This is a genomic window from Neobacillus niacini (genome assembly GCF_019749295.1).
In the GTDB taxonomy this organism is placed as follows: Bacteria; Bacillota; Bacilli; order Bacillales; family Cytobacillaceae; genus Neobacillus; species Neobacillus niacini_D.
The window spans coordinates 115,343-222,563 of the sequence record NZ_JACWFG010000012.1; the positions used below are offsets into that span (position 1 = coordinate 115,343).

A 107,221-nucleotide genomic window follows, 5' to 3' on the forward strand; every position below is an offset into this window, starting at 1 on the left:
TGGATATCAATATTTGTTTCCACCTTCTGATGTACTTCAGCATCTAAAATAAAAATAAGAATGCCTGAATTATTTGGGAAATTCCAATCATGGTAATATTCTTCCACTTCAACGTCAAAGGTAATTTGTATTACTCCTTTTATTTCATCCAGCAGGTGTGTAATAATTACGTTTCTAGCATGATCTACATACTGGTTCTGTCCGTGCTGTAACATAACATCTTCCATCGGTGATAAAAATCCACCTATATAAGTGACAAGATAATGACTGGATATTGAAGTTTGGCAGCTGCGGGGTCCCCTGCCAAAATTTTTTCTTAACAATTTACTTATGTAACTGCTTATATATTCTTCCTTTTTTAAATCCATCATAAACTTTACTCCTTACTTTCCTTAGTTGGAAGGCGACTGGTATATCTAAATAGTATGTACGAAAGAGTGCTTTGTTAAAATAAAGGCATTAAAAAAACACATTGTATTTAGGAAGTCCTTCATTACAACATGTTCTTTTAAATTAATTCATTATATATAATTTATTAAAGATAAAAACTAGATAATTTCTATTATTTTTGTAATCCCACATCATAAACATATCCTCAATTAAACGATTAAAGAGACCTTCAAATTGTCCTTTATTCTTCCAATATCCGGTTTTGATTTCCCATGCCTGTTGAAGTAATAAGTCGGCATTCCCTTTTTCATAAACTAATCTCTCTAGCGGTAACAACACTTCTTTAGATTCAATTGCACAAATATTTTGAGTGAACTTTATTACTTTTAAGCTAGCAGGTTTTTTATGGTAACTAGACCCAACATTCTCTATTAAGGTAAAAAGATTATTTTCAAAAGTGCTATCTAGATTCTTCTCATGGTCCAATTGAGAATGATCTAACAGAAGAATTCCTGTGTTTTTATCATAATTCCAGTCATGAAAGAAAGAATCAAAGGATATACCCAAAACCTTCGACACTTCCGGTAAGTAATCCTCCGTTACTGCATTAATGATTGAAGTACGAAAATTCACTGCCAATTCTAACTTATCCTGTTTTATTAATACTTCCTCAGCAGGGGTAATAAAATTTCGCATATACACGTAAAATCTATTGCCTTTTAAGATGACATTACAGGTTTCAGGCCCCTTTCCAAAGCTCCGTTTGAGCGATTTGCTGAATGTACTGCTAAGATATACCAAATTTTCATGATTAGGTTTAATACGTACTCCTCCTAACTAAAATAAAAAATGGCCTAACTTCAAAAAGAAGTTAGGCCACGGTTCAGACGACTATTTTAATAGTTTCTTCCATTTACCATACAGTTTACGAGTATTGTTTTTATGTAAAATATAAAGAATGCATAAAACTAATGACTGCAAGACATTAGACTCTCTTATTTTACCATTATTTTCACTATACTGCAATTGTTTATGTAGTGGTCAGTAAGGCAGGCAGTATCACTTCTATACAAGTCCCTTCCGTATTACTGATAATATTAATCTTACCCCGATGCTCTTCAATGATTTCATTGCTAACCAGCATTCCAAGTCCGGTCCCATGTTCTTTTGTTGTAAAAAACGGTTCATTGATACGTTTCAGAGTTTCCAGCGGCATTCCACTGCCTTGATCGATAATTCGAATATGAGCACTCTCATTTAAGCATATTCCTTCAATAATTACTTTTCCACCATTTGGCATTGCTTCAATAGCATTTTTAATATAGTTTATAAACACTTGTTTCAACTGATTTTCGTCCCCTACGATCATTACCTCTAGAGCATGGAAATTTTTTATAACTTCAATATCATTTAGTAATGTTTGTGATTCCATTAGTGTCAGGACCTTGTCTAAAAGCAGGCGTAAATCCAATTCTTGATATTTTATTTTTGTTGGTTTAGCTAGAACCATGAGTTCTTTTAGAATCATTTCAACTCGATTAATTTCCGATTCTACAATCTCAAAGTATGTCGTTTCCCCTTTATATTCGCCCATCAATAATTGCAGGAAACCTTTAATTGCGGTGATTGGGTTTCGAATTTCATGTGCAATCCCTGCAGCCAGTTGACCTGCGGCTGCTTGTTTTTCCGAAAGCAGCTGCCTCTCTCTCTTAATTAGCGTAATATCCTTTAACACCACATAACTCCCCACTACTTCATTATTAAAAAGGATAGGAAAAGTCGTTACATTAACATCAATAATATTTCCAGGTCTCATACTGATTTTAGAATCAAAATTCAAAAGCTGTTCACGCTGTTTATCAATAAAAAACGTTTGAGTATCATTTAACATAGAAGGAATGAAAAGATTACTCAGCTTCATTTTTACTAGATCATTTCTAGAACACTGCAATAGTTCTTCACAGACTTCATTCACATAGATCAGCTGACCTGATATGTTCACGATAAAGAATGGATCAGTTTTTTTTGAAAGGACAGAGAAATCTTTATCAACATTCACATCCACATATATTTCAAGCAGGAAATTTAATCGCTTCATTTCATCGTTATCCATTTTGATACCTCCCCGTTTTCATATAATAAAAAAAGCCAAAATAAGCGTAGATTTTCCTACGACTTATTTTGGCTTAAATTCTAGCGTCTGCATATCTAGAAAATCATTACCGATTAATCATCAAAGTATTTAACATATTATGCGCTAATAAGTAGTATAGAGCATAAATCCCTATATCCACCTTAATAATAAACTATTTTCATAGAATATTCAAACAATAATTCACTTTCTAAAATTACTTCTGATCAAAAAAACTCCCCAGTAAATAAGCAATCCATTTGGTTTGAGGATGGTTACGAATATTTTCTAGCAGCCCCTTAATAATTGCCCGGCCAAAAGTTGGTTCATTCAGCTGCTGTTTTAACAGCACTAAAGATTCCTTTTCTACTGACTCTTCCAACTCTTCTATTTCTTGGTCCAACCTTAAGAGAATTTGTTCTTTTGTTAAATCCTCTAACACCGGCTCTTCAAACGCCATGATCAACCCTTTTGAAATAAAAGGAACAGTGGAGTTTCTTGCCAGTAAATTTGTTTTTTCCACCAGTGATTTTGACAGCAAATCCAGATCTAAAGGTACATTATAAAACAAGAATAATTGAGAATACATACTCATAAAGCCTTTGATGCAAAACACTAAATCATACTTTATTTCTTTAACTTCATCGTCTCCATACAAATGCTCTACCATCGATAGAATACTTTTATCCATTAATCTATCGTAATAACGCATCTTTACGATGAAATCCTCATTAAAAGACCTTGATTGCTCCTTGATTAATATCTTTCCAAAATCAGAATGCTTTTGAAAAGAGTTGAATATCGCATAATAAAAGTTATATAGAAGATTTTCTCCATCTTTTGCACTTCTGACTAGATGGTCAATTTCAGAGGTAAACTGAATCATAAAGTGATCGATTATCTCGATAATTAATTCATCTTTTGACTTAAAAGATAGATAAAAGGCACCTTTAGAAATGCCGCAATGTTCTGTTATCTGCTGGACAGATGTAGCTTCAAACCCTTGCTTAGCAAAGAGTTCAATTGCCTTTTCCATTATTAATTGTTTTTTCATCGTTCATTCTTCACTCCTAGGTTCAATCATTGACAGATGACTGGTTAGTCAGTATTATAAGTAAATGGGTTAGATAAGTCAATTAAGGGTAGGTGTAGGCGTGAAAGGTTTAGTCAACTTTGTACTAGGAAATAAACTAGCAGTTTGGTTACTTACGATTATTATTACGGTATCTGGTATTTATTCAGGTACAAGAATGAATATGGAGACAATCCCAGATATTTCAATTCCATACTTAATGGTAATGGACGTATATCCTGGTGCAACTCCAGAGCAAGTAATGGAGGATGTCTCCAAACCTTTAGAGAAAGCGATAGAAAACCTAAAGGGTGTAAAATCGGTTTATTCCAATTCAAATGCTAACATGTCAAGTATTCAAGTAGAATATGAATACGGTGAAGATATGGATGAGGCAAATCGTGCATTAAAATCTGCCTTAGAGGCAGTGAAGCTCCCAGAAAATGCACAAGAACCAATTATTACAGCAATTAGCATGAACATGATGCCAGTTGTTGCACTAAGCGTAAGTAGTACAGAAGAAGATATCGTTGAATTAACATCAACCGTAGAAGATATTATCCTTCCAAAAATCGAGAAGATTGACGGTGTTGCCTCAGCGACCATTACAGGGCAGCATATTGAAGAGGTTCAGCTTACGTATGACGAAGCTAAAATGGCTCAATATGGCTTAAAAGAAGATACTGTAAAACAAATGATACAGGCTAGTGACCTTGCTGTTTCATTAGGACTTTTTGAATTTGAAGAAGGCGAACAAGCGGTAGCAATAGATGGAAAGTTCATGACAGCTGATGAATTAAAAGAAATGCTGATTCCTGTAACCCCATCAGCCACACAGCCTTCACCTTTTGTGAAGCTTAGCGACATCGCTAAAATTGAAGTGGTTGGTAATGTACAATCTATTTCACGTACAAATGGTGAAGATGCAATTGCGATTCAAATTGTCAAAGGACAAGAAGCAAACACTGTGGATGTTGTAAACAGTGTGAAGGATTTAATTGAAGAAGAAGAGGAAAAAATTGATGGTCTTGTTATCGATGTATCACTCGACCAAGGCGAACCAATTGAAGAATCAGTTAAAACAATGGTTGAAAAAGCACTATTTGGCGGTTTAATTGCCGTATTAATTATTCTTTTATTCCTGCGTGATTTCAAATCAACTATTATTTCGATTGTATCAATTCCAGTTTCTATCTTCATGGCATTATTGCTTCTGAACTGGATGGAGATTACCCTCAATATTATGACGCTCGGTGCCGTTACGGTTGCCATCGGCCGTGTAATCGATGACTCAATCGTAGTAGTTGAAAATATTTATCGACGTCTTCATTTAAAAGAAGAAAAGTTATCAGGTCGTGCACTTGTTCGTGAAGCGACAATTGAAATGTTCAAACCAATCCTTTCATCAACTTTAGTAACGGTTGCAGTTTTTGCACCTCTTATCTTCGTTGGCGGTATGGTCGGTGAACTATTTATGCCGTTCGCATTAACGATGACATTTGCTCTTGGCGCTTCGTTAGTAGTTGCGATTACAATCGTACCTGCATTGTCTCACTTCTTATTTAAGAAGAAACTATACGGTGAGAAGACAGAGAGCAGCCATAAAGAAGTTGGTAAACTAGCGAACTGGTACAAAGGTGTACTTGGCTGGACGCTGAACCATAAAGTGGTTACATCCATTATCGCGGTTGTATTGTTAGCATGCAGTTTGGCTTTAACACCATTAATCGGTTTTAGCTTTATGGGCAGTGAAGAAGAAAAGGTAATGTACTTAACGTACACACCAAAGGCTGGCGAGTTAAAGGATGAAACGTTAGAAAATGTTGCAGCCGTAGAAGAGGAAATGCTTAAACGTAAGGATATCGACATTGTTCAGGTATCTGTAACCGAAAGTGGAGATCCAATGGCGGCGATGATGGGCGGCGGCGGCGATGGTGCGTTAATGTACCTAATCTTTGATCCAGATATGGAAAACTTCCCGGAAGCTCGCGAGGAAATTGAAGAATATGTGTTTAATATTGGTCAGTCCGGCGAATGGAAGAGCCAAAACTTCTCAGCTATGTCGATGTCTACCAATGAAGTCAGCTACACGTTCTACAGTGAAGATTTAGATAAATTAAACGAAGCTGTAAAAATGGTAGAAGGCGTTATGAGTAAAAATGACCGCTTAGAAGATGTTTCTTCAAGCGCTGAGGAAGCATACGTTGAATATACATTCAAAGTAGAACAAGACGAATTGCTGCAGTATGGTTTAACAACTGGTCAAATCGTAATGATGTTAAACCCAAATAAAACGCAAGATGTATTAACAACGGTTGAAAAGGACGGCAACGAATTAGAAGTAATCGTTCAGCAGGAACAAGCTGCACAGCCAAAATCAATTGACGATATTTTAGCAACACAAGTACCTACAGCTCTTGGTACAACAATGCCTCTTTCTGAACTGGTAACAGTTGAAAAAGGCACAACACTAAATACCCTTGCACGCAGTAAAGGTGAATACTATGCAACTGTTTCAGGAACGATCCTTGATGAGGATATTTCTAAAGCAACAGCTAAGGTAGATAAAGATATCAATAAGTTAGATTTACCGAAGGGCGTTACCATTGGCGTTGCCGGTGTACAGGCAGATATGACAGAGACATTCACACAGCTTGGTATGGCGATGCTTGCAGCGATTGCGATTGTATACTTTATCCTAGTTGTAACCTTCCGTGAAGGTGTCGCACCGTTTGCTATCCTATTCTCATTACCATTTGCCGTAATTGGTTCATTTGTTGGTTTATTAATCGCAGGCGAAACCATTTCTGTATCTGTCATGATGGGATTATTGATGTTAATTGGTATTGTTGTGACGAATGCGATTGTATTAGTAGACCGGATTATTCATATGGAACGTGATGGTATGACGATGCGTGAAGCAGTACTAGAAGCGGGTGCAACTCGTCTGCGTCCAATCTTAATGACAGCTATCGCAACGATCGGTGCGTTAATTCCACTTGCAATCGGATCAGGCGGCGGCGGTTTAATCTCGAAAGGTCTAGGTATTACCGTAATTGGCGGATTAACAAGTTCAACGTTATTAACGTTAATTATTGTCCCAATTGTTTATGAAGTATTATCTAAGATGTTCAAGAAAAACCGTAAAGATATTATAGAAGACTAATTGTTGAAGTCCTGTAAGGTGACAAAGTCACTTTTCAGGGCTTTTTTTTGCTGTAATATGTTTTCTTAATTCCAAACAAATAACCCAACAATCATCGCACTTAACAATGAAACAGCAATCCCGCTGACAAGAAGCTTCCATACGTTCTTACCAATGATTGCGGATTTCCCCTCTCCTAGGACTGAATTAAACGTTCCATATATCATCCCCACCGTACTAAAATTCGCAAATGATGTTAAAAATGTCGTTGCAACCGCAACCGTATGTGGCGCCAGTGTATCTAATTGCTTTTTCAGGTCCATCATCGCAACAAATTCATTCGTTGCTAATTTTATTCCCATTAACTGCGCTACATAAAGGGCATCCTTTACTGGCAAGCCAAGTAAAAAAGCAAATGGACTAAAGATATACGAGAAGATTTTTTGGATGGTTAGTCCATGTATTATAACTCCTAATATTCCATTAAGCGCAGCTGTCAATGCTACGTATCCTATTACCATCGCTAAAATAACAATGACCATATTCATACCCACTAACATACTGTTAGAAATCGTGGAGAAAAAGTCCTTTTTCTCCGATTTTGGCGGCTCGTAAATAATATCTTCCTCTTTTGGCACTGTGATTGGATTTAAAATGCTGACTACTATAAGAGCATTTAAACAGTTTAAGGGAATAGCGCTAAAAACATAGGTTGCAGGAACCATCGATAAATACGCGCCTATAATCGAACCGCTAATACTGCTCATACTCATAATTCCAAAGGTAAGTAACCGATAATCCTTTAAAACAGACAGTTGATTACGAATGACAGCTAACGCTTCCGTGTTTCCTAAGAACATCATTTGAATAGAGAAAAAGCTTTCTAACTTGGGCATTTTTGAAACCTTAGAAATAAGCCAACCCACTTTATCAATGATCCACGTTAAAATACCAAAATAAGATAAAATATCAAAAAACGTCACAATAAAGATAATCGGCAACAGAGCACTAAAGAAAAAATCGATAGTCTCATTTGCCATGGCACTTGGGAACACAAACGCAATCCCTTCACTTGCACAGGCAATTAACCAAGTAAAGAAAGCAGCAATTTGATTAATCAGCCAGCTTCCAATATCAGTCCCCAACATAAACCAGGTAATAAGCAATTCAACCACAACAAGTGAGACAATCGCTTTCCATTTAACTGCTTTCTTTTGTGGAGAACATAAAAATACGACTCCCATCACAACAAAAAATCCTATAAGATTAATTAAAAAATACATTACAGCAACTCCTAGATGTTTAATTCACAATCAAAAAGCCCTTCTTCTCATTATTCCCAACAAAAGGGTAAAGAATGAATAGAAGAGCTTCTACAGAGTTCTTGATACAAAAAAAGCTTTATAAAATGGGCTAGACGACAACTACTGACAATATTTATTTTAATCAGACGTTTGATTAGATTGGTTCGACCCCTTTTAATAAATGAACTTTTAATTATTTTCAGGGAAATTTTTGTCGTAAATATTGTCTCGTTTTCGCTAAAAATCTGCAGTGGCAGTCAAATAAAATAAGGTAATACAAACTGAGACAATTTTTTACATATTAATATGTTAATCAAACGTTTGATTAGCAGGGGCTAAACCCCTTCAAAATAAGTTTTTTTAGAAACAAAAAAAGCGCTAATCTATTTAGCGCTAATCCTCTTATCCTCTATATTTAATAGCTAGTCCTTTTAAGAAATTTCTAGCGTATTTATCAAGGCACTGCTTATAATTCTTATGACCTTCTTTTCTTAATAGTGCGCTTAATTCACCTTTAGTTACCGTAATTCCTGCTCTTTCAAAGATATCGAGCATATCTTCACTAGTTAACGCCAATGCGATCTTCACTTTTTTTAATAGCTGGTTATTAATACTTTCTCTACTCTTTGAAGGTACAGGTGATTCAGGTTGTCCTGGCTTTGGTTCTTGTCTGCCTCTCTTAAAAGTAATAAAGCCATTTAAAAATGACTCTAACATATTATTTGTGCAATTTATATGTTCCTCATCTTCCGCTATATCCTCTTCATAATAATCTTCGTCATCGTAATTATCCGTTGGTTTTGTAAGGATTTTAAGCACTTCATCCTTCGTTACTTCAGTGCCGCCTAATTTAAATATCTCAACCATATCACTATTTTTTATATCTAGCGCATACCTTAATCGAATTAATATATCATTATTCTCCATTTATAAACCTCCATTATGATTTCTATATGTATAGCACAAGTATATCCGTTTGCAATATCAGACAGTCATTTTCCAACTGGATAGTGCCAGCCAGTTTTCCTGCTGCTTATAATCGGGAAGTATTTTACCAACAAGCCTCCAAAAGGAACGATCATGATTCAAGTGAACCATATGGCACATTTCATGAACGACTACATAGTCAATCACCTGCTGTGGCGCCATCGCCAATCTCCAATTAAAGGTTAACTGCTGCTTTGAATCACAGGTTCCCCAGTTCGTCTTATTATCAGTTATCTTGATTGACCGAGGCTTTGATTTAAAGTTGCTTTGGTAAGACCTTATACTCCTCTCGACTAACATCTTACACTGCTGATAGTAAAAACGCTTTAATGCTTGTCTTATTTTTTCCTCTTCAAGCTGTTTCACAAAAATATGTAACTTATCTTCTGCAAACACTGCATAGTCTTGCTCAATAGTAGTATCTTTCGATATTTGAATAGGATATTCTTTTCCTAAATAAAGAAAGCTCTCTCCATGATCATAGGTCTTCACCTTTGATCCCAGGGTTCTATCCTTCATTTCTTTACGTTTTTCCTGGATCCACTCCCATTTTTCCTCTAAAGCCAAAATGACTTGTTCATCGGAAATTCCTTTTGGAGCCTGAACTTCAACATTTCCATAAAGGTCTATAGAAATGCTCATCGATGTACGCTTTTTATATTTTATCTCAAAACGAATGGTCTCACCTAAATAATTATGAATCATGTCATCACCTCTACTGTTCAACCAATCACAGCTAAAAAAAATTAGAGCGGAAATACTAATTCTACTCTAACCATTTAAAGCTTGTAAACATACATACTCCAGGAATATTTCTTATTTTTTTTTAACTAGAAGAATAGTATTATAGAATTGTCTTATTTTAGAAAAATTAATAGCTTACTAGGAAGGAGCAGAAATGAAAATTAACAAAAACACAGTGGGATTTATTTTGGCAGGAATCCTGCTTCTGTTGTATCTGAAATTTCCACTGCCCGCCTCAGCGGAAATAAATACTGCTATAGGGTATATGGATAGGCCGATTTCTAGCTCATCACTTTATGGGACACAAGAAATTTATGGTTGGTTTTTAGATGAAAGCGAAGTTGCAAAAATTGAAGTGCTGGTAGATGGTGCAGTTGCCGGCCAGGCTGTCTATGGTGATGCGCGACCTGATGTTCAAAAGTTTTACCCTCAGTTCAAGAATGGTAACGCTGGATTTCATTATTCACTCGATACCACCAAATTCACTGACGGCAAACATACTGTTACCATCAAGGAAACAGGTAAAAATGGCCATGTAACTACATTGCCCGCTAGTACAATAATGATTGAAAATTCCTTAGGATTTTTGGACAAGCCAGCATCGGGTTCAACAATGAGCGGGACTCAAAACGTTTATGGATGGTTTTTGGATGCCGGCAAAGTAGCAAAAATTGAAGTATTAGTAGATGATACAGTGGTCGGCCAGGCTTTCTACGGTGATGATAGACCCGATGTCCGAAAGTTTTACCCTCAGTTCAAGAATGGAAAGGCTGGTTTTCACTTTTCCCTTGATACAACCAAATTCACTGACGGCAAACATACGGTGACGATTAAAGAAACTAGTTCGAATGGTCATGTAACTACTTTACCTGCTAGAAACATTACCATTGAAAATGCATTAGGGTTCATGGATAGACCGGCTTCTGGCTCATCTATAAACGGGACTCAAAACGTTTATGGATGGTTTTTGGATCAAAGCGGAGTGGGAAATATCGAGGTTTTGGTTGATGGTATAGTTGTCGGTCAAGCAGTCTACGGTTTTAAGAGACCTGATGTCCAAAAGTTCTACCCTCAATTTAAAAATGGGAAATCAGGGTATCAATATGCACTCGATACAACGAAATTCACTGATGGCAGGCATACTGTTGCAATCAGGGAAACAGGTAAGAATGGTCGTGTGACAACATTACCTGCTAGTACGATAAATATTGATAATGCATTAGGATTTTTAGATAAGCCATCTTCTGGCTCATTAATAAACGGAACCCAAAATGTCTATGGATGGTTTTTGGATCAAAGCGGAGTGGCGAAAATAGAAATTTTGGTTGACGGAGCAGTGGTTGGCCATGCTGACTACGGTGACGCCCGACCTGATGTCCAAAGGTTTTATCCTCAGTTTAAAAATGGCAAATCTGGTTATCACTATGCCCTTGATACAACCAAATTCTCTGACGGTCAACATACAATTACGATAAGGGAAATGGGTAGGAACGGTCAAGTCACAACATTATCGGATCGTACTGTTACGATTCAAAATGCATTGGGATTTTTGGATTCCCCGAAACCAGGAACAAGCATCAGAGGGAAACAAAAGGTTTATGGCTGGATTCTTGATAATCACGGAGTTGAAAAAGTAGAAGTATTAGTCGACAATGTGGTGGTTGGTCAAGCATTCTATGGTGATACGCGGTCAGATGTCCAAAGGTTTTATCCTCAATTTCATAATGGGAAGGCTGGATTCCATTATGAACTCGATACAACCAAGTTCCCGGATGGCCAACATACTATTACAGTCAGAGAAACCAGTAAGAACGGTCATGTTACAATATTGCCTGCAAGTACTGTCACGTTCAATCAATCCTCCAAAACGGTATTTTTAGATCCTGGACATGGTGGATCTGATCCTGGTGCAACAGCTGGCGGTTATAAAGAAGCTGACTTAAATTTGTCAGTTGCTAAAAAAGTACAAGCTATATTATTGAACCGCGGGTATACAGTGTATATGGCGCGTACTGCCAACACCTACCTATCATTGCTAGATCGTTCTAAAATGGCAAATGATTTAAAGACCGATATTTATGTTAGTATTCATACAAACTCTACAGCAGGCGGAGAAACTTCTGTCAATGGTATTGAGTCATACTATTATAAATATTTTCCAGAATATCCTTCAAAAATCAATGAGGATATGCATGATGATCCTGACAGAATTCTAAGGAGTGTAACACTTACTAATTTAATTCAGGAAAATTTGCTAGATTATACAGGTGCAAATGATCGTGGAACAGCTGGGGACACCTTTTCAGTTTTACGTGAGTCTGCCATGCCTGCGACATTAACTGAAATTGGTTTTATTAACAATTCAAGTGAACGGAAGAAGTTAATAACTGATTCTTATCAAAACCTATTAGCAAGGGCAATAGCTGATGGAATTGATCAATACTTTAAAATTTACTAATTTAATTATTAGTGCAATCATTAAATTCAGGACTAGAAATCATAGTAGATTTCTAGTCCTTTTTTTATAAGCAGGTCTTGCTTTAATAGATTCCTACTGAATCAAATCCAGAATTTGCTGCAGCCACTTCCTCGCTGCCTTCACCATAAAGATCAATTGCAGACTGAACAACAGCCTGACGGGCATCGCTAAAATCGGAATTAGGAGTTAAATAAACCGTTAGTGCACGGTAGTATATCTGCCCTAATTTTTCCCTGCCAATTTCTTGAGCTATCAAGTATGCAGCATGGTTTGTAATGGAAGAGTTAACATGGACACCACCGCCATCCACAGAAGTCGGCATATAGTAAAACTCGTCCATATGGTCTGGATAGACACCGCCATTTGTGCTATAGGACCTTCTTTGCTCGTTGCTGACAACAACACTGTTTGGACTACTTAAGCTTCGCAATACAGTGACACCGTCGGCTTTAGCAGCAGGTGCCATAATATCCTCACCCATTTCCCAATCACTGTCGTCAACGAGCGCACCAAATACATCAGCAAACGATTCGTTCAGCGCTCCGGATTGATTACGGTATACTAGGTTTGCAGAGTTAGTGATAACGCCATGAGTCATTTCATGGGCAGCTACGTCAAGACCAGCGGATAGAGATGTCATGAATACACCATCACCATCACCATAGGTCATCCAACGGCCATTCCATGAAGCATTGTTATAATTGGTACCATAGTGAACTTTGGAAATGATTGCCATTCCTTCTCCATCCAGGGAATTGCGGTCATGCTCATTTAGAAAATACTCATATACCTTTTCGGAATTATAGTGTGCATCCACAAGCGCCCGGTCATAGTCACCGATAAATGCAGCTGAATTTCCTACATAGAGCGTATCATTACTAGAAGTGTTATCGTTTTTAGCATCGTACGTTACGATTCCTTCAAGGTTCTCATGTGAGTAATCGGCTAACGCAAACTTCGTACCAGAATTTGGTTCCTTTACTTGAGTAATATGTAATTCCCTATGCTCACCGTGTACACCTTTTCCAGCACCTTTTTGTGACTTCCCTTCTTCTGCATGCATTAAGCCATTGTACTTATCAATGACTTTTCCTGTCTTAGCATCGACAAAGACAAACCAGTTTCCAGGTTCCTCTCCCATGAAGTTAACGTTCACTTTATAGGCTGTATAATTTTCCCCTTCAATAGGAAGGACAACTAGCTCAGCAGTTGGTTCGTATGTCAGCTCTTCAGGTGCATTAACAGAGGATAATGCTGTCTTTAGTGCAGCATCACTGCTTAAAGAGGCAGACGTGTCAACTGATTGGTCAGCGATGGTCTGATTTACTCTTCCGTTGACGGAAACCACTTCATTATTTCCATTAAAGTGAACAACCACCTCTGCCCCTTCAACGTTTACTCCATTTACCGCCTGATTAAAACGAACATGCGTCATACCAAGTTTATCTTTTTGAACACTTTTCACTTTCAACTTCTTATCCGGATTATTAATTCCCGTTTTGTCTTCGTTCTTCTTCAAGTAATTTATTGCTTCAGAGGAAGTGCTGGCTGCATGTTTTTCTGCAAAGCGCTCCTTCACAAATAATGGAACACTCGCCTTTTCATTCCATACCTTTAAAGCTTGTACACTATTCGTAACCTTTGTATCAGTTGGCTGTGCAAAAACACTGCTAGCTGGGATAGAGCCTGCCAACATTGCAGTTGATAGAGCTACAGGTAAAATAAACTTTTTCTTCATCATTCTCTGCCTCCCTTTATTTCTATTATTTTCCACAAAATCATTATAGGTTAATAGAAATAAATTAGCATGAATAATTATAATTATTTTAATATTGCAAAAACAGGATGACGCAGTACCAATTGTTTAATTTATATAGGTATAATCTACCAATTTTAACTACCTTTACTCGTTACGAAAGTTAAGTATCGTTTTTTTATCATATATTATCAGTCGAAATAGCATATTAAGAACATTACATGTTACTAAAAAATAGTAGCGGGTGGAAAAATTTACATTATCTCAAAGACCAATTAATAAATTTTACAAAACCTTTACATTAAATCCAAAGTAACTTTACATATAGTGTTTATTATTTTACATGTCGAATAGAAAATCCAATCGATTATCTTGGAGGTTAAACATATGACGTTGAATAGAAAGACAATGCTGGGACTATTGGTACTATTCTTTACTGCCATTCTATCAGCATGCGGAAATAGCAGTGATGAAGGTGCAGACGCATCGAATAATGGTTCAGCCGTTACTGTTTCGGGATCTACGTCTGTAGGACCTCTAGCAGAAAAAATTGCAGAAAAGTTTAAAGAAGAAAGTAATGTAAAAGTTGAAATAAATCAAATTGGATCCTCTGCAGGAATTACCAACGCTATAAATGGAGTATCCGAAATCGGAATGTCTTCTCGTGATTTAAAAGAGGAAGAAAAAGCAAGCGGGCTAACGGAGACCATCATTGCTTATGATGGCATTGTAGTCGTAACACACCCCAGCAACAAAGTGAAAAACCTTACGATGGAACAAGTGAAGGCCGTTTTTACTGGTGAGGTTACAAATTGGAAAGAGTTGGGCGGCGCTGACATGGAAATTGTCGTTGTTTCCAGAGAGGATGGCTCAGGATCACGTGATGCCTTTCAAGAAATCGTAGGATATTCTTCAGGTGAATTAATAAGAAGTGCGATCATTGCGAGTGGTAACGGAAATATCAAAACGACGGTCGCAACCAATAAGCATGCGGTAGGGTTTATCTCATTCGAATATATTGATTCTTCCATATCCACTGTTGATATCAATGGAGTGGAAGCGACAGCAGAGAATGTATTGCAGCAAAAATACAGCCTGTCACGTCCATTTTTATTTGTCCACAAAGAGGATCAAATAACTGATGGTGGAAAACAGTTTATCGACTATATTTTAAGTCCAGATGGACAATCCATTGTTGAAGAAACTGGAGCGATTCCAATTAAATAACCACAAATACTACTGATTCACCAAAGGATCAGCAAGTGAAATAGAGTTTATGGAGGAATGCGTATGCCACGGCAGCCCGAAGAGGTAATGAAATCAAATAAGAGGAAGTACATGTTAGAGAAGCTGTCATCAAGATTATTTCAGTTTTGTGCACTCCTTTCAGTTATTAGTTTACTATTAATCGTTGGATTTGTATTTTATAAAGGATCTCTGCCATTTGTAGCGGAAGGTTATAGTTTTTTTGACTTTCTATTTGGAGTAGATTGGGTGCCAAGTGAAGAGAAATTTGGCATATTGCCAATGATTGTAGCATCCATTTATTCAACCATTGGGGCATTAATAATTGGAGTTCCAATAGGTTTGTTTACAGCTATTTTTCTTGCTGAAATAGCACCCAAAAGGGTAGCTAAATTCATTTCTCCAGCTGTACAGCTGTTAGCTGGAATTCCGTCCGTTTTATATGGTGTATTTGGACTGGCACTTATTGTTCCATTTTTACAAAATCAATTAAACCTGGCAAAAGGGCAAAGCTTAATTGCAGTAATCCTTGTTTTAGCAATCATGATGCTTCCTACCATTGTAACGGTTGCGGAAACTGCGATTCGTGCAGTTCCCAAAACATATCGTGAAGGTTCATTGGCACTAGGTGCTTCTGAAATAGAAACAATCTTTAAAGTCGTTGTCCCATCAGCTAAGTCAGGGATCATGGCCGCAATTGTTTTAGGACTAGGCAGAGCGATTGGTGAAACAATGGCTGTTATCTTGGTAGCCGGTAATAGTCTTATTCTGCCAACAAGCCTTACAGACAGTGTACGTCCATTAACGACAAATATTGCGTTAGAAATGGGTTATGCCTTCGGAACTCACCAGGAGATGTTATTTGCTACAGGGATTGTTTTATTCTCGTTTATCTTAATCTTAAACTTTGTATTAGCAAAGATCAGTTCGAAGGGTGGTAAGTAAGTTGAGAAAGCAGAAAGATAAATTGTACCGTGGACTTCTTTGGGGTTCGGCTTTCTTGACCGTTGCCGTACTCGTCATGATCGTTGGCTATATCTTTTTCAAGGGTTATCGTTTAATCAGCTTCGAATTTATCTTTGGTGACTATTCCCCTTCTGGCGGCGGTGGAATTTGGCCGATGATTATTACGACCATTTATACCATTGTTATTTCATTACTCATCGCAACACCAATTGGAATTTGTGCCGCGGTATATATGCAAGAATATGCAAAACAAGGCCGATTGGTAAATCTCATTCGTTTTGCAACCGAAAGCCTAACAGGAATCCCATCTATTATTTATGGATTATTTGGAGCAGTATTCTTCGTGACAACGTTGAAATTGGGTATGTCCATTATCGCAGCTTCTTTAACATTAACCATTATCGTTTTACCTGTAATAATCCGAACGACAGAAGAATCGCTTAAAACAGTTCCTCACTCCTATCGTGAGGGGTCATTAGCATTGGGAACAACCAAGCTGCAAACTTTATATAAAGTCATTTTGCCAAGTGCAATGCCTGGTATCTTATCTGGTATTATCCTTTCGATTGGAAGAATTGTTGGTGAGTCCGCTGCGATATTTTTAACAGCAGGAACAGTTGCAGCTATGCCTTCAAGCATCTTCTCATCAGCACGAACATTAACGGTTCATTCCTTTTTAGTGACACAGGAATCAGGTGACATTGAATTAGCTTCAGCAGTTGGAATTGTCTTAATCGTAATTATCCTAGCGTTGAATCTATCGGCAACGTTTATCTCGAAAAAATTAAATAAAGCTGATTATTAGAGCTCTTTTCTTAAACTTTGCTGCTTATTGGAACAAATATTAATAAGAAAAGAGCAACCCAACTAAATTTATAAGCGTTAAATAAATTTTGCCAAGTTAAAATCGGCTTTAGGATTTTAACATCAATGTTACGGAAATAGTTTATTAAAATGAGGTGCTGACATGAGTGCAAAAGATATTAAATTAAGGGTAAATAATTCAACACTGTTGCAGGAAGCAAATAAAGAAGTAAAGATTAGTGTAAGAAATCTTGATTTGTTCTATGGAGAAAAGCAGGCGCTTTACTCCGTATCACTTGATATCCATGAAAATGAGGTTACTGCTCTAATAGGTCCATCTGGTTGTGGTAAATCCACCTTCCTGCGTACATTAAACCGAATGAACGATTTAATTGATGGCGTAAAAATTACCGGCAATATTACGATTGATCATGAGGATATATACAAAACCACTGATGTGATTAAATTAAGAACCAAAGTAGGGATGGTTTTTCAGAAGGCAAATTTATTCCCAATGAGTATTTATGATAATGTGGCATATGGTCCAAGAATGCAGGGAATTAAAAATAAAAAAGAACTAAATGAAATTGTTGAAAATAGTTTACGCGGTGCGGCCATTTGGGATGAAGTAAAGGATCGTCTAAAAACATCTGCACTTGGCCTATCCGGCGGTCAACAGCAGCGTATTTGTATCGCACGTGCTATTGCAATGAAGCCTGATATCATTCTAATGGATGAGCCTACTTCCGCATTGGATCCTATCTCTACTTTAAAAGTAGAAGAATTGATAGAAAATATGAAGAAGGATTATACCATTGTCATCGTTACCCATAATATGCAGCAAGCAGCAAGAGTCTCAGATAAGACAGCATTTTTCCTAAGTGGTGAAGTGGTCGAATATGATGTAACAAGTAAGATCTTTTCGATGCCGCATGACCAGAGAACAGAAGATTATATTACTGGCAGATTCGGTTAATTTAGGAGGGTCATAAAATGATGGTGGTTCGTGAAAGCTTTGATAATAAATTACAGGAACTACAGGAAAAAATGAAAACAATGTCCGACTTGGCTGGTGCATCCCTTGAAAGAGCATTTGAAGCCTTTCAAGCAAAAGATGTGGAATTAGCATTAAAAGTAATAGAAGAAGATGAAGTTGTGGATGACCTTGAAATTGAAATTAATCATTTTATTATATGGCTTATGGCGAAGGAGCAGCCTGTCGCTAGAGACTTACGCAAAATCATCGGAGCTTTAAAAATCAGTTCAGAAATCGAGCGAATTGCAGATTTCGGGGTTAATATTGCCAAATCAACTATTAGAATCGGGAATTCCAATTCTTTAGTCGACATCACAAATCTTGAGAAGATGAAGGATATCTCCATTACGATGCTTCAAAAGGGGCTAGATTCCTTTATTAATGGAGATATCAAGCTCGCCAAAGAGATTGGCGAATTAGATGACGAAGTTGATAACTATAGTGATGAAACCTATAAAACCCTCACGAGTTATTTAAAAGAGCACCCTGAAGAAACAGATCACTTGGTACAACTATTATTGATTAATCGCTATCTAGAACGAACCGCTGACCATATTACAAATATTGCGGAAAGTGCAGCCTATTTAATAAAAGGTCAAATGTATGATTTGAATTCATAAAGAAGATGGAGGCTTCCTCGTAAGGAAGCCTCTTAAATTTTTCACCTTTCATAAGTTGCGGATGGCGGACTTTTAGTTGCGTACAAGTGTTTTTAAGTCTATATAGTAGGTCCGGTGCCAATAGGTTCCCTGACTTTTTAAGTCCATGCCTTGTAATATTCGGTGTGCAGTGTACAACTGATTTTACCGGCATGGGGAAACTTATATATGCCTAAAGTACATCTACAGGTTTCCGAAAAAAGCTGGCTTACATAAGTAATCCAGCTTATCTGTCTTATCCCCGAGAAACATTCAGTAAATATTGATTTAAAGTTGCTTTTAGGTTCTCTTGTCTGCCAGATATATTTTCAATCTTATCAAGCTTTAATGCATACTCTGAAAGTTTATGGAAGTCCGCTTTTCCTTCTACTATATCTTGTCCAATTCCCTCTCTGAAACTGCTATAGCGGTCAGCAATAAAGTTATCTAAAACTTTGTCTTCGATTAGTTTTTGTGCAACCCTTGATCCGACTGCAAAGCTATCCATACCTGCAATGTGAGCCAAGAATAAATCCTCTGGATCAAATGAACCTCTTCGTACTTTCGCGTCAAAGTTTAAACCGCCTGAACCAAGACCGCCATTTTTTAAAATTTCATACATTGCTAAAGTTGTTGAATATAAATCCGTTGGAAATTCATCTGTATCCCACCCAAGTAGTGGATCACCTTGGTTTGCATCAACAGAACCCAGCATTCCATGTATACGAGCTACATGTAATTCATGCTCAAACGTATGTCCTGCAAGTATCGCGTGGTTAGCTTCAATATTAAATTTAAATTTATCATCCAATCCATATGTCTTTAAGAACGCAATACCAGTAGCAACATCAAAATCATATTGGTGCTTTGTTGGCTCCTTAGGCTTTGGTTCAATTAAGAACTGAGCATTAAAGCCGATTTCCTTGGCATAATCAACTGCCATGTGGAAAAAGCGCCCCAGATTATCAAGCTCTAGCTTCATATCTGTATTTAGCAAGGTCTCATACCCTTCACGGCCGCCCCAGAACACATAATTTTCTGCGCCCAGTTCCTTTCCTACCTCAAGGCCCTTTTTAACCTTTGCTGCCGCATAAGCAAAAACATCAGCGTTTGGAGAAGTAGCGGCACCGCTTAACCAGCGCGGATGAGAGAACATATTCGCTGTATTCCACAGCAATTTTGTTTTGCTGGTCTTTAAATAATCTTTAATCATCGCAACAATTTCGTCTAGGTTTTTAAAGGTTTCTGTTAAAGAGTCAGATTCTGGTGCAATGTCATAGTCATGGAAACAAAAGAATGGTACATCCATTTTCTCAAAAAACTCAAATGAAGCTTCTAAACGGGCTTTTGCTAAATCCATTCCTGTATATCGGTCATAAGATCTAACCATTGTTCCTTCACCAAAGGGGTCAGTGCCTCCCGCAGTAAATGTATGCCAATAAGACACAGCAAAGCGCATTAGCTCTTCCATTGACTTACCATTGATCGTTTCACTCGGATTGTAATACTTGAATGCATATGGATTTTTCGAATCCGGACCTTCGTATTTTATTGTATTAACATTTTGAAAATGACTCATTAGGCATTCCTCCAACATTGTGATTTACTTGTCAGCCCTTAAAAACACGTTCCTTATTTTGCCTAATGAATATGCGAAGTATTCCATAAAAGTAATAGTATAAAACATACAAATAAAGAGCCCTTCCATTAAGAAAAGGCTCTTACTCACTGTTACTAAAGAGAATTATTCTAGCGACATTTTAAATTCTAAAAAGTATTCGTTATATGTTCCTAACAGCTCGAGACCTAAATTTTCATATACTTCTAAGTTGTTTCGGCTTTCTTCGTGCGGGTAAAAGCGTTCATCGTTTACCACTTCATCATCTAATAGTTCCCACGCTGCTTTATTTGGTATAGCGTATCCCACATAATCAGTATTTTGGGCAGCCACTTCTGCATCCAGCATAAAATTCATGAATTGATGGGCGCCTGCCACATTCTTTGAAGTTTTAGGAATAACCATGTTATCGAACCATAAGTTTGAGCCTTCTTGTGGTACGGCGTAGTCCAACTCTTCGTTTTCGAACATCATGTCTGCTGCTTGACCAGAAAATGTTACGGCTACTGTTGCTTCATTATTAATCATAAGTGGTGTAATTTCATCACCAATAATGGCTTTGACGTTGCCATTTAGCAGTTTTAATTTTTCTAATGCTTCACGTAATTGGTTATCGTCACGTGAATTTAGCGAATATCCTAAACTGTTTAATCCCATACCCATGATCTCCCGTGCACCATCAACTAAAAATACTTTGTTTTTTAGTGCCGGATCCCATAAATCGTCCCAAGAGTCAAAAGTGATATGTTTTGGAATTTCATTAGGATTATAAACTACACCAACAGTTCCCCAAAAGTATGGAATAGAATATTTGTTTTTCGGGTCGAACGGTAAATCTAGAAAGTAAGGATCGATATTTTGCAAGTTGGGAAGCTTCGAATGATCGATTTCTATTAATAAATCTTCTTTTATCATTGTTTCAATCGTATATTCTGATGGGACAACAACATCATATGCTGAGCCGCCTTGTCTAATTTTCGTTAACATCGCTTCGTTGGAATCGTACGTTTCATAAATAACCGAAATGCCTGTTTCTTCTTCAAACTGGTCGATTAGCGAAGGGTCAATGTATTCTCCCCAATTGTATACGACTAACGTATCCTTTCCACCAGCTGAATTCGCTGCTTCAAGCTTTGAAGCAGCGAACGAAAGTAGTCCGCATGCTATAACGATTGCTAACATTATTTGAATCAAAGATTTCATTGAATTGAGCCCCCCGTTTTTTTCGAGCGCATCGTAATGAAGTAATACATTACGACAATACCGACTGTCACGATAAACACAAGCCCCGAAATTGCATTTACGGTTAACGAAATGCCTGCACGTGCCATGGAATAGATTTCAACAGACAATGTACTAAATCCGTTACCAGTAACAAAAAATGTAACTGCAAAGTCATCTAACGAGTAAGTTAAAGCCATAAAGAAACCAGCTAATATTCCAGGTTTTATATACGGAACAATTACACGTGTTAATACATCGCGGCGATTGGCTCCTAAATCAAGTGCTGCATCAATTAAGTTGGTGTTCATTTCCAATATTTTAGGCAGGACCATTAATACAACGATTGGAATACTGAACGCAATATGTGAAATTAATACAGAAGCAAAGCCCAGCTTAACTCCAATCATGGTGAATAAAATTAAGAAGCTTGCCCCTATCACAACATCTGGGCTCACAATTAAAATATTATTTAATGATAATACGATATTACGTATTTTATAATTTCTCAATGAAACAATTCCAATTGCTCCAAGTGTCCCGATAATGGTTGCTATTAACGCAGATAGCAATGCAACAATTACAGTATTAATTAAGATAGCGAGTAGACGATTATCATCAAATACGGCTTGATAATGTTCTAACGTAAATCCATCAAATGAACCCATTGATCCGCCGCTATTGAATGAATAAAAAATTAAGTAGAAGATCGGTGCATATAAAATAATAAACACGATGGCTAAATATACTTTAGCTTTGGCAGTTAACTCTGATCGCATTTATGCTCGACCTCCTTTTTTCTTTGTGCGCGTAAACCTCATGATTGCAAACATAATCAAGATTAAAAACACAGCAATGGTTGAACCCATCCCCCAGTTTTGTGCTACTAAAAATTGCTGTTCTATCGCCGTACCAAGCGTAATCACTTTGTTCCCAGCAATCAAGCGCGTGATCATAAAAAGTGAAAGAGCAGGGATGAACGTTACTTGAACCCCCGACTTTACACCTTCAATCGTTAAAGGGAAAATGACACGACGGAACGTTGTAAGCGGCGAGGCACCCAAGTCTCGTGCTGCGTAAATTAAAGACGGGTTCATTTTATCTAATGCGTTGAAAATAGGGATAATCATAAACGGTATAAAAATGTACACCGCAACGAACACAAAACTAAAGTCAGTAAATAAAATTTGTGTTGGGTCGAAACCCAGCAATTTAATTACTGCATTGACTGGTCCGTATAGACCGAAAATCCCGATAAACGCATACGTTTTTAATAATAAATTAATCCATGAAGGAATGATAATAAGCATTAGCCATAAATGCTTATGCCTTGTTTTTGTTAAAAGATACGCAGTTGGATAAGCAATAATCAGCGTAAAAAACGTAATTACTAATGCATACCAAAAGCTCGTCAGCGTCATCGTTAAATATGCGGATGTAAAGAAGTTTTTATAGTTTACAAGCGTAAATTCTCCGTTTAGATCGAGCATCGAATAATACAAAACGAGCCCAATTGGTGCAATAACGAAGAGTGCAATCCATATTATATATGGGACGGAAGCTGATTTTGACTTAAACTTCATTCGTATACGCCTCTATGCGTGCGTCAAATTCTTCTTCTGTTTCATTTAGACGCATTATATGAATCGCCTCTGGATCGAAATCAAGACCTACTTGTGCACCTACTTCAGCCTTTTTTAGTGAGTGCACAAGCCACTCATTCCCATCTTTATCATATGTTGATAACTCATAATGTACGCCGCGGAATAACTGCGTGTCGACAGTAACACCTATTTTACCTGCTTCTGGTGAAGTAATTTGCAGATCTTCAGGACGAATAACAACATCAATTTTTTCGTTTGGCTTCATTCCGCCGTCGACACATTCAAATACTTTACCAGCAAATTTGACTTTATAGTCTTCAAGCATGACACCTTCAACGATGTTTGACTCCCCGATGAAGTCTGCAACAAATCGGTTAATAGGCTCATCGTATATATCAACTGGGGTACCAGACTGCTGGATAATCCCTTCGTTTAAAACGAAAATTTCATCACTCATCGCCAAAGCTTCCTCTTGATCGTGTGTAACGAAAATAAACGTTTTGCCAAGGCGCTGCTGCAGCTCGCGAAGCTCGTATTGCATTTCTGTGCGCAGCTTTAAATCAAGTGCTGATAATGGCTCATCGAGTAAAATCACTTCTGGGTCATTAATGATAGCGCGTGCGATTGCAACCCGTTGACGCTGTCCACCTGACATCTCAGTAATTTCACGGTTTTCATAACCTGATAAGTTTACGAACTTTAACGCTTCTGCTACGCGTACTTTAATTTCAGAATCCTTCACTTTCTTAATGCGTAAACCGAATGCCACGTTTTCAAATACGTTTAAATGCGGGAATAGGGCGTAGTCTTGGAATACAGTGTTTACTTGACGCTCGTTTGCAGGTACGTCATTTACACACTTGCCGTTTATGTAAACATTTCCTGTAGTCGGTTTTTCAAAGCCAGCAATAATACGTAATATCGTCGTTTTTCCACAACCTGAAGGACCAAGTAATGTGTAAAACTTTCCTCGCTCAAGCTCAAAACTCACGTCTTGTAAAACCTTCGTATTATTGTTATAAGTTTTTGTTACGTTATCAAAAGTGATAATAATATCGTTTGCCATGGAAGCCTCCTATAAATAAGAATATTAGTCTACCTAATTTATTTAATAGTGCTGACATACAGATTCGCCTTATCATTACATTTTCTACTGAAATAAAAGAATAATTATATACTATAAACCCTGTTAAATGCCCTGCTAAAAGAATGTTCAAACCGTTAAATATTAGTAATTAACATAAATAGAGATAGATTAGCAGGTGTGAAAAAAGTAGATTATTAGTGAAAGGTACCGAATTGAGTTTAGTCATAGAAAGGCTAAAATAGCAATTATTTTATTCTAGCTTTATAGTATTCATTTCCGAACGAAAAAAAACCCATTAATTTGGGTTTTTTTCATTTTGAATCTATATAAACACCATTCTTATTTCTATCAACACTATTATTTCAATAGCCCCTTTCGCCAATCAAGGCTTTGCTGCCCGACTCTTCTACCATGTTTCTTAAATCAGCACCAGATGGATTCTGGAATACTCTAAGTCCAAACTCTGGTGCAACAGCAAATAAATGATCAAAGATATCGGATTGCACAGATTCATAAACTGCCCATTGTACGTCATTGGTAAATGCATAAATTTCTAGAGGCAATCCGTGCTCATTATGTGCAAGCTGTCTTACGATTATGGTCATATTCTGATTGATTCCAGGATGACTTTTGAGATAATTGCTGATATACGCCCTAAATACACCGATATTGGTTAGGGCTCTTCCATTCACGCGAATGTTCCTATCTATCGCATTCTTTGTATTGTACTCAGCAATTTCCCTTTCTTTATGGATAATATAGTCTGATAGGTACTGGACCTTTATGAATTTATCAATCATATCCTCTGTGCAGAACATGATACTGCTTGTATCTATATACAAGCCGCGTTTGATACGCCTTCCGCCTGAGCCTTGCATCCCCCTCCAGTTTTTAAAAGAATCGGAGATAAGGGCATAGCTTGGTATCATCGTAATTGTTTTGTCTCCATTTTGAACCTTTACGGTATTTAAAGAAATGTCAATAACATCACCATCTGCTCCATACTTTGGCATTTCAATCCAGTCACCAACTCGAACCATATCATTTGCGGTCAACTGAATTCCTGCCACTAGTCCTAATAAGGAATCTTTAAATACTAACATCAAAACAGCCGAGAGAGCACCAATACCACTTAATAGAATAAGAGGGCTCTTTCCTATGAGGTTCGAGATAACTAAGATAAACCCAATTGTCATGAAAATAATGTTAACAACCTGAATATATCCTTTAATAGGCTTAACCTTGGATATTTCAAAGGTTTGATAAATATCATTAAATGTATTAAGTAAGCTTTGTATAAACACTAATCCTACAATAATGGTATAGGCAATCGCCAATTTCTCGATGGTTGATTGATAGCTTGGAAAGGTTGAAGCAAACGAATAAATAATGATCGAAGGGACAATATGGGATAACTTTCGAAAAACTTGTCTATCTAAGACGATTTGACCCCATTTGACTTTGGAGTTTGTAACGATACGAGTAATAATCCTTATTACTATTTTCTTTGAAATAAAATTTGCCGCGATACAGATGAGCCCTATTAGCAGAATCTTGAATATTACCGAAAGATATTCTACTAATCTTGGATCTAGTTCCATATCCATAAGTAGATTATTAATGAATTGCATTTGTTCTCCTCCATTTTCAATTGCATCATAAGCAACTTTACGAGGAAAGTATCTAAACTGTCAATCGCTACTTTATCAATAACGAAAAAATGGTACCTTAGCCCTGAGTTGCAATGCTTCAGTTATACAGGCATTCATCATCAAATGTTTCAATCCTGTTATAAATATTAAAAAAGAGCTCATCCTGTTTCTTTTTCGTAGGATTAACTTTATAATGCGCACTAGATGATTTCTTTTTGGGAAATCTATACTTCTAACTAAAGGAAGGAGTTCGATTATGAAAAAAATGATATTTACATTAATAACCGGTCTAATGGTCGTTGTTTTAGCAGCATGCGGAGGAAACGAAGAAAGTAAAGAAGCTAAAAATAATGATAAAGCAAAAACAGCGGAAACCGATCAGCAAAAGGAACAGCAAAAGCAATTGGAAGAAATGCAAAAGAAATTAGAAGCACAGAAAATAGATGAAAAGAAAACTGTTGCCATAGTGAATGATAAAGAAGTTTTAGGAAGCGACTATAATAGCGCTTTAGCATCTGCGCAAGGACAAATGCAGCAAATGGGACAAGACCCCGCTTCTAAAGAAGCTGCAGAGCAAGTAAAAAAGCAAACTATTGACAGCTTGGTCGGACAAACTCTTCTACTTCAAGAGGCAGATAAAAAAAGCTATAAAGTTTCAGAAGCAGATATTAATAAACAGCTGGACGAAATAAAGAAACAGTTTAAAACAGAAAAAGAATTTGATGCCGCTCTTAAACAATCCGGCATGGATATGAAAACACTTGAAACTCAAATAGCTAACGATATTAAACTTAAACAGTACATTGAGAAAGAAGTGCCGGCTGATAAAATAACCGATGAAGAAATTCAAAAAACATATGAACAATTTGCGGAACAAGGAAAGAGTACTGGACAAGAAGTTCCAAAGCTTGAAGAAGTAAAATCGCAAATCGAACAATCTCTTCAACAGCAAAAACAGCAGGAAAAACTCGCTCAGCAGGTTGAAGAGTTAAAGAAAAATGCGAAGATTGATATTAAGATTTAAGGTGCTACACACAAAAATGAACAGCTCAAGTGGCGGATGACAAATGCCCCTTCAAACGAAAAAGAAGATGAATCTCTACAACATGTAGTGTTCATCTTCTTTTTTATTCACTGTATTCTGTATATAAAGGCTCTTTAGTTTGATCAACGGCATTCATTGAAATTTTCTCTGAGACACTTAGCTGGCACAGAGCTTTTCGTTTCGTGCCATATGTTATCTCCTTTAGTTTTTAAATGAGTGAGTACGCAGTCAATATCATTATGCATAGAGCGATCAGTCAAGAAAGCGGTGCTCTGTTCATAATTATTAATTGAGTTACTAAAATCTTGAAATAATGCCTATTATTTCACTGTTAGATTTTCACAAAAATAACTTCAACATAGAAATAGCAGCCAAAATCTAGTATGATATCCACATGTGATATTAGATAAGGGGTTAAAAAAATGAGCGTATTAAACGTAAAAAATTTAAGCCACGGTTTCGGTGATCGTGCGATTTTTAATAATGTGTCTTTTCGTCTATTAAAGGGTGAACACGTTGGACTAGTCGGTGCAAATGGTGAGGGTAAGTCTACTTTCATGAATATTGTGACAGGGAAGCTGCAGCCCGACGAGGGGAAAGTTGAGTGGTCACGAAAAGTTCGTGTTGGTTATCTAGATCAGCATGCTGTGCTTCAAAAAGGCACTACGATGCGTGAGGCATTGAGTACTGCTTTTCAATATCTATTTGATGCTGAAGCAGAGATTAATGACCTTTATGCAAAAATGGGTGATGAAGGTGCTGATATCGATGCACTGCTTGCTGAGGTTGGAGAACTGCAAGAAACGTTAGATAGTAATGATTTTTATCAAATTAATTCAAAAGTGGAAGAAGTTGCTCGCGGTTTAGGATTAGACGATGTTGGACTCGATCGAGATGTAGATGATCTTAGCGGCGGACAGCGTACGAAAGTTTTGCTAGCTAAGCTTTTACTCGAAAAGCCTGAAATCCTATTACTAGACGAGCCAACGAACTATTTGGATGAACAGCATATCGAATGGTTGAAGCGCTACCTGCAGGAATATGAGAATGCATTTATCTTGATTTCACATGATATTCCATTCTTAAACAATGTTGTTAACTTGATTTATCACATGGAAAACCAAGAGTTGAACCGCTATGTTGGTGACTATGATAACTTCTTAAATATCCATGAAATGAAGAAGCAACAGCTAGAGTCTGCTTACAAACGCCAGCAACAAGAAATTGCTGATTTGAAAGATTTCGTTGCTCGTAACAAAGCAAGTGTTGCGACACGCAATATGGCAATGTCCCGTCAAAAGAAGCTCGACAAAATGGAAATTATTGAATTAGGGAAAGAGAAGCCAAAACCAGAGTTTAACTTCAAGGAAGCTCGTGCCGCTAGTCGTTATATTTTCACTGCTGAAGATCTTGTGATTGGTTACAATGAACCACTTTCCCGCCCTCTGAATTTAAAAATGGAACGCGGCCAAAAAATTGCATTCGTAGGTGCGAATGGTATTGGTAAGTCTACTCTTTTAAAAAGTATTCTTGGGTTGATAGATCCCATTTCGGGTAAAGTGGAACGTGGTGAGTACCAACAAATCGGGTACTTCGAGCAGGAAGTGAAACAGTCCAACTACAACACTTGTATTGAAGAGATTTGGAGCACGTTCCCAAGTATGAATCAGGCCGAAGTCCGGGCTGCTCTTGCAAAATGCGGATTAACGACGAAACATATTGAAAGTAAGGTCGAAGTCCTTTCTGGCGGAGAAAAAGCGAAAGTGCGTTTGTGTAAGATTATTAACACCGAAACGAATTTATTAATTCTGGACGAACCTACCAATCACCTGGATGTGGAAGCAAAGGAAGAATTGAAGCGTGCTTTAAAAGCCTATCGCGGAAGTATCTTGATGGTATCCCACGAACCTGATTTCTATCGTGAAATTGCGACTGATATTTGGAATTGTGAGGATTGGACTACGAAAGTGTTTTAAATATAGAGTAAGAGGGGCACCCATACTTGGGTGCCCCTCCAATAAATAGACTTACATAGTGTCGGTTACATTTTAAGATTCTAGAGTGCCTTATTAATCTTTGGATACTAATTTTAATGGGGCTCCTATCATCTTCTCAACCTTTTTTCCCTGCAGAATGTCGCTTGCTGCTCCAACTGCAAGCTTACCAATTAACTCAGGCTGCTGTGCGACTGTCGCTTCCATGTTCCCTGATTTAATTGCATTAAGCGCATCGTCATTCCCATCAAACCCAATGACCATAATTTCCTTACCAGAGCTATTAATTGCCTCAATAGCCCCTAATGCCATTTCATCGTTATGAGCAAATACCGCTTTAATATCAGGATTAGCTTGCAGAAGATTTTCCATAACGGTCAATCCCTTCGTCCGGTCAAAATCAGCTGCTTGTTTAGCCGTTATATTTAACTTCTTATCAGCTACATTATGAAACCCCTGACCTCTTTCACGTGTGGCAGATGCCCCAGGAACTCCCTCTAACTCAATTACTTGTGTATTTTCACCGAGCTTTTCAATAATATAATTTGCAGCCATTTCCCCGCCTTTTATATTATCTGAAGCCACTAATGCTTCTACTTTCCCTTTATCAGCTGAGCGATCCAACGTAACAACAGGAATACCAATATTATTCGCTGATTGAACAGCCGTTGAAATGGCAGCAGAATCAGTCGGATTAATGAGCAGAGCATCTACACCTTGTTGAATTAAATCCTCAACGTCATTTACTTGTTTTGCCGAGTCATTCTGTGCATCTACGATAATAACCTCCATGCCCAAGGCTTCTACTTCTTTTACAACTCCATCTTTTAAAGAAACAAAAAACGGGTTATTTAATGTAGATACTGATAAGCCAATTTTAATATCTTCTAAACTATCTTTTTTATCCGGTTTTGCCCATCCAGGCGGTTGCATAGAACAAGCACTTAGGAGCAAAAGTGTTAGTGACAGACATATAGCCATTATTTTTTTCATTTTAATCTCTCCTTATGCTACTTTTTACGGTCAAGTAATACTGCAATTAATATAACGATTCCCTTGACCACCATTTGATAGAAAGACGATACCCCAAGAAGATTCAAGCCATTATTTAAGGTACCGATGATTAAAGCACCGATTAATGTTCCAAAAATCCTTCCTTTTCCTCCTGATAAGCTTGTCCCTCCTAATACAACTGCTGCAATGGCATCAAGCTCGTAGGAAGTACCTGCAGTAGGCTGTGCAGAATTTAAACGAGAGGTTAGGATTGCCCCTGCCAAAGCTGCCAGCATTCCGGAAAGACTATAAATCATGACTTTTACTTTTGGTACTTTTATCCCTGAAATTAATGCTGCTTTTTCATTTCCACCAATCGCATATGTTTTTCGGCCGAATGGAGTTTTATGAAGAATAATGAATAAAACAACAAATGTTAGTATCATTGTAACCGCTGGTACAGGTATTCCTAAAAAATAACCACGTCCAAATAACTGAAACAGGTAATTATCACCAAGACCCGTAATCGGGTTTCCACCCGTATACACAAGTGTTAGTCCCCTGAAGATTGTCATGGTTGCTAGAGTGGCGATAAACGGAGCCATTTTCCCCTTGGTTATGAACAATCCATTTACCATCCCCATCAAGCCGCCTAGAATACATCCAATTAATATTGCAAGAAGCGGGTCTATCCCTGATACCATCATTCCTGCAGTCAACGCACTTGATAATGCAAGAATAGCCCCGACAGATAAATCAATCCCGCCTGTTAAAATAACAAACGTCATACCAAATGCAATCAGTGCATTGATCGCAACTTGCCTTAATAAATTTAATATATTCAAAGGTTCGAGAAAACTAGGATTTAATATCGATACAATTACGACCAATATAATTAAACCAAGTAATGGCCCTAACTTTTGGGTGATGGCATTCATCATATTTGTCTTAGGTTTTGTCACTGCATTAATGGAATTCATCTCACTGACCTCCTGTTGCCATTGTCATAATTTTTTCTTGGGTGGCATTTTCTTTCAATAGCTCACCATTTATTTTTCCTTCATGAACGACGAGGATTCGATCACTCATACCAAGAACCTCAGGCAATTCTGAAGAAACCATAATGATGGCTACACCCCGATCTGTTAATTCATTCATTAGGTCATAAATTTCTCTCTTCGCTCCAACATCTACCCCTCTAGTCGGTTCATCTAGAATAAGTAATTTGGGCCCGATTCCGACCCACTTGGCAATGACCACCTTTTGCTGATTCCCTCCTGATAGCTTTCCAACCGCAATATCTGGGGATTCCGTTTTTACTGTCAAGCGTTTGATTAACATATTAACAAAGTCTATCTCACTTTTTTCATTGATGATCCCTTTTGGAGCGAAGCTATAGAGTGTTGGCAGCACCATATTATCTCTTATAGAGAAATCTAGAATTAACCCTTCATCTTTGCGATCCTCTGTAATGAATCCGATTCCTGCTTTGACAGCCTGGTCCGGTGTTTTGATTGTCACTTTTTCTCCTTCCAACCAAATTTCACCGTGATCAAAACCATCTAGACCAAAAATCGCCCTCATGATTTCTGTCCTTCCGGCTCCCATCAAACCTGAAACCCCGACTATTTCGCCAGCACGTACAGAAAAATTCACATCCTCAAATTGTCCTTTTTTTGTCAGCCCCTTTACCTGAAGAACAGTTTCACCAAGGTTAGGATTTCGGTTAGGAAAGCGGTCTGTTAATTCCCTGCCAACCATTTTCCTGACGACTTCATCAAAATTTGTTTCTGGAATTGCCTTCGTATCAACGGTTTTCCCATCACGCATGACGGTAATCCTATCACAGATGGAAAAAATCTCCTCCATCCGATGTGAAATATAGACAATCGATACTCCTGCTTTTTTTAAAGAAGAAATAACATCAAAAAGTTTGCTGATTTCCCTTTCTGTTAATGCAGCAGTAGGTTCATCCATAATAATCACTTTTGCTTCTGTCATTAAGGCTTTAGCAATCTCAATCATTTGCTGCTCCCCAACAGAGCAATTCCCCGCCTCTTTATCTAACGGTATCGATACTGCTAATCTATCAAACTGTTTCTTTGCCAACGCTTTCATTTCCGTTACTTTTAGAAGGCCAAAAGAATTCTTTAATTCCTTACCAATAAATAAATTTTCTAAAACAGTCATATCCGGCCAAATATTTAGCTCCTGATGAATAAAGGTGATCCCACTTTGCTCCGCTTCTTTTGGGTTTTTAAAATATGTTTCCTTTCCATCAATTGTGATGGTCCCCTTATCTCGAGCATGAAGTCCAGTAAGTACGTTCATCATCGTTGATTTTCCTGCACCATTTTCCCCCATAAGGGCATGTACTTCACCATCTACTAACTCAAAATTAACACCAGTTAAAACTTGGTTGGTTCCAAATGCTTTATAGATGTTTTCCATCGTAATACGCATATTTATCACCTCATCTTTTAGAAAAATACTCCGGATTGTAAAATACAGTTAGCATATGGTGTAATCTCACCCGTACGAATGACTGCTTTAGCTCGTTTTGTTAATTGTTTAAACTCCTCATGGGAGACTTTTTCAATTTCCTTATCAGCAAATTTATCTTTTAAATAGTTGGCATGTATCGGATTTACTACTTCTATTTCAGATGCAATCGTCACTTTTTCAATTACCATATCCTCTTCTATGGCATTGACTACATCTATAAATGAAGGCATGCCTGGTTTAATTGCTAAATCAATCTTTTTAACACCTTCTGCAATAGGCAATCCTGCATCTGCTATCACAATAAAATCAGTATGACCAAGGTCAGATAATACCTTCGATATATCGCTGTTTAATATTCCATAACGTTTCATTTCTATAAACACCCTTCTACTTCTTCTCTTGTTGGCATTCCACCCTGTGCGCCAAATTTTGTTACAGACAATGAAGCAGCCCGATTGGCAAAACGAATGCTATTTTTTATACTATTTCCCTCGGCTATTGAAACTGCAAATGCTGCATTAAATGTATCGCCTGCACCGGTTGTATCAACGGTATTCACAACATAGGCCGGGACTAGCACCTCATTTTCGCCATCATAATAGCGGACCCCGTTTTTACCTTCTGTAACCAATAATTTATTTGGAAACTCCTTTAGAGCTTCATGGATATCCTTGTTCTCAAAAAGAACAGAAGCTTCCCATTCATTTGGAGTAATATAAGTTGCCTTTTCAATCACAGTTTTACTAATAGGTCTTGCGGGTGCTGGATTTAGTAATAAGGGTACATCGTTCGCAAAGCAAATCTCGGTTACATATTCCACTGTTTCCTCAGGAATTTCCTGCTGAATTAATACAATATCGGATTCAAGTATGACGTCTAGTGCCTTTTCAACAAAATCAGGAGTGACATAGTTATTCGCACCTTTAACTACAATAATGCTGTTATCGCCATCTGCAAGGGTAATATGTGCCGTTCCTGTTTCCGAATGTGTAACCGGTTCCACATAGGTTGTAAAAACACCATTGGAACTAAAATTGTTAACTACTTCTTCACCAAACCCGTCGGCACCTACACATCCCACCATATAAACTTCAGCACCGAGCCTGGCTGCTGCGACAGCCTGGTTAGCTCCTTTGCCACCAGGTACTGTCTTAAAGCTCTCCCCAAGAATCGTTTCCCCTTTATTTGGCCGTTTTGAAGCGGTTACAACCAGATCCATAGAAGAACTGCCAATTATCGTGATTTTAGTCATTTTTCTCAACCTTTCTCGTGGTTTGCCTCTCTATAAATGTAACAGGCATTTGTATATTCAATTGCTCTAATGGTTGTTTTTCAATAATTTTCATTAATAATTTCGCTGCTTCTCTTCCCATATCATAAGCTGGCTGTCTAATGGTAGAAAGCGGCGGGAACAGCAGCTTGCTAAGCGGTATATCATCATAGCCGATGATTTGTAAGTCATCTGGAATGGATCTTCCTATTCTTAGTGCCTCATGTAATATGGCTGCTGCACTAAGATCGTTGCTGGCAATTATGCCATCTGTTTCAGGAAATTTTTCAAATAAGGTTTTAGCCACTTTTTCTGCATCATGAAAGCTGAATGAAGACGTGATTACCTGAAAATCCACATTAGCATTACATAGCTCATCCACTGCACCTTTGAACCTGTCCTGTGCAGTTCTTACTTCAATTGGCCCTCTAAGTAACGCAATTCGCTTACTTCCCCTTTTGATGATTTCACGTGCTGCTTTTTTACCTCCATCTAAACCGTCTGCATAAACGGAGGGATGATTATTTGTGATCCGATCTAGAAATACAACCGGAATAGATAAGTCTTCGTAAAGTTCTGTTTCAGCTTGATTTGTTGCTGAAATAATCCCAATTACATTATTTTGTTTGAAAGTTTCTATATAATCTATTTCTTTTTTAGGTTTTTCATCAGCATTTCCAATAATCAAATGGAGTCCTTGTTCTTGCATTTCATCCTCTACTCCACGAGCTAATTCTGGAAAGAAGGGATTTCGAATATCCGGCAGCAATAATCCAATTAATCTAGACTTTTTCTTAAAAAGAGATCTTGCCACTTCATTTGGTTTGTAGTTTAGTTCTTTAATTGCCTCGTTTACTAGCTTCCTAGTATCTTCATGTGAATAACCTTTATTGTTTAATACTCTCGAAACGGTCGCCACGGATACTCCAGCTTTTTTGGCAACATCACGTATTGTAACCATTGATTCACCTCTTATGTGTAACCGGTTACACATATAGTACCATAATACATTATCGAACGCAACTTTGAATTAAGAATAAGTTTTAAAAGGAGTGAGACTGGAAGCCGCACTCCAATATGAAAAAAATTATAGATAAGTTTTTATTTTAACATGGTTGCTTGAAGGAATTCTTTTGTACGCTGCTCTTTTGGATGATCAAAGAATTCATTAGGACGATTTCTTTCTATAATTTTGCCATCGTCCATGAAGACAATCCAATCAGCAACCTCACGAGCGAAGCCCATTTCATGGGTCACCACTACCATCGTCATTCCTTCATCGGCTAACTCCTTCATGGCTGTCAATACCTCACCAACAAGCTGGGGATCAAGGGCAGATGTCGGTTCATCAAAAAGCATGATATCCGGCCTCATGGCCAGTGATCTGGCAATTGCTACACGCTGCTTCTGACCTCCAGACAATTTGCTGGGATAAACATTCGCCTTATCCTCTAAACCCACCTTTTGGAGCAGTTCCTTTGCTTCGGCAATGGCCTGGTCTTTTGGGATTTTCTTTACCATGGTGGGTGCTTCAATGACATTTTCAAGTACTGTTTTATGTGGGAAAAGATTAAAGTGCTGGAAAACCATCCCCACACTTTGGCGGACATTGTTAATATTGTGGGTATCCGGGTTAATTTCTTCCCCGCGGATTGAAATTCTCCCGCCTTGCCTTTTTTCTAAGAAGTTAAGGCATCGCAGCAGAGTACTTTTACCAGAGCCTGATGCCCCCACCAGGCAGACAACTTCACTTTCATATACGGACATATTTATATCTTTTAATACATGTAAACTGCCATAAGACTTTTGTAAGTTTTCTATTTTTATCATTTCTCGTTCATTCACTTTGTCGTCCTCCTATCGATCACTAACTGCCAATCTCTTTTCGAACAAGCTCACCAGCATCGTCAATACTGCAACAAGTACTAGATAATAAACGGCTACAATTAACAAGTAAGTCATTTCATCGAAATTATTGGAACCGAGTGTTGTCGAAACATTGAACAGTTCATTCATGGAAATAAAGGCTGCCAGAGATGAATCCTTAAGTCCTATAATAAATTGGTTTCCAAGTGGAGGCAGTGCCCTCTTAAATGCCTGTGGCAGAATAATACGGCGCATGGCTAGTATTCTGGTCATGCCAAGAGAGCGTGCCGCTTCCATTTGTCCTTTATCAATGGACTGAATCGTCCCCCGGAAAATTTCCGCAATATAGGCACCATTATGGAAGGCGAGCGCTAGAGCCGCTGCCCAAAAGTCAGGAATGAGGAAAATTCCGCTGAAGCCAAAATACAGAATGAAAATCTGGACAATGAGTGGAGTTCCCCTTACAAGGAATACATACGCATTTGAAATATACTCCAATACTTTAATCCTCGAAATTTTTAAAAGAGCAAAAAATAATCCGAATAATATCCCAATTAAAATGGAGACAACCGTAAGCTTCAATGTCAATAGAGCTGCATCTATAAAAAGGTCTTTGCTATTAATAAACGTATGTAAAAAGTGCGAAAAACTAGGCAAAATAACTACATCCTTTCTTTCTAATTAACAATCTATTATTCTGGTTTTCTAGTAATATCCTCACCAAAATACTCTTGACTGATTCGGGATAATGTTCCATCGTTACGAAGTCTTTGAAGTGCGTCATTAACCCGCTTAAGCAGGATTGGATTATCCTTCGGAATAACAATTGCCTGTTCGCTTCGTTCGATTAACTGCTGCCCCTGAATTTCGAAACCTTCCTTTTTTGCACTTTTACCAGTGACAAAATCAGTAATAACGGCTTCATGCCGGCCAATACTTAATGCTTTTAATGCTGTAATATCACTGTCGTACATTTTAATATTGCTGGTATACCTTTTGGCTGTATCAGCATAGGTGGACCCCTTTGCTACGGCAACTTCTTTTCCTTTTAAGTCCTCTACTGTTTTAATCTTGCTGTCAGGTCTTGTGAAGATTTGTGGACCTGAGTAATAGTAGGGTGTGGAAAAAGCAACTTGTTTGGCACGCTCAGGGTTAATAGTGTGGCTGGCAACTGCTGCATCTGCCCGTCCCGTTTTAATGCCCTCGATGAGTCCTTTGAATTTCATCCTTTTCTGGACTGGTTCAAGTCCTAATTCTTTTCCGACTGCGTTTCCTACCTCAATATCGAAACCAGTCATTGATAAATCATCATTACTTACATAGCTAAAGGGCTTAAATTCCCCTGAAGCTGCAAAAATAAACTTCTCCTTATCTATCAGCTTTGTTCCATCTGGCAGCTGGTCCTTTTGGATACAGCCAGTCAGCATCCCCATCAGAAATAAGCACGATAGAATCATTATGTATCGCTTTTCCATGCTTGATTTTCTCCTCTCTCGTTCAAGCTATACCGTTATTACTTATAAAAGGACTGCTTTTCTGCTTCTTAAGCAAAAAAACAGTCCCCCATTTTTCATTCACGAAGCTCGAAGGTTTTGCAAGCTGTTTCTTCCACTGTATCAGCCTGTCTGCTGCCGTGTGGACCTATGACATATATGGAGTCAGCCACACATTGGTCGCCATCAGCCCAATACTTGCAGTTTTCAACATTACATTTCACTTCCAATTTCATATTGTGCCACCCCCTCTAATAGATTTTCTTATTTAATACCCCCTTCAAGGTTGGTTGAAACAAGATTTTTCTACCAAGGCTTTCGACCTGCCCAAGCGGTCTATCTATTTAGAATCCTTTATTCTCTTAAATAATTTGAATTCTCATAGGGATTAATAAATAGTTTTTCATAAAAAAAAGGCAGATGTAATCTGGAAATTCCTCCATTGATAACATCTGCCTCTTATTTTCGTATCAACAGCTAGTCCCGCAATTCTAGTTTAGCAATTGACTTACACAGCAAATTTTTCTAGTTAAGATTCTTTGTTTATCGGGTATATAAAAATATTCTACATCGAATAATTTAGGAGGATAATCATGTTTGAATTCGCAGACATAATAAAATTTCTAATCTCCTTTTTCGTAATCCTTCCTATCGTTACTCTTATCCATCTAAGCGGGCATATTTTTTTCGTTACACTCTTCAGAGGATCAGAGAAGAAAATCATAATAGGATGCGGGCCAATGGTATTTTGCATTTGGAATATTGAGGTAAGGAAATACTACTTCTGGAATGGGGCCTGCGAGTTTAAATCGTTAAAGCATGATAACCGTGTCACGAACACCTTAATATACCTTGGCGGGTCTTTATTCAACCTGATAAGTATCTTTCTGGTACAGGCCTTCATTTCTCAAGGAATTCTAGATAGTTCAGTTTTTTGGTCTCAGTTTACCTATTTCTCATTTTATATTTTATTTTTCTCCCTATTTCCTATGTATTTTTCAGATGGATCGCCCAGTGACGGGAAGGCGGCAGTACTCGCATTGAAAAAACAAGATGAAAAGAAAATAAGTGATGATATTCAATTCAGGAAAATTGAAGAGCAGGATAAACCCGAGGAACGATTCAGGGTTTGTAATAAGTAACTGATTTTTTTGTTTTTAAAAGTCTATTTCTTTAATGAAAGGAATACTCCCCTCAGCAGCAGGATCCCCCTATTTGGGGTCTGCTGCTTCTTTTAAACGATTTGCGAGACGCACTCAACATGCCTAGCCCCTACATTACCGATAATTTGGATATTACAAATTCAAAAGTTAATAAATTAATAAAACATATTAGTGTAAAAAAACGGCATCCCTTTAATTGGGTACCGTTTTCAAACTTTCAATTATTTAGAATAATTCCTAATTGACGGAAATTTCATACAAATTGAACCTTACCATTTTTAACCTGTAAAAACGTTGATAAGTCAACCTTTGTTCAATAAGCTGTATAACCGCTACGCACTCCACGTGCGCAGAGTGTATGTGGCAACACATGAGGTGTTGGTGAGTTACACTTCATTTTTTACTATTCTTAATCGCAGACTATTTCAACACTAGTTGCGCAACGCACTCAACTTGCCAGAATGTATGTGGCAACACATGAGGTGTTGGTGAGTTTTCAGAGACAGCAGAACTGTTCTGATGCCTTACACATGATTCATTAAATTTCATTCAAAAATGACTGAATAAATGGTATAGCGGCGCCTATAGGTACTCCATTTTCCGGTGAACGGCTGATATAAATAAATGGGTCATTGCTAGGAAATGCCGCTTTTTCATTTACTTTTTCATGAAGAATTTCGATATCTTCCTCCGTTAAGTAAGCAGATAGATGACCACCTAGAATAAAATCTCTATTTAGAACAAGATGGATATTGTTGATTGAAATGGCTAAATAATCTAAAAAGGCATTCCACCGCTTTACAAAAGAAGGGATTCTGGAACGTACCTGTAGAAAAAAGAAATCTAATGTTTCGTCTTCCTCTAGAAGTGCATTAACAGAGCTAAATGTTTCCATGCATCCTTTCTTCCCGCAGTAACAAACTGGACCATCTGGATGAATCGTCATATGTTCAACTGTCCCACTATGCCCTTCTTTTCCCATATAGATTTGACTATTTATGATAATCGCACCCCCAAGGTGCGGACCAATCGATAGATAAACTGCATCGCCAATATCATTTCTAACCCACAACTCTGTTGTTGCCGCACACTTTGCATCATGTAAAAACATACATGGATAAGGGAGATACTGTGAAAACACTTCAATGCCTAATCCTGTAGCAACTAATATTTTTCCGTAAGTAATATTTTTTCCGTCATTGGACGTTAATCCTTGTACGGCAAAGCCAATACCTAGAATCTTCTCTTCAATCACATCGAGAGACGAGATGAAAGATTGTATAGCTTTACTTAACTCTTTGTAATAACGATCTTCATTGGAATAATCCATCGCTAGTCTCTCTTGCTGAAAAGCAGACCCAAGCAAATCAATGGCCAGAATCTGTACACTCCTCTTCTGAATCTCTACTCCTATGCTAATCCGAGCCTGAGGGCAAATGGCATAAGCCGCTGCACGCCTTCCCACAGAAGATTCAAACTGCCCGCTCTTCTCAATCAATTTTTCTTTTTCCAAGCGAACAAGGTTCTGAGTGACCGTCGGTAAACTCAAATGAAGTTGATTGGCAATTTCTTGTTTCGAAAGCTTCTCATTTTGAAAAATGAGGTGGTAGATCGATGAGTAATTGCCTTTTTTTATATCTTTAAATGTAATGCTGTTATCCATGGAGAAAATACCTCATTTTATAAACCAATTTTATAAAAACATTTACCTTAACTGCATCAAATATATCACAATAGCGGATATAATCACAGTTTGTCATAAAGTATCCGCCAATTTTAAATTTAATATTTATTGACTATCAGAAAAAATCGCTTTATTATGTAAATATATTTTATAAAAGTATTTTACAAAATAAATTAATAAAAGGGAATGAAGAAAATGGGGATTATTGAAAAAATGAGATTGGACGGAAAAAAGATTTTTGTAACAGGCGGCGCAAGGGGTATCGGTAAAAGTGTGGCAACGGCTTTTGCTGAAGCAGGAGCAGATATAGCGATTGTGGACTTGGATATTGAGGAAGCCACAAAGACAGCTAAGGAACTTGAAGAAAATAACCGTATCAAGTCAATTGCGATCAAAGCAGATGTCACCAACCCGGCAGATGTAGATGCCATGATCGAAACCATACTAGAAGCATTTGGTCGTTTAGATGTTGCTTTTTGTAATGCGGGCATCTGCATGAATGTACCAGCAGAGGAAATGACCTTTGAACAGTGGAAAAAAGTCATTGATATTAATCTTACCGGTGTATTTTTAACGGCCCAGGCTGCTGGAAAAGTCATGTTAAAACAAGGCGGCGGTTCGATTATTAATACGGCTTCGATGTCAGGACATATTGTGAATGTGCCGCAGCCACAGTGCTCATATAACGCCTCTAAAGCAGGAGTCATCCAGTTAACCAAATCACTGGCAGTGGAATGGGCAACAAGAAATGTACGGGTAAATTGTATCAGTCCAGGATATATCGGAACAGAACTTACCCTAAATTCTCCAAGCTTACAGCCATTGATCCAACAGTGGAATGAAATGGCACCGCTTCACCGAATGGGTAGACCAGAAGAACTTCAGTCCATTTGTGTTTATCTGGCAGGAGACACTAGCAGCTTTACTACAGGATCTGACTTTGTCATCGATGGAGCTTTCACTTGCATTTAATAGATTAATAGATTAGGAGGATTCATCAATGAATTACTTACTCGGTACAGATATCGGAACATCCGGTACCAAAACAATCCTAATGGACACAGAAGGCAATCTGATTGCTCAAGATTTACAGGAATACGATGTGTTAACCCCAAAGCCATTATGGGCCGAGCAATGGCCGGATGTATGGCTGGATGCAACGAAAACATCGATTAAAAACACGGTACAAAAGTCAGGAATATCCGCAGAAAAAATCCGCGGGATCGCCATTAGCGGGCTATATGGAGGTTCAGGAATTCCATTGGACGAAAACATGGAACCTGTTAGGCCGTGCATGATTTGGATGGACCGAAGAGCCGAAGGAGAAACACAGTGGGTCTTAGATCATATTGGAGAAGAAAAACTCCGCGAAATTACCCATAATGGAGCCGACCCTTATTACGGCTATACCAAAATGTTATGGATGAAAAATCATGAACCAGAAAATTGGCAGAAAACCAAGCTATTCCTTCCACCGAACGATTATGTGATTTTTAAATTAACAGGAGAAATTGCAATTGATTATTCGTCTGCAGGAAATATCGGCGGAATTTTCGATATGAATAACCGAACCTGGTCTAAAGAAATGTTGGATGCCATGGGAATTCCTCTGTCGCTGATGCCGGAGAAAGTCGTGGAATCAACTGACATTGTAGGTGGATTGACAAAGGAAGCCGCAGCGGAGTTGGGGCTTTCGGAAGGAATGCCTGTTGTAGCCAGTGGGATTGACTGTGGTGCTGCCAATATCGGCCTTGGCGTATTTGAATCTGGTATTTATGCAGCAGCCATTGGAACTTCGATGTGCGCAGCCTTAATTTCCGATCAACCAGTGAAAGGCAAGGATCTGATTGTCTGGCCTTATTTATATGATGCGAAAAGACTTTCCTATTATTTTGCCGGCGGCGCTACAGCTGGAGCGATTGTAAAATGGTTCCGTCAAACGATGTGTCAATATGAATTGGAAATAGAAAAAGCAGGCGGGAAAAATGCCTATGATGTGTTAAATGAACAGGCCGCAGACATTTCAGTTGGAAGCGATGGGTTAATCGTCCTTCCTTACTTTATGGGAGAAAGAAGCCCTATTTGGGATTCTGATGCAAAAGGTACTATCGTGGGACTTTCATTGGCACATACAAAGGCTCATATTTATCGTGCCTTTCTGGAAGCGGTCGCCTTTTCCTTGCGGGATGCTATTGAAGCGACCGGAGAAAATCTAGGTGAATATATTTTACTTGCCGGCGGCGTTACAAAATCAAAATTGTGGAGACAAATTTTTGCCGATGTCACTGGCTATCCAGTGGTTTGCCCGATATATGATGTAGAAGCAAATATGGGCGATGTCATGCTTGCTGGAATTGGGACAGGTCTTCTTTCTTATGAAGATGTAAAGCAATGGCAGGTTCTCGATCAGAAAATTATGCCCAATAAAGAGAATCATAGGAAATATAATGACTATTACCAAGTTTATAAATCTATCTATCAAAATTTAAAATCTGACATGAAAACGTTGACAAGACTTTCTGCAACCTGATTTGAGCATATGCTTTACCAATTTTAAAAAAAGGATATGTGATAGAAATGAATAAATGGAAAAAAAGAATTGGATACGGGGCGGGCGACTTCGCCTGCAACCTCGTATTTAGTACAATGGCGTCTTACCTGTTGTTTTTTTATACTGATGTCTTTGGGATCACCGCAACTGTTGCCGGTACCTTAATGTTAGTAACCAAAATCATTGATGCCTTTGCCGATACCGGTATGGGATTATTGGTTGACCGGACTCGTACTAGATGGGGACAAGGAAGACCCTACTTCATAATCGGAGCCATTCCGTTTGCTGTCTTTACCGTCATGACCTTTATTGTTCCGGATTTCAGTATGTCAGGAAAGATCCTCTGGGCGTATATCACTTATTGCTTGTTGAATATTGCTTATACGGTAGTTAATATCCCATTAAATACGATTGTACCGAGGTTAACTTCCGATAACCACGAGCGAAACTGGTTAGTATCGACTCGTATGATTTGCGCGTTAATTGGAACCGCTTTAGTCATGACGATCACGACGCCGATGGTTAATTTCTTCGGTCAAGGAGATAACCAAAAGGGTTATTTGATTACGATGTCCGTTTATGGCATTGCTGCGGTGTTCGTATTTGTGTTTACCTTTATGAATACTAAGGAGGTAGTTCCGCCAACCGTTCAACCAGGAAAATCTTCTTTTAAACAGGATTTCAAAGGATTGACTGGCCCTGCCGTTATTTTCTTTATCTTGAACTTTCTTTACTTTGGTCTTTTTGTCATTAGAAATACGACCGTTATCTACTATTTCACGTATAATCTGGGCCGTCCGGATTGGCTGACGTTCGTAGGACTTTTCGGTATTCTCTCAGGTCTGCCAATGTTGCTGCTTTTGCCTTGGCTCCAAAAGAAAATGCCGAAGAAAAATGTATTGCTTCTCAGTACAGTCATTTATATTCTTGGAGATTTTGTCATTTATTTTGGAAAGTCATCACCTGTCCTACTGATTGCCGGCTTAGCAATTACCGGACTTGGTATCTATGGCATCTTCGGCACCACTTTTTCGATTCAGCCGGATGTTATTGATTATTCAGAGTACAAAAACCATCGAAGTATTGCGGGGATGATTGCCGCTTTCCAAGGATTTTTTGTAAAAGTAAGCTTAGGCCTTGGAAGTGCACTTGTAGGAGTTATTTTGAAAATGGGTGGCTATATCCCGAATGTTAAACAAACTGCAACCGCTTTAAATTATATTGAAACCAGCTTTATCTGGATACCACTAATCATCTGTATACTAATCGCAATCACCATGATTCCCTATAAACTTGATGCTAAACGGGCAGAAATGGACTTAGAACTTGAACGCCGCCGATCAGAAGCAACACCAATTGAAAATGTTGTTTGATGCATTGAGACGGTTCCTTTAGGGGACGACTAATCAGTTAAGTGTGAAGGAAAGTAGAGAGCACTGTCTCTCTGCTTCTTCATACTTTAATTCGGTTAGGTGTATAATAAGTTGGTATGTTATCAGAGTTTGTTATGCCAGAAAAAGCCCGGATTCGTAATCGAACAAACCCGGGTTGATATTGAATTAGAATCGACAATCGGTAATGTTTATTTTTATGAGATGTGTTTATTATTATTTTACACTTTTAAAATGAGCTGCGAGACACACTCCACATGTGTCGTCTGCGGAAACATATCAACAGGCTGTACTTCAACGGTTTTATAACCGCCATCTTCTAAAATCCTTAAATCACGAGCCAAAGTGGCTGGGTTACAAGAAACGTAGACAACCTTTTTCGGCTTCATTTCAATAATCGTTTGCAAAAATGTTTCATCACAGCCCTTGCGCGGTGGATCTACAACCAACACATCAGCTGAATTCCCTTCTTTATACCACTTCGGAATTACAACTTCCGCTTCCCCGGCTGCAAACTCCACATTATTCATACCATTAAGCTCTGCATTCCGTTTCGCATCTTCAATCGCTTCTGGTACCACTTCTACTCCGAAAACCTTCTTTGCCTTTTGGGCTAAAAATAAGGAAATGGTTCCAATCCCGCAATAGGCGTCGATGACAGACTCTTCCCCAGTAAGCCCTGCGTATTCTAATGCCTTGTCATAAAGAACCTTCGTTTGAACCGGGTTCACCTGATAGAAGGACAGCGCAGAGATAGCAAACTTAACATCACCTATTAAATCATAGATTACTTCATTGCCCCAGAGGACGGTTGTTTTCTCTCCAAGGATCACATTTGTACGCTTTGAATTCACGTTATGTACAATCGACTTTACTTTCGGAAGGCGGGCGATAATCTTCTCCACTAACTTGTCTTTGTTTGGAATATCAGCTGTTCTGGTAATAAGCACAACCATCAGTTCGCCTGTTTGTTGACCATAGCGTGCCATAATATGGCGAAGGACACCTTTATGAGACTCCTCTTGATAGGGAGAGATTCCTAACTCACTGCATATTACCTTAACTGCTTGAACGGCTTCATTAATTTCAGGCAGCTGGATCAGACTCTCGTCTGTGTCCACGATTTCATGACTTCTAGGTTTAAAAAATCCAGCAATCAGCTTACCGTCCTTCTCACCGACTGGAACCTGTGCTTTATTTCGATAATGCCATGGGTTTTCCATTCCTAGAATTGGGTGGACTGTCACGTCCTCTAGCTTACCAATACGAGTCAGCACCTGACGCACTTGATTCTCCTTGTATTTCAGCTGTCCTTCATAACTGATGTGCTCAAGCTGGCATCCGCCATACTTATGCAGCTCACTGCCGGGCACTTCTACACGGTATGGGCTTTTTTCATAAAGTTCAATTAAACGTCCGAAGCCGTAGCCTTTGTTTACTTTAATGACTTTAATCTGTGCCTTTTCACCGGGCAGACCATTGGGAATGAATAATGGAAAGCCTTCAACCTTCGCGACCCCTGCACCATCATGAGTTAAATCTTCAAATACAACATCTATATAATCATTTTTTTGAACGGGTATTTTTTTTTTCATTTTTTACTTCCTTTACTCCGATTTGACTAGCAAGATTGTATCATAAACCCAATCTAATTGCGAAATCAGCCATACATTGATTCTATCCAATTTACTTTCGCGTAAAATGTCGGAGCATTTTAATTTAACAATATAACAAAAGTGTTTATAATTAAAACCATTCCCAGAAGGAGGTGATTACGATAAAGAAGGAAAAAATTCTTTCGATCGCATTGCTCCTTGCCTTCGTATCCTTTACCGTTTTTCTTCACCAGTCTAAGACCATTACTCATCTGCATCATGAACATAAAGCAGTCTTAACAATTGATGAGTGGAATACACAATCAACATCTGACGATGAAGATAAACATCTATACCATCTATACTTTATTGGAGCATTTGCCTTAATTTCACAGATCGTAGTCACCCTTCACAGAGCTTCCCCAAGAATACACACCAAGAGTCTTATTTTCCTTCTACCCGTTTTTCATCAATCGAATTACGTGATCTCCTCTCCTGAATTGTTAAATTAAGAATTTACAATAAGGGAGGAATAATGAATGTGGATTCGCTTTTTGATGATTGGTGTATTTTCCTTAACAGCAGCAGGAATGCTTACGTATCAAGGCATAGAAATTTATCATGCTTTCATGGATTTCTTTAAAAATAAATAAAGTTTAAGGTTGAATCCCGCGGAACTTTGGCAATGGTATCGCGGGATTCTTAGTTTATTTTCCGCGAGCTCCTAGCCTTCGGAAACGCTCTTTCTTCATTAAGCTGTTTTCGGGTTCTCATCTTTCTTATGAGTGACCGCTCTTTCTTCTTTTAGCCATTCTCGGGCTCTCATCTTCCTTATGAGTGACCGTTCCTTCTTCTTTTAGCCATTCTCGGGCTCTCATCTTCCTTGAGTGACCGCTCCTTCTTCTTTTAGCTATTCTCGGGCTCTCATCTTCCCCATGAGTGACCGTTCCTTCTTCTTTTAGCTATTCTCGGGCTCTCATCTTCCTTATGAGTGACCGTTCCTTCTTCTTTTAACCATTCTTGGGCTCTCATCTTCCTTATGAGTGACCGCTCCTTCTTCTTTTAGTCCTTCTCGGGCTCTCATCTTCCTTGAGTGACCGTTCCTTCTTCTTTTAGCTATTCTTGGGCTCTCATCTTCCTTATGAGTGACCGCTCTTTCTTCTTTTAACTATTCTCGGGCTCTCATCTTCCTTATGAGTGACCGCTCCTTCTTCTTTTTGCTATTCTCGGGCTCTCATCTTCCTTGAGTGACCGTTCCTTCTTCTTTTAGCCATTCTCGGGCTCTCATCTTCCTTATGAGTGACCGTTCCTTCTTCTTTTAGCCATTCTCGGGCTCTCATCTTCCTTATGAGTGACCGTTCCTTCTTCTTTTAACCATTCTCGGGCTCTCATCTTTCTATCTTAGAAATCTTCCTATTAATTCTGTAAGTCTCCACGATCATCCAGCAAACCCACTTGTTCCAAACAAAAAGACACCCTAAAAAAGGGTGCCATACACATACAAATCTATTCAGCCTTCATTTTGACTACTTTTTCTTTTACTTCTTCAATATTTCTCATTTTGTTATCCCAGCATTTTTGGCTGAGATCGACAGGGTATTCTTCCGGATTCATGGTCCGCTTATACTCATCCCATAGGGCGTCAAGGTTTTGCTTTACATAGTCCCGTGACTCCTCAAGACATGGCATTTCATAAACAAGCTCACCGTTGGAATAAATCACTTCGTGAAGCTCTTTTGCTGTGAAGTTCGTAACGATTTTATTCATATACGTATGCGTCGGATGGAACATTCTTAGCTTCTTCTCAGGCAGCTTTTCATCCGCGAGTGCTATATAGTCCCCTTCTGCATGATTATTCTTATTGTTAATGATTCGATAAATCTTCTTAATGCCTGGCGTGGTTACTTTTACAGGATTAGAAGAGATTTTAATCGTATCCTGCATTTTACCGTTCTCGTCTTCAATGGAAACAATCTTGTAGACAGCTCCTAATGCAGCTTGCTCGTAAGCGGTAATAAGCTTTGTCCCAATTCCCCAGCTATCAATTTTCGCACCTTGTGCTTTCAAATTGAGAATGGTGTATTCGTCGAGATCACTTGAAGCAAATATTTTTGCATCCTTGAATCCGGCCTCATCCAGCATTTTACGGGCTTCCTTTGAGAGATAGGCAAGGTCACCGCTGTCTAAACGGATTCCTATGAAATTAATTGTGTCTCCCATCTCCTTGGCGACTTTAATCGCATTTGGAACACCCAAACGAAGAGTATCATATGTATCAACCAAAAAGACACAATCCTTATGCGACTCAGCATATTTTTTGAATGCTAGATATTCGTCCTTATAGGCTTGAACCATCGAGTGCGCATGTGTACCAGAAACGGGAATTTGGAACAGTTTACCTGCCCGAACATTACTAGTTCCATCAAAACCAGCTAGGTATGCCGCCCGCGTTCCCCAAATAGCCGCGTCCATTTCTTGTGCCCGGCGTGTACCAAACTCCATTGCTATTTCACTGCCTAGAACCTGTTTAATCCTAGAAGCCTTCGTAGCAATTAATGTTTGATAATTAATGATGTTCAGTAGTGCCGTTTCAATCAACTGAGCTTCACAAAGCGGTGCATCTACGCTTAAAATCGGCTCATTTCCAAAAACAAGCTCGCCTTCTTTCATACAGCGAATGGTACCCGTAAAGCGCAAGTCCTTTAAATAGGCTAAAAAGTCATCTTGATAGCCGACTTCATTTTTTAAATACTCCAGATCATCTTCTGAAAAGCGGAAACCCTGGATAAACTGAATGACTTTTTCCAAGCCGGCGAATACCGCGTATCCATTCCCAAAAGGAAGCTTACGGAAAAATAATTCAAACACTGCACGTTTATTATATCTGCCGTCTCTCCAATAGGTTTCTACCATATTGATCTGGTATAGATCAGTATGCAGTGCTAAGCTATCATCCTGATAAATGTTTTTCATCATAACCCTCCGAACAACTACTTTTTCAACATATTTAACAATTTTACCATTATAAAAACTATTTAACCAGCGCCCCAAGGGATTGTTCAAAATGCCCTAATGCCCATTCATGACCTTTTAGATTAAATGATGCTGTTGCGTCCTTATAGACTACAATATTAAAACCTTTATTGTACGCGTCAACTGCAGTGTGTAGAACACAAATATCTGTACACACTCCAACGAGATGCAATTCGGTAATTCCTCTTTCCCGCAGCTTGATTTCAAGGTCTGTACCAGCGAAAGCGGAGTATCGTGTTTTATCTATGTAGTGAACATTTTCTTTTTCTTTATTAAATTCATAAACAGTTTGCAGTCCGCCAAATAAATCCCTTCCTGACATTCCACGGATATTATGCGGCGGAAATAGTTTTGTTTCTGGATGATAGGTATCTCCCTCATCATGAACATCAATAGCAAAGACAACATAATCACCTTTATCAATAAATTCACGTGTCAATTGCACAATTTTCTCTTCGATTAAACGTCCCGGCTCACCGCAGGTTAACGCTCCTGCATCAGCGACAAAATCGTAAGTATAATCAATATTAATTAATGCCTTTTTCACCATTTACTCCCCACCCCTTTAAAATTACTATCTATAACATATTTCTATATTGCCACAATTTATTCCTCTAAACTAAAAAGCCCGTTCCTGTATGGAACGAACTTTCCTTAGCTGTATCTTTGTCCCGGTACCCAATCGGTTGGTTTATCGAGTGGTCGAATATCATCGAGTGGAACAAATACCTCTAAATGACGATAAAGGTTAGCAAACTCTGCTGGCAGTAACCCGCCAAATTCACCATCAAGGTTTAGTTGTACCTTTTCACTAGAATGGACTTTAATACGGCTTGCCTTCGCATAAATCACATTAGGGTCGTTAACATGCTCACCACGAATGGCTAAAGTAGCAACTCGCACAAACTCTGCCAGATTAATTTTTTTCAAAATAAGCAATGAAAATAATCCATCATTGATCGATGAATCTGGAGCAATCTTTTCAAAGCCTCCGATTGAATTGGTCAGCCCTACAAGGAATAACATCGCTTCCCCTTCAAAAAGCTTGCCATCATACTCAATACTTAAATCCGATGCTTTAATGGAAGGAAGCATTTCCATTCCTTTTAGATAGTAGGCAAGCTGCCCCAGCATCGTCTTTAATTTACTTGGAACCTCGTATGTAAGCTCCGTGATTCTCCCGCCGCCGGCGATATTAATAAAATATCGGTCATTGATTCGGCCAATATCCACCGGAATTCGTTCACCTTTTGTAATAATATCAACCGCTGCACCAATGTCTCTTGGAATATGGAGAGCTCGGGCGAAATCATTCGTTGTCCCTGCAGGGATAATTCCTAATTTTGGTCGAAACTCCTGCTCAGCAAGGCCATTTACCACTTCATTTATCGTGCCATCCCCGCCTGCCGCAATTACAACATCATATTGTCGTTCTACTGCTATTCGAGCGGCAGCCGTTGCATCACCGGCACCTGTAGTCGCATGGCAAGAGGCCTCATATCCGGCAACCTCAAGTTTTTCTAGTATCTCTGCTAGATGACGCTTAAGAATTTCCCGTCCTGAAGTAGGATTATATATTAATCGTGCTCGTTTCATCATTCATCATCCTATTTTTATGAAATCAATAAAGGGCATATGATGGGTCTCTTCTATATTCTACCAATTTACTCCTTGGCTTACAATTATTAACCCAAGACACAGATATTATTCTATCCATATCTCCGCCGTCTACTATCATACCCTTTTTTTATTTTTTTGCAAAAAATAAAATGTGAGCTAGTTACTATTTAAAGTAACATAACTAGTATTCGAAATTGTTATATGGTACTGACCTTCACCAGATCGATGAACTGCATCTACACGATCTCCTTGATTTGGGTCACCATCACTAGTTATATTCCATGCACCGTCGGCTCCACTAACTCCATGTACATCAATTGCTTCAATGTTCAAATTGCTAGTGTCAGCAACTTTTACATCTAGTGATGCGGCACCATTAATACTCCAATTATTCTCAAGCGCCCGTGGATTTAAAATAATGTCCGCACCTGTACTAATTACTTCTAGTTCCACACCCCTTGGAATGAGAATAGTTGAAGCTACTTTTGGATGACTATAAAAAGGGCCCAATTCGTTTGGAAGTGTCTTCACATTTACGTAAAGCGTATCTCCCTTTCTGTTTGCATACACATAATCATCTGCACTCGCTAAGAGCTTCTCGTTTTTCGCAGCCTGTGTTCGATACGTACCAAACATCGATACCTCTTTTTCATCACTTGCTTCAATAGTCGTTTGGTATCCTGCGGTCCTAAGTACAACACGTTTGATACTATCATCCATTTGGTAGGAAAAGTCCGGCAGTTCAAAGGAACGTTCTTCTCTAGCAACCACTTCCTCCACTTTTCCCATAATACCGGTTGCACTAAGAGTCGCAAAGACTATCCCTGCCATACCGAGCAAGCCGACAAAGAGGATACTGACAAAATCATATTTTAGAATGGGCTTCTCCTGCTTCGAGAAGAACAGGTAGAGTAGAATTTCAATCCCAAGAACGATTAATAATACCGGCCACCATGCCGTCATCACATGGGCTAAATCAAAGCCTAGGAAACGTGAGAGAAAAAGGAAGAGACCAAGAAATACGAGCGAGGCCCCCATCGAAAACGTACCAACACGCCAAGTTCTCATGCCTGTTCCTCCTTACTTTTTCTAAAAAGGAACCCAATGCCCGCTCCAATTAAGAGTACCCCTGTTAGTGTGTTTTTCCACTTTTTCATGATTTTTTCTCCTCCCTTTTTTGCTTGCTGCCAGATAAAAGCTTAATACCTCCGCCAATTAACAGCACACAGACAATCCCTGTTTGAAAATATCTTTGAACCCAGTACATTAAATCAATCTGAATCATATTTGACAACATTGGGGCAAAAACAGGAATAACCACATTCACGAATAGATAATAAATTCCCATCGCTACTAAGCCAATTCCAACCCATTTTTGATGATTAATTAAGTAAGAAATGATTGGAACATCTTCAATTTCTTCCTCACCATATTTTGAAACATTCTGCATTGCGTCGAAGAAGCTATAAAACCAGATAATCGGAATCAAAAACAAGAAGATTCCAAGACGTAAAATGTCTAAAATGTAAATTGAAAATAAAAAGGCTGCCATTAGCTGAATTCCACGTTTTTGTAAGCCTAGATACAGGTGTCCAGCCCCAGGGAAAATCGATAGGAAAGTGGCAATGGATTTACTCTTCTTTCCGTCTTCTCTTCGTGTTTCAAAGTCTTCAAAAATCGTCCGATCAATAAGCTCCTCGCCGCGTTGTTTTTTGTTTAACTGCTGTACTGAGTCAAAAAATCCGTATACCCAGATAATCGGTAATCCCGCTAGGAAAACAAGAAATTCTGAGCGGCTGCTAAGAGCTGTTATGAAAATCACCATAATACCAAGCCCCAAAAACGCTGCTAACAATGTGAGCCCCCGGTTCATCAGCCCCAGCTGAAAATGACCTAAACCAGGTACAAATGACAGCACAATGGTGTAAAAGCGTTCTGACTCTTGTGTTGTCTGTGTTTGCGGCTCATCTGGGTTCACTGCTTTTAACACTTTCTTTTGCTTGGAAATTTGAACACCCAAGTCTATAAAGCTGACCAAATAAATGAAGATACCTACCATAAAGCAAAGAATTGCCACTTCACCCGCGTTGGAGAATAACGCAATAACGGTAATGAATGCTAAACCCACTACAGACAGTAAGTAAAGTACCCCCCGAATCATGTTACCGAAATAAATATGACCGAGGCCGGGAAATAACGATAGTGTTAACGCCTTTGTTGAACTTTTCATTTTTTATTTGCCTCCTTTTTCTCTAAAGAATCCATCCATGCAAATGTCTTATCGATAACGCCTTCTGTCACTGTAAGCTTTTTTTCCTTACTATTCTGTGGTGCTTCTACAGCACTTGCATACGTAGCAAGAGATTGGAACACTCCTGAAAAAGTAAGCAATAGTGTTGCAGCAGCTGCGATTAAATAGTGGAAAGATGCCTGCTGATAGAAGGGCTTTTTCGTTTTTACAGACTGCTTCACCGCTGCTGGTTTTTCAACGTCCTCTTTTTGCTTAGAAACCTCAGCCATTACCAGGTCTGTAAAGCTGGTTTCGTTTGAAAGGACTGGAAGTGATGATTCATGTTCTGTTATAGCCTGTAAGTATTGCTCTAAACATTGATCGCATGTATATAAATGACTTTCGAGTTCCTCACGGTTCTTATTACTGAAATCGTCTTTTACGTAACGCAGCCACTCATCATAACTGTAATGCTTCATGAAAAATCGTCCTCCTTCCAATTCTTTTTCATCCAAACCCGTGCCCGATATAGCTTTGTTTCAATTGTTTTCACCTGTACATTTTGTTCCTCTGCCAATTGCTGATAACTTTTTTCAGCTATATAGAAACCATAGATAACATCACGATAATTCTCAGGCAGCTCATCAAGTCTTTTTCTTACGAGCGTTTGCCTTTCATTTATGATGAGTTCTTTCTCCACGCCATCCTTTGGAGTGCCAAATGCCTGCTGCTCCAAAGCCTCTATCACTTCTTCTTTTCTGCGTGCCTGCTTTCTCTTTATATCAATTGCATGATTTACAGCTATTCTCGTTATCCACGTCTTAAAGCCTTGATTTTCATATTGGGAGAGAGAAGTATAGATTTTCATGAATACTTCTTGGGCGGCATCTTCTGCTTCCTTTTGATCGCGTAGAACAGCAAAGATGGTCCGGAACACATCATTGCGGTATTTCTCAACCAAAAGGCGAAAGGCATGATCACTGCCGTCCACTACTTTTTGTATTAATACTGAATCACTAATCGCTCTCTCCCCCTTTCTTTCGCGACCTTCACTTAATAGACGAGACGAACGTTCTAGACCCCTACACTTTTAAAAAAATATTTTTTCATAAAATAAATACTAGCATAAAAAAACGTGCGGTATAGTCGCACGTTTTTGGTATATATCTATTCTTTGATCTATTATTACAGTTTTAATATACAAACATTACACTCGTGTGGAATGACGAAGGGATCTTGATCAGAAATAGATTCTGATAAATCCTGAAGTGCTTTCATTCTAACACCCTCTTGTAATCCTGCAAGCCAGGAGACCGATTCCATTCTCTCTATCCAATCCTGCTTTGAAAAGGTAACACTGTAGTTAAGTTTATAAAAGTCACTCAATCCAAAACCATTCTTCTGCCATTCAGCAAACCATTCAATCGGAAAGCCGTTAATTCTCTGCATAGAATCCGCCTTTGAGCCAGCAGGTTTTAATCCGCCGCTAACATATTTAGATAATACTTCAAATGTCTTCTCAACTACTTCTGAACCAGCAAGAAAGCCAGAATCAATAACGATTAATGTTCCCTTTTCTCTTAATATTCGTTTTGTTTCTATAATCGCCTTTTCGCGGTCAAACCAATGCCAAGCACGCATAACTGTTACCAAATCAAACTGGGAATCTAATAAACCCGTATTTTCAGAAAAGCCTTGCACATATGGAATACTATAGTTTCTTGTCTTATTAAAATCTATGGCAAGCTGGAGTAACTCCGCCGAAGGATCCACTCCTATGACATCTGCTTTCCTCATTGCCATCTTTCTTGATAAGGCTCCTGTACCACAGCCAATATCTGCAACTTTTTTCCCATCCAAAGAAATTCCGCGGATGAATAGACTATCCATTAAACTTACGGGAATATCTTCTCTCGCTTTCGCATAACTTTTAGCAACTTGACCAAAATCTATCTGTCCCATGTCGGTCGCTCCTTTTATATTTCCTTTTTAAGGAATCATTAAAATCATACCATTGTATTATGGTAAAATGCTATTGTTATAGAAGATACTCTGACAAAGGAATGATGATATGCTTTGGTTGTTACTGCTTTCCTCCTATTTGATTGGAAGCATTCCGACTGCGCTGATTGTGGGCAAGCTGGTATTCGGAGTTGATATTCGCGACCATGGAAGTAAAAATCCGGGTGCCACCAACACGTTAAGGGTTCTTGGAAAAGGATCTGCCATTATCGTGGTCCTTGTTGATATTGGTAAGGGGGCACTTGCTGCTTACCTGCCTTTATACTTCAACCTTGATGTTGAACCACTTTACTTTGGTCTTTTAGCGGTAGTAGGACACTGCTTCCCTATTTTTGCCGGCTTCCGCGGTGGAAAAGCCATCGCAACAACTGCTGGAACTTTAGCAGTAGCAAATTTCCCGCTGGCTTTAATTGCTTATGTAACGTTTTTCTTAGTGATCTATTTATCAAAGTATGTATTTTTGGGCTCTATTTCGGTTGGGCTCAGCCTTTTGATTTATTCTTACTTTTCTTCTGAAGTCGATTTTGAACTTATCTTTTTATTTTTCACTTTATTTCTAATTTATCTTCACCGCTCTAATATTCGTAATCTCATCTTAGGAATTGAACCGAAATTTAATGATAAGAATCTTATCAATGACCGTATTCCCCCAAAAAACAGTAATTTTAAAATGTAAAAAGAATCCCTGGCTGCTGTCAGGGATTCTTTATTTTTACAAGATGGCTGTCATAATACTGTTGGCTACTGTTTGCCAAATAGATGAATCATTCTGATAAGATGCCCCAAGAGTTTTGTATAATGCCATTTGCTTCTCTTGGAAATCAGGAGCTTCCTTATCAGGCAGTTCTGCACGGCCCTTTTCTACAAGAGCTTGCATTTCTGGTGCACGCGGTCCCCAAACTCCCACTTCATTACCATCTTGATCAATGAAAATAAAGATCGGAATCGCTCTTGAGGTACCATTCGTTAAATATTGGTCCATTAACTCAAGGTTTTGATCCCTTAATACAAAACGAACCTCTATATTGGCTGCTTCAGCCACTTTTAGTAACACCGGGTTATTTAGCATGGCGTCACCACACCAATCCTCCGTAAGAACAATAGCTCTTAATTTTTTGGACTGGATTGCTTCAAGTTTCTTTTTATCACCTTGTGTTAACTCAAAGCGATCATAAATAGAAGTCATTTCTTCTTTATTTCGAGTCATTGAGCTTATGTACTCATCTTTCGTTAAACCCTTTTGAAACCAAGAATTTAATTCCAAATTAAACACTCCCTTCTATTTCTTTTATCATAGCCCTTTCAATTCTTAGTTACAAATGAAAGGATTTCTACCTTTTGTACTACTATTCCAAGAGCATTTTAACCTATTTTAAAAAAGTAAAAAAATAGTAGTAGATATAGTTATACCTAGTTGCTAGAATATTTTATATATATAAAATATTATTTTAATTTATTCCTAACATAACTAAGGGGGCAAAAGGATGTCCAATGAAACACTACAGCTTGTATCCATTGGTATTTACCTTGCGATGATGCTTTTTATCGGATGGTATTCTTATCGAAAGACTAGAAATCTAACAGACTATATGCTTGGAGGCAGGTCTTTAGGACCTGCTGTAACTGCATTAAGTGCTGGAGCCGCTGATATGAGCGGGTGGCTATTAATGGGTTTACCAGGAGGAATTTATGTAACTGGTTTAGCAGATGCATGGATTGCAATTGGTTTAACAATTGGAGCATATCTTAATTGGTTATTAATTGCACCTCGCCTTCGCTCCTATACTCAGGTTGCCAACGATTCAATTACGATTCCAAGTTTCCTAGAAAACCGTTTTAAAGACAACACCAAACTCCTACGGATTGTATCTGGTATCGTTATTCTAATCTTCTTTACTTTCTATGTTTCCTCAGGTTTAGTATCTGGAGCAGTCTTTTTTGAAAGTTCCTTTGGAACAAGCTACCTTACAGGACTTTTAATTGTCGGTGGTGTTACCATTGCTTACACATTATTTGGCGGGTTTCTTGCCGTTAGTTACACCGACTTTATTCAAGGATTAATGATGTTGATTGCCCTGCTTCTTATTCCCGCAATGGAATCTTTGCAGTAGGTGGTCCTGCAGAAACGTTTGACACGATTCGTGCTATTGATCCAACATATCTTGATTTCTTTAAAGGAACAACAACTTTAGGGATAATTTCTGCTATGGCTTGGGGACTTGGTTATTTTGGTCAGCCGCATATCATTGTACGTTTCATGGCCATTACAACGATAAAAGAAACAAAAAGTGCCCGCCGCATTGGTATGGGCTGGATGATATTCTCGCTAATAGGTACCATCTTTACTGGATTCATTGGTATAGCTTACTTCCATAATAATCCACAACATAAATTAGAGAACCCAGAGGCGGTATTTATTGAACTAAGTCAGATTCTATTCCATCCCTTATTTGCTGGATTTGCTTTAGCAGCCATTCTTGCAGCCATTATGAGTACTATTTCATCACAATTAATCGTTACATCGAGTGCATTAGTTGAAGACTTATATAAAGTAATCATGAACAAAAAGGCATCCGACAAACAACTAGTCTTTTTAGGAAGAATGGCTGTTCTTTTGGTAGCAGTTGTTGCTGCCATCCTTGCTCTTGATCAAAACAACACCATCCTAGACCTTGTAGCATATGCATGGGCAGGCTTCGGAGCTGCCTTTGGTCCAATTATTATTCTTAGCTTGTTCTGGAAGAAGATGACCAACTGGGGTGCTCTATCCGGTATGATTGTGGGTGCTATAACCGTTATTGTTTGGAAAAACGTTGGACTTGGTGAAACTCTTTATGAAATCGTACCTGGTTTCGTTTTTAACTTAATCGTTTCTTATATCATCAGCATAATTACGTATAGGAAAAATGATGCCATTGAAAAGGAATTTAATGAAAGTGTAAGCCTATTAAAAAAGGAATAGAGTTTTTCAGAAATGCCTGGATATCAAAACCCGGGTATTTTTTATCTTTCTGACTGACAAGGTTCTCCTTTTACTTGCTAATCAAACGTTTGATTAGTTTTGATCCTACCCTTAATACTAAAGCTTTTTACTTTTAAAAACGGTAGAATTATGTCATTTAACCAATCATTTGATTAAATAGCGATGAAATGCTTAAACGAAAGGCTTTTTGTTCAAATCCTAGTAAACTTATTGTCGATTTATCGGTCTGAATCCATTACATTATCATTCTTGGCAAGTAATCAGTAACCACCCGACAATAATCCCCAGCGTAATTACTAATCAAACGTTTGATTAAAAAGTACCTCACCCCTTATTATTAAAAGCTTTCAGAAGAAAATAGGGTTGAATTATGTCGACTAATCAAACGTTTGATTAGTTTTAATTAAACCCGTATATTTATGCGTTTTCCTGGGAAATCTTCAAAAATATTTGTCGATTTTTTTACGACAAAAAAACTGGCAGTATGAATTCTGCCAGCTTCGTATTTTTATCGCTTGCCCAATTCCTGCTGCAATAATTGATTGACCATTTGTGGATTCGCCTGTCCCTTTGTAGCCTTCATTAGCTGCCCAACGAGGAAACCTACTGCCTTATTTTTACCATTTTTAAAGTCCTCAATCGATTGTGGATTAGCATCAAGTACCTCAGAAATTATCTTAAGCAGTGTTCCTTCATCGGAAATTTGAACAAGACCTTTTTCTTTCACTATAGCTTCTGCATCGCCGCCGTTTTCAATCAGTTCTTTAAAAACAGTCTTAGCAATTTTTGAAGAAATTGTTCCGTTCTCGATAAGCTTAATCATGCTGGCTAGGCCTTCAGGAGTTAAAGCTATTTGGTGAAGCTCTTTTCCCTCAGCATTCAGGTAAGCCGAAACATCTCCCATGATCCAGTTAGAAGCGAGTTTCGCCTCTGCACCTGCTGCCACAGTTCCTTCAAAGAAATCTGCCATTTCTTTCGTTACTGTTAATACTTTAGCATCATAAACAGGTAATCCCAGCTCCTCTACATAACGCTTTTGGCGCTGGTCCGGAAGTTCAGGAATCTCAGCAGCAATTGCGGCCTTCCATCCCTCATCGATAAAGATATCAAGCAGGTCTGGTTCAGGGAAGTATCGATAATCATCCGATCCTTCTTTAACGCGCATTAGCAATGTAGCACCGGTTGCTTCATCAAATCTGCGCGTCTCCTGATCAATTTTCCCGCCGCTTGTGATAACCTCACGCTGACGCTTCTCTTCAAATTCCAGACCTTTACGGACGAAGTTAAAAGAGTTTAAGTTCTTCAATTCTGTTTTCGTTCCAAACTCTTCCTGTCCCACTGGGCGAATGGAAATATTAGCATCACAGCGTAGTGAGCCCTCTTCCATTTTACAATCAGATACTCCAGTGTACTGGATAATTGATTTTAATTTTTCAAGATAAGCATATGCTTCATCAGGAGTTCGGATATCCGGCTCAGATACAATTTCTACAAGCGGGGTGCCCTGGCGGTTATAATCCACTAGAGAATAACCATTGCCATGGCTTAATTTCCCTGCATCCTCTTCTAGATGAATCCTCGTAATACCTATCCTTTTTGTGTAGCCATTAACCTCAATCTCAATCCAGCCATGCTCCCCAATCGGTTTATCAAATTGGGATATCTGATATGCCTTCGGATTATCTGGATAAAAGTAGTTCTTACGGTCAAATTTTGTATGAGAGGCCACCTGGCAATTCAAGGCCATTGCCGCCTTCATTCCGTATTCTACTGCCTTTTTATTTAGAACAGGCAGCACCCCGGGATAGCCAAGATCAATTACACTTGTATTCGTATTTGGCTCCGACCCAAAATGGTTTGGGCTTGCTGAAAAGATTTTCGAATCTGTCTTTAACTCTACATGCACTTCAAGTCCAATCACTGTTTCAAATTCCATTGTTTTCACCCCCTATATTCCTGGCTTTTGTTTATGGTAATCTGTTGCTTGTTCATAAACATGTGCGACTCTGTAAATGGTTTCTTCATCAAAGTGTTTGCCAATAATTTGTAACCCCAGCGGCATTCCATTATCTAATCCACAAGGGACTGATATGGCTGGCACGCCAGCTAGGTTGACGGGAATCGTCAAAATATCGTTCGCATACATCGTTAATGGATTATCAATATTTTCACCGATTTTAAACGCTCGCGTTGGAGTCGTTGGACCAACGATGACATCATATTTTTCAAAAACATTTTCAAAGTCCTTCTTAATTAACGTACGTACCTGCTGTGCTTTTTTGTAATAAGCATCATAGTAACCAGAACTCAAGGCAAAGGTACCCAGCATGATTCTGCGTTTTACCTCATCACCAAATCCCTCAGATCTGGAATTCTTATATAACTCAAGTAAATTTTCAGCATTTGGTGTCCGATAGCCATAGCGAACACCATCAAATCGTGCTAGATTGGCAGAGGCTTCTGAAGAAGACAGCAAATAATAAGCTGCTAAAGCATATTTAGAATGAGGCAGAGAAACCTCTTCCCATGCGGCTCCTTGTTTTTCAAGCACCTTTAATGCCTCCAGCACAGACTGGCGGACACTTTCGTCCACGCCCTCACCAAGGTACTCTTTAGGTACTGCAATCTTTAACCCTTTTACATCCCCGGTTAGTGCAGAGACGAAATTTGGTACATCTATATTCGCTGATGTGGAGTCCATCTGATCTAATCCGGATATCGCTTGCAGAAGATACGCATTGTCTTCAACACTTCTTGTTATAGGTCCAATTTGGTCAAGGGAAGACGCAAATGCAACAAGCCCGAAGCGGGACACACGGCCGTAAGTCGGCTTTAACCCTACCACTCCGCAAAAGGCAGCTGGCTGCCTGATCGATCCCCCTGTATCTGAACCAAGAGAAAACAATACTTCACCTGCAGCAACTGATGCCGCTGAACCGCCTGAAGAACCGCCTGGTACTCTCTCTAGATCCCATGGATTACGCGTCTTTTGATAATAGGAGTTTTCGTTTGAAGATCCCATTGCAAACTCATCCATATTTAACTTTCCAATCGTAACGGTTTCTTGCTGCTGCAGCTTCTGAACAACCGTTGCATCATAAATTGGGTTAAAATTTTCTAGTATCTTACTAGCACATGTTGTCCGAAGATCTTTCGTGACAATGTTATCTTTAATTCCGATTGGCATCCCAAATAATAAACCTGTGCTGGAATCAGCAGTCAGCTTTTCATCCAGAGTGTTCGCTGTTTGCCGAGCTTTTTCTTCATCTAAGGTTAAAAATGCCTGAACCTTGTTATCTACCTGAGCAATTCGTTTGTACGACTCATCCACAAGATCAGCAACTTTGATTTCTTTTTTATGTAATAGTTCGTGGAGATCTGAAACTTTATAATCAAATAAACTCACTTTCTTTCCTCCCTTGTCTAGCGAAAGCAGCCTAAGCGCTTAGGCTTTTCTTACTCCCCAATGATTGCTGGAACCTTAATTTGTCCATCCTGATGTTCTGGCGCATTTTTTAAGACTTCTTCACGCGGCAATCCCGCTTGCTTGATGTCCTCACGGAAAACATTTTTCATATCCAGCACATGATAGGTTGGTTCAACGTTCTCTGTATCTAATTCATTTAACTGTTCCGCAAATGTAATAATCGCATCCAGCTGCTTGGTGAACTTTTCCGCTTCTACATCTGTGATTGCTAATCTAGCCAAATTTGCTACATGCTTAACTTGCTCGTTTGAGATTCGTGTCATTTTTTATTACCCCCAATCCCTTTTGTCGTAGTTAATTTACTATTGATAATACCAAACTTTTCCGCTTCACCGCAATGATTCCTTCACTAGTATAGACAGATTAAGTACTTTTAGATTAACAGCCACAAAAAAAAGGAGCAATCGCTCCTGTCTTATTGCTAGTATTCCTTATGTAGTGCAGCGGACTCCTGAGCCCAGATTAATAACTTTGTTCTTTCAAAATAACGCTTTGTTTCAATCATTACATACGGAATCATTTCCCCATCATAGGAACCTGTTGTTTCAAGCATTCTTTTTTCTTCTGTAATGATCCTGAGCAGCTCCTTTTCCGTTATTCCTAAAAGCTTAGAGGCTTCTTTACTATCTATAAATATAGTATCCTCTATTTCTGTTTTACTTATAGAATCACTTACAGGTGTTGATTTCGAGGAGATAAGAGACCCTCCCACAATAATCCCTATTGATAAAATGATTGAAGACATCAACATCGTTTTATTTGAGAACATTACCATCCCCCGATTATGTACTGATTATTGCTGTGGTATAACCTCTCCATTACTATTTAATGCTCTAACCTGCGGGGAGATGCCTATTCCCACATAGTACCGTTTTCCATCTTTCTCAATCATTTTTGCTTTTTTATACTCTTCACTATCCTTATTGGCGAATTCAATAGAGTCGATATTCTCATTTTTGATTTCTCCAAATACAACGTAGATATCTTTAAGAATTTCCCCTTTATCACCATACTTGGTGTAATTCTCATGATAAATGGAATAGGTTTCGCTCTCAGCATGCTCCCAGCCATTGGGACCGTCATTTTTCCATCCTTCTTCATCGTTCCCTTCAAAGAAAGAAACCCCCAGCACAGGTTCTTTAATATGTTTAACTTCTTCCCCTTCTGCTTTGGTTGAGTATAGAACAATCGTCATCCCATCATTTTTTGTCTTGTACAAAACATCCTGAACTTCAAAAGGGATTGTTTCTGCAATCGCTTTTTCTAATGTAGGGTATTTGCAGCCTGCAAGTGTAAGCATTAATACCATTACGAATAAAAGAACAGTCCATCTTCTCATAACCTTCTCCTCCTAGATATTGGCCAGATGTTTGTATTCTAGTAATCTCTAGTAAAAAATACGAGTAAAATTATACGTATTTCCTACCTGACCAGTTTTCTTTTCGTACCCATTATGAGTTAACTTTTTCTTCCCCCTTATTTAAATCGACCTAAATGATAATTTACCTTATCAATATAATAGTCCAATTTTTTATACAGTTCCAGTTATATCCAAATATAGGTCAAAGTACCTCCTCCTTATGAACCTGACCCATAACAAAAAGCAGTCACTAGACTGCTTTTTGTGTACTTTATCTCTTAAAGAGTTTCGCAAAAAGACCTTTGCTCTTCGGGGGGGCAAGCTGACTGACTTCTTTTTGGGTGATATATATCTCTTCCTTATCAATTGCATGGTCCATCGCAAGCAATAAGCCAATTTCTGTATCATGTTCCTTGTTGGTTACGATTTTATGCTCGATATTATGTTTGGCCGCTAATTTTACATATTTGGATAATGCAGCGTACTCGATATTGCCGTTTAAGTAGAGATTAACCTGAGGATTTTTTTTCATTTCTCTCTCCACTTGAGGATAAATCGTCGCTTCTGTCACTTGGTTTTTCTTTAGAGCAAGAATGGTGCGTTCCCGTAAGGTACCTAAAAATTTCCGCCTTTCATCTGGCTTCGTTTCCAAAGCTCCATGTATTCCTTGTTGAAGAACCTCCTCAACGTTCGGCTTTTTCAAATCAGATCAACTCCATTAAAAGGGCTACTATTATGTATGATAATACCCTAAAAAATGTTCATTTCCAAAAAAGTCATAGCTATCCGAGAGTATTTCTTGTTATCCGAGAGTTAATTACTGCTATCCGAGAGTGTTTTCTGTCATCCGAGAGTTATTTTCTGTTATCCGAGAGTGTTTTCTGTCATCCGAGAGTGTTTTCCGTCATCCGAGAGTGTTTTCTGTTATACGAGAGTGTTTTCTGTCATCCGAGAGTGTTTTCCGTCATCCGAGAGTTATTTCTGTTAACCGAGAGTATTTCAAGCTATCCGCAAGTATTTTCCGCCATCCGCAAGTATTTCCTCCCTCCAATCCTAACCAAAAAATCCCCCTCTCAAATATTGAGAAGGGGATTCGCCGTAAGAGATTAATTTGTAAATTGCTCTTCCTCGGTTGATCCTTTCAACGCTGTTGTAGATGATGTTCCGCCTGTGATGACCATAGATACTTGGTCAAAGTAGCCTGTTCCTACTTCACGCTGGTGTCTGGTTGCTGTGTAGCCGTATTGCTCACTGTCGAACTCAGCTTGCTGCAATTCGGAGTATGCCGCCATGCCGCGCTCTTTGTAGCCGCGAGCTAGTTCAAACATGCTGTGGTTCAATGCATGGAAGCCTGCAAGTGTAACGAATTGGAACTTGTATCCCATTTTCCCAAGCTCCTGCTGGAATTTTGCAATCGTATTTTGATCAAGTTTCTTTTTCCAGTTGAACGATGGTGAACAGTTGTAGGCAAGCATTTTGCCAGGGAATTTTTCATGAATGGCTTCTGCAAAACGTCTTGCTTCCTCAATATTTGGCTCAGATGTTTCACACCAAATTAAATCTGCATATGGAGCATAAGCTAAACCGCGGGCAATTGCCTGATCAAGTCCTGCTTTAGTTCGGAAAAAGCCTTCAGCTGTCCGCTCTCCAGTGATGAATGGTGCATCGTTCATATCAATATCACTTGTAATTAAATCAGCAGCATTCGCATCTGTCCGTGCCACTAGTAACGTTGGTGTACCCATAACATCTGCAGCTAAACGAGCAGCTATTAAGTTCCGAACCGCTGTTTGAGTTGGAAGCAGCACTTTACCGCCTAAGTGACCGCATTTCTTCTCAGAGGAAAGCTGATCTTCAAAGTGAACTCCTGCTGCACCTGCTTCAATCATTCCCTTCATTAATTCAAAACAGTTCAACTGTCCGCCAAAGCCTGCTTCTGCATCCGCCACAATCGGAACAAACCAATCAATGGAATTGTCTCCTTCTGAATGAGTGATCTGATCAGCGCGCTGAAGTGCTTGATTAATTCGTTTTACGACACTTGGTACACTGTTTGCTGGATATAAGCTTTGGTCTGGATACATATTTCCAGATAGATTGGCATCGGCTGCAACCTGCCATCCACTTAGATAAATCGCTTTTAATCCTGCTTTTACCTGCTGAACAGCCTGATTTCCTGTTAGAGCACCTAGTGCATTAATATAATCTTCTTCATTTAACTGCTTCCAAAGCTTTTCTGCTCCTCGTCTAGCTAATGTATGCTCAATATCAACCGAACCTCGTAGCTCGATAACATCCTCTGCTGTATATGGTCTAGTAATTCCATTCCAACGTTTATCCATTTCCCAGCTTTCTTGTAATGCCTTCGCTCTTGAATTCGTCATTTTAAATTTCCTCCTATTAATCTATTAATATTTTTTATAAAAGCTTATACCCAGGCAGGGTCAGAAAATCTACAAATTCATCATTTAAGATTAAGCTGTCAAACAGCTCTACTGCTTCAGTGAAACGACCATTCTCATAGGCAGGCAAACCAATCTCAGCCTTTATCTTTTCTAATTCTTCAGCCTTTAACTGATCATATAAGGGTGCCGTTATTTTTCTGCCATCCTCAAGTATCCCTTTTGGGTGGCGGATCCACTGCCATAACTGAGCCCTTGAGATTTCAGCCGTCGCCGCATCCTCCATTAAGTTATGGATAGGTGCTGCGCCTCTCCCAGAAAGCCAAGAAGCAATGTATTGAATCCCGACATTGATATTAACGCGGACACCTTCTTCGGTAATCTTACCGCCTGGTGTTTCTAGCAAATCACTTGCTGTTATCGTAACTTTTTGCTGTTTGTTTGTATGAATCTGATTGGCTACTGGCATTTCTCTATCAAATACTTCTAAAGCCACCGCTACAAGCCCAGGGTGTGCTACCCATGTTCCATCATGACCATCATAAGCTTCACGTTCTTTGTCAGCCCGAACCTTCGCAAATGCTTCCTCATTAGCTTGTGGATTGTCGCGAATTGGTATTTGTGCCGCCATCCCTCCGATTGCCGGTGCTTTCCGGCGGTGACATGTTTGAATCGTAAGCAATGAATAGGAACGCATAAATGGTGCAGTCATCGTTACCTGTGCTCGATCCGGAAGAATGATACTTTCATGGTTTCGCAGTTTCTTTAAGTAACTAAAGATGTAATCCCACCTGCCACAGTTCAAGCCCGCTGAATGCTCCTTCAATTCAAAAAGTATTTCATTCATTTCAAATGCAGCCATAATGGTTTCAAGTAAGACAGTTGCTTTAATGGTTCCTTGAGCAATTCCTAGCTTATTTTGCGAAAAAATAAACACATCATTCCAAAGCCGGGCTTCTAAATGGCTTTCTAGCTTTGGCAGGTAGAAGTAAGGACCTGTTCCTTTAGCCAGCAGATTTTTCACATTATGGAAAAAGTACATTCCAAAATCAAAGAAGCTCCCTGAAATAGGCTTGCCATTAAGCAGCACATGTTTTTCTTCTAAATGAAGTCCGCGCGGCCTTACAAGCAAGACTGCTGTTTCCTCATTCAGTGCATATTTTTTACCCTTTTGATTTTCATAGGAAATCGTCCGATTCACTGCATCTCTTAAGTTGATTTGTCCTTCGACGATGTTTTCCCAGGTTGGTGAAGTAGCATCTTCACAATCCGCCATAAAAACCTTTGCACCCGAATTTAGGGCATTGATGACCATCTTTCTGTCTGTTGGTCCCGTAATCTCTACGCGGCGATCCTGAAGATCTTTAGGCAATGGAGCAATTGTCCAGCTTCCATTACGGATATGCTTTGTTTCAGGAAGGAAATCTGGAAGCTTTCCGTTATTCATTTCCTCTTGTCGCTTTTGCCTGTACTGTAACAGTTCAATTCGCCTTGCTCCAAATCTTTGCTCCAGTTCCTCAATAAATTTCAGCGCTTCCTTTGTTAGAATCTCATCGTAGTGCGCTTTTTTGACACCTGCTACTTCAATATCTGTCGTTTGCGTCGACATGAACTCCATCACCTCTTTGTTATAATACAGCAACGTTCCATGTGTTGTATTATATAACACGTATTTAAAAAATGGAACTAGTTTTCAGAAAATTTTATAAAAATAGGTAAAATAATCCTAAAGTCCTATTTCCCCCTAAAAAAAGAGGCTGTTGGATTCCTCCAGAGCAGCCTCTCCCAATTACATTAATCTTTCATAACGCTCTTTCGCTAAGATATACAGCGCACTCCCCCATCCTAATGGAGTATTGGAATTATACTTTTCAGATTGAGCAAAATACAGCTCTGGAAGGCTCCCATCACTCAGCATCACGCCTTCAGTCAGTTTTATATAATGATTTGCTTTTTCAACATTACCCAATTCTAAATGGCACAACGCTAACCATGGGAGTCCGAATGTCCACTCCGCCTCTGTTCCATAGTAAAACGATAAATCATGATGTCTCCCTTCATGTTCGACCGTAGAATAATACGAATCTCCTTTGTAGCGTATTACCCCGCGTTCGCGTAAAAGGTTTGTTTCGACTTGTTCCACAACTACTTTCGCTTCTTCTCCTAACAAGACCTTATAAGGAAAAATCAAACTCAATTGAGCTAAATCGTAGGGACGATCGCTGCTTTCATGTGGGAATAAGTTTGTTAGTGTCTGATAACCATTTGTGATCCATTCACCTTGGACAAACACAATATCTTTTACTGCCTGAAGACCTGCGATACATGCACCGACAGAACTTGAATGAACCTCTCTCCATTCTTCCCACATTCCATTATCTGCATCTTCCCAGTACTCCACACAGCCTAAGTAGCCAACCAGCTTCTGAACAATTTCATGATCCTTTGCATCTCTTATTATTCGTTTTCCCTTTTTTTGACCCATTCCAATCCCCCATAGTATCGCTCCAATCGCATCATGCTGAGCATGTCCCCATGGGGAGTTTATTTCCTTTACTTCAGAGGCAGAATACCTTGAATGGATGTATTCCCATTGCTCCCTCGGCTTTTGAACAGTATGGATATCCAACTTCCATTCGTATTCTCTAAATAAGTCCAGAATCCGATGATAGGTCATTTCATAAATGTGATTGTTTTGCTCCAAATAAGGCAGCGACATATAAAATGAATCTCGGAGCCATACATATTGATAGTCCTGTGATGAAGACGCTAAATACAAACCATGAGGCAAACGTAATTGATCTAGGATTTGATAACTATGGATTATTTTCTCGTTCATCTTTTCAACCTCGATTACTTTTTACCTTTCTTTTTAGCCCGTTTGTGTTCTTTTTATACAATAAATGATGTGTATAAACTATGAAAAAGTTGTCTATGCTTACTAATATAAAAATAGATTAGGAGAGTGGGGAAAAATGACTTTTTTGATAGTAGGGGTGAATAGCAATGAGTATAGATGAATTAAATAAAATTATTGCTGTAAAAAAGATGGATTTAGAGGAATGTGAGCTGGAGCTTAATAGTCGATATTATCCTTCTATCGTGAGAATCGCGATGATGAATTACATAGTAAACTTACAAGAACAATTAGAAGAGTACGATAATGATCTTATTAATTTGTAACACCAAAAAAAAGAAATGGCGTGTAAAATTCACACGTCATTTCTTTTTATAGCAATAATCGTAAAAAGTCAGCTTCCCGATCGTTACTGTTCAGAAACTCGTCACTTGCGATTGCTGCTAATATTTTTCTTTTTCTAGAAGGGTCGTTCACTTCTTTCAATACTCGTTTTCTGGCCAAATATAGAAATTCTAAGTAATCCTCATACCGTTCATCAAATTGGGATCCTAGCTGCTCTCGAATTTTCCTTGCAAGTGTTGGTGATGCTCCACCTGTCGATACTGCAATACTCAATCGTCCTTGCACAATATGTGAGGGAACATGAAAATCCGATCCTTCCGGGTCATCCGCAATAGTTACAAGCTGTTGGTCACTAGCTGCCGCTTTTACATACTGGTTCAACTCAACATCGTTCGTGGCTGCATAAATTAAAAACGCACCTTCAATGTCTTCTTTATCAAATGATTTTTCAATCCACTGTATCATTCCATTTTCAGCCAGCCCTTTTAGATTTTCTGTAGCATTGGGACTAATCACGATGATACTTGCTCCAGTACCAAGCAGTCCGGTAACTTTCCGCTCCGCAACCTTACCGCCGCCTGCAACCACTACTCTTTTCCCCTCGAGCCTTAACATAATCGGGTAATTCGAATTCAAGCCTTAACCCTGCCTTTCCTTAGCAGCTGGACATTGAACTAAGTGTTCAACCAAAGCTTCTCTAGTTGCAGACTTCGGGACAGCATCCGCCATTAGGCCCGACGCTTCAACAGCTGCCTTTGTATGCTTTCCCATACACACTACTTGCACATTTTTTAAAAGGGTGTAAACGTCAATACTGCATTTTTTCAAGCTATCAATAAATACTCCAACAGAGGCTGCGCTTGGAAACACCATCGTATTCACATTACCTTCCTCCAGCATTCGTTGAAAAATTGGAAGGAACTGAGTATCCAGCTCTTTTTTACTCGTAACCATAAAGTCAGCATTTTCAACTTTATGGCTGCCTGCATCTCCAACAACGAGTAAGCTTCCTTCCTGGGGCATGTCTTCGATATGTTCAGCAATAAATCCACGTTCCTTTAAAGCCTTAATAGATTTGCTAGAACACCCATAAAAATCAGCCTTTATTTTTCGAATATCGATTTCCTTTTCAATAAGAGCATCGAAAAATTCACCGACGCTTTCGGGGGAGGAGAAGATTATTTTATCGTAGTCTGCTGCCTTTTCCACCTTAACAGGCAAAATTGTCCTTTTCCATTTTGGAAATTCAATGACATCGGCGCCTTTTTCTATTAATTCCTTTGCAAGGCCGCTAACACTTTCACTCGTACGGGCAAGTAATATTTGACGTCCGTACAATGGCATTTTTTCAAACCAGCTGATTTTTTCACGAAGGGAGATGACCTCTCCCACGAGTATGATTGACGGATTGCTAAACTTAGCAGCAAGGACCTTTTCTGAAATATCTTCCAAGGTACCCTGCAATGTTTTCTGACGGCCAAATGTGCCCCATTGAATCAGGATCACAGGAGTGCTTGTAGGTTTACCGTGTGAAATCAGATTTTCACAGATAAATGGCAGGTTTCCTACCCCCATGTAAAAAGCAATCGTATCAACACCGCGGACAAGTCCTTCCCAGTCAAGCATTGGCTTGCCATCCTTCGATTTATCATGAGCCGTTACAACCGCAAACGATTCAGCATGCTCACGATGAGTAACAGGTATTCCTGCATAAAGGGGGGCTGCAATCCCCGATGAAATACCAGGAACGATTTCAAAAGGTATATTATAGCGGGCAAGGGCTGCCGCTTCTTCACCAACACGGCCAAAAACACCAGGGTCGCCGCCTTTTAACCGAACGACTACTTTACCCTCTAATGCCTTTTCTACTAACAGCTCATTGATATTCTCCTGTCGCAGAATATGGCGGTCAGGTAATTTGCCGCAATAAATCAGCTCGCAATCAACCGGAGCAAATTCCAAAAGCTTAGGGTTGGCAAGCCGGTCATATAAAATAACTTCTGCCTGCTGGATTGCCTCCAATCCCTTTACGGTGATTAATCGTACGTCTCCCGGCCCTGCTCCTACTAAAAATACTTTACCTGTTTTCATCCTGCAGCCATCCTTCCAAACTCTTTATATAATAATATAAACGTTATCTCCTTCTACTTCCACCTGAAATGTCTTCACTTGACCTGTATCCGGTGCTTGAACTTTACCGTCAACTAACGAGATTTTCCAATCATAAACAGGACAGTATACATATTCTCCACTCACAAGGCCTTCTGTTAACACGCCGCCTTTTGGATGTGGACTATGATTTTCAATAGCATAAACTCTACCATTGGTTACTTTAAATAAAGCTATTTCAATATCATTGATGTTAACAGCGTAACCAGCCCGTACTGGGAGGTCAGAATAATTTGCCGCTAGTGTCATAGTTTTAGTTGTAATCATTTATTATCACTCTCCAGCCTTGACAGTGTGTACTGCATAATATTTATCTTTGATACTTTCACTTTCGATTGCTTCATTCCAAGGCTCAATATATTTCTTTAACGTTTGGTCCATACGCTCATTTAGTGCTTTTCTAGTTTCTTCATTAGCTAAGACTTCTTTTACATGCTCTAATCCAACGCGTTCAACCCATTTAGAAGTCCTCTCTAGGTAATTCGCATTTTCACGGTAATATTGCAGATAAGCACCCGTCATCTCCATTACCTCAGCCTCTGTTTTCACGGTAGCTAACAGGTCACCTGCACGAAGATCGACACCGCCATTACCGGCAATATAAATTTCCCATCCGCCATCAATCCCGACAAAGCCAATATCCTTAATTCCTGCTTCAGAGCAGTTTCTTGGGCAGGCAGACACACCCATTTTTACTTTATGCGGCGTATCAAGACGTTCAAATTTCTTCTCAAGTTCAATTCCAAGTGACATGGAATCCTGTGTGCCATATCTGCAGAATTGCGCTCCTACACATGTTTTGACCGTACGAAGTGTTTTTCCATATGCATAGCCAGATGGCATATCAAGCTCTTTCCACATGCTAGGCAGGTCCTCTTTTTTTACTCCAAACAAACCAATACGCTGTCCGCCGGTTAATTTTACTAAAGGCACTTCATATTTTTCAGCAACCTCAGCGATTTTTTTCAAATCAGCTGCCGTTGTTACACCGCCATACATTCTAGGAACGACAGAGTATGTTCCATCCTTCTGAATATTTGCATGCATTTTCTCATTAACAAGACGGGAATCACGATCATCCTTGTATTCATCCATGTGAATCATACCAAGGTAGTAGTTAATCGCAGGACGGCATTTTGTACACCCTTCCTCATTATTCCACTCAAGAACGTTCATCACTTCTTTAACACTTGAGAGACCCTTCTCTTTGATTTCAGCAATTAATTCCTCACGGCTGATGGTTGTACAACCACAAATACTAGTTTTTTGTGCTGCTGCTGCATCAAATTGGTCACCTAGTGTATAGGCAAGAATATCATTCACCATCGGTTTACAGCGTCCGCAAGATCGGCCGGCATTAGTACAATGACTAACTTGGTCGAGAGTGGTCAGCCCCTGCGTTTTGATTGCCTCAACGATTGCGCCCTTCGTAACACCATTACAGCCGCATACCAATTCATCATTTGGCATGGAGGCAATGTCGCCGCCTCCGCCTTCAGCACTGCATTGAGATTCGAAAATGGAAACCCCCGTGATATCTTCCTTTTTAGATAACATCCGGAACAGCCTTGTACTATCTTTTGTATCACCATAGAGAACAATCCCAACGACCCTGTTATCCCGAATTAATACCCTTTTATAGATACCTTCAAATTCGTTGTAAACCATAATCGATTTGGTTGTTCCATCTTCAAAAATTTCTCCTGCTGAGTAAAGGTCCACTCCAGCAATTTTAAGCTGCGTTCCAGTAACTGAGCCTTCATATGGCGCTGCTTCTTTTCCGCATATTCTTTCGGCAAGCACTTTCCCTTGCTCGTATAATGGTGCAACCAGCCCATAAACAATCTCTCTATGTTCGGCACACTCTCCCACTGCATACACATTCGGTGCACTTGTTTCCATAAAGTCATTTACTACAATTCCACGATTTACATATATCCCGCTGTCTCTTGCCACACTTGTATTCGACTTAATCCCAATTGCCATTACTACAAGATCTGCTCTTGCAAAAGACCCATCTTTAAAACGAAGACCAGCAACGCGCTCATCACCGATAATTTCAACCGTTTCGTTTTCCATTAAGAATCTCATACCCTGCGATTCCAGCTCTGCTTTTAATAAAGAGGAGGCAATTGGATCCAACTGACGCTCCATTAAACTCGGCATTAAGTGTACTACATCAACCTTCATGCCAAGGTTTAGTAATCCTCTAGCTGCTTCAAGACCAAGAAGTCCACCGCCAATTACTACTGCCTTTTTATATTCTTCTGCTGACTTGATCATCATTTCACAATCATTTATATCACGAAAACCGGTAACGCCCATTTTGTCCGCACCTGGGATTGGGAGGATGAAAGAGTTCGATCCTGTTGCAATGATTAAGTCATCATACTCTACCTCTCGCCCTTGGTCTGTTGTGACAAACTTTCTTTCTGTATCAATTTTGTTTACTGATTCACCTGTAAACAGCTGAATATTATTTTCTTTATACCAATCTAGTGGATTAATAATGATTTCTTCAAAGCTTGCATCACCCTGAAGAATATTTGATAGTTTAATTCGGTTATAGTTTGGATGTGGTTCTTGTCCAAAAATCGTAATCTCAAATTGATTTGGTGAAAGTTTAAGGATTTCCTCTATCGTCCTTACTCCCGCCATCCCGTTCCCTATCATCACTAATTTTTTCATGTTGGATCGCTCCTTATATGGTTAATACTCGATATATTTACGTTTTAAAGTTTTGCTCTATAATTACATTGTAAATAATGAGGACCAATTTGATTGTGACGTACTTCACAATTTGTTGATTCTTTGTGAATAACTTCACATTATTGTCAAATATTTATCTGCACTTCTTTGGTTCCTTCTAACCTCGTTTTTCGGATTCAATGGTAACCAAAGCACCTCTCTGTTTCCCTCTAACCTGGTTTTTGGGGTCCAATGGTAATCAAAGCACTTCTCTGATTCCCTCTAACCTGATTTTTCGGGTCCAACGGTAACCAGAGCTCTTCTCTGATTCCCTCTAACCTGATTTTCCGGGTTCAACGGTAACTAAAACACTTCTTTGATTCCCTCTAACCTTGTTTTTCTGCTCCAACGGTAACCAAAGCACTTCTCTGATTCCCTCTAACCTGATTTTCCGGGCTCAACGGTAACCAGATCACTACTCTGTTTCCCTCTAACCTGATTTTTACGGTTCAACAGTAACCAGAGCATTACTCTAATTCCCTCTAACCTGATTTTTCGGGTTCAACGGTAACCAGATCACTACTCTAATTCCCTCTAACCTGATTTTCCGGGTTCAACGGTAACCAAAATATCGCTTGCTCATAAAAAAATCCCCCTTCTCTGCCTGAGAAGGGGGTCATAAAATTAGTACATTTCAGATGTAGTTTTTGCTTGCATATGCAGTAACAAGTAGTCAGGACCGCCAGCTTTAGAGTCAGTTCCAGACATGTTGAAACCGCCGAATGGCTGATAACCAACAATTGCTCCAGTACATGAACGGTTAAAGTATAGGTTACCAACATGGAAATCTTCACGTGCTTGTTCCTGGTGCTCACGGTTCGTTGTGATAACCGCACCAGTTAAACCATACTCAGTATTATTTGCAATTTCGATTGCTTCAGTGAAATCCTTTGCTTTCGTGAAGCCTACCACTGGTCCAAAGATTTCTTCCTGCATAATACGTGAGTCTGGAGCAAGGTCAGCAAAAACAGTCGGCTGAATGAAGTAACCTTTTGAATTGTCTCCTTCGCCGCCAGTCATTAACTTGCCTTCCTGCTTACCAATTTCTACATACTCCATGATTTTCTTGAAAGCATTATTATCATTAACTGGACCCATAAAAGTACTTTGCTCAGTTGGGTCGCCAACTGTTAATTCATTTGTTAATTCAACAACACGGTTCAACACTGTATCATAAACATCTTCAACGATTACGGCACGAGAGCATGCTGAACATTTTTGACCAGAGAAACCAAACGCTCCTGCCACAATTGATTGTGCTGCAAGCTCAAGATCTGCTTCTGAGTCAACCACAATCGTGTCTTTACCGCCCATTTCAGCGATCAAACGCTTCATCCAGACTTGACCAGGATTCACTTTAGAAGAACGTTCGAAAATACGAAGTCCCACATCACGCGATCCAGTGAAGCTGATGAAACGAGTATCCTTATGGTCTACTAAGTAATCCCCAACTTCAGCTCCGCTGCCCGGCACAAAGTTTAATACGCCTTTAGGCAGTCCTGCTTCTTCCATTACCTCAACGAACTTTGCTGCCACAATTGGAGTGGTAGAAGCTGGCTTTAGTAAAACTGTATTACCAGTAACAATTGCAGCTACAGTTGTACCAGCCATAATTGCCAATGGGAAGTTCCAAGGTGAAATAATGATACCAACACCTAGTGGAATATAGTTGTAACGGTTAAATTCATTTGGACGGCTATTAACTGGAACACCATCTTTTAGATCCAGCATTTGGCGGCCATAATATTCAAGGAAATCAATTGCTTCCGCTGTATCCGCATCCGCTTCTCTCCATGGTTTACCTGCTTCCTTTGTTAAAAGGGCAGAAAACTCATGCTTGCGGCGGCGAATAATCGTTGCAGCTTTAAATAAAACATCCGCACGAACTTCAGCTTTAACCTTTCTCCATGTTTTAAATGCTTCAACGGCAGCCTGCATTGCTTGTTCCGCATGATCTCTGCTGGCTTTGGATACGCTGCCAATTATCTCTTTATGATTAGATGGATTATATGAAACGATTTTATCTTCAGTTGTGATTCTTTCACCGCCGATTACTAGCGGGTAATCTTTGCCTAAGTAACTCTCGATTGTCTTTAAACCGTTTAAATAGGCTTGACGGTTTTCTTCATTTGTAAAATCTGTGAATGGTTCATGCTTATAAGGTTGTACCATGTCTTAAAACCTCCTATGTATTGAAACATTACATCCTTGTTCATTCTAACATGTTTCTTTTACACCTATCAACGGATAATAACAAATGCATATTTTGAATAAAAGAAAAACCTGACCGCTAAGCCAGGTTAGTAAATATGCACAAATGGTTCGGCTTCATTTGCCTTACGAACAATCAATGCTTCAGGCCCGTCAACAGAAGTTACACTTACAGAAACGGAAATATAATCTGGAAAATGCTCAAGTACAAGTCCGGTTACATATTGCGTAAACCCAATTGCTTCAGATTTCCCATAGAACTGAATCGGAATCGTGATATCCAAATCATGAAATTGATCTCCAATATAGAAGGCCCGGCCAATTACACCATTAAAATTCGGAAAATAGGCTTCAACATCCTGCTTGAAATTTAAAAATGCCGTTACATCATCACGATGTGCTTCCTGTGCTTCTGTAGATGGAAATAAGAAATACTTTTCTGCAACTGGCTCCCAAGCATTAATTGTTGAGCTGCCTTTATCCACTTTGGCATAGGTAAAAAAGGTCCCAGGAACGACGGATGATTTACTTTGCTGATTAAACAGTGCGATTGTAATTGGAACATCCTTCAGATTCTTCATTGCTCGAAGGCGCTTCAGTACCTCATCGGCAATCTTTTTCCCTTCCCTTTCCATTTCAGCAAACTCAATTTCCCTTTCAAAGTAGGGTTCACCAACTGCAGTCCGAAAATAATGGACAGAATTCAGTGCAAGGCCAATAACCACACCGCCTAATTTAACGGTATCATTTTCACCTTTGATAAGGTAATCATGTTCTAAGATGTGGGCTAAGTAGATTGGACTATTACTATTACCTGCTTTAAAGTCTGCATTATCTGGCATAAGCGGATTTAAACCGATATTTTCATCTTCTTCAAGACCCTCGTCTTCTAATTGTGCGGGTGTGAATTTACGATTCAACCACATCCTAACGGTATTTCTTTTTAGTTCTTGTCCTTCACGGAATAAATACGTTTTTGGATCAAATTGGTGTTGAGCAATTCTCATCAAACCCGTTTCAAACTCATTAATGTCATATCTGGTATTAATATTTCCAACAATTAAACCGCGTGCTTCCCCAGGTTCGAACGGTAAAATCGTTCGATAATAGTTGTCTGAAATGTTATATTTCGGAATAATTGCTTTCTCTTCCGCCTCTTCTTTTGTCTGCACAACATTCTCCTGCTTTTGAAAGTTTGGTGCACATCCACTAAGCAGTATGACAAGGGAAAGAGCGAGCAATGAGATTTTTCTCACGTCGATACACCTCTTATTTATTTAATTCTGCCAAGAGCCTCTCCTCGTCCCAAACTTCAATTCCCAGCTCCTCGGCCTTTGTAAGCTTTGAACCAGCATCCTCGCCAGCAATAACAAGGTGCGTTTTTTTACTCACACTTCCCGATACGTTTCCTCCAAAGGCTTCAATTTTTTCCTTGGCCTCATTTCTAGAAAGCTGCTCCAGCTTCCCTGTTAAAACCACTGTTTTACCAGCAAAGATACTGTCTGATTCTTCTGCAGTCACTGGTTTAGGACCTTTATATTCCATATTGACACCTGCTGCTGCTAATTCTTTCAACAGCTCTTCAGCCTCTTCCTGTTCAAAAAAGGCAACAATAGAATCAGCCATCTTATCACCAATCTCATTGATAGCTGTTAACTCTTCTTTTTGTGCTGCTGCTAGTTTCTCCATGCTTCCAAAGCTTTGAGCAATTGTTTTTGCAGCCTTAGCCCCAACGTGGCGAATCCCAAGACCAAATAACAACTTTTCTAGTGAATTGGATTTCGAAGCCTCAATTGCTTTTAAGAGATTTCCTACAGATTTTTCACCCATTCTTTCTAAAGCTAAAAGCTGTTCACGGGTAAGTTTATAGATATCTGCCACATCACTGATTAATTTTGCAGCAAACAGCTGACTGATTACCTTTTCACCTAGACCATCAATATTCATAGCATCACGTGAAACAAAGTGTATCAAACCTTCACGAATTTGGGCAGGACATTTTGGGTTGATACAACGTAATGCAACTTCTCCTTCAAGACGAACAAGTTCACTTTCACATTCAGGACAATGTGTTGGCATTTGAAAATCACGCTCATCACCAGTCCGTTGTTCTGCTAATACATTGACCACTTCAGGAATGATATCACCGGCTTTTTTAACAACAACCTGATCACCAATCTTAATATCTTTCTCACGAATTAAGTCTTCATTATGCAAAGATGCACGCTGAACTGTTGTGCCGGCTACCTTAACTGGTTTTAGAATGGCTGTTGGAGTGACAACACCGGTCCTTCCAACACTTAATTCAATATCTAAAAGAGTTGTCACGACTTCTTCAGCAGGAAATTTATAGGCAATCGCCCAGCGCGGACTTTTCGCTGTTGTTCCAAGCATGCTCTGGTGTTCATAGGAATCTACCTTAATAACAATACCATCTATTTCATATGGTAAATGCGGGCGCTTATCTACCCAGCTAGTTACATACTCAATGACTTCATTAATAGTAGAACATTTACGCCGCTCTTTATTTGTCTTAAAGCCAAGATGGTCCAGGTAATCAAGTCCTTCACTATGAGAATCAGCAACCGCCTCACCACCGCCGCCAATTCCATATAAAAAGACATCAAGATTCCTTGTTGCAGCAATCTTCGGATCAAGCTGTCTAAGCGATCCTGCTGCTGCATTACGCGGATTCGCAGCTAACTCTTCGCCGCGCTCTGCCTTTGCCTTATTTAATGCTTCGAAGGAACGCTTTGGCATGTACGCTTCACCACGTACTTCCAGAGTAGCATTTTCACGCAGACGAAGCGGAACTGATTTAATGGTCTTTAAGTTTGCCGTTATATCCTCACCAATACTACCGTCGCCTCTGGTAGCACCTTGAATAAACAATCCCTCTTCATAGCGTAAAGATACAGCAAGACCATCAATCTTTAATTCACAAACATAGGAAACTTCTTCGCCGACAGCCTGGCGGACCCGGCGGTCAAAATCCTTTAAATCCTGCTCATTAAAAGCATTCCCTAAGCTTAGCATAGGTGTCCGGTGTTCTACCTTTTCAAATACGTCCAGAATCTCACCGCCAACACGGACGGATGGTGAGTCAGGTGTTCTTAATTGTGGAAATGCAGCCTCTATCTCTAAAAGCTCCTGCATCAAACGATCATATTCTGCGTCAGGAACCGTTGGTTGATCAAGCACATAATACTCATAACCATATTGGTTTAATAGGCTTCTTAAATCATTCACTTTCAGTTCCGCTGTTTGAAGGTCCATAAATCCAGCCCTTTCATTGTAAAATTATACGAGAATAGCCCCATATTAGGGGCATTCTTTTTTATAATTTGGCCGTGTTGATTTGCGCTCCAGGCACTTCGCTTTCCGCGGGCGGAACGGGGAGCCTCCTCGGCGCTTAAGCGCCTGCGGGGTCTCCCCTGCCCCGTCCTCCCGCAGGAGTCTTCGTGCCTTCCGCGCCAATCAACACTGAGCTTAAAACACTATACTTTTGTAATGGGGGCAAATTTTGCAAGCAGGCGCTTGATTCCGGTTGGGCTTGGGAAAGCAATATCAAGCTCCGTCCCTTCGCCTTCGCCTTTAACACTTACCACGGTTCCAGTGCCCCATTTGCCATGCTGTGCTTTATCTCCCACTTTCCAGCCGAAAGTGTCTCCGCCAGTGGAAGATGCTACAGGTCTCATGACCGGCTTCCTGGTTACTGGGGTGCCGAAGGATGTCCCTGTCGAACCAGAGGCGCTTCTTCCGAAAGAAGTTCCTGTTGAAGCAGAAGCACTTCTTCCAAAAGCACTTCCTCTTGATCCAAATGGTGTATTCTTTCGCTCCTCTTTTTCCACACCTTCTAAAAGTTCTTCCGGAATTTCACTGATGAAACGAGAAGCTGGATTCATGTTTGTACGCCCAAACAACGTTCTCATCTGTGCATTTGTTATGAAAAGAGTTTGCTCAGCACGGGTTATTCCAACATACGCCAAGCGGCGCTCCTCTTCCATTTCTGCTTCTTCCATTAATGAACGGCTGTGAGGGAAAACCCCTTCTTCCAATCCAATTAAGAAGACAACCGGGAATTCTAATCCTTTTGCAGAGTGCAGGGTCATTAGAGTAATGGAATCTGTCTTTTCCCCTTCTTCATCTAATGAATCAATATCCGCAACGAGAGCTAAATCTGTTAAGAAAGCAACTAAGCTCTTATCTTCATTCACTTCCTCAAAGTTCTTCGTTACAGATAATAACTCGTCTAAGTTCTCAAGTCTGCTTTGTGCTTCGATTGATTTCTCTGCTTTAAGCATTTCACGGTAACCAGACTTATCTAAAATATCTTCAACCAGTTCGGTAACAGATAGAAATTCCTGCATCTGGGTATAGCTTTTAATCAAATCTCTAAATTCTCTAGCACCCTTGGTGATCTTTGGACTTAGCCCAAGTAACTCCACTGAGTCGAGTGCTTGAAAAATAGAAATATCATGCATAGCAGCAAAGTTAGCCATTTTATCGACGGAGCTTGAGCCAATTCCACGTTTTGGCACATTAATAATACGCTGTAAGCTGATATCATCATCTGGATTTGAAATAAGCCTTAAGTAAGCCAGCATGTCCTTAATTTCTTTTCTGTCATAGAACTTTGTTCCGCCTACGATGCTATATTCTATATTAGATTTTAGCAGCACTTCCTCCATTACACGGGACTGAGCATTTGTCCGGTAAAGGATGGCGACGTCAGAAAGCTTATATTTGCCATCTCGCGTTAATTCTTTTATTTTTCCCGCAACAAACTGTGCTTCACCCTGCTCACTGTCAGCGCGATAGTAAACAAGTTTGTTTCCTTCAGGATTTTCTGTCCAAAGATTTTTTGCCTTACGAGTTGCATTGTTTTCGATGACCTTATTTGCTGCAAGGAGAATTCTTTTTGTGGAGCGATAGTTTTGCTCTAGAAGAATAACAGTAGCATTCGGATAATCCTTTTCAAATGAGAGAATATTGGCAATATCCGCACCACGCCAGCGATAGATGGACTGGTCAGAATCCCCGACAACGCATAGATTCTTAAAGCGGTTTGCAAGAAATTTCACGAGCATATATTGTGCTCTGTTTGTATCCTGATACTCATCCACATGAATGTACTGAAATTTTCGTTGGTAATATTCAAGTACTTCAGGTACTCGTTGAAACAGTTGAATGGTCATCATAATCAAGTCATCAAAATCGAGCGCTTGATTTTTCCTTAATCGTTTCTGATATTCTGTATAGACATCACTGACTGTTTGTTCAAAATAACCCCCAGCGGTTTTTGCATACTCTTCCGGGTCAATCAATTCATTTTTCGCTGAACTGATTGCTCCTAAAATAGCCCGCGGATCGTACTTTTTAGGATCAAGATTTTTATCCTTGAGAATCCCTTTAACCACCGACTGCTGATCACCTGTATCTAAGATTGTAAAGTTACGGTTAAAGCCCATTCTGTCAATGTCCCTGCGCAGTATCCTCACACACATCGAGTGAAAAGTGGAAATCCAAATTTCTTCTGCTGCTCCGCCCATCATTTTCCCGATACGCTCTCTCATTTCACGAGCTGCTTTATTTGTAAAAGTAATCGCTAAAATGTTATAAGGATTTACACGTTTTTCAACAATTAAATAGGCAATACGGTGCGTTAACACTCTTGTTTTTCCACTTCCTGCACCAGCCATTAGTAAAATCGGTCCGTCCGTTGCTTTTACCGCACTTTGCTGTTCAGGATTTAAACCATTTAAAAGCTTGTCAGTTAAATATTGCAATTCCTTCACCACCATACCAAACATTTGTTCTTATTTTAACTCTTTATATCAGATTAAGCAAATTTTCATCGTACACTTTTTACTGTTGCCAGCGCTTGTTCAAATTGATCATATATGGCGTTTCCAACCACAATGACATCTGCATGCCTGGCCATTTCAACCGCTTGTTCAACTGTTGAAATGCCGCCGCCGTAAAATAAGACCGTTTTTTCAAGCACCTTTTTAACCTCAGAAACCAACTGCACATCCCCATATCTTCCACTATATTCAAGATAAAAGATTGGTAAATGAAACATTTTCTCAGCCATCATCGCATAGGCCTTAACCTCTTCTGCTGAAGCATCTGCACGGGCAGAAGTCAGTTTTGCTGCTTTGCACTCTTCGTTCAATATGCAGTAGCCTTCCATAACGATCTCTTCCCAATCCATAATTTCACCAAATTCTTTAACTGCCTGATGGTGAAGTCCCGTTATCCACTTTGTTTCATTGGTATTTAAAATTGTCGGAATAAAATAAAGGTCAAATCCAGGGGTAACGATATCAATACTTGAAACTTCGAGGACACAAGGAACGGTATAACGACGGATTCTAGCCATAAGATCAAGGACTTTATCCAGTGTGACCCCATCTGTTCCGCCAACAATTATCGCATCTGTTCCAGATTCGCATAGTTTCTCTAACTTATCATCACTTATCTCTTTATTTGGATCGAGTTTAAACACATGGCGCCACTCGCGAAAATCATACATCCCAAGATCCTCCCATTCTCTCTTACATTACACCATTATAGCACTAGCGGATTCGATAAAAAAAGAAAACACTAATTCAAGTAATAGAAACTTTAACCAAAATAATAAATGGAAATCACTAACGCTGGCCCTAGATAAAAAAAACCGAAGAGCAATCTCTTCGGCTTGGTTTACTTCTCTTCGGTTGTTTGTTCTGTTTTAATCCGTTCTAATACCATTTCATAGGTGTCATTTCCAAAATTCAAACAACGTTTTACTCGCGAAATCGTTGCCGTACTAGCACCCGTTTCCGTCTCAATTTTATGATAGGTATTTCCTTCACGAAGCATTCTTGCAACATCTAAACGCTGTGCTAATGATTGAATCTCATTAATCGTACATAAATCATCAAAAAAGCGATAGCATTCTTCAAGGTCCTTCAAGGAAAGGACAGCTTGGAATAACTGATCAAGCTCTTTTCCGCGTAATTTGTTAATTTGCATATATTTTACCCCTTTAATTAGTTAAAGTTATTTTACATTAAAAGACACACTAGAGTGAAGTCCTGGATTGGCTGGAACCACATTTACCCAAGTTTTCCCCTGAACAAACGGAACAACTTCTCCATTTCTAACTGGCAGTATTAAACCATTATCATTTTTCCATTCTACTTCCATTACCTTACCCTTTTGCAGTAAATAACCAGATCCCCCAGATTCTAAATCAATCTCTTTATGCCCAACATCATCAATAACCCGATGGGCAGTTTCAATAATAAACAGATTGTCTACCATTATAGGTTCTTTGGTTTCATAATCAATTGTTTGATCTCCATCAGAGAAGCGTTTGTACTTTTCTACAGCCGGGTCATACTCGTATGTGGAATCAAAGATCGTACTTGCTGAATAAGAAATCATTACCGACCCTGCTTCGTCTCCTGTTATCGAGTCATCTTCATCCGCTGATAAAAATTTAAACTTAGGAGGAGACTGATCCATTGAATATTTCTTTTCCTTCGCACCCTTCAGCACATTTTCATACGTAATATAGGAATTATGCGGCGCCTCTCGGAAGCTGGCCCTTTTAAACAAGGTACCGTCATATACCATGCCATTTAAGTTATCAACATAATCTTGTTCAAGCATTTCCTGTGCCTCTGCACTATAACCATGGGCGATAAATAAAGCATCCAGGCCCTTAGCCAAATCAATGTAATAGTCTCTTGCGCTTCGAACTGGACCGATACTTTTTGGTGTTTCACTTTGAAAAACAGCAAGGAACCGCGTAACATCTCCTTCAGCCAATATTTCATAAACAATATCCGCTTTGTATAAACCGGATTGCGGCCTCGCTTTAGGATGATTATTGACCATAACGGCCACTGCTCTGCCATCTGTTTTAGTCTCTGAGCCCACACCTGTTAATGGGTATTGATAAGGGAATTCATTATTTGCTTCTTCTTGAACCACTTCTTCAACTTCTTCTACAGGCTCCTTTGGTCCATTCACCTTTTCTTTGTCGCTGCAACCAGAGAGCAGTAAAAGAGCTGCTGTTACCGCAACAGCCCATTTTTTCATGTAAAAAAACACTCCTAACCATTTCTTCGCCTAGTCGTATTCTGCCGTTTCTATCCATTCAATTACACTTTTATATTTTAACGCATTATCGATGGAAAGAGTACAGTTTTGTTCATAACATCATACATGCCCTGTTGAGTAATTCGTATATATGGTAAGTGAGTTGCAGAGAAAAATAACAAGCTATAGACAGGGTCTGAGAACGAATACCCACGGTCCCTTAATTCAACGAGAAGTTTCTTTTCTTCATTTATTAATTCCTTAATTGGAAGATTTGACATTATACCGTTAAGCTTTAACGGCACCTCACATACAACTTGCTCATCCTCAACCATGACAATTCCTCCGCCTAATTCCTTCATTCTATCAAAGGCAGCAAGCATATCACGTTTGTTTTTTCCAATTAAAATAATGTCTCCAGTATTAGAAAAAGAGCTGGCAAGCGCAGAAAGATTTGTAGCAAAACCTTTTAACAATGTATTGATTCTCCACTTTCCATTCCGATCGAGAAGAGTGAAGAAGCATTCATCATGATCAGTTGACAGCTCATCCCCAGAAGCATCAATTGCAATGGAATATGGTTTTGTAATAACTGAGTTCTCCATTTTAATTCCAAATGGCATGGAGAATTGTAAGTCATCAATACTTAGATTCCAGTCCAATTCCATTGGTTTAAGACCATAATCCTCCCAATTAATCGAGTGATAAGCCTCTACTACTTCTCCATCACGTTTAACCCATTTACCCTTTGCAAGGACCGAATGAGGGGTTGGATCCTCAATACTTGATAGGAAATTTATATTAGCAACGCGTCCGGTTGCTATATTTCCATGCAGATGGTCAATGTTATAATAACGCGCAATATTAACAGTAGCCATATTATAGGCGTCAATCGCAGGTACACCTTTATCCATTGCAATGCGAATCATCTGGTCTGTGATACCCTGCTCATAAAAAGTAGAGGTAGAACCATCTGTGTTAAACATTAATCGATCATAGGCCTGGATTCCTAAACGGTTCATATCATCAAGTATCTCTGGCAAATCAGGACGAATCGATGAATATCTCAGTGAAACCATATATCCCTGCATTAGACGGTTATACACTTCCTCACCCGTCATGGCTTCATGGTCACTATCTGCACCTAATAGCATCATTTTGGCTAATGTTTTCTCCGATGCACCTGGAAAATGTCCTTCAATCTGTTTGCGCATCCGTTTCGCTTCTTGAATCCAGTGAAGCATCATATCATCGCCATCTAACAATTTAGGCCAGCCCGTTAATTCTCCACCTTGCAGTACAGCGTCATGCTCAAGCCACGATTTAATATTGCTATGTGAAAAAACATCTTCTTCATTCAAGATTTCCGTCTGCGAATCAAATCGGCACCACCAGAACATGGTCGTTGGAATCGAACGCAAGTCCTTCAGTAAAGAAAACGCTTCCTTTTTCTTCAAATGCATAATCAATGACATGTTGTCATTAATAATGGTCGTAGTTCCAAATTGGGATGCATAGGCCGCCAGAGTATGGGGATTATATAATTGATAAGGATGGGCATGCGGCTCGATATAGCCTGGAACAAGTATTTCATTTGTGCAGTCAATAATCTCACAGTTATCCATCTGCTGCGGTAAATTTTCACCGACATATACAATCCGATCTTCATATATCCAAATATTCGCGCGCATCCACTGGCGAAATGTTTGATTTAAGTACAAGGCATTTTTTAACAAGATAGTTGGTGAAGTTTTTCCATCTAAAACGGATACATGCATGCGCAAATGTTTATTTTTCCATCGATAACGTTGTTCGAGCATACGATACCCCTCCCTTTCTTAGAAGCTATATATCTAGTATAAATCCTTATTTAAAAGTAAAGAAAGCCCTTACAATAATTGATTTACTCTATACTAACATATTTTACTGTTTAACGCATTAAAGAAATGGTAATTACCATAAAAATCTTGTGAAGGAGTGAACGTAATGAATGTAACTAAAAATATTGGGATTTTGAATGCATTAATTAGGATCACCATTGGGCTTACTGTTCTATCTTGGAGCACTGCAAAAATGGTGAAGTTCCCTTGGAGAGACTCTTATTTGTTCATTGCTATTTGCGGAGCGATGAAAGTTGCGGAGGGAATTGTTCGATTCTGCCCGGTAACGGCTCTATTTGAAAGATATCAGGAAATGGAAAAGCAAGCCCCGCTTGCCCTCGGTGATGGTTCAGATTCAGACAACATCGATACTGAACAAGTACTGCCGTATAATCCATCCTAAATAGATGGCGTCTTTTTTAAAGAAGCGCCAGCCAGCAATATTGCTATTCGTGCCCTTCTCCTCGCATTTTTGGAGTTTACGGTAACGAATAGCTGCTATTCGTGCCCATTCTCCCCTACCATTGGAGTTTGCGGTAACGAATAGTAACCAAGCGTTATCCTACTTTCAAAAGCAAGGGTACCGATTAACCGACAAACAAAAAAATTAGGGCTGACCGCAGTTGGTCAGCCCTTGAAAGGAAGATTACGAATAATGTTCTGGGAATATATACTAGATATGTCGTTTGTGCTTATCAGCCTTATCGGCGGTATTGTTGCACTTTTATTTGTATTTATCCGCCGGTCTAACAAAAGACGCGCTCGATAGCCTTCGAGCCGATATCCTTTCGATAGAAAACTCCGTCACAAGATAATTTTTCAAGCTCTCGGTAAACAGCACCTTGCGCTTCCTTTAAGCTTTCTGCCTTTGCACCAACAAGGAGAACTCTGCCTCCAGCAGTTTCAAATTCACCTAATTGATTTTTATTTGTTCCTGCATGGAAAGTATAGACCTCATTGGAGAAGCTGCCTAACCCTTTCAGAACTGCACCTTTTTCATACATTTCAGGGTAACCTTTGGCAGCCACAACAACGCCGACCATTGATTGTTCATCCCAAACTAACTCTGGCGTTCTGCCAGCTAACACATCTAATATGGTTTGAACCAAATCAGATTTTAATCTTGGTAAAATGACTTGTGTTTCCGGGTCTCCAAAGCGGGCATTAAACTCAATTACCTTAGGCCCTTTTTCACTCGCAATCAAACCAGCATATAGAATTCCACAAAAGCTTCTTCCTTCTTCAATCATTGCTTTTGCAGCAGGCTTGAGGATCGTCTCAATTGCTGTTTCCACTATTTCATCTCCAATATGAGGAACAGGAGAATAAGCACCCATGCCGCCAGTATTTGGTCCTTTATCGCCATCATAGGCACGTTTATGGTCTTGTGCAATTTCCAGTGGAATCACAACGTCTCCATTTACGAACGCCATAAGGGAAAATTCTTCCCCGCTTAAAAACTCTTCAATAACCACCCGTGATGAAGCATCACCAAACTTTTGGCCAACAAGCATTTCCTCTGCACTCTGTAATGCTTCTTCCAACGTTAAGGCGACGGTAACACCTTTTCCAGCTGCTAATCCGTCTGCTTTGATAACAATCGGAGCACCTTTTTCTTCTATATATTGCTTTGCTTCTGCAAAATTGGTGAATACGGCATAATCAGCTGTTGGTATCTCATACTTTCGCATGATTTCCTTTGCGAACGATTTGCTTCCTTCAATCTCGGCAGCAAGCTTACTAGGTCCAAATACCGCTAGACCTTCCGCTTCGAATTGGTCTGCTAATCCTTCAAGTAAAGGAACTTCAGGTCCGATGATGGTAAGGCCGACTTCCTGTTCCTTTGCAAATTGAAGTAACTGTTGATGATCACTTTCAGGGATTAAAACTCGTTCTGCCACATCTTCCATTCCGTCATTACCTGGAGCAGCATAAACCTTCTCAACAAGGGGACTTTCACTTACCTTTTTACACAGTGCATGTTCTCTTCCGCCTCGTCCAATGATTAGAACCTTCACTTATCTCACCTCGTTTTTAGTGTTTAAAATGTCTAACTCCGGTAAACACCATGGCAATTCCGTATTCGTCCGCTTTTTTAATCGAATCCTCATCACGAATGGAACCGCCTGGCTGAATGATTGCCGTAATTCCTGCTTTCGCTGCTGCTTCAACGGTATCATCCATTGGGAAAAACGCATCGGAAGCAAGTGCCGCACCTGCTGCTTTTTCACCTGCTTGTTTTAAGGCAATTTCAGCAGCGCCTACTCTGTTCATTTGCCCTGCACCAATTCCAATCGTCATATCCTCTTTCGTTACGACAATCGCATTGGATTTAACGTGTTTAACTACCTTCCAGCCTAGCTTCAATGCTGCCCATTCCTGCTCCGTTGGCTGTCTTTTTGTTGGTACAGAGATTGCTGCGTTTTCTAATGTAAAAGTATCCTGTTCCTGAGCAAGCAATCCGCCTTCAATCGTAGTCAGCTTCATCTCTGACTTTTTAGCCTCTGAAAATGGAATGGTTAATAAACGAAGATTCTTTTTCGATGTTAAGATCGATAATGCTTCCTCCGTGAAAGATGGTGCAATTATAATCTCTAAGAAAATCTCACGAAGTTTGCCTGCTGTTTCTGCATCCACTTCTCTGTTAAAAGCAATAATTCCGCCAAAGATAGAAACCGGATCGGCAGCAAATGCCTTTTCAAACGCTGTAAAACTACTTGTACCCGTCCCGATACCACATGGGTTCATATGTTTAACAGCTACAGCAGCAGGTTCGGTAAATTCCTTCACAATCTGCAAGGCTGCGTCCGCATCATTAATATTATTATAAGAAAGCTCTTTACCATGAAGCTGCTGAGCATTCGCAATGGAGAACGTAGAGCCAAGTGGCTTTTTATAAAAAGCAGCTTTTTGATGTGGATTTTCTCCATAACGGAGATGCTGCTTTAATTCATATGTAACCGTTAATGTTTCAGGCGTTTCTTCCTGTGAAAGCTCTGTCATGTATTCAGCAATTAAGGCATCATATGCGGCTGTATGACGGAAAACCTTCGCAGCAAGCTTCCTGCGTGTTTCCAATGTAGTTTTACCATCCGCTTTTAACTCCTCAATTACCTTACTATAGTCAGCGGGGTCAACCACCACTGTTACATATTGATGATTTTTTGCTGAGGCACGTAACATCGTGGGACCGCCGATATCGATATTTTCAATCGCGTCCTCTGTTGTGACATCTGGCTTGGCAATGGTTTGCTGAAAAGGATATAGATTCACACAAACCACTTGAATAGGATCAATGTTATGTTCATCAAGCTGATTTTGATGCTGTTCGTCATCATGTTTTGCGAGCAGGCCGCCATGAATAAACGGATTTAACGTTTTTACACGTCCTTCTAATATTTCTGGAAAACCGGTAACATCACTTACACCAAGAACAGGAATTCCTTGTTCTTGAAGTGCCTTTTTGGTTCCGCCCGTTGAAATAATTTCGAATCCCAAGCTGACTAATTCTTTAGCAAAATCAGAAATACCATTTTTATCAGAAACACTAATAAGTGCGCGCTTTTTCGTCACTTTGAACTTCCCCTCTCGTTAACAGCATTTGCAGGATGGATGGATAAAGCTTATGCTCAATATTTTGTATTTTCTTTTGCAGACTTTCTCTTGTTTCCTTTTCACTAATACGGATACGTTCCTGAACAATAATCGGGCCGGTATCCATTCCTTCATCCACATAATGGATTGTCACACCGCTCCATTTTGCTTTTGCAGCCAAAGCCTGCCCAATTGCGTCTTTACCGGGAAAGGCAGGAAGCAGCGATGGATGAATATTAACAATTCTTCCTGAATACTCTCCAAGCAAGGTTGAACCAATCAGTCTCATATAACCTGCTAGAACGATAAACTCTACTCCATAGCCTTTTAACTTTTCCAAAATAGCCTTCTCATAGGCTTCTTTGGAGTCATACTCCTTCGGATTAAAGGCAAAGGCTGGGATATGGGCAGATTCGGCCCGCCGTACAGCAAATGCTTCCGGTTTATCACAGACAAGGAGCGCAATGTCTGCTTCTAGCTCCCCAGTTTTCACCACATCAATAATCGCCTGAAAATTGCTTCCACTCCCCGAGGCAAAAACTGCAATTTTTTTCATCGGCGAACACCCAATTTAATTCCCTCTTCTGCGGTTACAACACCTATTTCATAGGCACCTTCGCCGCATTGTTGTAAATGACTAATGAGATCCGGAGCGATTTCCTTATCAACAGCCATGACCATGCCAATACCCATGTTAAAAATATTATACATTTCCTGCGGTTCAATTTGTCCAACCGTCGTGATTAAATTAAAAATCGGCGGGATTTCCCAGCTCTTATCAAAAATGTCTGCTCCTAATCCATTAGGAAGCATCCGAGGAATATTCTCAATGAAACCGCCGCCTGTTATATGGGCCATTCCTTTTATTTCAAATTTCTTTAATGCTGACAGTACAGGCTTTACATATATTTTTGTCGGCTTGATTAATTCTTCTCCCAAGCTGCAGCCGAGCTCGTCAACATATTCCGTTAATGCCCAGTTATTAAATACCTTCCGAACAAGTGAATAGCCATTGCTATGAATCCCGCTTGAAGCTAATCCAACTAATACATCGCCCGGCTTGATAGTTTCACCGGTGATTAATTGGGATTTCTCACATGCTCCAACCGTAAATCCAGCAAGATCATACTCACTTTCACTATATAATCCAGGCATTTCAGCCGTCTCACCGCCGATGAGTGCACATCCTGCCTGCTCACATCCGTCCGCAATCCCTTTTACAATGGCCTCAATTTTTTCAGGTTCAGCCTTACCGCAGGCAATGTAATCTAAGAAGAACAAAGGCTCTGCGCCTTGGACCACGATATCGTTAACGCACATTGCAACAGCATCAATACCAATCGTATCATGCTGGTCAAGCCAAAATGCAATCATCAGCTTGGTGCCCACCCCATCTGTTCCTGATACAAGAACAGGCTCTTTTAGGTTTAGTGCTGATAGATCAAACATTCCGCCGAATCCGCCCAGACTCCCTAATACACCGTTTCGGGCAGTTTTTTGGACGTGCTTCTTCATTCTCTCAACAGCCTCATAGCCTGCCTCAATGTTTACTCCTGCCTGTTTATACGCATTCGCCATGATGGTCCCTCCTATTTCTGATAATAATATTGGAGTGTATCTGGATAAATTTCAGTTGGATAGTCTCCAGTAAAGCAGCCTAGGCAGAAGCCGTTCGTTCCTTCGGTTTTCATGATTGCTCCGACCATTCCCTCCGTACTTAAGAACGTTAGGGAATCAGCACCAATCAGCTGTCTAATTTCTTCCACTGATTTATCTGAGGCAATCAATTCTTCCTTCGATGAAGTATCAATCCCATAGAAACAAGGGTTTTTAATCGGTGGAGAACTAATCACAACATGCACTTCGGTGGCTCCTGCCTCTTTTAGCAGGTTTACAATGCGTCTGCTCGTCGTTCCGCGAACAATTGAATCGTCAACCATGACGACGCGTTTTCCTTCGACAACACCGCGAACAGCAGAAAGCTTCATCTTCACACCCTGCTCCCGTAACGATTGAGTTGGCTGAATGAAAGTTCTGCCGACATATTTATTCTTAATTAATCCCATCTCATAAGGAATACCTGTGGCTTCAGCATATCCAATCGCTGCCGAAATACTAGAATCAGGAACTCCCGTCACGACGTCTGCTTCAATTGGTGCTTCTACTGCTAATCTTTTTCCCATGTTTTTACGGGCTGTATGAACATTGATGCCTTGGATATTGCTATCAGGTCTTGAAAAGTAAACATATTCCATTGTACAAATCGACTTCGTTGAATTAAAGGCAAATTGTTCGGAAGTGATTCCCTCTTCATTGATAATTAACAATTCTCCAGGTCTGATATCACGGATATATTCTGCTCCAACAACATCAAAGGCACAGGTTTCTGAAGCAACCACATAGGCATCACCGAGACAGCCAAGCGAGAGCGGTCTTAATCCATGAGGATCGAGCGCAACCATCATTTCTTTCTCAGTTAAAATGACATAGGCATAGGCACCCTTTAACATCGAAAGCGCATTTTTCACCTGATCCTTCAACTGGGGATAACCACTTCTCCTAATTAAATGAGCTAATACTTCTGTGTCAGAGCTTGTTTGAAAAATACTTCCTTGGCCTTCTAGCTGGTGTTTCAAGAAATTGGCATTTACTAGATTTCCGTTATGAGCAAGTGCCAGGCTTCCCGTTTGAGAATGGAACAGCAAGGGCTGGACGTTCTCATAACCGCCGCCCCCTGCAGTAGCATAACGAACATGCCCAATTGCAGACGTTCCCTTTAACTTTTCCATCACGTCGGCAGTGAAAATTTCTGATACTAGTCCTTCACCTTTAACAACACTAAGCTTTTCCCCGTTGGATACGACAATTCCCGTACCCTCCTGACCGCGATGCTGCAGGCTATGGAGTCCGTAATAGGTAAGTTGTGCAGAGTCTGGATGTCCAAAGACACCAAAAACTCCGCACTCTTCATTTAATCCCTTGATTTCAGCAAGCATGGGATAGCTCCTTTCCAGGCATCCTTCAATTGGTTTACAGAAGCTTCTAAAACGGTATTATTTTCAGCTTTGACTTTCAATGCTGCAGTATTATTTACTTCACCAATCAGTTTAGCAGCTACTAAGCTTTCAAACTCTGTTTGGTGTTCCTTTTTCACAGTTAATAGAAAGCGGGATTGTGTTTCACTAAATAAAGCAGATACTAGATTTCCCTCGATGCTGATTTCTGCACCAAGCTGTTCATTTGTAAACAGACTCTCTGCGACTGCCACCCCTAGACCGCCTTCTGATAAGTCATGTGCAGATTGAACCACTCCAGCACGAATGGCTGTTAACACATGGTCCTGATTTGTTTTTTCAACATCAATATTTAATTCAGGAGCTTTACCAAAAACCTTTCCGTGAATAAGTTTTTGGAGTTCACTGCCGCCGAACTCATCCTTTGTCTCTCCTACTAAGTAGATAAGGTCGCCGTTATTTTTAAAGTTCTGTGTCGTAATATGATTTAGGTCTGTTACTAATCCAACCATTCCGATTACTGGCGTTGGATAGATGGCTGTTCCGTTTGTTTCGTTATATAAGGATACATTTCCGCCAATAACAGGAGTCCCAAGAACCCGGCAGGCTTCGCTGATCCCATCCGCTGACTTTTCAATTTGCCAGAACACTTCCGGCTTTTCTGGATTACCAAAGTTAAGGTTATCGGTAATGGCTAATGGTTCGGCACCAGAGCAGACAATATTACGCGCGGCTTCGGCTACGGCAATTTTCCCGCCCACTTCAGGGTCAAGATACACGTATCGTGAATTACAGTCTGTTGTCATTGCTAATGCCTTACGTGTGCCGCGAATACGGACTACTGCTGCGTCTGAACCAGGAGATACAACTGTATTTGTGCGTACCATATAATCGTATTGGTTATAAACCCATTCCTTACTTGCAATCGTTGGTTGACTTAATAGCTGCAGCAGTGTTTCTTTCAGATCGGAAACCTGTGGTATTTCCTGTTCCATCGCCTGAAACTCCTCATAATAAGCAGGTACTTTGGATGGCTTGTGATAAACTGGAGCATCTTCAGCTAAGGCATCCACTGGTACATCTGCAACAACTTCACCATGTTGAAGTAATCGAAGTTTTTTATCATCCGTTACTGTACCGATTGCAACTGCTTCAAGATCGTATTTTGTGAATAGATCTTTGATTTCCTGTTCTCTTCCTTTTGTAACAACAATCAGCATTCGCTCTTGTGATTCTGAGAGCATCATTTCGTATGCAGTCATACCTGTTTCACGCTGTGGAACAAGGTCTAAGTTCATTTCAATGCCCATTCCAGCTTTACTTGCCATTTCCGCTGAAGAACTTGTTAATCCCGCAGCCCCCATATCCTGAATACCGACAAGGGCATCTGATTGAATCAACTCAAGGCAGGCTTCTAGTAAAAGTTTTTCCATGAATGGGTCGCCCACTTGAACCGCTGGGCGATTTTCATCGGACTGATCTGTTAATTCTTCAGAAGCAAACGTTGCTCCGTGAATTCCGTCACGGCCTGTTTTTGCACCGACATACATCACCGTATTGCCGACACCCTGTGCAAGACCTTTTTTAATATCTTTATGGTCAATTAAACCAACACACATCGCATTAACCAACGGGTTACCGTCATAGCTGGCATCAAATTGTATTTCACCGCCGACAGTCGGGATTCCGATACAGTTTCCGTATCCTGCAATTCCTGCGACAACTTCTTTGAATAAGTAGCGCACTCTTGCAGATTCATCAAGTTCCCCGAAGCGAAGTGAGTTTAATAGTGCAATAGGACGTGCTCCCATTGAGAAGATATCACGGATAATCCCGCCGACACCTGTTGCAGCACCTTGATAAGGTTCAATTGCTGATGGGTGGTTATGACTTTCAATTTTAAAAACAACTGCCTGTTCATCACCGATATCGACAATCCCAGCACCTTCTCCAGGTCCTTGAAGTACCTTTTCCCCTGTAATTGGGAATTTCTTTAATACAGGCTTTGAATTTTTATAACTGCAATGCTCTGACCACATAACGGAGAAAAGGCCTGTTTCTGTGTAATTCGGTGTCCGGCCTAGAATATTTTCAACCAGTGTAAATTCTTCATCGGATAAGCCCATTTGCTGATAAAGTTTTTCTGTCTTAACTTGTTCTGTACTTGGCTCATGCTTTAACAACATTTGCTTCCCTCCAGCTTCTTACAATCGATTGAAATAATTTAAGTCCATCTGCCCCGCCTAATAACTCATCTACGGCTCTTTCAGGGTGCGGCATCATCCCTAGGACGTTTCCTTTTTCATTGATAATTCCTGCTATATCTTCTAAGCTTCCGTTCGGGTTATCTTGGTAAGTAAAAACGATTTGGTTATTTTCTTTAAGTGCAGCGAGCGTTTCTTCATCACAATAGTAGTTTCCTTCACCATGAGCGACTGGGATTGAAATGGTTTCTCCTAGAGAGTAAGCTGTAGAAAAAATCGTCTGATTGTTCTCTACCTTTAATTCCACCGGTTTACAGATAAAGGATAGACTTTCATTTCGTCTCATAGCCCCAGGAAGTAATCCTGCTTCCAACAAAATTTGAAATCCGTTACAGACACCTAGTATTGGTTTTCCTGCTTCTGCTGCTTTTACGACTGCTTGCATGACTTTACTAAAACGCGCAATCGCTCCTGTACGTAAGTAATCGCCGTATGAAAAACCGCCAGGAAGTAAGATCCCATCAAACTCATCTAAGCTCTCAGTGTCGTGCCATACATATTCAACCTGTTCACCAAGTTCATCCTTAATCGCATGGTACATATCGACGTCACAGTTAGACCCCGGAAAAACGATGACTGCAAACTTCACTGAGGAACACACTCCTCTACTTCATAACGGTAGTCTTCAATGACTGTATTTGCCAATAGCTTGCTGCAAATCTCATTGATCACTTCATCAAGGTCGCGCTCTGATTTTTCAATCGTTAGTTCCATATATTTACCGATTCGAACATCGGATACTTCTGGATAATTTAATGAATGCAGTGAATGAGTTACTGCTTTACCTTGTGGATCCAATACACTTTCTCTTAACGTCACATATACCTTTACCTTAAACATGCTGTTTTCCCCCTAATCGAGCTAAAATGGTTTCATATGCTTCTGTTAAACTGCCAAGGTCCCGACGGAATACATCCTTATCGAGCTTTTCATTCGTCTTTTTGTCCCAAAGTCTGCAAGTGTCTGGTGAAATCTCATCTGCTAAAAGAATTTCGCCTTCAGCGTCTTTACCAAACTCAAGTTTAAAGTCTATAAGATTTATTCCTAATTCGTTAAAAAAGCTTGATAAAACTGTATTAATTGTTAGTGCCTTCTCTTTTAGGATGGTGAGTTCCTCTTCTGTTGCAATGTTCAGTTCGTAAATATGGTCGATGGTTAGCAATGGATCGCCAAGGTCATCGTTTTTCAAATAAAACTCAACTAATGGCTTTGTTAAGTCTTTACCTTCTTCGATTCCTAATCGCTTTGAAAGACTTCCAGCAGCGATATTGCGAACGACAACTTCAAGCGGAATAATGTTGACTCTTTTCACTAGCTGTTCTGTTTCTGATAATCGCTCAATAAAGTGTGACTGTATGCCCTGATCTTTAAGCTTTAAAAATAGTAAACTAGTAATTTCGTTATTCAAACGGCCTTTACCCGTAATATCTGCCTTCTTTTGCCCGTTAAAAGCTGTGGCCGAATCCTTATATTCAATCAAAACAGTTTGTTCATCGTCGGTTCTGAAAATTCGTTTCGCTTTTCCTTCATAGAGAAGTTCTCTCATAAAGAATGCCTCCTAATTCGCAATATTGGGAATCTTCAAGATAAGTAAGGGGCGCTAAAGCACCCCTATATTCATTTTTTAGCCATTTAATCCTAATCTGTCAAAGATAGTATCAACGTGCTGCAGGTGGTAGTTGTAATCGAAGCAGTCCGCAATTTCTTCTGCCGAAAGCAGGCTGGTAATTTTCGGTTCTTCCTCAACCAAGGTGCGGAAAGGAACTTGATTTTCCCATGACTCCGCTGTTTTTGGCTGTACGGTATCATAAGCCTCTTCACGTGATAATCCCTTGTCAATCAGTGCAAGCAGGACACGCTGTGAGTATATCAATCCTAGTGTCCGGTCCATGTTGCGAAGCATGTTTTCCGGATAAACGGTTAGGTTTTTAATGATGTTTCCAAATCGATTTAACATATAGTTCAAGGCAATCGTTGCATCTGGTAAAATGATCCGCTCTGCAGATGAGTGTGAAATATCGCGCTCATGCCATAATGGAACATTTTCGTAGGCGGTCATCATATAGCCGCGGATCACACGTGCTAATCCAGTCATATTTTCAGATCCAATTGGATTGCGTTTATGCGGCATGGCAGATGATCCTTTTTGTCCTTTTGCAAAAAACTCTTCAACTTCTCGCGTTTCACTTTTTTGTAATCCGCGGACTTCAACCGCAAACTTCTCAATCGAAGTCGCAATTAAAGCGATCGTTGACATATAGTGTGCATGACGGTCGCGCTGCAAGGTTTGAGTTGAGATTGGTGCCGGCTGGGTACCCAATTTCTCACACACATATTGTTCAACAAACGGGTTGATATTCGCGTAAGTTCCCACTGCTCCGGAAATCTTTCCAAACTCAACACCAGCAGCTGCCTGATTAAAACGTTCCAGGTTTCGTTTCATTTCTTCATACCAAAGAGCGAGCTTTAATCCAAAGGTAGTCGGTTCAGCATGTACCCCGTGCGTACGCCCCATCATGACCGTAAATTTATGCTCAATCGCTTTGTTCTTTAGGATTTCAATAAAGTTTTCAAGGTCCTTCCGGATAATCGCATTGGCCTGCTTTAATAAGTAAGATGATGCGGTATCAACTACATCTGTTGAAGTTAATCCGTAATGCACCCACTTGCGCTCTTCCCCTAATGTCTCGGATACTGCACGAGTAAAGGCAACGACATCATGTCTTGTTTCTTCTTCGATTTCTTTAATCCGTTCAATGTTAAAGGATGCATTTTCACGAAGCTTCTTTACGTCCTCTTTTGGAATTTCGCCTAACTCTGCCCATGCTTCACATGCAAGAATTTCAACCTCGAGCCAAGCTTTAAAGCGGTTTTCCTCTGTCCAAATTGCACCCATTTCAGGTCGTGTATAACGATCAATCATCTTTTGGCCTCCAAACTTTTTTCTTCCCAAATCAAACTTTTTTCAACTTCTTCAATAGCAGTCTCAACAGAATCACAGAGAATGGTTACATGCCCCATTTTTCTCTTGAATTTTGCTTCTTTTTTACCATAAAAATGAACTTTCCAATCTGGAACGTTTGTTAAATTATCTAACACGTTTTGAACATGTTCTCCTAATATATTAACCATGACCGCAGGCTTTAATAGCTCTGTCTTACCAAGGGGCAGGTTACACACCGCCCTGACATGCTGTTCGAACTGTGAAGTTTCACAAGCTTCAATTGTATAATGCCCTGAGTTATGCGGTCTAGGAGCGAGTTCATTTATGTATATCTTATCCCCCGCTGATAAAAACATTTCAACCGCCAGTGTCCCTACTAACTCAAATGAATTAGCAAGTTGTATAGCTGATTGAATAGCTTTATCCTCCGCTTGTTTACTAATCCGTGCTGGTGCAATCGTTTGGTGGAGAATATTATCATGATGAATATTTTCTCCTACCGGAAATACCGCACTCTCACCATTTGAATTTCTTGTTATAATGACGGAAATTTCTTTCGAAAAAGAAATCCATTTTTCCAAGATACATTGTCCGTTATCAAGCAGTGCTTGAGCCTCTTCAATATCCTCATGACTTTTAAGAACAGCCTGCCCTTTACCGTCATAACCGCCTCTTGCTGTTTTCAAAACAACCGGATAGCCAAGACGCTCACAATTTTCCTTAAGGTCATTTAGTGAATTGATCACTGCATATGGTGCCACTTCGACACCTGCGTTTGCAATTGCTGCTTTTTCCTTCACCCGGTCCTGCGTAATTTCAAGTAAACTCTTACCCTGTGGTACATATGCTTGTTCACACAGCCATTCAAGTGCCGCCGCGTCAATATTTTCGAATTCGTAGGTAATGACATCACTGACTTCAGCTAGTTTCCTAATACCCTCTAGATCATCATAGTCTCCAATTACCTTATAATCCGCCACCTGGCCGCAAGGAGAATCTTCAGCAGGGTCTAATACAGCAATTCGATAACCCATCGCTTTTGCAGAAAATGCCATCATCCTTCCAAGCTGGCCGCCGCCAATTATACCTATTGTCTGACCCGGTAAGATCGTTTTATTAGACAAGCAGATCACTACTTTCTATTACCGTCTTTTTAGACTCCAAGCGGACTTGTTCTAATCTTTCTTGTACTTTCGAATCATCAATCGATACAATCTGGGCTGCCAATAACCCTGCGTTCGTTGCTCCTGCTTTTCCAATGGCTACCGTTGCCACTGGAACACCTGCTGGCATTTGTACAATCGATAATAGTGAGTCCATTCCATTTAACGCCTTCGATTGAACCGGAACGCCGATGACTGGCAATGTAGTCTTGGCTGCAACCATACCTGGCAGATGGGCAGCACCGCCTGCACCAGCGATAATCACCTTTATTCCTCTTACTCTAGCATTCTCAGCAAATTCAAACATTAAATCAGGAGTGCGGTGGGCTGAAACCACCTTTTTTTCATAAGGAACCTCTAATCGGTCAAGGATTTCACAGGTATGCTTCATCGTTTCCCAATCTGATTTGCTTCCCATTATTACCGCCACAATCGGTTTCATATTCTCTCCCCTAACTTTACCAATATAAAAAGCCCAAAACAGAACCTTTCCCCAATTTCATGAAATGAGAGAAAGCAGTCTGTCCGGGCTGAAATCGGCACAGTAAAATACCTTAACGATACGTTTCTGGTATTTTCCACTTCCCCTCATAGTCCAATCATTTACGGTAATTGGGTAGATACTCACGGGCCATATTCCCATTATTATACGAGGGTGTTACGCTATATATTTTTTTGACACCTTTATATTACAATTTACGAGGCAAATGGTCAATAAAAACGAACGATTTTATTTTTTTAAAATATAACGTTCGCTTTTACTCATTGATGACTGCCTCAAAGATAATCTGCCTTCCGACCGGTTCATAGGAGATTTCCTTTCCAGTAACTACCTCCTGAAAGATTGGTTTTTCCGTACGCCGAATCGGTACATACCCCTGATTTTTAATCCTTTCTAAACAAGCCTCAATGCTTTCATTTTCCTGAACTTCAAATTGCATTTTCCTTTTTCCTTTATTCATTTGAATAATTTCCCTCTCTTCACAGCTTTTACTAGGAAACCTCCATGAATTGATTTTGGTTCATAGACAATAATGAAGGCTTTTGGATCCAATGATTTAATTAAGTCATATAATTTTAATTCAAATTTTCTAGGCGTTAAAATTTGAAGGGCCATCCGATTTCCTTCGAGGCCGCTTGCCTCCCAGTTTGTTACCCCGTAACCTTTTTCTCTTAACACTTTAGGCAATTCTTTATCATATTCTTTTGTGATCACATTTACTGTAATATAGCCTAAAGCCAGCTTTTCCTCTATTTTCATCCCGACAATAACCCCAATTCCATATCCAACTGCATACGCAATTAGATTTTGGATTTCATTCAGATTATTTAAAACGAGACCAAGACCTAACACATAAATAACAACTTCAATCATACTTAGAAAAGCAGCCAAATATCGCTGACCTTTTAACGTTAAAATCATTCTTATCGTAAAAAATGAAACATAAACAATGTTAATGATAAGAATGATTGCAACCATCATAAAACTATTCTCTAACAACCAACTTCCTCCTTTTCCTTTCCTAGCCATATTAATGTTGTATTTGTTAGTTTAACCCTTTTTAATAAATTTTTCATTTAATTAAAAAAAGACCCGCATATAGACAGGTCTCACGCTAGTATTATTTTCCTATGGAGAGTTGAATAGATGAATTTTCATTTACATAATTTAAGAGTGTAGTTAGAATGCCTTCCCAAATTTGATCATCATCTGTTAAAAAATGTCCTGCCCCAGAAATAAAGTGGGTGTGGCAATTCGGTATAGCCGAAGCAGCTTTTTTCATTTCCTCAGCCGGAGCCATCCTATCCCCTTCACCATGCCAAACATATACTGGCACAGTAATGTCTTTTAAGGAAAAACCCCAGGGCTTTGTTAGTAATACAGGTTCATTCACACACTCATCCACAGACACACGAAAGGCTTCGCCCATATGCATCATTAGGCCTTTTAACTGTTCGTCTGTTTGTAAAAATTGTCGATCCCACTCATGTAAATGCTTGTTTCCCTTTTTGTTTTGCTCCATGAACTTTTCTGGCTGCTTTTCAATCAGCTTTTTCGTAGACCGATAGCTTGCTTTTACAAGCCAAGGTGCCTTCCTAGCAAGAAAAAAAGCTATTTTATTGGATGTCATTGTCCCTTTAGGAGACTTACCATTTACAAATGGAATTGTACTGGCTACTAATGCCACTGAATGGATTCTTGGTGCAAGCTTATAGGCGCAGGCAGCCGCAAACGCCCCACCCCCAGAGACTCCAATAATCGAGAACTTATTGATCCCTAAAAAGTCCGCTGCTTCGTCTACATCGTCTGCCCAATCGAGAAGCGTCCGGTTTGGTTTGGGGTCAGAAAGCCCATATCCCGGCCGGTCCAATGATATCAACCGAATTCCTAATGCCTTTGAAATTTCATCGTCTTCAAGAAATAGTAATCTGGAGCCCGGAGTACCATGGAAAAACAAAACAGGCGCCCCTTGTTTATCTCCATATTCGATTACAGCCAGCTTCCTGCCATCCTTTAGTGGAACAAAATAGTTTCTCATTTGTTTTCCTCCTTCATTTAATACAATTAAATAGTTTAGGAAACTTAAATGTTTTACAAAAAAAATTACTCCTTCTGAGCCTCGACTGCAAGATGATAGAGTTTTTCTTGAATTTCTAATAGCCTTTCCAAGTCATCCTTTGGTAACCTTGCGTAGTATTTTTCAATGATAAATAGTTGACCTTTTTCTACACTTTGATGATAGTGGTGACCTTTTTCACCGAGTTGAACAATAATTTCACGGCGATTTTCAAAATTAATCTCTCTTTTTACATACCCTTGTTTCTCAAGTTTTGAGATAAGCTGACTTGCCGCACTAGCTGTAATCGATAAAAATTGTGCAATTTCATTAATGGTTCTATTTTTCTCACCCAAAAGCTCTAGAACCACTTGTTGTTTTGTTGAAAGTTCTGCAAATTCCTCTGTTAATAATTTCTTATAATCCTCTAGAAATAGCGAACTTAAAGCATTTGAATAATCTAATATTTTACTGCATAGTACAGTTAAATCACGTTCCATTTACTTCCACCTCTTTACAATTTCATTATAAACTCATCTAAACATTTAAGCAACCTTAAACTTTAAGTAAAAAAATAAGCTGGATAACCAGCTTGTTCTTTAAATCATAGTCTTTTTCAAATTACGTAAATAATGGTGGCGGATAAACAAGAAATAAATGACTTGTGCGATAAAGAAGCACGCAAGGACAAGCAGCATATCAGCTGCAATGGACACAGTGAAAAAGCTTTGCAGAGCCATAAAGGCGAACACACTGTGAATGATCGCAACCATAATCGGAACAAAGAATAGCAATACGAGCTGCTGGGTAACAATCTTGTTCAGCTCACCATCCGTTAATCCTACCTTCTTCACCGTTAAATACAAGCGGCGGTCGTAATCTAAGTCTGCATACAGTCGGAAATACAAGAAGCTTCCTGCAGCAATAAAGAAAACAGCTCCGATAAGAAGAGCAACAAACAACATCATCCGATACCTATTTACTTGGATTTGATAAATAGTACCGCTAACCGTCATGGCATACTTCTTAGGATCCATTTTTTCGGCATCAACGGGCGCATGAGCAGCTCCCTCTTCCACTAAGTGACCGCCAATTCCAACTGTTTGGTCAAATTCTTTTGTATAAAAGCCGGTAAATGTGTCGCTTCTAACCTCTGAAAGTTTCTTGTATATTTCGTCACTTATCACAAGACCTTCAGCAAATAAAACTTGATGAGGAAGAACCACATGTTCTGTTTTGTTCTTTTGACTAAGCTTAATGTTCTCTTGCTTTAATGTATAGGTCTGTGGGTCAAAGGTCTCAAGTGCCGAGTTTGACAATGCTAAGCTTTCTGTCCCTGTTACCTCTTTTTCCGTAAACGTATAACCGGCCATTTCTGATGACTTTTTATAATCAGAAAATGCTACGACCGGAAGCCATTGGCGTGCATATTCATCAGATGAATCAGCTACTTCAACAAATTTAATAGTAAATTCCAGTGTAGAATAATCTATATTCTTCTCTTTTAATTCCTGCTTGATTTGCTCTATGTTTTTATCATGACTGGGATCATCCCCCTTTGCAACATACGTGATGGCTGCGGGATAATTCTCCACAAATTCTTTCTTAAAAACATTCATGGATGCAAGTGTTCCCACCGCACAAAAAGCAACCGTTGAAACAATGGTGACCAGGAAAAACATCCGAGCGTTATCTTTTAACCGATAGGCCAAACTTGAAATGGTAATGATATTTGTTTTCTTCCAAAAAACCAAACGATTCTTTTGAAGCAATTTAGTAAGAAACACGGATAGTTGTGTATAAAAGAAATAGGTTCCAATAATGGTCATCCCGATGACTGGCAGAATCCGAGTCAACATGTTTTGCAATGTGGTTGTTGCAGCCAGGTAATAACTAGTGATTAATAGAATGGCAGAAATGATAGAAAGTACCTTAGATACTTTTGGCTCTTTTTTTGGTTTCTCTCCTGCTTTGAATAAATCAATCAAATGATTTACCCGAACCAGAAACGAGGTGAAAATAGAAATGCATAGGAAAAGAATTAAAAAGGCCCCAATGGTCCATCCTAGTGCCTTGCCTGATAGAAAGAAAGGGAGTGACTCAATCCCAATCATTCTCGAACCTATCATTAAGAACAATTTACCAGTAATGATTCCTGCGCCAATCCCCGTAATAATAGAAGCCACACCAATCAACATATTCTCTAAAAAAATCATCGTATTTAACTGGTTTCTCGTCATGCCATGCATCATTAGTATTCCAAATTCCCGCTTCCTCGATTTTAAAAAGGTACTGACAGAATACAGGACAAATAAAAAGGAGAAAACATACATAATCACTTCAGCCGCTGTCATTATTTGAATCGCTGCACCAGAGGTTACTCCTTTACTAATATCCGGATGAAAGATAAAGAGAGCATAAAAAAAGAAGATCATGACAGAAAAAGCACTGCTTAGAAAATAGGCGGCATACGTCCGCTTATTGCGAGTAACATTTCTAAAGGCGAATTGTCGAAAGGTCATGGCTGTTCCCCCCTAGCAATGCCAGCATATCGATGATTTTTTGGAAAAATGCCTGACGGTTTTCCCCGCGGTAAATCTCATTAAATAACTGACCATCTTTTATAAAAATAACACGGTGACAGTAACTCGCTGCAACTGCATCGTGAGTGACCATTAAAGCGGTAGCTCCTTCTTCTTTGTTAATGGTCGAGATGGTTTCCATTACGTCCTTAGCTGATTTTGAATCTAAGTTACCTGTAGGCTCATCCGCTAATAATAGCGAAGGCTGATGAATAATCGCCCGAGCAATCGCTGTCCTTTGCATCTGCCCTCCAGAGATTTCGTACGTGCGTTTCTTTAGGATAGGATCTATCCCAAGTTTTTGGGCCACATAATTAAGCTTCTTATCCATCTCACTTACTTTTACTCCATCCAGTGTAAGTGGAAGAACAATATTTTCCTCTACGGTTAACGTATCAAGCAGATTAAAGTGTTGGAAAACAAAGCCAAGTTCATGACGTCGAAACAGTGCTGATTCCTTTCTGTTTAATCGATGTGGATTTTTGCCGTTGATCATTATCTCACCAGAACTTGGCTGATCAATGGTTGAAATTAAGTTTAACAGAGTCGTCTTTCCGCTCCCTGACGGACCCATGATTCCAACAAATTCACCCTTTTCGATTGAAAAATTAATATTTTCTAAGGCTTTATGCGCCACTTTTCCCTCATATATCTTTGCTAAATGTTTTACAGTTAAGATTGACAATACCTTCACTCCTCGCATTACTTCTTGTCTTTAATTCTAGCTGGTAAAGGCGGTTCCTAACCATTTCCTTAACTTACAGTTAGCTTACAGAATTGTAAGGTTGACAGAGATGCGGAAGGAGCTGGACACGATTTTTAGAAAATAATCCGTACAGTTGTCCCTCTATATTGCTGAGATTCAATTTCCACTGTGTGACCAAGCTTATCGCATATTTGTTTAACTAAAAAGAGTCCCATACCCGTTGACTCTTGAAAGTTTCGTCCGTTTTCGCCTGTAAAATAGGGATCAAAGACTCTAGGCAAGTCACTCGCAGGAATTCCAACACCTTGATCCTGTACTTCTAATATAACGTTAGCACCCCGCTTAAAGCCTTTTAAGATAATTTTTTGATTCTCTTCCTTTGTATACCTTACTGCATTTGTAATAATCTGAGTTAAAACAAATGAAAGCCACTTTTCATCTGAAGCAATATTCAATCCCTCCTCCATTTGCAAGGAAGGAAACACTCGATTACGAATAAATAGTCGTTTTTGATTGGAGGTAACCGAGCGGGCCACCTTTTCTAAAGGGAGCATTTCCACATAAAAGTCATGTTCAAATTCATCTAAGCGGGCTGTATATAACACCATATCTAATCCCTTTTTCATACGATCCAACTCATCAGCAATAGCGGTAAACTTTGGTTCATCTTCATCCTGAATCATTAAATGAATAACAGATAAAGGGGTTTTCATCTGGTGTACCCATTGGTTAATAAAGTGGATGTGATTCTTTAATTTAAACTGATATTGCTGGATATCATTTTGATAAAATCGATATTGATTTCTCAATAACTGATGGACTCCTCTTGCTACAGGAGCTTCCGAATCTATCTCTAAAGTTTCTTCTAAGGAAGCATGCGGCTCTTCCAAACGCTTGTAAAAGTTTCGATGAGTTACATACCGGTAAACCAAGTAACCTATTAATAAACACCCGCTAAGGAGTGCTGCATAAAGGCTAATAGAATAATTTCGATACCCATCCACCCAAAAAACAAATAAGATGAGGAGCAGCTGAGCCAGATAGACAAAAACCAGAGGCATTTGTTCTCTAATAAATAGTTTCAAATGTGTATCCCCCAATTGGGTGAAAGGCGATAGCCTTGTCCACGAATCGTTTGCAATGCGTCCTCAATAGTTAATGCCACTAGCTTCTTTCGCACACGTGTGATATAAACATTTAATGTATTATCATCAACAAAAACCTGATCATCCCATATCTTTTCAAGCAGCCGGTCACGGCTGACGACCTTTTCAGACTTCCTCATTAATTCTTCTAAAATCTTAGCCTCCGTATGACTGATTTCTACCTTGTGATTCTGATAACTCAAGGTTAGTCTTTCAACATCCAGTATTAACCCCTCGATATCGAGTCTTCGCTCGTCCTGAGAACTAGCAAATTCCCCATATGCCCGACGAAGCTGACTATTGATTTTGGCAACCGCTATGTCGTAATCAAACGGCTTTGTGATATAGTCATCTGCGCCATTCTCCAGTGCCATTACTTGATCCATCTTTCCGTCCCGGGCTGAAATAAAAATAATCGGACAGGTAGATACCTTGCGGATCTGACGGCACCAATAATAGCCATCAAATTTAGGCAAATTAACATCAAGTAAAACAAGATGCGGCGAAAAGGTTTCAAATTGATCTAGAACAAAATCAAAGTTTTCGACTGACTGTGTATGAAAGCCGAATTTATGTAATTGATCCTCAAGCAATGTAACAAGTTGTTTATCATCTTCAACGATAAATATTTTAAACATTCTGTTCTCCTTCAATTAGGAAGTTTAGTTTTTCTATTCGATTCTGATCTGTGTATTTTTGTAAAATAAGTGCAGATATAATTCTATCAAAATTTATAGGAAGAAAAAATGAGAAGAAAATCGGCAGCTAAATAAGAGGCTTATATACCGACTTTTTGAAAGTGAGTTAGAACGGGGTAAATAGTTTATACAGGGAGCCTGCTAGTCGGAGGGCCAGGCAGGCTTTCATACCCGGCTCCTCCCCAGAACTATTTATCTTCAATTAAAATATTGGTTAATGCACCTAATTTTTCAACCTCAACGGTTACTATATCTCCAGGCTTCAGGTATACTCTCTTTTCCCTTGGGGAGCCTATGATAACACCCTCTGGAGTTCCAGTGAGAATAACATCACCCGGCGTAAGTGTCATATGCTGCGAAATATAGCTGACAATTTCATCTACATGAAAAATCATATCAGATGTATTGGAGTTTTGACGTTTCTCTCCATTCACATACGTTGTTAATTGTAATTGATTAGGATCACCTACTTCATCCGCCGTTACAAGATATGGACCAATAGGACTGAAGTCATCACATGTTTTTCCAAGTAACCATTGGTTTGTTCTTTTCTGGAGGTCACGTGCCGAGAAGTCATTAGCGGTACAATAGCCAAATACATAATCTAGTGCGTCTTCCTTACTTACATACTTTGCTTCCTTCCCAATTACTACTCCTAGTTCAACCTCGTAATCCAATCTTTGAGTCACCTTTGGCACGGCTATCTCACATTTATGCCCTGTTAATGCATTATTAAATTTATTAAATAAAATAGGGACTTCTGGATAAGGGGAATTTGTTTCATCCGCATGCTTGCGATAGTTTAAACCAACACAAATAATTTTGTTTGGCTGCGTAACACAAGGACCCCACTTAATATCTGCTTCATTTTTAAGATAATTTGTTTCACCTTCTGACGGCAGGTTTGCAATATAGTCCTCGAGTGCAGTAATGGCCTGTGTACCGCCCTCAATTACTTCCATGATAGTTGTATGTACTCGATTATTAGGACTCTCTTTTAAGGCATTTTCAAGGTCAATTATACCTTGCTCTATCTTTACTCCTAACACATGTTTACCTTCTTTACTAATGGTTACTAGTTTCATAGAATACATTACTCTCCTTTTTTGCAATCTTATCAACTGATTTCTCTATTCCCTGCTTTTAATCCTTCTTTTTACTTTAATTAGTTAAAGTATTTTACTGAAATAGCAGTATCAAAAAAGGGGTGATTCTGGTTTTGCGCTAATCGTTACCGATATCACTGATAATGGCATTGAACGGGCACGAATAGGTGCCATTCATTACCGTTTTCTCTAAAAATACCGACTCACGGGCACGATTCGCTCCTATTCGTTACCGTCTTCTCTATAAACACCGACTCACGGGCACGATTCGCTCCTATTCGTTACCGTCTTCTCTATAAACACCGACTCACGGGCACGATTCTCTCCTATTCGTTACCATCTTCTCTAAAAATACCGGTTCATGGGCACGATTCACGATCTCATTATAATATCTGCAGGCTCTTATCCTTTCGGACATAACAAAAAAGCACAACCTTTATCAGGTTGTGCTTCGTTTTGCCTGGCAACGTCCTACTCTCACAGGGACAAAGTCCCAACTACCATCGGCGCTGAGAAGCTTAACTTCCGTGTTCGGTATGGGAACGGGTGTGACCTTCTCGCCATTATTACCAGACTA

The 107,221-nt window shown here is 39.4% G+C and carries 96 protein-coding genes, 1 rRNA gene, 1 pseudogene and 1 riboswitch (1 of these 99 only partly in view); of the genes and pseudogenes, 19 read left to right on the plus strand and 79 right to left on the minus strand.

Annotated elements, in window-relative coordinates:
• The 4 genes from H0184_RS17425 to H0184_RS17440 form a co-directional block, all read right to left on the minus strand.
• A protein-coding gene (locus H0184_RS17425) for a DUF2294 domain-containing protein (RefSeq protein ID WP_260631647.1) crosses the window boundary here: on the minus strand, window positions 1-371 show its 5' portion. The gene continues 310 nt to the left of window position 1, outside the view; only the first 371 of its 681 coding nucleotides appear in the window; its start codon is at window positions 369-371; the stop codon falls past the left edge of the window.
• A 142-nt stretch (window positions 372-513) separates the two neighbouring features.
• Entirely contained in the window at window positions 514-1,191 is a 678-nt protein-coding gene (locus H0184_RS17430; protein WP_221827301.1) for a Na-translocating system protein MpsC family protein, read from the minus strand.
• Window positions 1,192-1,420: 229 nt separating this feature from the next.
• Window positions 1,421-2,503, minus strand: a complete 1,083-nt coding sequence (locus H0184_RS17435) for an ATP-binding protein (protein ID WP_221827302.1) — start codon at window positions 2,501-2,503, stop codon at window positions 1,421-1,423.
• Between the two features lie 235 nt (window positions 2,504-2,738).
• Complete coding sequence (locus H0184_RS17440) at window positions 2,739-3,575, minus strand: TetR/AcrR family transcriptional regulator (protein WP_221827303.1); 837 nt, start codon at window positions 3,573-3,575, stop codon at window positions 2,739-2,741.
• Between the two features lie 100 nt (window positions 3,576-3,675).
• Here H0184_RS17440 and H0184_RS17445 point away from each other — a divergent pair, with 100 nt between their 5' ends.
• On the plus strand, window positions 3,676-6,759 hold the full coding sequence (locus tag H0184_RS17445; protein WP_221827304.1) for an efflux RND transporter permease subunit: 3,084 nt from the start codon (window positions 3,676-3,678) through the stop codon (window positions 6,757-6,759).
• A gap of 65 nt (window positions 6,760-6,824) precedes the next feature.
• Here H0184_RS17445 and H0184_RS17450 read toward each other — a convergent pair whose 3' ends face one another.
• From H0184_RS17450 to H0184_RS17460, 3 genes are all read right to left on the minus strand, one after another.
• The gene (locus H0184_RS17450) at window positions 6,825-8,021 is read right to left on the minus strand and encodes a nucleoside transporter C-terminal domain-containing protein (protein ID WP_221827305.1); all 1,197 of its coding nucleotides are present in this window, start codon (window positions 8,019-8,021) and stop codon (window positions 6,825-6,827) included.
• A 423-nt stretch (window positions 8,022-8,444) separates the two neighbouring features.
• Window positions 8,445-8,969: a YehS family protein gene (locus H0184_RS17455; protein ID WP_221827306.1), complete on the minus strand. Its 525-nt coding sequence runs from the start codon at window positions 8,967-8,969 to the stop codon at window positions 8,445-8,447.
• Window positions 8,970-9,026: 57 nt separating this feature from the next.
• Window positions 9,027-9,734: a M48 family metallopeptidase gene (locus H0184_RS17460; RefSeq protein ID WP_221827307.1), complete on the minus strand. Its 708-nt coding sequence runs from the start codon at window positions 9,732-9,734 to the stop codon at window positions 9,027-9,029.
• A gap of 193 nt (window positions 9,735-9,927) precedes the next feature.
• Between H0184_RS17460 and H0184_RS17465 the strand changes: the two genes are divergently transcribed.
• Window positions 9,928-12,231, plus strand: coding sequence for an N-acetylmuramoyl-L-alanine amidase (locus H0184_RS17465; protein ID WP_221827308.1), 2,304 nt, complete (start codon window positions 9,928-9,930; stop codon window positions 12,229-12,231).
• Between the two features lie 82 nt (window positions 12,232-12,313).
• Here the strand turns inward: H0184_RS17465 and H0184_RS17470 are convergent, their stop codons facing one another.
• A complete protein-coding gene (locus H0184_RS17470; protein WP_221827398.1) occupies window positions 12,314-13,990 on the minus strand; it encodes a M4 family metallopeptidase in 1,677 nt (558 codons plus the stop codon).
• Between the two features lie 405 nt (window positions 13,991-14,395).
• On the opposite strand from H0184_RS17470, the gene H0184_RS17475 reads away from it, so the two are divergent.
• The 5 genes from H0184_RS17475 to phoU all read left to right on the plus strand — a co-directional run bounded on the left by H0184_RS17475 (window position 14,396) and on the right by phoU (window position 18,679).
• Window positions 14,396-15,235, plus strand: coding sequence for a phosphate ABC transporter substrate-binding protein (locus tag H0184_RS17475; protein WP_221827309.1), 840 nt, complete (start codon window positions 14,396-14,398; stop codon window positions 15,233-15,235).
• 63 nt (window positions 15,236-15,298) lie between these two features.
• On the plus strand, window positions 15,299-16,198 hold the full coding sequence (gene pstC, locus H0184_RS17480) for a phosphate ABC transporter permease subunit PstC (RefSeq protein ID WP_260631648.1): 900 nt from the start codon (window positions 15,299-15,301) through the stop codon (window positions 16,196-16,198).
• A gap of 1 nt (window position 16,199) precedes the next feature.
• Window positions 16,200-17,024, plus strand: a complete 825-nt coding sequence (gene pstA, locus H0184_RS17485) for a phosphate ABC transporter permease PstA (RefSeq protein WP_221827311.1) — start codon at window positions 16,200-16,202, stop codon at window positions 17,022-17,024.
• 162 nt (window positions 17,025-17,186) lie between these two features.
• On the plus strand, window positions 17,187-17,999 hold the full coding sequence (pstB, locus tag H0184_RS17490) for a phosphate ABC transporter ATP-binding protein PstB (protein ID WP_221827312.1): 813 nt from the start codon (window positions 17,187-17,189) through the stop codon (window positions 17,997-17,999).
• Window positions 18,000-18,016: 17 nt separating this feature from the next.
• Window positions 18,017-18,679 carry a phosphate signaling complex protein PhoU gene (gene phoU / locus H0184_RS17495; protein WP_260631649.1) on the plus strand — a complete coding sequence of 221 codons (663 nt, stop codon included), beginning with the start codon at window positions 18,017-18,019 and terminating at the stop codon, window positions 18,677-18,679.
• Between the two features lie 274 nt (window positions 18,680-18,953).
• Here the strand turns inward: phoU and xylA are convergent, their stop codons facing one another.
• From xylA to H0184_RS17525, 6 genes are all read right to left on the minus strand, one after another.
• Complete coding sequence (gene xylA / locus H0184_RS17500) at window positions 18,954-20,276, minus strand: xylose isomerase (RefSeq protein ID WP_221827313.1); 1,323 nt, start codon at window positions 20,274-20,276, stop codon at window positions 18,954-18,956.
• Between the two features lie 165 nt (window positions 20,277-20,441).
• Window positions 20,442-21,518, minus strand: coding sequence for an ABC transporter substrate-binding protein (locus H0184_RS17505; RefSeq protein WP_221827314.1), 1,077 nt, complete (start codon window positions 21,516-21,518; stop codon window positions 20,442-20,444).
• Window positions 21,515-22,315 carry an ABC transporter permease gene (locus H0184_RS17510; RefSeq protein ID WP_221827315.1) on the minus strand — a complete coding sequence of 267 codons (801 nt, stop codon included), beginning with the start codon at window positions 22,313-22,315 and terminating at the stop codon, window positions 21,515-21,517. The genes H0184_RS17505 and H0184_RS17510 overlap by 4 nt, the downstream gene beginning before the upstream one ends.
• Complete coding sequence (locus H0184_RS17515; protein WP_221827316.1) at window positions 22,316-23,119, minus strand: ABC transporter permease; 804 nt, start codon at window positions 23,117-23,119, stop codon at window positions 22,316-22,318.
• Window positions 23,109-24,206: an ABC transporter ATP-binding protein gene (locus tag H0184_RS17520; RefSeq protein ID WP_221827317.1), complete on the minus strand. Its 1,098-nt coding sequence runs from the start codon at window positions 24,204-24,206 to the stop codon at window positions 23,109-23,111. The genes H0184_RS17515 and H0184_RS17520 overlap by 11 nt, the downstream gene beginning before the upstream one ends.
• Before the next feature lie 383 nt (window positions 24,207-24,589).
• Window positions 24,590-25,858 (minus strand): mechanosensitive ion channel family protein, encoded by a 1,269-nt coding sequence (locus H0184_RS17525; protein WP_221827318.1) that lies wholly within the window; start codon window positions 25,856-25,858, stop codon window positions 24,590-24,592.
• A 277-nt stretch (window positions 25,859-26,135) separates the two neighbouring features.
• Here H0184_RS17525 and H0184_RS17530 point away from each other — a divergent pair, with 277 nt between their 5' ends.
• Both H0184_RS17530 and H0184_RS17535 read left to right on the plus strand, forming a co-directional pair.
• Window positions 26,136-26,903: a SurA N-terminal domain-containing protein gene (locus H0184_RS17530; RefSeq protein WP_221827319.1), complete on the plus strand. Its 768-nt coding sequence runs from the start codon at window positions 26,136-26,138 to the stop codon at window positions 26,901-26,903.
• Window positions 26,904-27,346: 443 nt separating this feature from the next.
• Window positions 27,347-28,900 (plus strand): ABC-F family ATP-binding cassette domain-containing protein, encoded by a 1,554-nt coding sequence (locus H0184_RS17535; RefSeq protein WP_221827320.1) that lies wholly within the window; start codon window positions 27,347-27,349, stop codon window positions 28,898-28,900.
• A gap of 93 nt (window positions 28,901-28,993) precedes the next feature.
• Here the strand turns inward: H0184_RS17535 and rbsB are convergent, their stop codons facing one another.
• From rbsB to H0184_RS17585, 10 genes are all read right to left on the minus strand, one after another.
• Window positions 28,994-29,911: a ribose ABC transporter substrate-binding protein RbsB gene (gene rbsB / locus H0184_RS17540; RefSeq protein WP_221827321.1), complete on the minus strand. Its 918-nt coding sequence runs from the start codon at window positions 29,909-29,911 to the stop codon at window positions 28,994-28,996.
• Between the two features lie 17 nt (window positions 29,912-29,928).
• Entirely contained in the window at window positions 29,929-30,891 is a 963-nt protein-coding gene (gene rbsC / locus H0184_RS17545) for an ABC transporter permease subunit (RefSeq protein ID WP_221827322.1), read from the minus strand.
• A gap of 1 nt (window position 30,892) precedes the next feature.
• A complete protein-coding gene (locus tag H0184_RS17550; RefSeq protein ID WP_221827323.1) occupies window positions 30,893-32,374 on the minus strand; it encodes a sugar ABC transporter ATP-binding protein in 1,482 nt (493 codons plus the stop codon).
• Window positions 32,375-32,391: 17 nt separating this feature from the next.
• Window positions 32,392-32,787, minus strand: a complete 396-nt coding sequence (rbsD, locus tag H0184_RS17555) for a D-ribose pyranase (protein WP_221827324.1) — start codon at window positions 32,785-32,787, stop codon at window positions 32,392-32,394.
• A 2-nt stretch (window positions 32,788-32,789) separates the two neighbouring features.
• A complete protein-coding gene (rbsK, locus tag H0184_RS17560) occupies window positions 32,790-33,668 on the minus strand; it encodes a ribokinase (RefSeq protein WP_221827325.1) in 879 nt (292 codons plus the stop codon).
• Window positions 33,661-34,647: a LacI family DNA-binding transcriptional regulator gene (locus tag H0184_RS17565; protein ID WP_221827326.1), complete on the minus strand. Its 987-nt coding sequence runs from the start codon at window positions 34,645-34,647 to the stop codon at window positions 33,661-33,663. Before H0184_RS17565 ends, rbsK begins: the two co-directional genes overlap by 8 nt.
• A gap of 140 nt (window positions 34,648-34,787) precedes the next feature.
• On the minus strand, window positions 34,788-35,531 hold the full coding sequence (locus tag H0184_RS17570; RefSeq protein WP_313771789.1) for an amino acid ABC transporter ATP-binding protein: 744 nt from the start codon (window positions 35,529-35,531) through the stop codon (window positions 34,788-34,790).
• A 12-nt stretch (window positions 35,532-35,543) separates the two neighbouring features.
• Complete coding sequence (locus H0184_RS17575) at window positions 35,544-36,209, minus strand: amino acid ABC transporter permease (protein WP_221827327.1); 666 nt, start codon at window positions 36,207-36,209, stop codon at window positions 35,544-35,546.
• Window positions 36,210-36,244: 35 nt separating this feature from the next.
• Window positions 36,245-37,027: a transporter substrate-binding domain-containing protein gene (locus H0184_RS17580; RefSeq protein ID WP_221827328.1), complete on the minus strand. Its 783-nt coding sequence runs from the start codon at window positions 37,025-37,027 to the stop codon at window positions 36,245-36,247.
• Window positions 37,028-37,122: 95 nt separating this feature from the next.
• The gene (locus H0184_RS17585; RefSeq protein WP_221827329.1) at window positions 37,123-37,281 is read right to left on the minus strand and encodes a DUF1540 domain-containing protein; all 159 of its coding nucleotides are present in this window, start codon (window positions 37,279-37,281) and stop codon (window positions 37,123-37,125) included.
• Between the two features lie 357 nt (window positions 37,282-37,638).
• Here H0184_RS17585 and H0184_RS17590 point away from each other — a divergent pair, with 357 nt between their 5' ends.
• The gene (locus tag H0184_RS17590) at window positions 37,639-38,187 is read left to right on the plus strand and encodes a hypothetical protein (RefSeq protein WP_221827330.1); all 549 of its coding nucleotides are present in this window, start codon (window positions 37,639-37,641) and stop codon (window positions 38,185-38,187) included.
• A 559-nt stretch (window positions 38,188-38,746) separates the two neighbouring features.
• On the opposite strand, the gene H0184_RS17595 is transcribed toward H0184_RS17590, so the two are convergent.
• Window positions 38,747-39,871, minus strand: coding sequence for an ROK family transcriptional regulator (locus H0184_RS17595; RefSeq protein WP_221827331.1), 1,125 nt, complete (start codon window positions 39,869-39,871; stop codon window positions 38,747-38,749).
• Between the two features lie 216 nt (window positions 39,872-40,087).
• Between H0184_RS17595 and H0184_RS17600 the strand changes: the two genes are divergently transcribed.
• Genes H0184_RS17600 through H0184_RS17610 form a run of 3 tightly spaced genes read left to right on the plus strand, consistent with a single transcriptional unit; the run spans window position 40,088 to window position 43,816 of the window.
• A complete protein-coding gene (locus H0184_RS17600; RefSeq protein WP_221827332.1) occupies window positions 40,088-40,864 on the plus strand; it encodes an SDR family oxidoreductase in 777 nt (258 codons plus the stop codon).
• A 28-nt stretch (window positions 40,865-40,892) separates the two neighbouring features.
• Window positions 40,893-42,422, plus strand: a complete 1,530-nt coding sequence (locus H0184_RS17605; RefSeq protein ID WP_221827333.1) for an FGGY-family carbohydrate kinase — start codon at window positions 40,893-40,895, stop codon at window positions 42,420-42,422.
• Between the two features lie 47 nt (window positions 42,423-42,469).
• Entirely contained in the window at window positions 42,470-43,816 is a 1,347-nt protein-coding gene (locus tag H0184_RS17610; RefSeq protein WP_221827334.1) for an MFS transporter, read from the plus strand.
• A gap of 239 nt (window positions 43,817-44,055) precedes the next feature.
• On the opposite strand, the gene rlmD is transcribed toward H0184_RS17610, so the two are convergent.
• Entirely contained in the window at window positions 44,056-45,429 is a 1,374-nt protein-coding gene (rlmD, locus tag H0184_RS17615) for a 23S rRNA (uracil(1939)-C(5))-methyltransferase RlmD (protein ID WP_221827335.1), read from the minus strand.
• A 173-nt stretch (window positions 45,430-45,602) separates the two neighbouring features.
• On the opposite strand from rlmD, the gene H0184_RS17620 reads away from it, so the two are divergent.
• Entirely contained in the window at window positions 45,603-45,941 is a 339-nt protein-coding gene (locus tag H0184_RS17620) for a hypothetical protein (RefSeq protein WP_221827336.1), read from the plus strand.
• A 994-nt stretch (window positions 45,942-46,935) separates the two neighbouring features.
• Here the strand turns inward: H0184_RS17620 and H0184_RS17625 are convergent.
• From H0184_RS17625 to H0184_RS17665, 9 genes are all read right to left on the minus strand, one after another.
• Window positions 46,936-48,402: a nicotinate phosphoribosyltransferase gene (locus H0184_RS17625; RefSeq protein ID WP_221827337.1), complete on the minus strand. Its 1,467-nt coding sequence runs from the start codon at window positions 48,400-48,402 to the stop codon at window positions 46,936-46,938.
• A gap of 58 nt (window positions 48,403-48,460) precedes the next feature.
• A complete protein-coding gene (locus H0184_RS17630) occupies window positions 48,461-49,009 on the minus strand; it encodes a cysteine hydrolase family protein (RefSeq protein WP_221827401.1) in 549 nt (182 codons plus the stop codon).
• 107 nt (window positions 49,010-49,116) lie between these two features.
• The gene (locus H0184_RS17635) at window positions 49,117-50,058 is read right to left on the minus strand and encodes a diacylglycerol kinase (protein WP_221827402.1); all 942 of its coding nucleotides are present in this window, start codon (window positions 50,056-50,058) and stop codon (window positions 49,117-49,119) included.
• A gap of 180 nt (window positions 50,059-50,238) precedes the next feature.
• On the minus strand, window positions 50,239-51,150 hold the full coding sequence (locus H0184_RS17640) for an SLC5/6 family protein (protein WP_221827338.1): 912 nt from the start codon (window positions 51,148-51,150) through the stop codon (window positions 50,239-50,241).
• Window positions 51,147-51,239 carry an LPXTG cell wall anchor domain-containing protein gene (locus H0184_RS17645; RefSeq protein WP_221827339.1) on the minus strand — a complete coding sequence of 31 codons (93 nt, stop codon included), beginning with the start codon at window positions 51,237-51,239 and terminating at the stop codon, window positions 51,147-51,149. The genes H0184_RS17640 and H0184_RS17645 overlap by 4 nt, the downstream gene beginning before the upstream one ends.
• Entirely contained in the window at window positions 51,236-52,312 is a 1,077-nt protein-coding gene (locus H0184_RS17650) for a DUF6677 family protein (protein ID WP_221827340.1), read from the minus strand. Before H0184_RS17650 ends, H0184_RS17645 begins: the two co-directional genes overlap by 4 nt.
• On the minus strand, window positions 52,309-52,791 hold the full coding sequence (locus tag H0184_RS17655) for an anti-sigma factor (RefSeq protein ID WP_221827341.1): 483 nt from the start codon (window positions 52,789-52,791) through the stop codon (window positions 52,309-52,311). The genes H0184_RS17650 and H0184_RS17655 overlap by 4 nt, the downstream gene beginning before the upstream one ends.
• The gene (locus tag H0184_RS17660; RefSeq protein WP_313771790.1) at window positions 52,788-53,303 is read right to left on the minus strand and encodes a sigma-70 family RNA polymerase sigma factor; all 516 of its coding nucleotides are present in this window, start codon (window positions 53,301-53,303) and stop codon (window positions 52,788-52,790) included. The genes H0184_RS17655 and H0184_RS17660 overlap by 4 nt, the downstream gene beginning before the upstream one ends.
• 194 nt (window positions 53,304-53,497) lie before the next feature.
• Complete coding sequence (locus H0184_RS17665) at window positions 53,498-54,274, minus strand: class I SAM-dependent methyltransferase (RefSeq protein WP_221827342.1); 777 nt, start codon at window positions 54,272-54,274, stop codon at window positions 53,498-53,500.
• Window positions 54,275-54,383: 109 nt separating this feature from the next.
• On the opposite strand from H0184_RS17665, the gene plsY reads away from it, so the two are divergent.
• Window positions 54,384-55,010 (plus strand): glycerol-3-phosphate 1-O-acyltransferase PlsY, encoded by a 627-nt coding sequence (plsY, locus tag H0184_RS17670; RefSeq protein WP_221827343.1) that lies wholly within the window; start codon window positions 54,384-54,386, stop codon window positions 55,008-55,010.
• Between the two features lie 36 nt (window positions 55,011-55,046).
• Here plsY and H0184_RS17675 read toward each other — a convergent pair whose 3' ends face one another.
• Window positions 55,047-55,598, minus strand: coding sequence for a thioredoxin family protein (locus tag H0184_RS17675; protein ID WP_221827344.1), 552 nt, complete (start codon window positions 55,596-55,598; stop codon window positions 55,047-55,049).
• Between the two features lie 220 nt (window positions 55,599-55,818).
• Between H0184_RS17675 and putP the strand changes: the two are divergent.
• Window positions 55,819-57,296: pseudogene (gene putP / locus H0184_RS17680) on the plus strand (sodium/proline symporter PutP).
• A 529-nt stretch (window positions 57,297-57,825) separates the two neighbouring features.
• Here the strand turns inward: putP and gatB are convergent.
• The 9 genes from gatB to H0184_RS17725 all read right to left on the minus strand — a co-directional run bounded on the left by gatB (window position 57,826) and on the right by H0184_RS17725 (window position 67,405).
• Window positions 57,826-59,253, minus strand: a complete 1,428-nt coding sequence (gatB, locus tag H0184_RS17685) for an Asp-tRNA(Asn)/Glu-tRNA(Gln) amidotransferase subunit GatB (RefSeq protein WP_221827345.1) — start codon at window positions 59,251-59,253, stop codon at window positions 57,826-57,828.
• Between the two features lie 12 nt (window positions 59,254-59,265).
• The gene (gatA, locus tag H0184_RS17690; protein WP_221827346.1) at window positions 59,266-60,723 is read right to left on the minus strand and encodes an Asp-tRNA(Asn)/Glu-tRNA(Gln) amidotransferase subunit GatA; all 1,458 of its coding nucleotides are present in this window, start codon (window positions 60,721-60,723) and stop codon (window positions 59,266-59,268) included.
• Window positions 60,724-60,773: 50 nt separating this feature from the next.
• Window positions 60,774-61,067, minus strand: coding sequence for an Asp-tRNA(Asn)/Glu-tRNA(Gln) amidotransferase subunit GatC (gene gatC / locus H0184_RS17695; RefSeq protein WP_221827347.1), 294 nt, complete (start codon window positions 61,065-61,067; stop codon window positions 60,774-60,776).
• A 158-nt stretch (window positions 61,068-61,225) separates the two neighbouring features.
• The gene (locus tag H0184_RS17700) at window positions 61,226-61,573 is read right to left on the minus strand and encodes a hypothetical protein (protein ID WP_221827348.1); all 348 of its coding nucleotides are present in this window, start codon (window positions 61,571-61,573) and stop codon (window positions 61,226-61,228) included.
• 24 nt (window positions 61,574-61,597) lie between these two features.
• Window positions 61,598-62,143 carry a hypothetical protein gene (locus tag H0184_RS17705; protein ID WP_221827349.1) on the minus strand — a complete coding sequence of 182 codons (546 nt, stop codon included), beginning with the start codon at window positions 62,141-62,143 and terminating at the stop codon, window positions 61,598-61,600.
• Window positions 62,144-62,435: 292 nt separating this feature from the next.
• Window positions 62,436-62,867: a YueI family protein gene (locus tag H0184_RS17710; protein WP_221827350.1), complete on the minus strand. Its 432-nt coding sequence runs from the start codon at window positions 62,865-62,867 to the stop codon at window positions 62,436-62,438.
• 403 nt (window positions 62,868-63,270) lie between these two features.
• Window positions 63,271-64,548 carry an isocitrate lyase gene (gene aceA, locus H0184_RS17715; protein WP_221827351.1) on the minus strand — a complete coding sequence of 426 codons (1,278 nt, stop codon included), beginning with the start codon at window positions 64,546-64,548 and terminating at the stop codon, window positions 63,271-63,273.
• 34 nt (window positions 64,549-64,582) lie between these two features.
• Window positions 64,583-66,175 (minus strand): malate synthase A, encoded by a 1,593-nt coding sequence (gene aceB, locus H0184_RS17720; protein ID WP_221827352.1) that lies wholly within the window; start codon window positions 66,173-66,175, stop codon window positions 64,583-64,585.
• A gap of 180 nt (window positions 66,176-66,355) precedes the next feature.
• Entirely contained in the window at window positions 66,356-67,405 is a 1,050-nt protein-coding gene (locus H0184_RS17725; protein WP_221827353.1) for a glycoside hydrolase family 15 protein, read from the minus strand.
• A gap of 167 nt (window positions 67,406-67,572) precedes the next feature.
• On the opposite strand from H0184_RS17725, the gene H0184_RS17730 reads away from it, so the two are divergent.
• Entirely contained in the window at window positions 67,573-67,749 is a 177-nt protein-coding gene (locus H0184_RS17730; protein WP_221827354.1) for a hypothetical protein, read from the plus strand.
• 46 nt (window positions 67,750-67,795) lie between these two features.
• On the opposite strand, the gene H0184_RS17735 is transcribed toward H0184_RS17730, so the two are convergent.
• The 12 genes from H0184_RS17735 to H0184_RS17790 all read right to left on the minus strand — a co-directional run bounded on the left by H0184_RS17735 (window position 67,796) and on the right by H0184_RS17790 (window position 84,810).
• Window positions 67,796-68,404, minus strand: a complete 609-nt coding sequence (locus tag H0184_RS17735; RefSeq protein ID WP_221827355.1) for an NAD(P)-binding protein — start codon at window positions 68,402-68,404, stop codon at window positions 67,796-67,798.
• A gap of 3 nt (window positions 68,405-68,407) precedes the next feature.
• A complete protein-coding gene (cobA, locus tag H0184_RS17740; RefSeq protein ID WP_221827356.1) occupies window positions 68,408-69,859 on the minus strand; it encodes a uroporphyrinogen-III C-methyltransferase in 1,452 nt (483 codons plus the stop codon).
• A 24-nt stretch (window positions 69,860-69,883) separates the two neighbouring features.
• On the minus strand, window positions 69,884-70,204 hold the full coding sequence (nirD, locus tag H0184_RS17745; RefSeq protein ID WP_221827357.1) for a nitrite reductase small subunit NirD: 321 nt from the start codon (window positions 70,202-70,204) through the stop codon (window positions 69,884-69,886).
• Window positions 70,205-70,210: 6 nt separating this feature from the next.
• Window positions 70,211-72,625 carry a nitrite reductase large subunit NirB gene (gene nirB / locus H0184_RS17750; RefSeq protein ID WP_221827358.1) on the minus strand — a complete coding sequence of 805 codons (2,415 nt, stop codon included), beginning with the start codon at window positions 72,623-72,625 and terminating at the stop codon, window positions 70,211-70,213.
• A gap of 684 nt (window positions 72,626-73,309) precedes the next feature.
• Window positions 73,310-74,857, minus strand: a complete 1,548-nt coding sequence (pruA, locus tag H0184_RS17755; RefSeq protein ID WP_221827359.1) for an L-glutamate gamma-semialdehyde dehydrogenase — start codon at window positions 74,855-74,857, stop codon at window positions 73,310-73,312.
• Window positions 74,858-74,985: 128 nt separating this feature from the next.
• Window positions 74,986-76,152 (minus strand): CamS family sex pheromone protein, encoded by a 1,167-nt coding sequence (locus H0184_RS17760; RefSeq protein ID WP_221827360.1) that lies wholly within the window; start codon window positions 76,150-76,152, stop codon window positions 74,986-74,988.
• 13 nt (window positions 76,153-76,165) lie between these two features.
• Window positions 76,166-78,172 carry an NAD-dependent DNA ligase LigA gene (gene ligA, locus H0184_RS17765; RefSeq protein ID WP_221827361.1) on the minus strand — a complete coding sequence of 669 codons (2,007 nt, stop codon included), beginning with the start codon at window positions 78,170-78,172 and terminating at the stop codon, window positions 76,166-76,168.
• A 221-nt stretch (window positions 78,173-78,393) separates the two neighbouring features.
• On the minus strand, window positions 78,394-80,685 hold the full coding sequence (gene pcrA / locus H0184_RS17770) for a DNA helicase PcrA (RefSeq protein ID WP_221827362.1): 2,292 nt from the start codon (window positions 80,683-80,685) through the stop codon (window positions 78,394-78,396).
• Window positions 80,686-80,750: 65 nt separating this feature from the next.
• Window positions 80,751-81,434 carry a heptaprenylglyceryl phosphate synthase gene (gene pcrB, locus H0184_RS17775; RefSeq protein WP_221827363.1) on the minus strand — a complete coding sequence of 228 codons (684 nt, stop codon included), beginning with the start codon at window positions 81,432-81,434 and terminating at the stop codon, window positions 80,751-80,753.
• A gap of 170 nt (window positions 81,435-81,604) precedes the next feature.
• Window positions 81,605-81,916, minus strand: a complete 312-nt coding sequence (locus H0184_RS17780) for a YerC/YecD family TrpR-related protein (protein ID WP_221827364.1) — start codon at window positions 81,914-81,916, stop codon at window positions 81,605-81,607.
• Between the two features lie 27 nt (window positions 81,917-81,943).
• Entirely contained in the window at window positions 81,944-82,990 is a 1,047-nt protein-coding gene (locus H0184_RS17785; protein ID WP_221827365.1) for a DUF3048 domain-containing protein, read from the minus strand.
• A gap of 77 nt (window positions 82,991-83,067) precedes the next feature.
• Entirely contained in the window at window positions 83,068-84,810 is a 1,743-nt protein-coding gene (locus H0184_RS17790; RefSeq protein WP_221827366.1) for an adenine deaminase C-terminal domain-containing protein, read from the minus strand.
• Between the two features lie 166 nt (window positions 84,811-84,976).
• Here H0184_RS17790 and H0184_RS17795 point away from each other — a divergent pair, with 166 nt between their 5' ends.
• Together H0184_RS17795 and H0184_RS28105 are read left to right on the plus strand one after the other, a co-directional pair.
• Window positions 84,977-85,273, plus strand: coding sequence for a YgaP family membrane protein (locus H0184_RS17795; RefSeq protein ID WP_221827367.1), 297 nt, complete (start codon window positions 84,977-84,979; stop codon window positions 85,271-85,273).
• 276 nt (window positions 85,274-85,549) lie between these two features.
• Window positions 85,550-85,639: an EYxxD motif small membrane protein gene (locus H0184_RS28105; protein ID WP_396953601.1), complete on the plus strand. Its 90-nt coding sequence runs from the start codon at window positions 85,550-85,552 to the stop codon at window positions 85,637-85,639.
• On the opposite strand, the gene purD is transcribed toward H0184_RS28105, so the two are convergent.
• The 22 genes from purD to rrf all read right to left on the minus strand — a co-directional run bounded on the left by purD (window position 85,617) and on the right by rrf (window position 107,218).
• Complete coding sequence (gene purD, locus H0184_RS17800; protein ID WP_221827368.1) at window positions 85,617-86,888, minus strand: phosphoribosylamine--glycine ligase; 1,272 nt, start codon at window positions 86,886-86,888, stop codon at window positions 85,617-85,619. The genes H0184_RS28105 and purD overlap by 23 nt on opposite strands.
• A gap of 16 nt (window positions 86,889-86,904) precedes the next feature.
• Window positions 86,905-88,443 (minus strand): bifunctional phosphoribosylaminoimidazolecarboxamide formyltransferase/IMP cyclohydrolase, encoded by a 1,539-nt coding sequence (gene purH, locus H0184_RS17805; protein WP_221827369.1) that lies wholly within the window; start codon window positions 88,441-88,443, stop codon window positions 86,905-86,907.
• Window positions 88,418-89,020, minus strand: coding sequence for a phosphoribosylglycinamide formyltransferase (purN, locus tag H0184_RS17810; RefSeq protein WP_221827370.1), 603 nt, complete (start codon window positions 89,018-89,020; stop codon window positions 88,418-88,420). Before purN ends, purH begins: the two co-directional genes overlap by 26 nt.
• On the minus strand, window positions 89,017-90,042 hold the full coding sequence (gene purM / locus H0184_RS17815) for a phosphoribosylformylglycinamidine cyclo-ligase (protein ID WP_221827371.1): 1,026 nt from the start codon (window positions 90,040-90,042) through the stop codon (window positions 89,017-89,019). Before purM ends, purN begins: the two co-directional genes overlap by 4 nt.
• Before the next feature lie 11 nt (window positions 90,043-90,053).
• On the minus strand, window positions 90,054-91,460 hold the full coding sequence (gene purF, locus H0184_RS17820) for an amidophosphoribosyltransferase (RefSeq protein WP_221827372.1): 1,407 nt from the start codon (window positions 91,458-91,460) through the stop codon (window positions 90,054-90,056).
• On the minus strand, window positions 91,436-93,664 hold the full coding sequence (gene purL / locus H0184_RS17825; RefSeq protein WP_221827373.1) for a phosphoribosylformylglycinamidine synthase subunit PurL: 2,229 nt from the start codon (window positions 93,662-93,664) through the stop codon (window positions 91,436-91,438). Before purL ends, purF begins: the two co-directional genes overlap by 25 nt.
• Window positions 93,648-94,331, minus strand: coding sequence for a phosphoribosylformylglycinamidine synthase subunit PurQ (gene purQ, locus H0184_RS17830; RefSeq protein ID WP_221827374.1), 684 nt, complete (start codon window positions 94,329-94,331; stop codon window positions 93,648-93,650). The genes purL and purQ overlap by 17 nt, the downstream gene beginning before the upstream one ends.
• Window positions 94,328-94,582, minus strand: a complete 255-nt coding sequence (gene purS, locus H0184_RS17835; RefSeq protein WP_063254695.1) for a phosphoribosylformylglycinamidine synthase subunit PurS — start codon at window positions 94,580-94,582, stop codon at window positions 94,328-94,330. Before purS ends, purQ begins: the two co-directional genes overlap by 4 nt.
• A complete protein-coding gene (gene purC / locus H0184_RS17840) occupies window positions 94,575-95,288 on the minus strand; it encodes a phosphoribosylaminoimidazolesuccinocarboxamide synthase (protein WP_221827375.1) in 714 nt (237 codons plus the stop codon). Before purC ends, purS begins: the two co-directional genes overlap by 8 nt.
• Window positions 95,289-95,366: 78 nt before the next feature.
• On the minus strand, window positions 95,367-96,665 hold the full coding sequence (gene purB / locus H0184_RS17845; RefSeq protein ID WP_221827376.1) for an adenylosuccinate lyase: 1,299 nt from the start codon (window positions 96,663-96,665) through the stop codon (window positions 95,367-95,369).
• Entirely contained in the window at window positions 96,662-97,810 is a 1,149-nt protein-coding gene (purK, locus tag H0184_RS17850; protein WP_221827377.1) for a 5-(carboxyamino)imidazole ribonucleotide synthase, read from the minus strand. Before purK ends, purB begins: the two co-directional genes overlap by 4 nt.
• Window positions 97,803-98,291: a 5-(carboxyamino)imidazole ribonucleotide mutase gene (gene purE, locus H0184_RS17855; RefSeq protein WP_221827378.1), complete on the minus strand. Its 489-nt coding sequence runs from the start codon at window positions 98,289-98,291 to the stop codon at window positions 97,803-97,805. Before purE ends, purK begins: the two co-directional genes overlap by 8 nt.
• A gap of 129 nt (window positions 98,292-98,420) precedes the next feature.
• Window positions 98,421-98,522: riboswitch (purine riboswitch) on the minus strand.
• 85 nt (window positions 98,523-98,607) lie between these two features.
• Window positions 98,608-98,811 carry an NETI motif-containing protein gene (locus H0184_RS17860; protein WP_221827379.1) on the minus strand — a complete coding sequence of 68 codons (204 nt, stop codon included), beginning with the start codon at window positions 98,809-98,811 and terminating at the stop codon, window positions 98,608-98,610.
• Window positions 98,808-99,350, minus strand: a complete 543-nt coding sequence (locus H0184_RS17865; protein WP_221827380.1) for a DUF2179 domain-containing protein — start codon at window positions 99,348-99,350, stop codon at window positions 98,808-98,810. Before H0184_RS17865 ends, H0184_RS17860 begins: the two co-directional genes overlap by 4 nt.
• Before the next feature lie 121 nt (window positions 99,351-99,471).
• On the minus strand, window positions 99,472-100,389 hold the full coding sequence (locus H0184_RS17870; RefSeq protein WP_221827381.1) for an alpha/beta fold hydrolase: 918 nt from the start codon (window positions 100,387-100,389) through the stop codon (window positions 99,472-99,474).
• A 65-nt stretch (window positions 100,390-100,454) separates the two neighbouring features.
• A complete protein-coding gene (locus tag H0184_RS17875; protein ID WP_221827382.1) occupies window positions 100,455-100,907 on the minus strand; it encodes a MarR family winged helix-turn-helix transcriptional regulator in 453 nt (150 codons plus the stop codon).
• A 99-nt stretch (window positions 100,908-101,006) separates the two neighbouring features.
• Window positions 101,007-102,929 (minus strand): ABC transporter permease, encoded by a 1,923-nt coding sequence (locus H0184_RS17880; protein WP_221827383.1) that lies wholly within the window; start codon window positions 102,927-102,929, stop codon window positions 101,007-101,009.
• Entirely contained in the window at window positions 102,904-103,674 is a 771-nt protein-coding gene (locus tag H0184_RS17885; protein ID WP_221827384.1) for an ABC transporter ATP-binding protein, read from the minus strand. The genes H0184_RS17880 and H0184_RS17885 overlap by 26 nt, the downstream gene beginning before the upstream one ends.
• Window positions 103,675-103,808: 134 nt before the next feature.
• Window positions 103,809-104,780, minus strand: a complete 972-nt coding sequence (locus tag H0184_RS17890; protein ID WP_221827385.1) for a HAMP domain-containing histidine kinase — start codon at window positions 104,778-104,780, stop codon at window positions 103,809-103,811.
• A complete protein-coding gene (locus tag H0184_RS17895; protein ID WP_221827386.1) occupies window positions 104,777-105,478 on the minus strand; it encodes a response regulator transcription factor in 702 nt (233 codons plus the stop codon). Before H0184_RS17895 ends, H0184_RS17890 begins: the two co-directional genes overlap by 4 nt.
• Window positions 105,479-105,726: 248 nt before the next feature.
• Complete coding sequence (locus H0184_RS17900) at window positions 105,727-106,623, minus strand: fumarylacetoacetate hydrolase family protein (protein WP_221827387.1); 897 nt, start codon at window positions 106,621-106,623, stop codon at window positions 105,727-105,729.
• A 479-nt stretch (window positions 106,624-107,102) separates the two neighbouring features.
• Window positions 107,103-107,218: ribosomal RNA gene (gene rrf / locus H0184_RS17905) — 5S ribosomal RNA — on the minus strand.
• Window positions 107,219-107,221: the final 3 nt, after the last annotated feature.

Excerpts from the sequence above, each read along its gene's own strand:
- H0184_RS17435 (WP_221827302.1), bottom strand. The coding sequence starts at position 2,503 with ATGGATAACGATGAAATGAAGCGATTAAATTTCCTGCTTGAAATATAT.
- H0184_RS17465 (WP_221827308.1), top strand. The coding sequence starts at position 9,928 with ATGAAAATTAACAAAAACACAGTGGGATTTATTTTGGCAGGAATCCTG.
- rbsB (WP_221827321.1), bottom strand. The coding sequence starts at position 29,911 with ATGAAAAAAATAATGGCTATATGTCTGTCACTAACACTTTTGCTCCTA.
- purB (WP_221827376.1), bottom strand. The coding sequence starts at position 96,665 with ATGATTGATCGTTATACACGACCTGAAATGGGTGCAATTTGGACAGAG.
- rbsK (WP_221827325.1), bottom strand. The coding sequence starts at position 33,668 with ATGACTAAAATCACGATAATTGGCAGTTCTTCTATGGATCTGGTTGTA.
- pstB (WP_221827312.1), top strand. The coding sequence starts at position 17,187 with ATGAGTGCAAAAGATATTAAATTAAGGGTAAATAATTCAACACTGTTG.
- purM (WP_221827371.1), bottom strand. The coding sequence starts at position 90,042 with ATGGCGAATGCGTATAAACAGGCAGGAGTAAACATTGAGGCAGGCTAT.
- nirD (WP_221827357.1), bottom strand. The coding sequence starts at position 70,204 with ATGATTACAACTAAAACTATGACACTAGCGGCAAATTATTCTGACCTC.
- purC (WP_221827375.1), bottom strand. The coding sequence starts at position 95,288 with ATGAGAGAACTTCTCTATGAAGGAAAAGCGAAACGAATTTTCAGAACC.
- H0184_RS17520 (WP_221827317.1), bottom strand. The coding sequence starts at position 24,206 with ATGGCAAACGATATTATTATCACTTTTGATAACGTAACAAAAACTTAT.
- H0184_RS17725 (WP_221827353.1), bottom strand. The coding sequence starts at position 67,405 with ATGAACGAGAAAATAATCCATAGTTATCAAATCCTAGATCAATTACGT.
- gatC (WP_221827347.1), bottom strand. The coding sequence starts at position 61,067 with ATGACACGAATCTCAAACGAGCAAGTTAAGCATGTAGCAAATTTGGCT.
- H0184_RS17455 (WP_221827306.1), bottom strand. The coding sequence starts at position 8,969 with ATGGAGAATAATGATATATTAATTCGATTAAGGTATGCGCTAGATATA.
- rlmD (WP_221827335.1), bottom strand. The coding sequence starts at position 45,429 with ATGAAAAAAAAAATACCCGTTCAAAAAAATGATTATATAGATGTTGTA.
- purL (WP_221827373.1), bottom strand. The coding sequence starts at position 93,664 with ATGTTGTTAAAGCATGAGCCAAGTACAGAACAAGTTAAGACAGAAAAA.
- H0184_RS17860 (WP_221827379.1), bottom strand. The coding sequence starts at position 98,811 with ATGAATAAAGGAAAAAGGAAAATGCAATTTGAAGTTCAGGAAAATGAA.
- H0184_RS17515 (WP_221827316.1), bottom strand. The coding sequence starts at position 23,119 with ATGAAGTTTAAGTCAAAATCAGCTTCCGTCCCATATATAATATGGATT.
- H0184_RS17535 (WP_221827320.1), top strand. The coding sequence starts at position 27,347 with ATGAGCGTATTAAACGTAAAAAATTTAAGCCACGGTTTCGGTGATCGT.
- purS (WP_063254695.1), bottom strand. The coding sequence starts at position 94,582 with ATGTTTAAGGTAAAGGTATATGTGACGTTAAGAGAAAGTGTATTGGAT.
- ligA (WP_221827361.1), bottom strand. The coding sequence starts at position 78,172 with ATGGACCTTCAAACAGCGGAACTGAAAGTGAATGATTTAAGAAGCCTA.
- H0184_RS17655 (WP_221827341.1), bottom strand. The coding sequence starts at position 52,791 with ATGAAGCATTACAGTTATGATGAGTGGCTGCGTTACGTAAAAGACGAT.
- H0184_RS17530 (WP_221827319.1), top strand. The coding sequence starts at position 26,136 with ATGAAAAAAATGATATTTACATTAATAACCGGTCTAATGGTCGTTGTT.
- H0184_RS17585 (WP_221827329.1), bottom strand. The coding sequence starts at position 37,281 with ATGAAATTGGAAGTGAAATGTAATGTTGAAAACTGCAAGTATTGGGCT.
- cobA (WP_221827356.1), bottom strand. The coding sequence starts at position 69,859 with ATGAAAACAGGTAAAGTATTTTTAGTAGGAGCAGGGCCGGGAGACGTA.
- H0184_RS17595 (WP_221827331.1), bottom strand. The coding sequence starts at position 39,871 with ATGGATAACAGCATTACATTTAAAGATATAAAAAAAGGCAATTACTCA.
- H0184_RS17635 (WP_221827402.1), bottom strand. The coding sequence starts at position 50,058 with ATGAAACGAGCACGATTAATATATAATCCTACTTCAGGACGGGAAATT.
- H0184_RS17645 (WP_221827339.1), bottom strand. The coding sequence starts at position 51,239 with ATGAAAAAGTGGAAAAACACACTAACAGGGGTACTCTTAATTGGAGCG.
- H0184_RS17880 (WP_221827383.1), bottom strand. The coding sequence starts at position 102,929 with ATGACCTTTCGACAATTCGCCTTTAGAAATGTTACTCGCAATAAGCGG.
- H0184_RS17795 (WP_221827367.1), top strand. The coding sequence starts at position 84,977 with ATGAATGTAACTAAAAATATTGGGATTTTGAATGCATTAATTAGGATC.
- pruA (WP_221827359.1), bottom strand. The coding sequence starts at position 74,857 with ATGGTACAACCTTATAAGCATGAACCATTCACAGATTTTACAAATGAA.
- nirB (WP_221827358.1), bottom strand. The coding sequence starts at position 72,625 with ATGAAAAAATTAGTGATGATAGGGAACGGGATGGCGGGAGTAAGGACG.
- H0184_RS17870 (WP_221827381.1), bottom strand. The coding sequence starts at position 100,389 with ATGAGAAACTATTTTGTTCCACTAAAGGATGGCAGGAAGCTGGCTGTA.
- H0184_RS17700 (WP_221827348.1), bottom strand. The coding sequence starts at position 61,573 with ATGTTCTCAAATAAAACGATGTTGATGTCTTCAATCATTTTATCAATA.
- H0184_RS17470 (WP_221827398.1), bottom strand. The coding sequence starts at position 13,990 with ATGAAGAAAAAGTTTATTTTACCTGTAGCTCTATCAACTGCAATGTTG.
- H0184_RS17505 (WP_221827314.1), bottom strand. The coding sequence starts at position 21,518 with ATGAAATCTTTGATTCAAATAATGTTAGCAATCGTTATAGCATGCGGA.
- H0184_RS17580 (WP_221827328.1), bottom strand. The coding sequence starts at position 37,027 with ATGGAAAAGCGATACATAATGATTCTATCGTGCTTATTTCTGATGGGG.
- H0184_RS17610 (WP_221827334.1), top strand. The coding sequence starts at position 42,470 with ATGAATAAATGGAAAAAAAGAATTGGATACGGGGCGGGCGACTTCGCC.
- purE (WP_221827378.1), bottom strand. The coding sequence starts at position 98,291 with ATGAAACCGATTGTGGCGGTAATAATGGGAAGCAAATCAGATTGGGAA.
- purN (WP_221827370.1), bottom strand. The coding sequence starts at position 89,020 with ATGAAAAAAATTGCAGTTTTTGCCTCGGGGAGTGGAAGCAATTTTCAG.
- H0184_RS17790 (WP_221827366.1), bottom strand. The coding sequence starts at position 84,810 with ATGCTCGAACAACGTTATCGATGGAAAAATAAACATTTGCGCATGCAT.
- pstC (WP_260631648.1), top strand. The coding sequence starts at position 15,299 with ATGCCACGGCAGCCCGAAGAGGTAATGAAATCAAATAAGAGGAAGTAC.
- H0184_RS17785 (WP_221827365.1), bottom strand. The coding sequence starts at position 82,990 with ATGAAAAAATGGGCTGTTGCGGTAACAGCAGCTCTTTTACTGCTCTCT.
- purF (WP_221827372.1), bottom strand. The coding sequence starts at position 91,460 with ATGCTTGCTGAAATCAAGGGATTAAATGAAGAGTGCGGAGTTTTTGGT.
- gatB (WP_221827345.1), bottom strand. The coding sequence starts at position 59,253 with ATGGAATTTGAAACAGTGATTGGACTTGAAGTGCATGTAGAGTTAAAG.
- H0184_RS17440 (WP_221827303.1), bottom strand. The coding sequence starts at position 3,575 with ATGAAAAAACAATTAATAATGGAAAAGGCAATTGAACTCTTTGCTAAG.
- H0184_RS17730 (WP_221827354.1), top strand. The coding sequence starts at position 67,573 with ATGAGTATAGATGAATTAAATAAAATTATTGCTGTAAAAAAGATGGAT.
- H0184_RS17565 (WP_221827326.1), bottom strand. The coding sequence starts at position 34,647 with ATGGTTACAATACGTGATGTTGCCAAAAAAGCTGGAGTATCCGTGGCG.
- aceA (WP_221827351.1), bottom strand. The coding sequence starts at position 64,548 with ATGACGAATTCAAGAGCGAAGGCATTACAAGAAAGCTGGGAAATGGAT.
- H0184_RS17550 (WP_221827323.1), bottom strand. The coding sequence starts at position 32,374 with ATGCGTATTACGATGGAAAACATCTATAAAGCATTTGGAACCAACCAA.
- aceB (WP_221827352.1), bottom strand. The coding sequence starts at position 66,175 with ATGTCGACGCAAACGACAGATATTGAAGTAGCAGGTGTCAAAAAAGCG.
- H0184_RS17665 (WP_221827342.1), bottom strand. The coding sequence starts at position 54,274 with ATGGGACAGATAGATTTTGGTCAAGTTGCTAAAAGTTATGCGAAAGCG.
- H0184_RS17590 (WP_221827330.1), top strand. The coding sequence starts at position 37,639 with ATGTTTGAATTCGCAGACATAATAAAATTTCTAATCTCCTTTTTCGTA.
- pcrB (WP_221827363.1), bottom strand. The coding sequence starts at position 81,434 with ATGTATGATTTTCGCGAGTGGCGCCATGTGTTTAAACTCGATCCAAAT.
- H0184_RS17900 (WP_221827387.1), bottom strand. The coding sequence starts at position 106,623 with ATGAAACTAGTAACCATTAGTAAAGAAGGTAAACATGTGTTAGGAGTA.
- H0184_RS17625 (WP_221827337.1), bottom strand. The coding sequence starts at position 48,402 with ATGAAAAACATTTATCAGGATGATAGCTTAGCACTGCATACTGATCTA.
- H0184_RS17450 (WP_221827305.1), bottom strand. The coding sequence starts at position 8,021 with ATGTATTTTTTAATTAATCTTATAGGATTTTTTGTTGTGATGGGAGTC.
- H0184_RS17475 (WP_221827309.1), top strand. The coding sequence starts at position 14,396 with ATGACGTTGAATAGAAAGACAATGCTGGGACTATTGGTACTATTCTTT.
- phoU (WP_260631649.1), top strand. The coding sequence starts at position 18,017 with ATGATGGTGGTTCGTGAAAGCTTTGATAATAAATTACAGGAACTACAG.
- H0184_RS17875 (WP_221827382.1), bottom strand. The coding sequence starts at position 100,907 with ATGGAACGTGATTTAACTGTACTATGCAGTAAAATATTAGATTATTCA.
- H0184_RS17600 (WP_221827332.1), top strand. The coding sequence starts at position 40,088 with ATGGGGATTATTGAAAAAATGAGATTGGACGGAAAAAAGATTTTTGTA.
- H0184_RS17780 (WP_221827364.1), bottom strand. The coding sequence starts at position 81,916 with ATGCAAATTAACAAATTACGCGGAAAAGAGCTTGATCAGTTATTCCAA.
- H0184_RS17705 (WP_221827349.1), bottom strand. The coding sequence starts at position 62,143 with ATGAGAAGATGGACTGTTCTTTTATTCGTAATGGTATTAATGCTTACA.
- H0184_RS17640 (WP_221827338.1), bottom strand. The coding sequence starts at position 51,150 with ATGAGAACTTGGCGTGTTGGTACGTTTTCGATGGGGGCCTCGCTCGTA.
- xylA (WP_221827313.1), bottom strand. The coding sequence starts at position 20,276 with ATGAGTCATTTTCAAAATGTTAATACAATAAAATACGAAGGTCCGGAT.
- H0184_RS17650 (WP_221827340.1), bottom strand. The coding sequence starts at position 52,312 with ATGAAAAGTTCAACAAAGGCGTTAACACTATCGTTATTTCCCGGCCTC.
- H0184_RS17510 (WP_221827315.1), bottom strand. The coding sequence starts at position 22,315 with ATGCGATCAGAGTTAACTGCCAAAGCTAAAGTATATTTAGCCATCGTG.
- plsY (WP_221827343.1), top strand. The coding sequence starts at position 54,384 with ATGCTTTGGTTGTTACTGCTTTCCTCCTATTTGATTGGAAGCATTCCG.
- H0184_RS28105 (WP_396953601.1), top strand. The coding sequence starts at position 85,550 with ATGTCGTTTGTGCTTATCAGCCTTATCGGCGGTATTGTTGCACTTTTA.
- rbsD (WP_221827324.1), bottom strand. The coding sequence starts at position 32,787 with ATGAAACGTTATGGAATATTAAACAGCGATATATCGAAGGTATTATCT.
- H0184_RS17460 (WP_221827307.1), bottom strand. The coding sequence starts at position 9,734 with ATGATTCATAATTATTTAGGTGAGACCATTCGTTTTGAGATAAAATAT.
- H0184_RS17895 (WP_221827386.1), bottom strand. The coding sequence starts at position 105,478 with ATGTTTAAAATATTTATCGTTGAAGATGATAAACAACTTGTTACATTG.
- H0184_RS17605 (WP_221827333.1), top strand. The coding sequence starts at position 40,893 with ATGAATTACTTACTCGGTACAGATATCGGAACATCCGGTACCAAAACA.
- rbsC (WP_221827322.1), bottom strand. The coding sequence starts at position 30,891 with ATGAATTCCATTAATGCAGTGACAAAACCTAAGACAAATATGATGAAT.
- H0184_RS17525 (WP_221827318.1), bottom strand. The coding sequence starts at position 25,858 with ATGCAATTCATTAATAATCTACTTATGGATATGGAACTAGATCCAAGA.